This window comes from Nonomuraea sp. NPDC049028 (assembly GCF_043197735.1).
GTDB lineage: Bacteria > Actinomycetota > Actinomycetes > Streptosporangiales > Streptosporangiaceae > Nonomuraea.
Map to the genome: position 1 here is coordinate 1 of NZ_JBICTR010000018.1, position 111,950 is coordinate 111,950.

The 111,950-nt window shown below is 68.7% G+C and carries 107 protein-coding genes and 1 tRNA gene; 61 read left to right on the forward strand and 47 right to left on the reverse strand.

The window, feature by feature from the left end; all coding sequences use genetic code 11:
* Window positions 1-131: 131 nt before the first annotated feature.
* The 5 genes from istB to ACGFJ2_RS51965 all read right to left on the reverse strand — a co-directional run bounded on the left by istB (window position 132) and on the right by ACGFJ2_RS51965 (window position 5,938).
* Window positions 132-917, reverse strand: coding sequence for an IS21-like element helper ATPase IstB (istB, locus tag ACGFJ2_RS51945; protein WP_393481518.1), 786 nt, complete (start codon window positions 915-917; stop codon window positions 132-134).
* On the reverse strand, window positions 914-2,563 hold the full coding sequence (gene istA / locus ACGFJ2_RS51950) for an IS21 family transposase (RefSeq protein ID WP_393481847.1): 1,650 nt from the start codon (window positions 2,561-2,563) through the stop codon (window positions 914-916). The genes istB and istA overlap by 4 nt, the downstream gene beginning before the upstream one ends.
* A gap of 212 nt (window positions 2,564-2,775) precedes the next feature.
* Complete coding sequence (locus tag ACGFJ2_RS51955) at window positions 2,776-3,864, reverse strand: MFS transporter (protein ID WP_393481521.1); 1,089 nt, start codon at window positions 3,862-3,864, stop codon at window positions 2,776-2,778.
* Complete coding sequence (locus ACGFJ2_RS51960) at window positions 3,858-4,067, reverse strand: hypothetical protein (protein WP_393481524.1); 210 nt, start codon at window positions 4,065-4,067, stop codon at window positions 3,858-3,860. Before ACGFJ2_RS51960 ends, ACGFJ2_RS51955 begins: the two co-directional genes overlap by 7 nt.
* A gap of 1,295 nt (window positions 4,068-5,362) precedes the next feature.
* On the reverse strand, window positions 5,363-5,938 hold the full coding sequence (locus ACGFJ2_RS51965) for a winged helix-turn-helix transcriptional regulator (protein ID WP_393481527.1): 576 nt from the start codon (window positions 5,936-5,938) through the stop codon (window positions 5,363-5,365).
* 190 nt (window positions 5,939-6,128) lie between these two features.
* On the opposite strand from ACGFJ2_RS51965, the gene ACGFJ2_RS51970 reads away from it, so the two are divergent.
* From ACGFJ2_RS51970 to ACGFJ2_RS51995, 6 genes are all read left to right on the forward strand, one after another.
* Complete coding sequence (locus ACGFJ2_RS51970) at window positions 6,129-6,416, forward strand: DUF4287 domain-containing protein (RefSeq protein ID WP_393481850.1); 288 nt, start codon at window positions 6,129-6,131, stop codon at window positions 6,414-6,416.
* 710 nt (window positions 6,417-7,126) lie between these two features.
* A complete protein-coding gene (locus ACGFJ2_RS51975; protein ID WP_393481853.1) occupies window positions 7,127-8,041 on the forward strand; it encodes a YDG/SRA domain-containing protein in 915 nt (304 codons plus the stop codon).
* A 194-nt stretch (window positions 8,042-8,235) separates the two neighbouring features.
* On the forward strand, window positions 8,236-11,301 hold the full coding sequence (locus tag ACGFJ2_RS51980; protein ID WP_393481530.1) for a DUF3427 domain-containing protein: 3,066 nt from the start codon (window positions 8,236-8,238) through the stop codon (window positions 11,299-11,301).
* 393 nt (window positions 11,302-11,694) lie between these two features.
* Window positions 11,695-12,111 (forward strand): HIT family protein, encoded by a 417-nt coding sequence (locus ACGFJ2_RS51985; RefSeq protein ID WP_393481533.1) that lies wholly within the window; start codon window positions 11,695-11,697, stop codon window positions 12,109-12,111.
* A 691-nt stretch (window positions 12,112-12,802) separates the two neighbouring features.
* Entirely contained in the window at window positions 12,803-13,069 is a 267-nt protein-coding gene (locus ACGFJ2_RS51990; protein WP_393481536.1) for a winged helix-turn-helix domain-containing protein, read from the forward strand.
* 165 nt (window positions 13,070-13,234) lie between these two features.
* Complete coding sequence (locus ACGFJ2_RS51995; RefSeq protein ID WP_393481539.1) at window positions 13,235-13,501, forward strand: hypothetical protein; 267 nt, start codon at window positions 13,235-13,237, stop codon at window positions 13,499-13,501.
* A gap of 265 nt (window positions 13,502-13,766) precedes the next feature.
* Here ACGFJ2_RS51995 and ACGFJ2_RS52000 read toward each other — a convergent pair whose 3' ends face one another.
* The 7 genes from ACGFJ2_RS52000 to ACGFJ2_RS52030 form a co-directional block, all read right to left on the reverse strand.
* Entirely contained in the window at window positions 13,767-14,111 is a 345-nt protein-coding gene (locus ACGFJ2_RS52000) for a hypothetical protein (RefSeq protein WP_393481542.1), read from the reverse strand.
* A gap of 145 nt (window positions 14,112-14,256) precedes the next feature.
* Window positions 14,257-15,423, reverse strand: a complete 1,167-nt coding sequence (hutI, locus tag ACGFJ2_RS52005) for an imidazolonepropionase (protein WP_393481545.1) — start codon at window positions 15,421-15,423, stop codon at window positions 14,257-14,259.
* 41 nt (window positions 15,424-15,464) lie between these two features.
* On the reverse strand, window positions 15,465-16,799 hold the full coding sequence (locus ACGFJ2_RS52010) for a formimidoylglutamate deiminase (RefSeq protein WP_393481548.1): 1,335 nt from the start codon (window positions 16,797-16,799) through the stop codon (window positions 15,465-15,467).
* On the reverse strand, window positions 16,796-17,962 hold the full coding sequence (locus tag ACGFJ2_RS52015; RefSeq protein WP_393481551.1) for an allantoate amidohydrolase: 1,167 nt from the start codon (window positions 17,960-17,962) through the stop codon (window positions 16,796-16,798). The genes ACGFJ2_RS52010 and ACGFJ2_RS52015 overlap by 4 nt, the downstream gene beginning before the upstream one ends.
* 29 nt (window positions 17,963-17,991) lie before the next feature.
* Window positions 17,992-19,665 carry a urocanate hydratase gene (gene hutU / locus ACGFJ2_RS52020; protein WP_393481554.1) on the reverse strand — a complete coding sequence of 558 codons (1,674 nt, stop codon included), beginning with the start codon at window positions 19,663-19,665 and terminating at the stop codon, window positions 17,992-17,994.
* A gap of 69 nt (window positions 19,666-19,734) precedes the next feature.
* Complete coding sequence (locus tag ACGFJ2_RS52025; protein WP_357957699.1) at window positions 19,735-20,595, reverse strand: MurR/RpiR family transcriptional regulator; 861 nt, start codon at window positions 20,593-20,595, stop codon at window positions 19,735-19,737.
* A gap of 14 nt (window positions 20,596-20,609) precedes the next feature.
* Entirely contained in the window at window positions 20,610-22,082 is a 1,473-nt protein-coding gene (locus tag ACGFJ2_RS52030) for an aromatic amino acid ammonia-lyase (RefSeq protein WP_393481557.1), read from the reverse strand.
* A 122-nt stretch (window positions 22,083-22,204) separates the two neighbouring features.
* Between ACGFJ2_RS52030 and ACGFJ2_RS52035 the strand changes: the two genes are divergently transcribed.
* The 4 genes from ACGFJ2_RS52035 to ACGFJ2_RS52050 are packed head-to-tail and all read left to right on the forward strand — an operon-like array spanning window position 22,205 to window position 25,533.
* Window positions 22,205-23,293 (forward strand): ATP-binding cassette domain-containing protein, encoded by a 1,089-nt coding sequence (locus ACGFJ2_RS52035; RefSeq protein WP_357957703.1) that lies wholly within the window; start codon window positions 22,205-22,207, stop codon window positions 23,291-23,293.
* On the forward strand, window positions 23,290-23,937 hold the full coding sequence (locus ACGFJ2_RS52040; RefSeq protein ID WP_357957705.1) for an ABC transporter permease: 648 nt from the start codon (window positions 23,290-23,292) through the stop codon (window positions 23,935-23,937). The genes ACGFJ2_RS52035 and ACGFJ2_RS52040 overlap by 4 nt, the downstream gene beginning before the upstream one ends.
* Window positions 23,934-24,596, forward strand: a complete 663-nt coding sequence (locus ACGFJ2_RS52045) for an ABC transporter permease (RefSeq protein ID WP_358181913.1) — start codon at window positions 23,934-23,936, stop codon at window positions 24,594-24,596. The genes ACGFJ2_RS52040 and ACGFJ2_RS52045 overlap by 4 nt, the downstream gene beginning before the upstream one ends.
* A 13-nt stretch (window positions 24,597-24,609) precedes the next feature.
* On the forward strand, window positions 24,610-25,533 hold the full coding sequence (locus ACGFJ2_RS52050; RefSeq protein WP_393481562.1) for a glycine betaine ABC transporter substrate-binding protein: 924 nt from the start codon (window positions 24,610-24,612) through the stop codon (window positions 25,531-25,533).
* Here the strand turns inward: ACGFJ2_RS52050 and ACGFJ2_RS52055 are convergent.
* Window positions 25,508-26,644, reverse strand: coding sequence for a DUF418 domain-containing protein (locus ACGFJ2_RS52055; protein ID WP_393481565.1), 1,137 nt, complete (start codon window positions 26,642-26,644; stop codon window positions 25,508-25,510). The genes ACGFJ2_RS52050 and ACGFJ2_RS52055 overlap by 26 nt on opposite strands.
* 121 nt (window positions 26,645-26,765) lie before the next feature.
* A complete protein-coding gene (locus ACGFJ2_RS52060) occupies window positions 26,766-27,269 on the reverse strand; it encodes a hypothetical protein (RefSeq protein ID WP_393481568.1) in 504 nt (167 codons plus the stop codon).
* A 171-nt stretch (window positions 27,270-27,440) separates the two neighbouring features.
* On the opposite strand from ACGFJ2_RS52060, the gene ACGFJ2_RS52065 reads away from it, so the two are divergent.
* From ACGFJ2_RS52065 to ACGFJ2_RS52075, 3 genes are all read left to right on the forward strand, one after another.
* A complete protein-coding gene (locus ACGFJ2_RS52065; RefSeq protein ID WP_357957715.1) occupies window positions 27,441-27,983 on the forward strand; it encodes a sigma-70 family RNA polymerase sigma factor in 543 nt (180 codons plus the stop codon).
* Entirely contained in the window at window positions 27,980-28,633 is a 654-nt protein-coding gene (locus ACGFJ2_RS52070) for a permease-like cell division protein FtsX (RefSeq protein WP_393481571.1), read from the forward strand. The genes ACGFJ2_RS52065 and ACGFJ2_RS52070 overlap by 4 nt, the downstream gene beginning before the upstream one ends.
* A 112-nt stretch (window positions 28,634-28,745) precedes the next feature.
* Entirely contained in the window at window positions 28,746-29,750 is a 1,005-nt protein-coding gene (locus ACGFJ2_RS52075; RefSeq protein WP_393481574.1) for a hypothetical protein, read from the forward strand.
* On the opposite strand, the gene ACGFJ2_RS52080 is transcribed toward ACGFJ2_RS52075, so the two are convergent.
* Entirely contained in the window at window positions 29,724-30,188 is a 465-nt protein-coding gene (locus tag ACGFJ2_RS52080; RefSeq protein WP_393481577.1) for a MerR family transcriptional regulator, read from the reverse strand. The genes ACGFJ2_RS52075 and ACGFJ2_RS52080 overlap by 27 nt on opposite strands.
* A 72-nt stretch (window positions 30,189-30,260) precedes the next feature.
* On the opposite strand from ACGFJ2_RS52080, the gene ACGFJ2_RS52085 reads away from it, so the two are divergent.
* On the forward strand, window positions 30,261-30,866 hold the full coding sequence (locus tag ACGFJ2_RS52085) for a class I SAM-dependent methyltransferase (protein ID WP_393481580.1): 606 nt from the start codon (window positions 30,261-30,263) through the stop codon (window positions 30,864-30,866).
* 4 nt (window positions 30,867-30,870) lie between these two features.
* On the opposite strand, the gene ACGFJ2_RS52090 is transcribed toward ACGFJ2_RS52085, so the two are convergent.
* The gene (locus tag ACGFJ2_RS52090; protein WP_393481583.1) at window positions 30,871-31,548 is read right to left on the reverse strand and encodes a TioE family transcriptional regulator; all 678 of its coding nucleotides are present in this window, start codon (window positions 31,546-31,548) and stop codon (window positions 30,871-30,873) included.
* Between the two features lie 91 nt (window positions 31,549-31,639).
* Between ACGFJ2_RS52090 and ACGFJ2_RS52095 the strand changes: the two genes are divergently transcribed.
* Window positions 31,640-32,824 carry an erythromycin esterase family protein gene (locus ACGFJ2_RS52095; RefSeq protein ID WP_393481586.1) on the forward strand — a complete coding sequence of 395 codons (1,185 nt, stop codon included), beginning with the start codon at window positions 31,640-31,642 and terminating at the stop codon, window positions 32,822-32,824.
* Here the strand turns inward: ACGFJ2_RS52095 and ACGFJ2_RS52100 are convergent.
* Complete coding sequence (locus tag ACGFJ2_RS52100) at window positions 32,801-33,772, reverse strand: WYL domain-containing protein (RefSeq protein WP_357957729.1); 972 nt, start codon at window positions 33,770-33,772, stop codon at window positions 32,801-32,803. The two genes, ACGFJ2_RS52095 and ACGFJ2_RS52100, sit on opposite strands and share 24 nt — an antisense overlap.
* Window positions 33,773-33,835: 63 nt before the next feature.
* Between ACGFJ2_RS52100 and ACGFJ2_RS52105 the strand changes: the two genes are divergently transcribed.
* Together ACGFJ2_RS52105 and ACGFJ2_RS52110 are read left to right on the forward strand one after the other, a co-directional pair.
* Window positions 33,836-34,981 carry an epoxide hydrolase family protein gene (locus tag ACGFJ2_RS52105; RefSeq protein WP_393481589.1) on the forward strand — a complete coding sequence of 382 codons (1,146 nt, stop codon included), beginning with the start codon at window positions 33,836-33,838 and terminating at the stop codon, window positions 34,979-34,981.
* Window positions 34,982-35,185: 204 nt separating this feature from the next.
* A complete protein-coding gene (locus ACGFJ2_RS52110; RefSeq protein WP_393481592.1) occupies window positions 35,186-36,610 on the forward strand; it encodes an ATP-binding protein in 1,425 nt (474 codons plus the stop codon).
* Window positions 36,611-36,822: 212 nt separating this feature from the next.
* Here ACGFJ2_RS52110 and ACGFJ2_RS52115 read toward each other — a convergent pair whose 3' ends face one another.
* Complete coding sequence (locus ACGFJ2_RS52115) at window positions 36,823-37,962, reverse strand: methyltransferase domain-containing protein (RefSeq protein WP_357957735.1); 1,140 nt, start codon at window positions 37,960-37,962, stop codon at window positions 36,823-36,825.
* Window positions 37,959-38,090 carry a hypothetical protein gene (locus ACGFJ2_RS52120; protein ID WP_357957737.1) on the reverse strand — a complete coding sequence of 44 codons (132 nt, stop codon included), beginning with the start codon at window positions 38,088-38,090 and terminating at the stop codon, window positions 37,959-37,961. Before ACGFJ2_RS52120 ends, ACGFJ2_RS52115 begins: the two co-directional genes overlap by 4 nt.
* Before the next feature lie 297 nt (window positions 38,091-38,387).
* Here ACGFJ2_RS52120 and ACGFJ2_RS52125 point away from each other — a divergent pair, with 297 nt between their 5' ends.
* On the forward strand, window positions 38,388-39,122 hold the full coding sequence (locus ACGFJ2_RS52125) for a MerR family transcriptional regulator (protein WP_393481596.1): 735 nt from the start codon (window positions 38,388-38,390) through the stop codon (window positions 39,120-39,122).
* 15 nt (window positions 39,123-39,137) lie between these two features.
* Here ACGFJ2_RS52125 and ilvD read toward each other — a convergent pair whose 3' ends face one another.
* On the reverse strand, window positions 39,138-40,784 hold the full coding sequence (ilvD, locus tag ACGFJ2_RS52130; protein ID WP_393481599.1) for a dihydroxy-acid dehydratase: 1,647 nt from the start codon (window positions 40,782-40,784) through the stop codon (window positions 39,138-39,140).
* Between the two features lie 112 nt (window positions 40,785-40,896).
* On the opposite strand from ilvD, the gene ACGFJ2_RS52135 reads away from it, so the two are divergent.
* The 3 genes from ACGFJ2_RS52135 to ACGFJ2_RS52145 are packed head-to-tail and all read left to right on the forward strand — an operon-like array spanning window position 40,897 to window position 42,724.
* Complete coding sequence (locus ACGFJ2_RS52135) at window positions 40,897-41,691, forward strand: alpha/beta fold hydrolase (protein WP_393481602.1); 795 nt, start codon at window positions 40,897-40,899, stop codon at window positions 41,689-41,691.
* Complete coding sequence (locus ACGFJ2_RS52140) at window positions 41,688-42,134, forward strand: YdeI/OmpD-associated family protein (RefSeq protein ID WP_357957746.1); 447 nt, start codon at window positions 41,688-41,690, stop codon at window positions 42,132-42,134. The genes ACGFJ2_RS52135 and ACGFJ2_RS52140 overlap by 4 nt, the downstream gene beginning before the upstream one ends.
* Before the next feature lie 56 nt (window positions 42,135-42,190).
* A complete protein-coding gene (locus ACGFJ2_RS52145) occupies window positions 42,191-42,724 on the forward strand; it encodes a ferritin-like domain-containing protein (protein ID WP_358181963.1) in 534 nt (177 codons plus the stop codon).
* Between the two features lie 24 nt (window positions 42,725-42,748).
* On the opposite strand, the gene ACGFJ2_RS52150 is transcribed toward ACGFJ2_RS52145, so the two are convergent.
* Window positions 42,749-43,924, reverse strand: coding sequence for a cytochrome P450 (locus ACGFJ2_RS52150; protein ID WP_358181966.1), 1,176 nt, complete (start codon window positions 43,922-43,924; stop codon window positions 42,749-42,751).
* A gap of 47 nt (window positions 43,925-43,971) precedes the next feature.
* Here ACGFJ2_RS52150 and ACGFJ2_RS52155 point away from each other — a divergent pair, with 47 nt between their 5' ends.
* Window positions 43,972-44,529, forward strand: a complete 558-nt coding sequence (locus ACGFJ2_RS52155) for a TetR/AcrR family transcriptional regulator (protein ID WP_393481607.1) — start codon at window positions 43,972-43,974, stop codon at window positions 44,527-44,529.
* A gap of 877 nt (window positions 44,530-45,406) precedes the next feature.
* Window positions 45,407-45,667: a MerR family transcriptional regulator gene (locus ACGFJ2_RS52160; protein ID WP_357957980.1), complete on the forward strand. Its 261-nt coding sequence runs from the start codon at window positions 45,407-45,409 to the stop codon at window positions 45,665-45,667.
* A 106-nt stretch (window positions 45,668-45,773) separates the two neighbouring features.
* Here ACGFJ2_RS52160 and ACGFJ2_RS52165 read toward each other — a convergent pair whose 3' ends face one another.
* Window positions 45,774-46,523, reverse strand: a complete 750-nt coding sequence (locus tag ACGFJ2_RS52165; protein WP_393481610.1) for an SRPBCC domain-containing protein — start codon at window positions 46,521-46,523, stop codon at window positions 45,774-45,776.
* Between the two features lie 217 nt (window positions 46,524-46,740).
* Between ACGFJ2_RS52165 and ACGFJ2_RS52170 the strand changes: the two genes are divergently transcribed.
* The 4 genes from ACGFJ2_RS52170 to ACGFJ2_RS52185 all read left to right on the forward strand — a co-directional run bounded on the left by ACGFJ2_RS52170 (window position 46,741) and on the right by ACGFJ2_RS52185 (window position 49,562).
* The gene (locus ACGFJ2_RS52170) at window positions 46,741-47,325 is read left to right on the forward strand and encodes a hypothetical protein (RefSeq protein ID WP_393481612.1); all 585 of its coding nucleotides are present in this window, start codon (window positions 46,741-46,743) and stop codon (window positions 47,323-47,325) included.
* A gap of 49 nt (window positions 47,326-47,374) precedes the next feature.
* On the forward strand, window positions 47,375-48,544 hold the full coding sequence (locus ACGFJ2_RS52175) for a sensor histidine kinase (RefSeq protein ID WP_393481615.1): 1,170 nt from the start codon (window positions 47,375-47,377) through the stop codon (window positions 48,542-48,544).
* Window positions 48,541-49,212, forward strand: coding sequence for a response regulator transcription factor (locus ACGFJ2_RS52180; RefSeq protein WP_358181975.1), 672 nt, complete (start codon window positions 48,541-48,543; stop codon window positions 49,210-49,212). Before ACGFJ2_RS52175 ends, ACGFJ2_RS52180 begins: the two co-directional genes overlap by 4 nt.
* Window positions 49,213-49,349: 137 nt before the next feature.
* Window positions 49,350-49,562, forward strand: a complete 213-nt coding sequence (locus ACGFJ2_RS52185) for a hypothetical protein (RefSeq protein WP_357957761.1) — start codon at window positions 49,350-49,352, stop codon at window positions 49,560-49,562.
* A 117-nt stretch (window positions 49,563-49,679) separates the two neighbouring features.
* Here ACGFJ2_RS52185 and ACGFJ2_RS52190 read toward each other — a convergent pair whose 3' ends face one another.
* On the reverse strand, window positions 49,680-49,976 hold the full coding sequence (locus ACGFJ2_RS52190; RefSeq protein ID WP_357957763.1) for a hypothetical protein: 297 nt from the start codon (window positions 49,974-49,976) through the stop codon (window positions 49,680-49,682).
* A 79-nt stretch (window positions 49,977-50,055) separates the two neighbouring features.
* On the opposite strand from ACGFJ2_RS52190, the gene ACGFJ2_RS52195 reads away from it, so the two are divergent.
* The 3 genes from ACGFJ2_RS52195 to ACGFJ2_RS52205 are packed head-to-tail and all read left to right on the forward strand — an operon-like array spanning window position 50,056 to window position 55,446.
* Entirely contained in the window at window positions 50,056-50,442 is a 387-nt protein-coding gene (locus ACGFJ2_RS52195; protein ID WP_357957765.1) for a YbaB/EbfC family nucleoid-associated protein, read from the forward strand.
* A gap of 19 nt (window positions 50,443-50,461) precedes the next feature.
* Entirely contained in the window at window positions 50,462-54,913 is a 4,452-nt protein-coding gene (locus ACGFJ2_RS52200) for a hypothetical protein (protein ID WP_393481621.1), read from the forward strand.
* Complete coding sequence (locus ACGFJ2_RS52205) at window positions 54,910-55,446, forward strand: hypothetical protein (RefSeq protein WP_393481624.1); 537 nt, start codon at window positions 54,910-54,912, stop codon at window positions 55,444-55,446. Before ACGFJ2_RS52200 ends, ACGFJ2_RS52205 begins: the two co-directional genes overlap by 4 nt.
* Before the next feature lie 25 nt (window positions 55,447-55,471).
* On the opposite strand, the gene ACGFJ2_RS52210 is transcribed toward ACGFJ2_RS52205, so the two are convergent.
* Complete coding sequence (locus tag ACGFJ2_RS52210; protein WP_357957771.1) at window positions 55,472-56,074, reverse strand: TetR/AcrR family transcriptional regulator; 603 nt, start codon at window positions 56,072-56,074, stop codon at window positions 55,472-55,474.
* Window positions 56,075-56,136: 62 nt separating this feature from the next.
* On the opposite strand from ACGFJ2_RS52210, the gene ACGFJ2_RS52215 reads away from it, so the two are divergent.
* Window positions 56,137-57,075: a beta-ketoacyl-ACP synthase III gene (locus ACGFJ2_RS52215; protein ID WP_357957773.1), complete on the forward strand. Its 939-nt coding sequence runs from the start codon at window positions 56,137-56,139 to the stop codon at window positions 57,073-57,075.
* On the opposite strand, the gene ACGFJ2_RS52220 is transcribed toward ACGFJ2_RS52215, so the two are convergent.
* Window positions 57,072-57,665, reverse strand: coding sequence for a TetR/AcrR family transcriptional regulator (locus ACGFJ2_RS52220; RefSeq protein WP_393481629.1), 594 nt, complete (start codon window positions 57,663-57,665; stop codon window positions 57,072-57,074). The two genes, ACGFJ2_RS52215 and ACGFJ2_RS52220, sit on opposite strands and share 4 nt — an antisense overlap.
* A 65-nt stretch (window positions 57,666-57,730) precedes the next feature.
* Between ACGFJ2_RS52220 and ACGFJ2_RS52225 the strand changes: the two genes are divergently transcribed.
* The 5 genes from ACGFJ2_RS52225 (at window position 57,731) to ACGFJ2_RS52245 (ending at window position 64,085) form a co-directional block, all read left to right on the forward strand.
* Window positions 57,731-58,981 (forward strand): FAD-dependent oxidoreductase, encoded by a 1,251-nt coding sequence (locus ACGFJ2_RS52225; protein ID WP_393481632.1) that lies wholly within the window; start codon window positions 57,731-57,733, stop codon window positions 58,979-58,981.
* A 44-nt stretch (window positions 58,982-59,025) separates the two neighbouring features.
* On the forward strand, window positions 59,026-59,361 hold the full coding sequence (locus ACGFJ2_RS52230) for an antibiotic biosynthesis monooxygenase (protein WP_357651355.1): 336 nt from the start codon (window positions 59,026-59,028) through the stop codon (window positions 59,359-59,361).
* Window positions 59,362-59,396: 35 nt separating this feature from the next.
* A complete protein-coding gene (locus ACGFJ2_RS52235; RefSeq protein ID WP_393481635.1) occupies window positions 59,397-59,987 on the forward strand; it encodes a DinB family protein in 591 nt (196 codons plus the stop codon).
* Window positions 59,988-60,026: 39 nt separating this feature from the next.
* The gene (locus tag ACGFJ2_RS52240) at window positions 60,027-62,909 is read left to right on the forward strand and encodes a BTAD domain-containing putative transcriptional regulator (protein ID WP_393481638.1); all 2,883 of its coding nucleotides are present in this window, start codon (window positions 60,027-60,029) and stop codon (window positions 62,907-62,909) included.
* A gap of 162 nt (window positions 62,910-63,071) precedes the next feature.
* Window positions 63,072-64,085: a fatty acid desaturase family protein gene (locus ACGFJ2_RS52245; protein WP_393481641.1), complete on the forward strand. Its 1,014-nt coding sequence runs from the start codon at window positions 63,072-63,074 to the stop codon at window positions 64,083-64,085.
* Here ACGFJ2_RS52245 and ACGFJ2_RS52250 read toward each other — a convergent pair.
* Entirely contained in the window at window positions 64,082-64,300 is a 219-nt protein-coding gene (locus ACGFJ2_RS52250; protein WP_357957783.1) for a hypothetical protein, read from the reverse strand. The two genes, ACGFJ2_RS52245 and ACGFJ2_RS52250, sit on opposite strands and share 4 nt — an antisense overlap.
* A gap of 65 nt (window positions 64,301-64,365) precedes the next feature.
* Between ACGFJ2_RS52250 and ACGFJ2_RS52255 the strand changes: the two genes are divergently transcribed.
* The 6 genes from ACGFJ2_RS52255 to ACGFJ2_RS52280 all read left to right on the forward strand — a co-directional run bounded on the left by ACGFJ2_RS52255 (window position 64,366) and on the right by ACGFJ2_RS52280 (window position 69,056).
* Window positions 64,366-65,490, forward strand: a complete 1,125-nt coding sequence (locus tag ACGFJ2_RS52255; protein WP_393481644.1) for a sensor histidine kinase — start codon at window positions 64,366-64,368, stop codon at window positions 65,488-65,490.
* Entirely contained in the window at window positions 65,487-66,155 is a 669-nt protein-coding gene (locus ACGFJ2_RS52260) for a response regulator transcription factor (protein ID WP_357957787.1), read from the forward strand. The genes ACGFJ2_RS52255 and ACGFJ2_RS52260 overlap by 4 nt, the downstream gene beginning before the upstream one ends.
* Before the next feature lie 96 nt (window positions 66,156-66,251).
* On the forward strand, window positions 66,252-67,502 hold the full coding sequence (locus ACGFJ2_RS52265) for a cytochrome ubiquinol oxidase subunit I (protein ID WP_358181996.1): 1,251 nt from the start codon (window positions 66,252-66,254) through the stop codon (window positions 67,500-67,502).
* 9 nt (window positions 67,503-67,511) lie between these two features.
* Window positions 67,512-68,252, forward strand: coding sequence for a cytochrome d ubiquinol oxidase subunit II (locus tag ACGFJ2_RS52270; protein WP_393481648.1), 741 nt, complete (start codon window positions 67,512-67,514; stop codon window positions 68,250-68,252).
* Window positions 68,253-68,343: 91 nt separating this feature from the next.
* Window positions 68,344-68,835: a DUF2975 domain-containing protein gene (locus ACGFJ2_RS52275; RefSeq protein WP_393481651.1), complete on the forward strand. Its 492-nt coding sequence runs from the start codon at window positions 68,344-68,346 to the stop codon at window positions 68,833-68,835.
* Window positions 68,835-69,056 (forward strand): helix-turn-helix domain-containing protein, encoded by a 222-nt coding sequence (locus tag ACGFJ2_RS52280; RefSeq protein WP_393481654.1) that lies wholly within the window; start codon window positions 68,835-68,837, stop codon window positions 69,054-69,056. The genes ACGFJ2_RS52275 and ACGFJ2_RS52280 overlap by 1 nt, the downstream gene beginning before the upstream one ends.
* A 27-nt stretch (window positions 69,057-69,083) precedes the next feature.
* Here ACGFJ2_RS52280 and ACGFJ2_RS52285 read toward each other — a convergent pair whose 3' ends face one another.
* On the reverse strand, window positions 69,084-69,491 hold the full coding sequence (locus tag ACGFJ2_RS52285; protein WP_357957796.1) for a MerR family transcriptional regulator: 408 nt from the start codon (window positions 69,489-69,491) through the stop codon (window positions 69,084-69,086).
* Window positions 69,492-69,549: 58 nt separating this feature from the next.
* On the opposite strand from ACGFJ2_RS52285, the gene ACGFJ2_RS52290 reads away from it, so the two are divergent.
* Window positions 69,550-70,257 (forward strand): SDR family oxidoreductase, encoded by a 708-nt coding sequence (locus tag ACGFJ2_RS52290; RefSeq protein ID WP_357957798.1) that lies wholly within the window; start codon window positions 69,550-69,552, stop codon window positions 70,255-70,257.
* Between the two features lie 98 nt (window positions 70,258-70,355).
* Here ACGFJ2_RS52290 and ACGFJ2_RS52295 read toward each other — a convergent pair whose 3' ends face one another.
* Window positions 70,356-70,913 (reverse strand): dihydrofolate reductase family protein, encoded by a 558-nt coding sequence (locus ACGFJ2_RS52295; RefSeq protein WP_357957799.1) that lies wholly within the window; start codon window positions 70,911-70,913, stop codon window positions 70,356-70,358.
* Window positions 70,914-71,581: 668 nt separating this feature from the next.
* On the opposite strand from ACGFJ2_RS52295, the gene ACGFJ2_RS52300 reads away from it, so the two are divergent.
* Window positions 71,582-72,313: a hypothetical protein gene (locus tag ACGFJ2_RS52300; protein ID WP_393481658.1), complete on the forward strand. Its 732-nt coding sequence runs from the start codon at window positions 71,582-71,584 to the stop codon at window positions 72,311-72,313.
* Window positions 72,314-72,316: 3 nt separating this feature from the next.
* Here ACGFJ2_RS52300 and ACGFJ2_RS52305 read toward each other — a convergent pair whose 3' ends face one another.
* The 6 genes from ACGFJ2_RS52305 to ACGFJ2_RS52330 form a co-directional block, all read right to left on the reverse strand.
* Window positions 72,317-72,469, reverse strand: coding sequence for a hypothetical protein (locus tag ACGFJ2_RS52305; RefSeq protein WP_393481659.1), 153 nt, complete (start codon window positions 72,467-72,469; stop codon window positions 72,317-72,319).
* Window positions 72,466-72,906 carry a hypothetical protein gene (locus ACGFJ2_RS52310; RefSeq protein WP_393481661.1) on the reverse strand — a complete coding sequence of 147 codons (441 nt, stop codon included), beginning with the start codon at window positions 72,904-72,906 and terminating at the stop codon, window positions 72,466-72,468. The genes ACGFJ2_RS52305 and ACGFJ2_RS52310 overlap by 4 nt, the downstream gene beginning before the upstream one ends.
* A gap of 185 nt (window positions 72,907-73,091) precedes the next feature.
* Window positions 73,092-73,568 (reverse strand): hypothetical protein, encoded by a 477-nt coding sequence (locus tag ACGFJ2_RS52315; RefSeq protein ID WP_358182007.1) that lies wholly within the window; start codon window positions 73,566-73,568, stop codon window positions 73,092-73,094.
* The gene (locus tag ACGFJ2_RS52320; RefSeq protein WP_358182010.1) at window positions 73,565-76,135 is read right to left on the reverse strand and encodes a DNRLRE domain-containing protein; all 2,571 of its coding nucleotides are present in this window, start codon (window positions 76,133-76,135) and stop codon (window positions 73,565-73,567) included. Before ACGFJ2_RS52320 ends, ACGFJ2_RS52315 begins: the two co-directional genes overlap by 4 nt.
* Window positions 76,136-76,481: 346 nt before the next feature.
* Complete coding sequence (locus tag ACGFJ2_RS52325) at window positions 76,482-76,700, reverse strand: DUF397 domain-containing protein (RefSeq protein WP_357957810.1); 219 nt, start codon at window positions 76,698-76,700, stop codon at window positions 76,482-76,484.
* Window positions 76,693-77,514, reverse strand: coding sequence for a Scr1 family TA system antitoxin-like transcriptional regulator (locus ACGFJ2_RS52330; protein ID WP_393481857.1), 822 nt, complete (start codon window positions 77,512-77,514; stop codon window positions 76,693-76,695). Before ACGFJ2_RS52330 ends, ACGFJ2_RS52325 begins: the two co-directional genes overlap by 8 nt.
* A gap of 183 nt (window positions 77,515-77,697) precedes the next feature.
* Between ACGFJ2_RS52330 and ACGFJ2_RS52335 the strand changes: the two genes are divergently transcribed.
* On the forward strand, window positions 77,698-78,141 hold the full coding sequence (locus ACGFJ2_RS52335) for an ATP-binding protein (protein WP_357957812.1): 444 nt from the start codon (window positions 77,698-77,700) through the stop codon (window positions 78,139-78,141).
* Window positions 78,142-78,363: 222 nt separating this feature from the next.
* On the opposite strand, the gene ACGFJ2_RS52340 is transcribed toward ACGFJ2_RS52335, so the two are convergent.
* The 3 genes from ACGFJ2_RS52340 to ACGFJ2_RS52350 all read right to left on the reverse strand — a co-directional run bounded on the left by ACGFJ2_RS52340 (window position 78,364) and on the right by ACGFJ2_RS52350 (window position 81,053).
* On the reverse strand, window positions 78,364-79,425 hold the full coding sequence (locus tag ACGFJ2_RS52340; RefSeq protein WP_357957813.1) for an LUD domain-containing protein: 1,062 nt from the start codon (window positions 79,423-79,425) through the stop codon (window positions 78,364-78,366).
* A 117-nt stretch (window positions 79,426-79,542) separates the two neighbouring features.
* Entirely contained in the window at window positions 79,543-80,463 is a 921-nt protein-coding gene (locus tag ACGFJ2_RS52345) for an NAD-dependent epimerase/dehydratase family protein (RefSeq protein WP_393481666.1), read from the reverse strand.
* The gene (locus ACGFJ2_RS52350; protein WP_393481669.1) at window positions 80,460-81,053 is read right to left on the reverse strand and encodes a dihydrofolate reductase family protein; all 594 of its coding nucleotides are present in this window, start codon (window positions 81,051-81,053) and stop codon (window positions 80,460-80,462) included. Before ACGFJ2_RS52350 ends, ACGFJ2_RS52345 begins: the two co-directional genes overlap by 4 nt.
* 213 nt (window positions 81,054-81,266) lie before the next feature.
* On the opposite strand from ACGFJ2_RS52350, the gene sigJ reads away from it, so the two are divergent.
* Entirely contained in the window at window positions 81,267-82,175 is a 909-nt protein-coding gene (gene sigJ, locus ACGFJ2_RS52355) for an RNA polymerase sigma factor SigJ (RefSeq protein ID WP_393481672.1), read from the forward strand.
* A gap of 151 nt (window positions 82,176-82,326) precedes the next feature.
* Here the strand turns inward: sigJ and ACGFJ2_RS52360 are convergent, their stop codons facing one another.
* From ACGFJ2_RS52360 to ACGFJ2_RS52370, 3 genes are all read right to left on the reverse strand, one after another.
* Window positions 82,327-82,884 carry an SUKH-4 family immunity protein gene (locus ACGFJ2_RS52360; RefSeq protein ID WP_393481675.1) on the reverse strand — a complete coding sequence of 186 codons (558 nt, stop codon included), beginning with the start codon at window positions 82,882-82,884 and terminating at the stop codon, window positions 82,327-82,329.
* A gap of 261 nt (window positions 82,885-83,145) precedes the next feature.
* On the reverse strand, window positions 83,146-83,619 hold the full coding sequence (locus ACGFJ2_RS52365; RefSeq protein ID WP_393481678.1) for an NUDIX domain-containing protein: 474 nt from the start codon (window positions 83,617-83,619) through the stop codon (window positions 83,146-83,148).
* A gap of 19 nt (window positions 83,620-83,638) precedes the next feature.
* Entirely contained in the window at window positions 83,639-84,388 is a 750-nt protein-coding gene (locus ACGFJ2_RS52370) for a helix-turn-helix domain-containing protein (RefSeq protein ID WP_393481681.1), read from the reverse strand.
* A gap of 118 nt (window positions 84,389-84,506) precedes the next feature.
* Between ACGFJ2_RS52370 and ACGFJ2_RS52375 the strand changes: the two genes are divergently transcribed.
* Both ACGFJ2_RS52375 and ACGFJ2_RS52380 read left to right on the forward strand, forming a co-directional pair.
* Window positions 84,507-85,124, forward strand: coding sequence for a hypothetical protein (locus tag ACGFJ2_RS52375; RefSeq protein ID WP_393481684.1), 618 nt, complete (start codon window positions 84,507-84,509; stop codon window positions 85,122-85,124).
* Window positions 85,125-85,404: 280 nt separating this feature from the next.
* Entirely contained in the window at window positions 85,405-85,692 is a 288-nt protein-coding gene (locus ACGFJ2_RS52380) for a hypothetical protein (protein ID WP_393481687.1), read from the forward strand.
* 72 nt (window positions 85,693-85,764) lie between these two features.
* Here the strand turns inward: ACGFJ2_RS52380 and ACGFJ2_RS52385 are convergent, their stop codons facing one another.
* The gene (locus tag ACGFJ2_RS52385; RefSeq protein ID WP_393481690.1) at window positions 85,765-87,507 is read right to left on the reverse strand and encodes a bifunctional metallophosphatase/5'-nucleotidase; all 1,743 of its coding nucleotides are present in this window, start codon (window positions 87,505-87,507) and stop codon (window positions 85,765-85,767) included.
* Between the two features lie 205 nt (window positions 87,508-87,712).
* Between ACGFJ2_RS52385 and ACGFJ2_RS52390 the strand changes: the two genes are divergently transcribed.
* The 3 genes from ACGFJ2_RS52390 to ACGFJ2_RS52400 are packed head-to-tail and all read left to right on the forward strand — an operon-like array spanning window position 87,713 to window position 89,600.
* Entirely contained in the window at window positions 87,713-88,219 is a 507-nt protein-coding gene (locus ACGFJ2_RS52390) for a hypothetical protein (RefSeq protein WP_357957823.1), read from the forward strand.
* Window positions 88,216-89,103, forward strand: coding sequence for an AAA family ATPase (locus ACGFJ2_RS52395; RefSeq protein WP_393481693.1), 888 nt, complete (start codon window positions 88,216-88,218; stop codon window positions 89,101-89,103). Before ACGFJ2_RS52390 ends, ACGFJ2_RS52395 begins: the two co-directional genes overlap by 4 nt.
* 5 nt (window positions 89,104-89,108) lie before the next feature.
* On the forward strand, window positions 89,109-89,600 hold the full coding sequence (locus tag ACGFJ2_RS52400) for a hypothetical protein (protein WP_393481696.1): 492 nt from the start codon (window positions 89,109-89,111) through the stop codon (window positions 89,598-89,600).
* 26 nt (window positions 89,601-89,626) lie between these two features.
* Here ACGFJ2_RS52400 and ACGFJ2_RS52405 read toward each other — a convergent pair whose 3' ends face one another.
* Entirely contained in the window at window positions 89,627-91,288 is a 1,662-nt protein-coding gene (locus tag ACGFJ2_RS52405; protein WP_357957829.1) for an alpha-amylase family protein, read from the reverse strand.
* Window positions 91,289-91,419: 131 nt separating this feature from the next.
* On the opposite strand from ACGFJ2_RS52405, the gene ACGFJ2_RS52410 reads away from it, so the two are divergent.
* From ACGFJ2_RS52410 to ACGFJ2_RS52440, 7 genes are all read left to right on the forward strand, one after another.
* Window positions 91,420-91,491 (forward strand) — tRNA-OTHER (locus tag ACGFJ2_RS52410).
* Window positions 91,492-91,517: 26 nt separating this feature from the next.
* Window positions 91,518-93,002: an SDR family NAD(P)-dependent oxidoreductase gene (locus ACGFJ2_RS52415; RefSeq protein ID WP_393481699.1), complete on the forward strand. Its 1,485-nt coding sequence runs from the start codon at window positions 91,518-91,520 to the stop codon at window positions 93,000-93,002.
* Window positions 93,002-94,135: a gala protein gene (locus ACGFJ2_RS52420; RefSeq protein WP_393481702.1), complete on the forward strand. Its 1,134-nt coding sequence runs from the start codon at window positions 93,002-93,004 to the stop codon at window positions 94,133-94,135. Before ACGFJ2_RS52415 ends, ACGFJ2_RS52420 begins: the two co-directional genes overlap by 1 nt.
* Before the next feature lie 110 nt (window positions 94,136-94,245).
* A complete protein-coding gene (locus tag ACGFJ2_RS52425) occupies window positions 94,246-95,904 on the forward strand; it encodes an ankyrin repeat domain-containing protein (RefSeq protein WP_393481705.1) in 1,659 nt (552 codons plus the stop codon).
* Window positions 95,901-97,604, forward strand: a complete 1,704-nt coding sequence (locus tag ACGFJ2_RS52430) for an ankyrin repeat domain-containing protein (protein WP_358182039.1) — start codon at window positions 95,901-95,903, stop codon at window positions 97,602-97,604. Before ACGFJ2_RS52425 ends, ACGFJ2_RS52430 begins: the two co-directional genes overlap by 4 nt.
* An 11-nt stretch (window positions 97,605-97,615) precedes the next feature.
* A complete protein-coding gene (locus ACGFJ2_RS52435) occupies window positions 97,616-98,818 on the forward strand; it encodes an AAA family ATPase (RefSeq protein WP_393481708.1) in 1,203 nt (400 codons plus the stop codon).
* A gap of 3 nt (window positions 98,819-98,821) precedes the next feature.
* Window positions 98,822-99,997, forward strand: a complete 1,176-nt coding sequence (locus tag ACGFJ2_RS52440; protein ID WP_393481711.1) for a VWA-like domain-containing protein — start codon at window positions 98,822-98,824, stop codon at window positions 99,995-99,997.
* A 10-nt stretch (window positions 99,998-100,007) separates the two neighbouring features.
* Here ACGFJ2_RS52440 and ACGFJ2_RS52445 read toward each other — a convergent pair whose 3' ends face one another.
* The 3 genes from ACGFJ2_RS52445 to ACGFJ2_RS52455 form a co-directional block, all read right to left on the reverse strand.
* On the reverse strand, window positions 100,008-100,424 hold the full coding sequence (locus ACGFJ2_RS52445) for a PIN domain nuclease (RefSeq protein ID WP_393481714.1): 417 nt from the start codon (window positions 100,422-100,424) through the stop codon (window positions 100,008-100,010).
* Window positions 100,421-100,666: a type II toxin-antitoxin system VapB family antitoxin gene (locus tag ACGFJ2_RS52450; protein WP_357651335.1), complete on the reverse strand. Its 246-nt coding sequence runs from the start codon at window positions 100,664-100,666 to the stop codon at window positions 100,421-100,423. Before ACGFJ2_RS52450 ends, ACGFJ2_RS52445 begins: the two co-directional genes overlap by 4 nt.
* Before the next feature lie 170 nt (window positions 100,667-100,836).
* Window positions 100,837-101,820, reverse strand: a complete 984-nt coding sequence (locus ACGFJ2_RS52455) for an aldo/keto reductase (RefSeq protein ID WP_393481717.1) — start codon at window positions 101,818-101,820, stop codon at window positions 100,837-100,839.
* 62 nt (window positions 101,821-101,882) lie between these two features.
* Between ACGFJ2_RS52455 and ACGFJ2_RS52460 the strand changes: the two genes are divergently transcribed.
* Genes ACGFJ2_RS52460 through ACGFJ2_RS52470 form a run of 3 tightly spaced genes read left to right on the forward strand, consistent with a single transcriptional unit; the run spans window position 101,883 to window position 104,247 of the window.
* Window positions 101,883-102,761 carry a LysR family transcriptional regulator gene (locus tag ACGFJ2_RS52460; RefSeq protein WP_393481720.1) on the forward strand — a complete coding sequence of 293 codons (879 nt, stop codon included), beginning with the start codon at window positions 101,883-101,885 and terminating at the stop codon, window positions 102,759-102,761.
* A 29-nt stretch (window positions 102,762-102,790) separates the two neighbouring features.
* Window positions 102,791-102,994, forward strand: coding sequence for an EF-hand domain-containing protein (locus tag ACGFJ2_RS52465; RefSeq protein WP_357957849.1), 204 nt, complete (start codon window positions 102,791-102,793; stop codon window positions 102,992-102,994).
* A gap of 59 nt (window positions 102,995-103,053) precedes the next feature.
* Window positions 103,054-104,247 carry a helix-turn-helix domain-containing protein gene (locus ACGFJ2_RS52470; RefSeq protein ID WP_357957850.1) on the forward strand — a complete coding sequence of 398 codons (1,194 nt, stop codon included), beginning with the start codon at window positions 103,054-103,056 and terminating at the stop codon, window positions 104,245-104,247.
* Here ACGFJ2_RS52470 and ccrA read toward each other — a convergent pair.
* Both ccrA and ACGFJ2_RS52480 read right to left on the reverse strand, forming a co-directional pair.
* Window positions 104,228-105,547 (reverse strand): crotonyl-CoA carboxylase/reductase, encoded by a 1,320-nt coding sequence (gene ccrA / locus ACGFJ2_RS52475; protein ID WP_393481724.1) that lies wholly within the window; start codon window positions 105,545-105,547, stop codon window positions 104,228-104,230. The two genes, ACGFJ2_RS52470 and ccrA, sit on opposite strands and share 20 nt — an antisense overlap.
* Window positions 105,544-111,921, reverse strand: coding sequence for an SDR family NAD(P)-dependent oxidoreductase (locus tag ACGFJ2_RS52480; protein ID WP_393481727.1), 6,378 nt, complete (start codon window positions 111,919-111,921; stop codon window positions 105,544-105,546). The genes ccrA and ACGFJ2_RS52480 overlap by 4 nt, the downstream gene beginning before the upstream one ends.
* Window positions 111,922-111,950 lie beyond the last annotated feature (29 nt).

Here is a 111,950-nt window from a genome sequence, read left to right on the forward strand (position 1 = left end):
GAACATTGATCATGGTTCCAGCCCTCAAGTGCGGTCAGAACTCACGAACAAATGCGGTCACTTCTCACGAACGAAACCAAACGCACGGCCGTCGATGGCATCGGGTGGCGTGGATGGTCGGAGGCTGGGACTCAGGCTCCGCTTGCCTGGCGTGCGCGTGTCTGTGCGAGTCGGTAGGAGCTGGTGCCGGTCTCGATGATGGAGCCGTTGAAGGTGAGCCGGTCGACGATCGCGGCGCAGAGGCGGGGTTCGGTGAAGGTTTTGGTCCAGCCGCCGAAGCTGTCGTTGGAGGCGATGGCGACGCTGGCGGTCTCTTCGCGTTCGGTCAGGACCTGGAAGAGCAGCTGGGCGCCGCGTTTGTCGAGTTCCATGTAGCCGAGTTCGTCAATGCAGAGCAGTTCGTAGCGGCTGTAGCGGGCGATGGTCTTGTTGAGGATCATCTCGTCGGCAGCTTCGACCAGTTCGTTGACGAGTTTGGCGGCCAGGACGTACTTGACGCGGTATCCGGCCATGGCGGCCTCGGTGCCCAGGGCGATGAGTAGGTGTGACTTGCCGGTGCCGGAGTCGCCGATCACACACAGCGGGTGCCCGTTCTTGACCCATTCGCATTTGGCCAGGGTGTGAATGGTCGCTGCGGGGATGTCGGGGTTGGCCTCGAAGTCGAAGTCGGACAGCCATTTTTGGCGGGGGAATCCGGCGGCTTTGATGCGCCGCTCGGAGCGGCGGCGCTCTCGGTCCTCGCACTCGCCCATCAGCAGCTCGGCGAGGAAGCCGCGGTAGGTGAGTTGTTCGCGCTCGGCGGCGTCGGCGATGGCCACGAACTGGCTGCGCATGGTGGGCAGGCGCAGCATCTTGCAGGCCTGGTCGATCGCGGTCTCGGCGGCCGGCTCGGTGAGACCACGCTGGTGAATCGTCATGGGGTATCTCCCTGGCCGGTAGCGGGTGGACGAAAGCGCAGGAGCTGGTCGTAGGCGGCCACCGACGGCAGCGGTCGGCTGTCGGGTGGGAGCGCGGCCAGGCGCCGCTCGGTCAGCGAGGGCAGCGGCGACAACTCGGCCGGTTGGCCCACCGGGCCGGTCGGCGAGGAGGTAGTGGCGGAGGCCATTCCGGTCTCGGCGTGGGCAGCCTTGCGGGCCTCGATCGCGACGACGTCACTGGTCAATGCGCCGACCGACAGCGCGGTGGCGATGCCGTCGACGACGTGCCGGTGGGCCATGCCGCGATGGAGGAGTAGCACCTCGATCAGCGCGCGGGTGCCCTCGGCCTCGCCGTGGGCCTTGCGGACCGCAGCCCACCAGGCGTCATGGACGGTGGTGAAGGTTCCCAGCTGGCGGGCCTGCTCCAGCGCCGTTGACCCGGCCAGCGCGCCTGGTTTGCGCAGCAGAATCTCCAGATAGTGATCCAGCCTCAGCCGGGGCTTACCCCGGGCGATCAGCCGCTCGTGGCGGGCGACTTCGGTCTTGCCGTCGAAAATGACCAGTTCCGAGGCGTGTAGCAGTACCCGGACTTTGCGGCCCACCAGCCGTACTGGCACCGAGTAGTAGTTCATCCGGACGCAGACCAGCGAATGACGGTTCACATGGGGATGGAAGACGCGGCCCGTCTCGAATCGATCGTCGGGCAGCGGCCGCAGCAGGGGGCGCTCGATGGCGAAACTCTCGCTCACAGTGTGCGCACGCGAGCCGATCCGCCGCTGGTCATCGACGGTGTCCCACTCATCGATGGTGGCATTCAGCTCCGCGAGCGTGGCCACCACCGGGACCGGGACCAGGTGGTTGCGGCGGAATCGGCCCACCTCGCCCTCGACCCCGCCCTTCTCATGGGCTCCGCTCAGGCCGGGGCGGCAGTAGAAAACTTCCAGGCCGTAGTGCGAGCGGAAGGCGGTCCAGCGCTCGTTTTCCACCCGGCCGCGGGTGAAGCCAAGCACCTGGGCCACCGCGGAGGTCAGGTTGTCGTAGCGGACTTGGCCCGTCGGCAGGCCCCCGAGCACGTTGAAGGCGTGTTCGTGTCCTTCCAGGAACGCTTCTTGGCCGCAGGAAGCGGTCACGCGGTGCACCGCCTTGCCCGAGTACGACATCCGGAACACGAACATGTAGCACACGGTCATCGTCCCGGCCAGATTCACCCACACCTCGCCGAAGTCGACCTCGGCCTCGACTCCGGGCCGTTTCGACTGGGAGATGAACACCTCAGGAGCCGCCCGGCCCGCCTCAATGCGGATCTTCGGGCGCCGGTCGTGGACGTATTCGCACAGCGTGGAATAGGACACGCCTTCCATCTCGTGTTCGGCGACCAGTCGGTCGAAGATGCGCTGAGAGGTATGCCGCTGCTTACGGGGCGCGTCCAGGTCAGCCCGCAGGATCTCATCGATCACCTGCTTGTAGGGGTCCAGCCGTGATCGGCGCGGGAGCATCTTCTTCCTCGGTGACGGCCATGCCGAGCCCAGCGCGTCCCGCACGGTGCGGCGGTGCACCTCGTACTTGTCTGCGAGTTTGCGGATCGACAGGCCCTCAGCCCGGGCATCTCGGCGGATCGCCGCATACAACTCGACCTTGGTCTTCAGACCCACCACGTGCCCCCTCGCCATCGGGCACATCGAGAGTCTCACCACAAGCCTGCGGGTGGGGCCAAAACTCACCAGAACGCAATCAACCGATCACGCAGTGGGGCCAACACTCACCCGTAGATGGGGCCAGCTCTCACCCTTGAAACCACTCCGGCTTCTGACGGCTGCCCAGATCAAAGCCGTGGCGCGAACCAATGCCGAGACCACCTTCAAGTGACCCAGCCGGCCAGGTGAGTTCGAGGCCCGGGGCCGCGGCGACGAAACGACCTGCGAACGCGACCTCCGCCGGGGATGGGACCGGTGCGACAGAGGCGTCTGTTCAAGCCCCGGGCGCCGACACCACCTCGGCTGACAGGCGGGCCGAAAGTCGAGCACCCCGAGCGCGGCCAAGCCCACCAGAACGGCCAGCACCAGCCACAACAGGCCTGGAGCGGCGCCGAGCACGGCCGAGAACCCCGCGGGCGCGACGATGGCTGACACCGCCCAGGTCTGCTGGTAGATCGCCAGATAGCGGCGCCCGCCGCGATCGTCCACGAGGGCGTGGTGTGCATGAGCTCGCCCAGAGTGAGCAGGAGCGTGGCCGCGACCAGGCCGGCGACGCGAGCCGGTCCGGCCGGGAGCAGAACCACCGCCCCGAACCCGGCGCACGCGGCCATCATGACGACACCGCTGAGCGCCATGGCGTGCGTACGGCGGGCATGGCGCTGCCACCGCCGCACCGCGAGCTGCCCGGCCGCCACGAGAATCGTGTTGATCGTGTACAGGATGCCCAGCCAGGCCAGGGACACGCCGAGCACGGTGACCGCGTAAACCGGCATGGCTACCGGCAGGATCAGATGGATCAGGGTGAACGCCTGCTCCGCCACCACCAGCCCGATGAACAGCCGGTCCGCGAACACCTGCCGGTACCCACCCGGCTGCCAGATGCCCGGCGCGGCCGCCGTCTGCTGCCTCGGCAGGGCCAGGCAGCCGGCCGCCACGGCGAAGCTGGCCGCGTTCGTGAACGCGATGACGGCGAATCCGGTCTCACCGGCCAGCGACACGGCGCCCGCCGACAGCAGCCCGCCCAGGCCGAAGGCGGCATTCCTGGTGGTCGCCATGAGCGTGTATAGCTGGTCCCGGGCCGCGCCCTCCGCCAGCACGAAGATGTAGCTGCCTGAGGCCGGATAGTAGGCACGGTCGCCGATGGCGATCAGCGGGCCGAACCAACCCACCAGGGGATAGAACGCGAACGCCAGCATCCGCAGCACGTAGGTGCCGATGAGCACGCGGCGCGCGTCGAACCGGTCGATCAACACACCCCCGCCACCGGATTGGCGGCCAGCCCGACAATCGCCGCCATCGTCACCCCCAACCCGACCGTGGTCATGGGCAGGCCCGTGACCTCGTGGATGAACAGCAGGGTCAACGGCACGTACAACCCGTTGCCGAGAGCGTCGACGAACATCCCGACCAGGAACGGGCACGCGCCGACCACGCGAAAGGCGGTGGCGGCAGTCATGGGGAGAACTGTGGCCAACCACGGCCAGAACGGCATCGGCCGCAGGCCCGTGCCTCCTCGGCCTTTGGACCTAGGCCGTTGTTCTTCGACTCTACTAATTCATTGACCTATCGCCCTACGAGGCAAAACAGAGATAGGGCCGGTCATAATACTGAGCAGCCATCAACGAATCGCCTCTGCTGCGGCCTCATTGTCAGATTGCGAGGATGACCAGGGCGCGACTGCGGCGTTTCGCGTCCGGGATGTCCGGCGAATGTCCGGTCAATTGCCTGTTCCGCAGCTTCCCTGAACGCTAAATTTATGAACATGGAGATATTTGCATCGAGAAAAAGTGGGGCTGTAGCAGTCGCGTCCGGCGCACTCGTCTTCCTCGCGACAGCACTCTCCACAATCCCGGCGACGGCCGCAGATACCTGCGACAGGGGGTATGTTTGCATGTGGCCTCTCCCGAACTTTCAGCCGCCCGATGACTCAAGATGGACGTACAAAGAGCCGAACGGGACGTGCGAGCCGCTGGGGAGACCGGCGAATTCCTATGTCGCCAACTACGGTGAGGGTTATTGGTACGCAACCACCAACTGCACGGGGAGTCTGGTGAAGACCTTCCGTCAGGGCACCCAAGGCAATATCGGATTCCCCGCGAGAAGCCTGAAGTGGGCATGCGTGTCGTGCCGCACGGCGAACTAGAGAAATAAGGAGGGCACGGGTAGTCGGTCGGAACCTGCATCAGGACGATCCACAGCTCGATCAGCTCTACCGCAAAAGGGGACCGTATCCGGGCATTGGGCGCTGTCCCGTACTTGCGCAGCAGCCGACGGCTGCTTCCAATCCGTCGTTCACAGTCACATGCGGAGGTGGTTGGCCGCCCAGCAACAGCTACCAATACCATTCCAGCTATGACAGCCCCAATGCGTGCCTGAAATGCACGGCTGCGGGTGCCATTTACGAGGCCACCGGGAAGTGGCTCGCCTACTGCTGGAAAGTTTACTCGGGTGGCCAAATCGCTTGGGTTGACCTCTATCTCTTCTGCGTGGCTTGCAGGAGCGCCGACGCGGCGGAGGAACAGGCCAGCTGACTGTTCAGCTCTGCAACATGTGACGCCCGCCGGCGATGACCTCCAGCAGGCGTACGAGGACTGCCTCCGTCGCCGACCCCCTCTGCGATTTTGCTGGTGAGAAGCAGCAGCGTTTGCCGGTCAGTTTGGGCAGCGCCGGGCGCTTGTCGGGCCCGGAATGTCGATGCGAAGTAGCAGCACCAAGAGACGATCGAGGGTCATTTGGTGCCTTGTCTGTTGATCAGAAACGAAACATCTCAGCGAACCGGCTGAGAAGCGCGGGATCACCTTCCATGCGCATGCTGCCGTCGTGGAGTACTTCGTCTGGGGTCTTGCTGCCACTCATGAGTTCGCGGATCGGGTGGCCGGTCAGCCGTTCGATGACGAGGTCGGGCGCGGGGTGCGGGCCGAGGCCGACCATCAGCACCCCATCGGTGATCTGCAGGCCGAGCGTGAAGTCGCCCATGCGGACCTCGTAACCGACGGTGACCTTCTGGGCTGCTTCCGGCCGGTAGGTGGTGCGGAAGGACATGGCGATTGATTCGGCGGTGACGACTTCGCCGGGGCGGGGTTCGGTCATCGTCCGTGCGCCCCACCGGCCCAGCGCGATGAGCGCCGGTTCCAGATCGCGTCCGTAGCTGGTGAGCTCGTAGACGACTGCGCGGTCGGGATGCGGCAGCGCGCGGCGGGTGGCCAGGCCTGCCCCTTCGAGCTGCTTGAGGCGGGCCGACAGGATGTTGGTCGGGATGGCGGGCAAGCCTTTTCGCAGGTCTGTGAAGCGCTGGGGTCCGGCGAACAGGTTGCGGATGATCAGCATGCTCCACCGTTCGCCGATCATCTCCATCGCGCGGGCCAGGCCACAGAACTGTCCGTACTCTCGGGACGCCATGGTGCAGATCTTAGCTCAAACTTCAGTTGACAAACCATACTTGCAAAAGACAAGCTTGCTGCTCGCCGGCCGCAGAGTCGGCGGCCACCCGGCCGATCCCCGCAGAACGGAGAAACGCATGTCGTTCCAGGCGTACCTCGACAACATCGAGGACAAGACCGGACTGACACCGCGCGAGTTCATCGCCTTGGCGAAAGAGCGCGGCTTTGACGACCCGTCCACGAAAGCCGGAGCGATCATCGACTGGCTGAAGCGGGACTTCGACCTCGGACGTGGACACGCGATGGCGTTGGTGCACGTGATCAAGAAGGGCTCGAAGATCGACGCCAAACACGTCGGCAGTGCGGGTTCCCACCGCGATGAGAACGACACATTGTGGCTGGACGGCAAGAGCAACCGGCCGTGATGAGCCCTTGCGGACGCGATAATCGCATTCGGCCATCAGCAGCCCAGCCAGGAAGCCGAGACAGCGTGGTCCCGCGGCGCGGCGGCGCTTGCCGACGTTGTCGCGGACCATCCGGTACGACACCTCGGCTGCGCCGTTCCACCGTCGTGCCATCCATGAGCCGCTCGTTGCCCTCGTCCCCGACCGGCACTCAAGGGCAACGACCGGGCGGCCGCGGTCGCGGCTGCGTATGAGACCGGCCTGCTCAAGCCGACCCAGTCCTGAACGACCCTCCGCCGCGCCAGTCTCATCGCACTTCGCCGCGCAGGATCCTTTCGTAGAGACCTCTCGCGGCCACGGTCAACATCCACGCGGTTTCGTGAGTGGTGCCCTCAGCGCGATCTGTACGGCGTACGAACCCTTGACCACCGGCGGCGCACAGCTCGTACAACGTCCTGTTGCACTCACAAGAGTGCGAGACTACGCGGATCCACCGCGCCCGACTGGTCGGCTCGGGCAGGAGAGTTCGACTTCTTCGATTAGCAGTCATCCAACTCGAACTTCTAAGACTGCTCCGGCGAACAGACCACCTTCCCCCGACCGTGTCACATCACAGAGGCAAGCAGCCACCGACGACGTCAGCTACGTGGGCTTTTATGCCAATCCTGATGGCCAACACAAGATGATCCGCCACTTTGGAACCATTTGACGCTGATATTAGTTATGTCGGCATGGCGAGGATCTTCGGGCACATTCAGGCCCAACGAGTAGGGTCGACGTACGTGAATCGACGGGCACTACACGATGCGGGCGTCCATGCTCCGCTCCAGGCAGGCATCTCGGGAACTGGAAAAGACGGCGCTGACTCCATCGTGGTCTCCGGCGGGTACGTGGACGACGAGGACTACGGCGACACCATCGTCTACACAGGTCATGGCGGTCGCGACGCAGACACAGGCCGGCAGGTCCGCGATCAGGAGTTATCCGATCCCGGTAACGCCGGGCTGGTCCGCAGCGAGCTCGAAGGGCTGCCCGTTCGTGTGGTCCGAGGCCGTAACGCGGCCTCGCCCTATGCTCCTGCCTCGGGACTCAGGTACGACGGACTGTTTCGTGTGGAGTCCCACGCCGCGAGGGTAGGCATCGACGGATTCCGGATCTGGCAATTCACCCTGGTCAAGATCCCAGACGAGGCGCCTACGACAGCTACGCCGCCTCCTCTTCAGGGCGCGATCGATATGGGCACAAACGCCCCGGGCCCTGCCTCGGTGATCGAGACCGTAATTCAGCGAATCGTCCGCAGTAGCAAGGTCGTTCAGCAGGTTAAAGCCTGGTACAACCACGAGTGCCAAGTCTGTGGACTCGCCATAGAAGTGGCCGGCGGCCGCTACAGCGAGGGAGCCCATATTCAGGCCCTCGGCAGACCCCACCGCGGCCCCGACGTTGTCGAGAACGTCCTCTGCCTCTGCCCAAACGATCACGTCCGGTTCGACAGCGGAGCTATTTACCTGTCTGATGATCTCAAGGTGATCGATGCGCGAACCGGTCAGACCACGGGGGCCCTCACCGTGAACCGTCCGCATCGGATCGATCCGCAGTATGTGGCGCACCACCGTGCACGTTGGACAACAGGTACGGCTCGCGAGTAGGTCTGCCTACTTGATGCCGATCATCCGAAAATCGGAGCTAGTCTGCGAATGGCGTTCGGTTGCGTGCCATGTAACTCCAAAGTTGGATTAGCCTCGGTCTTTGGTGATCTCTCTATGGTCGCCCGAGGTGTTCGGCTACCGAGCTGATCCGCTTATACCCTCACATCACCTTGCCGCGCCCTATAGTCGCGGACGTGAGCGATCTCCAGCCGGGCGTCTACGAGCACCTAATAACCCGTCAAGTAGGCGCCCTGCTACGCGCAGTACCCGACCGCGAGCTCATCGACCGACGATCCTTGGACATCGCCGACTCCCACGAGACGCTGGCGCGGCATCTGGCCGCACTGACGCGCCGGGCGCTGCGCGCCGTCCGAGGGGAAACAGACGCGGCACGGCTGGCCCGGCAAGTCGAGATCGTCAACCGTATCGCCGATCTAATCGGCGACCTGGTGCCCGAGGCCGCCGCGCCTGAAGAACTCGTGGAGGCCGCCGAGGAGCTACTCGGCTTCGCCAGAAGCCGGGACGTAGCCGGGCAGGTGCGGTTTCCCCCGCGTCCAGTAATTCCTCTTACAGGCAGCGCGTTGCTGGTAAACGGCAGAGGCCAACCAGAGATCGGCCACGAGCTCAAGCACGAGCTGGCCTCTGCAGATCGCGTGGACCTGCTGTGCGCCTTCGTGAAATGGAACGGCGTACGAGTGCTGGCAGATGCGATCGAGGAATTCTTGGCGCGCGGCGGGCAACTGCGGCTGGTGACCACAACCTACATCGGCGCCACCGACCGCCTCGCAGTGGACCGGCTGGCTGCCATGGGCGCCGACATCCGCGTCTCCTACGACACCCGAATGACCCGCCTACACGCAAAGGCATGGCTGTTCCACCGGAAGTCAGGCTTGTCCACGGCCTATGTGGGCTCCTCGAACCTGTCCAAGACGGCTCTCAGTCATGGCCTGGAATGGAACGTACGGCTCGCCCAGGCAGAGCAGCCGCATCTTATCGACACCTTCGCGGCCACCTTCGACGACTATTGGGGCGACCCTTCGTTCGAGCCGTACGACCCGGCGCAGGATGCCGAGCGGCTCGATCGTGCATTGTCGGCCGAACGCTCCGGCAGCGGACAGGTCGTCATCGACTTCGCCCACGTCGACGTTCGCCCATACCCGTACCAACGCGAGATCCTTGACGAGCTCGCCGCCGAACGCCAGATCCACGACCGGTGGCAGAACCTGGTGGTCATGGCCACGGGTACCGGCAAGACCGTGGTCGCTGCCCTGGACTATCGCCGGCTACGTGACGCCGGGCAGGCTGACTCGCTGCTGTTCGTCGCTCATCGTGAGGAGATCTTGCGGCAGAGCCTGCTCACCTTCCGCCAGGTGCTGCGCGACGAGACATTTGGCGAACTGTACGTCGGCGGCGCGCGCCCCGAGCAATGGCGGCACGTGTTCGCCTCGATCCAATCTCTACACGCCAACCCACTGCCAGGGACGGATGCGTTCGACGTATTAATCGTGGACGAATTCCACCATTCCGAGGCTTCGACCTACAGGCACTTGCTGTCCACAGTCCACCCGAAGGTGCTGCTTGGCCTCACCGCGACGCCAGAGCGCACCGACGGGCGAGACATCAAGCACTGGTTCGGCGGTCGGATCGCGGCCGAACTGCGGTTGTGGGAAGCGCTCGAGCGTAGCCTACTCGCCCCGTTCCAGTACTTCGGCATCCACGACGGCACCGACCTGCGTCAGATCGGCTGGCGTCGGGGACAGGGTTACGACACAGGCCAGTTGTCCGGCGTCTACACGGGCAACGACCGCCGGGTGGCTGTTGTGTTGGAGTCGCTCAATCGCAAGATCGGCGATGTCGGGCGGATGCGGGCCCTCGGGTTCTGCGTAAGCATCGACCACGCCCGCTTTATGGCCGACCGCTTCACCCGAGCAGGGCTCCCCTCGGTTGCGGTCACGGCGCAGAGCTCGCCGGACGATCGTGCCCAAGCGTTGCGCGACCTGAGAGCACGCCGGATCAACGCAGTGTTCACGGTTGACCTCTTCAATGAGGGCGTCGATGTTCCAGAAATCGACACCGTACTCTTCTTGCGCCCCACCGACAGTGCCACCGTCTTCCTGCAGCAGCTTGGCCGTGGTCTGCGGCTGTCCGACGACAAGCCGTGCCTAACCGTGCTCGACTTCGTTGGCAACCAGCACAAGCAGTTTCGCTTCGACCGGCGTTACCGGGCTCTCACCGGTGCCAGTCGTACCGGAATCGCCCGCGAGATCGAGCAGGGCTTTTCCACCCTGCCCGCCGGTTGCGTTATTGACCTGGACCGCGACGTGCGACACCTGGTACTTCAAAATGTACGGCAGGCACTCAGTCTGAACTGGAAGGACCTGTCTCGCGAGCTGCGCGATCTCGGCGATGTCACGCTGCCGCGGTTTCTCGAAGAGACCGGACTGGATGTGGAGGACCTCTACCGGCGGCGACAAGGATGGGCCTCGCTGCGCTACGCGGCGGGTCTCGAAGCGGATACCCCCAATGAGCAGTTGGGCCGCGCCTTCGGCCGGATGCTGCATATCGACGACGTCGAGCGTCTGGCCTTCCTGACTGAGGTGCTGAACGGCCGAACGCCGCGCTCGCCCCGCGAGCTGCGTCTCCTGGCCATGCTGGATGTCATGTTGTGGGGCGGTACCCAGAGTGCCTCCGGCATGGAGGCCAGACTCGCGCAGCTCGCCGGCGCTCGGGCTACGGAGCTTCGAGAACTGGCGGGCGTACTGCACTCAGGGATCCGTCATGTCGCGCCGCCGTTGGACCCGATCGTGCCTTTGCACGTCCATGCCCGCTACAGCAAGAACGAAGTCTTGGCTGCCTTCGGCGTCGACAAGCCCGCCCACATGCGCGAGGGCGTCAAATATGTCGAGGAGCACGGGGCGGATCTGTTCTTCGTCACCATCGACAAATCTGAAGACCACTACTCCCCCACCACGCTGTACCACGACCGGGCGATCAGCGAAGAGCTGTTCCAGTGGGAATCGCAGAGCACCCTGCGATCCTCCGCCGCAACCACTCGCCGCTACGTATCCGGCGAGTCCACCGTTCATCTGCTGATCCGGCAGTCCAAGCGGGACGAAGGACTGGGCGCGCCGCCGTACACCTATGCCGGTCCCATGCGTTACGTCAGCCACGAAGGGGAGCAGCCAATCCGTTTCGTCTGGCGTCTGGACCGCTCGCTCCCGCCCGACGTGTTCCACTATGCGAAGGCCACTGCCGGGTAAGTCTGACGGCGTACGCATGGCGAGTTGGCTGGTCATGACTGGTGTCCTCGCGGCGCTCCAGTCAAGAGCGCCGTAGTGCCGGCGGCGCACACCAGGGCCTACCTCTGCGGCCCGACTGCCTCGCGCTATCAGTGATCAACTGTTCAGCCAATGAAGGAGCTTCCGTTCAGATACACCAGTCCAATGACCCGATGCTCGCTGAACTCAACAGCTCTACGGGTTAGCCGAGGGTGTGTCCAGTTACGGCTCTGACACGAATTCGGTGGTGACGGAACACACAGGCTGGCAGGTTGACTTTGCCTGCTTCGAAGATCTTGAAAATGAGATGGATGTGCTTCCCCGGCGGTGAAGCCACAGACAAGATGCGGGAAGATCGGGAACATGCCGATATCCATGCCATCCGCGGACCGGTGTCCCTTCTGCGACTATCTCGCCGGACTGAGCCCCGCCACCATCCTGGACCGGAGGGAGAAGGTCGCCATCCTGGTCACCCGTTGGCAGCGTGGGCAGGGGCACGTGCTGGTGATCCCGATCGCTCACCGCCCGACGGTTATGGATGTGGCCCCGGCGGAGGAGCAGCAATTGATGAACGCCGTGCGGCGGGCGGCCCGGGCCATCACAGCCGCCTACGACCCTGGGGGCATCGCCGTTTGGCAGAACAACGGGGTGCCCGCGCACCAGACCGTCCCCCATGTTCACTTCCATGTCGCCGGCACTCTGCCCGACGGCGGCACGCGTTCGGGCGAGGTCCCTCGTCTCGACCTCGATGAGACCGACGGGATCGGCAAGCGCCTCAGCCCTCATCTCTGAGCGGGCCCGCGTGTTGACCGCTGATTTGCATCGCGGCGCGCAATGGAGCAAGAGCCCTCATCGCTAGCGGCTGTGTCAGCGAGAGGGCGGCGCCGGTGAGTTACCGCGCCTGACCACACAAGATACGCAGCCACAGACCCTCGGCCTCGCGCGCGGACATCCAGGCACTCTCGACGATGGCCTGTGGGGCCTCCTCGGAGATGCGCCGGACGAACCACAGCCCGCCTGCAGTGCACAACTCAAAGTACGGCTGCTGACAGATGCAGGTGTGCTGACGCACCCGCACTCGGGCGGCACGCGGCAGAGCTGGTTCCCATCCCACGGACTCGACCTGCGCGTTCGCAGCAGCCGCATGCAGCCCGTGGTAGTCGAGGTGTGACGTCCAGGTGACCATGGACATCACACCCGGACTTGCTGGTCATGAAGCAGCCGAATGTGGCTACGTCGTCGGCGCTCACCGTCTGCTGGAGCCCCGCATCGACTTGGGTATCGCAGAGTCGGACACCGCGCCTGGTCGCGTAGAACACGCCCGCGTCGCTGCGAGAGAACGACCAGGCAGGGAACGTGACGCGAAGTGCGTCGAGGTCGTAGCCGTGTGAGGTCATGAACTCAGCGTAGAAGCGAATGTCTACCCTTGTCTACCCACGTAGGCAAACGTCGACCTTCCGGCAGCGTTTCCTACCGTTGACCTATGTTTGAGTTCGAGCCGGACAGGCCGAGGTGGCAGCAGGTAGCGGACGTAATTCGAGAGCGCATCGAATCCGGTACGTATCAGCCCAAGTACCTGGTCTCTGAGCTCTCTCTGGTGCAGGAGTTCGGCATCGCCCGCGACACCGCGCGTAAGGCCGTACGCGCCCTGCGTGAAGAAGGGCTGATCTATACAGTCCCGCACATGGGAAGCTTCGTCAGTGTGCCCAGCGAGGGCAAGGCTCCCGAGGACCCGGCATCTACTGGCTAAACTCTGATCGTGCCTGCCGTTGCAGTCCGTGCCTCTGGGTTCTGACATGCAGTCCCTCTCTCCCCTCTGTTGAGGGTGTGCCGTACCGCTGACCGGAGGGCCCGACCCACTGGGGCTCTCGCCTGCGTGGTGCTGCACGCCGAAGGACCGAAGGAGCCACAGGAGATGAAGACCTTCACGGTGACCATCGCCGGCACGGAGCGGTTCGACGGAGAGGCGCCCTACACCTGGGTTGTGGAGGCGACTGATGTGACGAGCGCCATGAACAAGGCCTTGGCCAACCACGCCCTCTTGCAAGAGCAGCGATTGTGTGACCTGGAAATTGATCCTCTGCACACGTTCGAGGGCCTTCCCCCTGAGAACTGCGGATATCACTGGAACGACCTGCGACCTGCTGCCCTGCGAGCGGACGGCGCCGATGGACGAGATTGAGTGCGCGATCAGGTCATTGACTCAAGGGTGAGGATGCCCATGGAGCCCGGCGTGACCGGTAGCAGCGGCCTTTCCGGTCTGAGGTTCACGGTCCAGGTGAACGCGCGAACGCCCAGCTGAAGAGCTGGAAAATCCTCCGGAAGCCATGTTGCGGCCCGAGCAAGGCCAGCCACCTCTGCGAGGCCATCGCCGTCCTTCAGAACCACCGTGTTGCACAGGCCGCCTAAGCATGAGAAGGGTTGCCTGATGTAGAGGCTCGGCCTGTTCAAGTTAGCGTGCAGGGCGTGTTGCACACTGGGCAGTAAGCCCGTTTAGCGTTCGAGCTGACCTCGACATCACACCGTGCGCAGCGCCCGTCTTCCCACAGCCCTTGCTCGGGTCCGAGACCACCGTCGTAGTAGTCCCGATCGGGCCAAGCCACCAGCGTCACGTCGATGCCGACAGGCTCCTGCTCGTAGGTGGTGGCCGTGGCCAAGACCAGCATCGTGCGCAAACCGTTGCGGTCCTCGGCATGCTGGGGCAGGACGCGGCCCAGCACGTCGACCAATTCGTGCACGGGTAACTGCGCGAGTTGCTGGGCCAGGCGAACACGGTCCTCGTCGGTACTCACCCGAGCGACCGTAGCTCAACCTGTCGGGCCACCGCCCTGAGTAACCGGATCCGCTTCGGCTTCCACTACTTCAACAAAGATCCGAACGTCTACTTCAACGAAGAGCCGAACATCATCGCGACCGTAAGAGTCCTGTGTAGATCGGTCAGGACACCACTTGGCGGCCGTGCTGCCAGACAGCGGAGATGAGCGGAACGCCCGGTCGATAGGCTAGATGGACGTGCGAGGGAGCATCCAGCAGCATCAGGTCGGCGCGTGCGCCCACGACTATCCGGCCCACGTCGTCGCGCCGCAGCGCCCGCGCACCGCCCAGTGTCGCCGCCCCCACCGCCTCATCCGGAGTCATGCCCATCTCCCGAACCGCCAGAGCGATACAGAACGGCATGCTGGTGGTGAAGCTGGAACCAGGGTTGCAGTCGGTCGACAGTGCCACCGTCACGCCCGCGTCCAGGAGGCGGCGGGCGTCCGGGTACGGGGCTCTGGTGGAGAACTCGGCTCCCGGCAGCAAGGTCGCGACCGTGGTCCCCGAGGCCAGGGCGTCCACGTCCGCGTCGGTGAGGTGGGTGCAGTGGTCGGCGGAGGCGGCGTCCAGCTCGACGGCGAGTTGGACGCCTGGTCCATGAGTGAGCTGGTTGGCGTGGATCCTGGGCACGAGGCCGCGCTTGATGCCGCTCTCCAGTACGGCCCGCGCCTGGTCGCCGTCGAACGCCCCCCGCTCGCAGAAGACGTCCACCCAGCGGGCATGGGGAGCGCAGGCGTCCAGCATTGCGCCGGTCACCAGCTCCACGTACGCATCGGAGTCCTGCTCGGCCGGTACGACGTGTGCGCCGAGGTAGGTCACCTCGTCTGTGTGCTCCGCGGCGATGCGCAGCAGGCGTGCCTCGTCCTCAACGGTGAGGCCGTAGCCTGATTTGCACTCGATGACCGTGGTGCCCTGCCGTAGCGCCTCGTCCACCAGGCGGGCCACCCCGGCCGACAGCTCCTCGTCGCTCGCCGCGCGGGTGGCCGCCACGGTCGTGCGGATCCCGCCTGCGGTGTAGGGCAGGCCGCCCATCCGTGCGTCGAACTCCGCCGTCCGGTCGCCCGCGAAGACCAGGTGGGCATGGGAGTCGACGAAACCGGGGAGCAGTGCCCGGCCGCCTGCGTCGTACATCCGATCCGCCGCCGGAGCCCGCGAAGCCGGCCCCACCCAGGCGATCTCTTCGCCGGAGATGACGACGGCGGCGTCCGTGATGAGCCCGAGCGGACCCTCACCCAGCAGGGGGTCGTTGGTGACCAGCGTGGAGATCCCGGTGATCAGGAGGCTTCCCATCGGGCCGCCAATCGCGTGCGAGTCTTCCGCAGCCGCGCGAGTCATGCCGCCACCCGTGAGAGAGCCTGCCGCAGCGCGCCCCCGACGTCGGGAACAAGCTGGTGGACGCCACGCCGTACGATCACTCGGCCGCCCGCGACGACGTCGCTGACGTCGGCGGAGGTCGCCGCGAAGACAGCAGTCTCCGCACCGTGGAGCGGACCCGCGGTCCGGACCGAGTCGAGGGAGATCGTGACGAGGTCGGCGAGCGCGCCCACCTCCAGCCTGCCTGCCTCCGGCCAGCCCAGGGACGTGTGGCCGTCGGCGGTGGCGGCTCGCAGGAGCGCGTCCGCCGTCCAGTGGCCGCGGCGACGGGTGCGCAAGCGCTCGTTAAGCTCCATTGCCCGAGCCTCCTCGAACAGATCGATGACGGCCTGGCTGTCGCTGCCGAGCGACAGCGGCGATCCCGCGGCCTGCACCTCGCGAGCGGGTCCGATACCGTCGGCGAGATCGCGCTCGGTCGTGGGGCACATGCACACTGTGGTCGTGGAGCCACCGAGCAGCGCGATGTCCTGCGAGGTCAGGTGTGTGGCGTGCACGGCGGTGGTACGCGGCCCGAGCAGCCCGTGGTCGGCGAGCAGGCGCGTTGGCGTGACGCCGTACGCCGCCAGGCAGCCTTCGTTCTCGGCGGGTTGCTCGGACACGTGCGCGTGGATCGGGGCGTGCCGCTGCGCCGCCCAGGCGCCGACCACTTCGAGCTGGTCGGCGGGAACGGCTCGGACCGAGTGGACGGCCGCGCCGACGCGGGCGTGATCGCGCTCCTTCAACCCGCTGACCCGCTCGGCCCACGCCTCCCCTGAACCGTCGCTGAATCTGAGCTGGGTCTCGTCCGGTGGCGCGCCGAACCCCGACGAGAGGTAGCAGGTGTCGAGCAGCGTGATCCGGATGCCAGCTTGGGCGGCCGCCTCTATGAGCGCCTCTCCCATCGCGTTCGGGTCGTCGTAGGCGACGCCTCCGGGAGCGTGGTGAAGGTAGTGGAACTCGCCGAGGCAGGTGATCCCCGCGAGGGCCATCTCGCCGTAGACGGCCCGTGCCAGCTCCAGGTACTCGTCGGGGGTGAGGCGCGCCGCGACCCGGTACATGGTCTCGCGCCAGGTCCAGAAGGTGCCGCCGCCGAGCTGCGTGGCCCCGCGCAACGCCCGATGGAAGGCGTGCGAATGGGCGTTGGCCAGCCCGGGGATGACCAGGCCGTCCAGGACGACGGCGTCGCCGGGCGCGCTGCCCGCTTGAAGGGAGACGATACGGCCCGCCGAAACGTCGATCAGGACCCCAGACTCCAGCGCGCCAGACCCCAACGCACCGGTCCACGCGTACCTCGCCCAGAATCGCCCGTTCACAGCAGGTCCTCCAGAACGGTGGCCAAGGCGGCCACGCCCGCGAGGCAGTCAGCCTCCTCGGCGTGTTCCGACGGGGAGTGCGAGACGCCAGTCGGGTTCCGTACGAAGAGCATGGCCGTGGGGATGGCCGAAGCGAGAATGCCCGCATCATGCCCCGCACCGGTCGGCAGGACGGGAACCCCACCGAGCCGAGCGGCTAGCCGGTCCCTGAGCGGCCCGTCGAATTCGACCACCGGGGTGAACGACTCTCGAGTGACCTCCGCCCCCGACTGGTGAATGATCTCTTTCACCAGCATGTCGAGGGTGGCGGAGTCGGCGGCACGCGAGTCCAGCCAGGCGGTCACCCGGGAGGCGATGGCGTTGGTGCCGTTGGGCTCGACGGAGATCTTCCCGAAGGTGGCGAGCGCCCCGGCGAGCCTGGCTTGCTCGCGGGCGTTCAGGACCGTGGCGGCGTAGGCCAGCATCGGGTCGCGGCGGTCCTCCAGGCGGGTGGTGCCCGCGTGGTTGGCCTCTCCATGGAAGTCGAAGCGCCAGCGGCCGTGCGGCCAGATCGCCGACGCGACGCCGACCGGCGCGTCGCCCAGGTTCCTGCCCTGCTCGACGTGGAGTTCGACGTACGCGGCGATGCGCGCGAGCCGCTCGTCATCGCGGCCGATCATGGCGGGGTCGTGCCCCGCGCGCTCCATCGCGTCGCCGAGCAGGACGCCGTCCTGGTCTCTGAGAGCCCGAGCGTGATCCGGGTCTAGAACCCCCGCCATCAACCGGGACCCGACGCAGGCCACGCCGAACCTGGCACCCTCCTCGTCGCCGAAGTTGACGATCGCGAACGGGCGCCCACCAGCGGTGCCCCGGTCCCGGAACGCGCCCCGAGCCCGAAGCGCGTCCAGGGCCGCAAAAGCCGACACCACGCCAAGCGGCCCGTCGTACGCTCCCCCATCAGGCACCGAGTCCAGATGGGAGCCAGTAACGATGGCGTCCCCCGCCGAGGGGTCCCCGTACCAGGCCCACTGGTTGCCGTTCCTGTCGACCTCGTACGTCAAACCCCTCTTGAGAGCCTGCTCCCTGAACCAGGCCCGGCACTCGCCGTCGGCCGCAGTCCAGGCATGGCGGCGATATCCGCCGGTCGCGTCATATCGCCCGACGGGCAGGAGCTCACGCCACATCCCCCGAAAATTTTCCTCGACCTGATCGATCACGCCGAGTCGCCCTCACGCATCGGGATCCGCACGCCGCGCTCCTGGGCGACCTCGGTGGCCCGGTCGTAGCCGGCGTCGACGTGCCGGATGACGCCCATGCCCGGGTCGTTGGTGAGCACCCGCCGGATCTTCTCCCCAGCCAGAGCGGTGCCGTCGGCAACCGTGACCTGCCCGGCGTGGATGGACCGGCCGATGCCGACACCTCCGCCGTGGTGGATGGACACCCACGACGCGCCGGAGGCCACGTTGACCATGGCGTTCAGCAGCGGCCAGTCGGCGATGGCGTCGGAGCCGTCGAGCATGGCCTCGGTCTCCCGGTACGGCGAGGCGACGCTGCCGCAGTCGAGGTGGTCACGGCCGATGGCCAGCGGGGCGGAGATCTCGCCACGGGCCACCATGTCGTTGAACCGCTCGCCGGCCTTGTCCCGCTCGCCATACCCAAGCCAGCAGATGCGCGCGGGCAGGCCCTGGAAGTGGACCCGCTCCCCCGCCAGCCGGATCCACCGGGCCAGCGACTCGTTCTCCGGGAACAGGTCCAGGATCGCCTGGTCCGTCTTGGCGATGTCCTGGGGGTCGCCCGACAGCGCCGCCCAGCGGAACGGCCCCTTGCCCTCGCTGAACAGCGGCCTGATGTAGGCGGGGACGAAGCCGGGGAAGTCGAAAGCACGAGCGTACCCGGCCAGCTGGGCCTCGCCCCGAATCGAGTTGCCGTAGTCGAACACCTCGGCCCCGGCGTCCTGGAAGCCGACCATCGCCTCCACGTGCCGGGCCATCGAGTGCCGGGCACGCTCAGTGAACCCGACCGGGTCCTTGTCCGCCTCGGCGGCCATGTCCTCGAACGCCACCCCGATCGGGAGGTACATCAGCGGGTCATGAGCCGACGTCTGGTCCGTGACGATGTCGATCTCCGCACCGCGCGCGAGCAGCTCCGGTACGGCCTCCGCCGCGTTGGCCACCACGCCGATGGACAGCGGCCGGCGCGCGTCCCGCGCTTCATAGGCCAGCCGCAGCGCCTCGTCCAGCGACGAAGCCTTGACGTCGAGGTAGCGGTGCTCGATGCGCCGGTCCACGGAGCGCGGGTCGCAGTCGACGCAGATAGCCACCCCGCCATTCATGGTGACGGCCAGCGGCTGGGCGCCGCCCATGCCGCCCAGCCCGGCGGTCAGGGTGATGGTCCCGGCCAGCGTGCCACCGAACTTCTTGGTGGCCACGGCCGAGAAGGTCTCGTAGGTGCCCTGGAGGATGCCCTGGGTGCCGATGTAGATCCAGGAGCCGGCCGTCATCTGCCCGTACATGGTCAGCCCGAGCTGCTCCAGCCGCCGGAACTCCGGCCACGTGGCCCAGTCGCCGACCAGGTTGGAGTTGGCGATGAGGACCCGCGGCGCCCATTCGTGCGTGGCCATCACGCCCACCGGGCGGCCCGACTGCACCAGCAGCGTCTCGTCGGCCTTCAATGTGCCGAGCGTGCGGACGATCGCGTCGTAGGAGCGCCAGTCACGGGCCGCCTTGCCGGTGCCGCCGTACACGACGAGCTTGTCGGGATGCTCGGCGACCTCGGGGTCGAGGTTATTCATGAGCATCCGCAGGGCAGCCTCCTGCTGCCACCCTTGGGTGTTGAGCGTCGTGCCACGCGGAGCCCGAACCGGGCGCGGACCGCTGATCTGGTCCATGTTCCTGACCTCCCCCTCTGAGCATCTATTCATTCATATCTATCTAGAATGAATAGATTCAGTCAATAGCTAATCCGTGAACAAGCCGCGCGATGCCGCCGATTGCTCGAACGCCTCCAGGCGGGCCTGCGCGCCCGGGATCTCGTCGACCATGGTCTCCAGCAGGACCCGGCCGAGCATCATGGGCGCGCATGCCGTATCGAAGACCAGTTCCGTGCCGACCGGCACGGGCAGTAGCACGTCGGCGAGGTCGGCCGAGGGCGCGAAGGCGTTGTCGGCGATGGTCACCACGCTCAGCCCCACCTTCTTGGCCGCCGACAGGGCCTCCGTCAGCTCGGCGGGGTGGCGGGGCAGGGCGAAGCAGAGCAGGGCGCTCGCCCCGGCGTCGGCCGCCTGTTCGATGCGGTCGGCGAGCATGGAACCGCCCTCGTTGAGCAGGCGTACGTCGGGGTGGACCTTGGCGGCGAAGTAGGCCCAGCCCGCGGCCTGCGCCGCGGCCGCGCGCAGGCCGAGCACGAGCAGCGGCCGGGAGGGTGCCAGCAGCCGGGCGGCCTTGACGATGGCCGTCATGTCCGACAGCGAGTCGGCCAGATGCTGAAGGTTGGCGATCTCGGTGCGTACCGCCCGCTGGGTCTCGCTCAGGGGCGTGCCTTCGCCCGTCTCGCCCCGGCCCGCCGAGTCGGGCAGGCCGAGCTCGCGGATCTGCTTGCGCAGCGCGGGGTAGCCGTCGTACCCGAGGGTCATCGCGAACCGGGTCACCGACGGCTGGCTCACCCCCGCCAGCTCGGCGATCTCCACGCTGGACAGGAAGGCCGCCTGCCCGGCGTGCTGCACCAGGCAGTGCGCGATCCGCCGCTGGGCCGGGGTCAGCCGATGCCCCTCGAACAGCCGCAGCAAGCGGGCCTCCGGCGCGACATCGTCCGTGTTCATGACTCTCCAGGGGTCTACAGATCGGCCAGTGCGTCGAGGAGACCGGCAGCCGCCGAGACGTCCGCCGTGAGCGGCCGGTCCTCCATCGATAGCTCAAGATTGTCGTCCACCAGCGCGTACGCGCGACCTACCGGCAAGGACCGGTCCCGCTTCACGGCGAGCTGACGCAGAGCGCGGACGGCGGCGACGAGCTCGCAGCCGAGCACCAGCCGGTACGTCTCGACGGCCCGCAGGACCTGGCGGGCGGCCTGCGAGGCGAAGCTCGTGGCCTCCTCCACGCTCCGCGACAGTACGGCATGACCGGACGAGGCCGGCGCCGCCGCGTTCCGCAGCTCGGCGAGGGCGGCGTTCGCGCTGTATTCGAGGATGAGCACCCCGGAGCCGGCCGACGCCCCACCGGCGAGGAACGGCCGCAGCCCCGTGATGCCCGGCTCGTTCAGGGCCGCCAGCCGCGCCGCGGACAGCCGCGCCGTCGGCAGGAGCGCGAGAGACAGCTGGTCCAGCGCGAGCGCCACGTGAGCCGAGAAGAAACCCCCGTGATGGTACGAGGCCGGCCCGCCGTCCGGGCCTTCCGCGCTGATCAGGGGGTTCTCCGCGCCCGCGTTGAGCTCGATGGCCAGCACCCGTTCCAGCGCGTCGGAGGCTTCCAAGGCCGGCCCGTGGATCTGAGGGAAGCAGCGGAAGGCGTACGGATCCTGGATGCGGCCGGTCGGTGGCGCGGGCCGATCCGGCGCGCCGACGAGCCGGCGGACCTCGGCCGCGACCCGGATGTTGCCCGGATGCGGGCGCGCGGCGTGCACCGGCTCGGCGAAAGCCTCCAGCGAGCCGTCGACGGCCAGCAAGGAGAGCGCGGCCACCACATGGGCGGCTCTGAGCAGGCGGTCCAGGCTGTGGCGGGCCAGCGACGCCTGTCCCAGAGTGAGGGCGTTGCTGCTGATCAGGGCCAGTGCGTCGCCGGTTTCGAGGCTGATCGGAGGTGGCGGGGTGGGCCCCCCGTGCCAGGGGTGCTCTCCGGCGAGGGCCAATCCGAGCTGGGACAGCGCGGCCAGATCACCGGTGCCGACCGCGCCGTACTCGTTCACCGGCGGGTGCACTCCGGCCTTGAGCGCCACGGCGAGCCCGCGGACCACCTCGGGACGGAGACCGGCGTTTCCCACCAGGAGCTGGTTGAGCCGGACGACCATCATCGCCCGGACCTGCCGCGCTGGCAGCAGTGCCCCTATCCCGCCCGCGTGGCTGCGCAGCAGGCGCAGGCCGTGCAGGTCGAAGTCGGCGGGATCGACATCCAGGGTGCGGTTGGCGCCGACGCCGGTACTGCGCCCATAGACGCGCCCGGTGGCGACGAGGTCGCCCGCCCTGCGCCACGACCGTTCGACCTTGTCGTAGGCGGCCAGAGGCACCTCCACGCAGGCCACGCCGTCGGCGAGCAGCGCGACCGTCTCACTGTCGAGACCATGTCCGTCGAGCTCGATCTGTGGGACGGCCACGCCTACGATTCGAGACGCCACGGCGTTCAACTCCCTTTCACCTGCACAAAACCGACTATTGACACATCTTCATTCGTGCATGAGTCTGCATGAATACATGCAGACCGGCAAGGGTGGTGCCCATGATCCGATTCGAGTCAGTCACAAAGAGGTTCGCCAACGGCACGACAGCCGTGGACGACCTCTCCGTGGAGTTCCTCGAAGGGGGCATCACGGTGCTTGTCGGCTCCTCCGGCTGCGGCAAGACCACCACGCTCCGGATGATCAACCGGCTGGTCGATCCCACCTCTGGCACGGTCAGCCTGGGCGGGCGCGACGTACGGGAGCTGCCCGCGGCTCAGTTGCGGCGCGGCATCGGGTACGTCATCCAGCAGGCGGGCCTGTTCCCGCACCGTACGGTCCTGGACAACATCGCCACCGTGCCGACGCTGCTCGGCTGGGGCCGGCGCAAGGCCCGCGCCAGGGCCGCCGAGCTGCTTGAGGTCGTCGGCCTGGCCGCCGAGTCCGGCAAACGCTATCCCCATCAGCTCTCCGGCGGTCAGCAACAGCGCGTGGGCGTCGCCCGCGCGCTGGCCGCCGACCCGCCCGTCCTGCTCATGGACGAGCCGTTCGGGGCGGTCGACCCGGTGGTCCGGACCCTGCTCCAGGACGAACTGATCCGGCTGCAGGCCGAGCTACGTAAGACCATCGTCTTCGTCACCCACGACATCGACGAAGCCGTCCGGCTCGGCGACCGCATCGCGATCTTCCGCACCGGCGGGCACATGGTCCAGTTCGCCCCACCTGCCGAACTGCTCGCCCGACCGGCCGACGACTTCGTCGCCGGGTTCCTCGGCGCGGAACGCGGGCTGAAGCTGCTCTCTCTCATCTCGCTGCAGGATGTGCCGTACGAGCCGATCGCCGCGGTACGTACCACCGACACGGCCGCGCAGGCGCGCGCGGAGGCGACGGGGCGCTGGCTGCTCGCGGTCTCCCCCGACGGCAAGCCCGCGGGCTGGCTGGACGTCCACGCGCTCGACGGGTCCGATTCGATCGGGCAGGCGACCCTCACCCCGGTACGCGGCCTGACCGATTCCGACTCGCTGCTCTCGGCGCTCAACGAGACCGTCTCCTCTCCCACCGGGATGGCGGTACGGGTGGACGCGGCAGGCGTGCTGGTCGGGGCTTCCCGAGACGACGTCGTGCACGCCCATCAGCGGAGCCTCGCATGACCATCGAATGGGGCTGGCTCACCACACACACCGACGACCTGCTGTCGCTCACGCTGGACCACCTGGCGACGGCGGTCCCGGCCGTGCTGCTCGGCCTGCTGATCGCGCTGCCGCTCGCCGTGGTCGCCCACCGGGTCCGTCCGCTCCGCGGGCTGCTGCTCGGCATCTCCAACATCATGTTCACGGTCCCGTCGCTGGCCCTGTTCGTCCTGCTGCTGCCTATTACGGGACTGACCAGGACGACCGCGATCGCCGGGCTGACCGTGTACACCCTGGTCGTCCTGCTCCGTAACACCGTCGAAGGGCTCGACAGCGTGCCCGCCAAGGTCCGGGAGGCCTCCCTCGCCATGGGCAGGGGCAGTCTGGGCACGCTGGTGAAAGTCGAGTTCCCGCTCGCCCTACCGGTGATCATGGCCGGGGTCAGGGTGGCCAGCGTCATGACCATCTCCCTGGTCAGCGTGGCCAGCTACATCGGGTACGGCGGCATCGGCCAGCTGTTCACCGATGGCTTCCAGCGCAGTTTCCCCACCCCCGTACTCGCCGGAGTGGTCCTCACGCTGCTGCTCGCGCTGGCCGCCGACGCGGTGCTCGTCGTTGTGCAATGGCTCTGCACCCCCTGGATCCGCAAGGGAGCGCGCGCATGATGGATCTCCTCGCCCAGCTGACCGCCTGGCTGACCTCCGCCGGCCAGTGGGCCGGCCCGGAGGGCATCGCCCAGCGGCTGTTCGAGCACGTGGAGTACTCCCTGCTCTCCACTCTCGTCGCCGCGCTGATCGCCCTGCCCATCGGGTTGTTCATCGGCCACACCGGGCGGGGCGCGTTCCTCGCCATCAACCTGTCGGGCTTCGGTCGTGCCCTCCCGACCGTGGGCATCGTCACCCTGGTCTTCCTGGTCAGCGGCCTGAGCATGACCCCCGTGTACATCTCCCTGGTCGCACTGGCCATCCCGGCGATCGTGACCAACACTTACGCGGGCATGGCCGCGGTCGAGGCGGACACCAAAGACGCCGCCCGCGGCATGGGGATGACCGGGCTTCAGTCCTTGTGGCGGGTGGAGATCCCCCTCGCCGCTCCGCTGATCATGACAGGGCTGCGGCTGGCGACCGTACAGGTCATCGCGACCGCGACCATCGCGGCCTATGTCAGCTTCGGCGGTCTCGGCCGGTACATCTTCGACGGACTCGCCCAGCGCGACCTCACCCAGGTCCTGGGCGGCGCCGTCCTCGTCGCGGTCCTCGCCGTGGCCGTGGACCTCATCCTCGCCGGAATCCACCGCGTCCTCTTCCGCCACCGCCTTACTTGATGGAGCCTTCTTCATGAATCGCCGGAACTTCGTCGCGGGCGCGCTCGCGCTCGCCGTACTCCCCGTGCTCGCCGCCTGCGGCGGAGGCACGACCAGCCTGAACACGCCGCCGCCCGCCGCGGCGTCTGGGGACTCCACGGTCGTGATCGGTACGGCCAACTTCTCCGAGAACCAGATCCTCGGCTACCTGTACGCCGACGTCCTCGAAGCCGCGGGCGTGAAGACGACGGTCAAGCCCAACCTCGGCTCGCGGGAGATCGTCGTGCCCGCGCTGCAGAACGGCGACATCGACCTGCTGCCCGAGTACCAGGGCAACCTCCTGCTGCACTTCGACCCCAAAGCCACCGCGAGCGACTCCGACGCCCTGCAGCAGGCGCTCACCGCCAAGCTGCCGAAAGGACTGACGGTCCTGCCGCCCGCGGCCGCCGAGGACGCGGACGTCTTCACCGTCACCAAGGAGACCGCGACCAAGTACGGCCTCAGCACCCTCGCCGACCTGGCCAAGCACAACGGCAAGCTGGTCTTCGGCGGACCCCCGGAGGACAAGACCCGCCAGGTCGGCGTGGTCGGGCTCAAGGAGGTCTACGGTGTCGAGTTCAAGGAGTTCAAGTCCCTCGACGCCAGCGGACCGCTGGTCAAGGGAGCCTTGAAGAGCGGCGACGTCCAACTGGGGAACCTCTTCAGCACCGACGTGGACATCGCGAAGAACGGCTGGGTCGTACTGGCCGACCCGAAGCACCTCATCCCGGCCCAGCGCATCGTCCCGCTGATCCGCACCGACAAGGCCACCGACACGGTCAAAGCCGCCCTGGCCAAGCTGAACACCGCACTGACCACCGAGGAGCTGAGCAAGCTCGACTCGCTCGTGGACAACGACCACAAGGACCCGGACGAGGTCGCCACCGAGTGGGTCAAGTCCCACGGCTTGTCGAGCTGATCCCCGCCCAAGGCGCCTGGTAAGCCCACTGCCAGGCCAGCTCAAGCGGCCCGCGCTGGAACCGGCGCAGCCACAGCGCGGCCAGCATGACGAACAGCAGGCAGATCCCAGCCCACGCCACGGGCACCCACCAGGGGCGCAGCCAATCAAGCTCGGCGGCCAGGCCCAGGCCCCAGCCGTAGCAGAGCGCGCTGGCGGCCAGGTTCTGGAAGACGTAGCAGGACAGCGCCGTACGTCCGACGTTCGAGACGGCCCTGCGGACCAAGCCGGGCGAGCCGCTCATGCCGAGGAGGATCGAGCTGATCAGCCCCAGCAGGCCCAGGGCGACCAGCGGCGCCAGGATGTAGCGGTCGACGGCGAACCAGGCGGGCCCCGCGAAGGAGGTGAGCAGGTTCAGCGGCGCGGCGACCCCGAGTCCGATGACGGTCAGGTTCCTGCGCAGGCCCGCGCCGCGTTCATCGAAGACGCCGGCGCGCAGCAGCCGTGAGCCGAGCAGGAACAGCACCACGCCCAGGGGGATGATGAAGACCAGTTCCGAACGGTAGAAGGCGAACTGCTGGAGGCGAGAGGCGACCTGGTCGCTCCAGCCGCCCTGGCTGTAGAGGGTGGTGGCGGTGCTGGTGAAGGCATCGTCGCCCGAGGCCAGCAAGCCCATCGTCAGAAGGCCCACCAGAGAGACGAGCACAGTGCCCGCGGTGATCATCCAGATCCGCACCGTGCGATCGCTCCTGCCGATCAGGTACGCGACGATCATGGAGGTGATCGCGTAGCCCATCAGCACGTCGAACTCGAAGATCAGGATGTAGTGCAGCGCGCCCTCGGCGAACAGCAGGGCCGCGCGCCAGAGGTACCTGCCCGGCCAGGTCAGCCCCTTGCGCACCGCACTGCGGTACTGCAGTTCGAGGCCGATGCCGAACAGCAGGGTCAGCAGGCCGAGGAACTTCCCGTTGGACAGGAACCGCAGGAACGTCTCCGCCACGCCGATGTCGCCGCCGAGTCCCATCAGCTCCGCCGGGCCGCCGGGATTGGTGAAGATCCAGATGTTCGTCCCGAGCGTGCCCATGATCGCCACACCGCGTAACACGTCCAGTGCGTCTATCCGTCTCGTCATGCTTCAAGGCTGGCCGCGCGAAACCCTGCCGATCTCGTCCCACCAGGCGAAAACGGTCGTACATCCATCGATGTACGACCTACAGTCTTTGGTCACGTTCCCCGGCGAGCCTGTCCTGGCGTCAGTGGCCCGCCACTACGGTCTTGAGCGCGACGATGGCCAGGCCGAGGGCGAGGTTGGCGATTCCGGAGATGACGACGACCCTTCTGGAAGAGCCGATCTTGACCGCGGCCGTCACAGCCCAGGTGACCTGGCTCGCCACCGCGACACACAGCGCCGCCCAAGCCGCGACCGTGTTGGACATGCCCAGCCCAGAGGCCATGGCCGCGGCGATCGACGGCGGGAACGAGGCTTGCGCCAGCGGCCATTCACGCCTGGCGACCGTGCGCAGGTTCGCCCAGGTGAGGGGCCTGGCGGGATAGCCGGAGCTCACGACCTGGACGTAGACGTGGGTGATCCAGAACACCACCCCCGTACACACCAGGAGCGTCACGAGCTCCGGCGGGGACGGCGGTCCGCCCTCCGCGGCGGAGCCGGCGACCACGGAAGCCGCCAGCAGCGAGCCGTACACGGCACCCCCGAACTCCGCCCGCTCCGCCGCCGCACTCGCCTCACGCCCGTCCATGCCAGCAGTGTCCTTGGACGCCCAGCCGATCAGCCGATCGACGGGCCCGGGATGTACAGACTTGGCGCGGGCCTGCCCAGGATCATCGGAAACGGAGACGGCCATCGCGTCGTCCGGATTATTTCCGACGCCGAGAAGCAGCGGATCCGTAGAGGTGCGCGTTCATAGACCATGGACAGCGAAATCTTGCGGCTGGGGGAGCCGGCATCGAAGGTGTCCGCTCCGCCGGCCGCATCCCCTGACGCTGAGCTGGTCGCCTTCTATCGCCAGCATCGGCTCGGTCTTGTACGGCTCGCGGTGCTGCTTCTCGGCGACCAGGAGACGGCCGAAGACGTGGTGCAGGACGTGTTCGCTCGGCTTCATGGCAGGTGGCGGCCGGGAGTCACAACGATCGCTTATGTCAGGACGTGCGTGCTCAATGGCTCCCGATCGGTCCTTCGCCGCCGGGCGCTCGCGCTGCGACGGGTCGAGCCGGTCGCGGGCCTGGCCGACTCGGCGGAGACCGCCGCGCTGATCGGGGAGTCGCGGCGGGAGGTGCTGCTCGCGCTGGCCCGCCTGCCGCGCCGCCAGCGAGAGGCCCTGGTGCTGCGCTTCTACCTCGACCTGTCCGACGCCGAGATCGCCGAGGCCATGCGCGTCAGGCAGAGCACCGTCAGGTCCATGACCGCCCGAGCCCGGGCCAGACTCCTTCACGAGTTGGGAGACAACGCATGAACAGCATTGAAGAGCGACTCCGCGACGCCATGACGGCTCGCGCGGAGATCGTCCGCGACGACCAACGTCCATTCCCCGCCCCGCGGTCCAGCCGCGGCTCCAGGAAGGGCATGATCAGAGTCGCCGCCGTCACTCTGACCGTCGCAGTGACAGCCTTCGGAGTGGTAGAGCTCACCGCCCCCTCGCTGGAACCGCAGGAAAGCATCGTCGCTATGTCACAGAGCAGCACGGTGTCATCTGGAGGGCCCGAGGTCGCGGTCTTCCTCTGCAACGACAGCTCGAGTTGCGCGGGCGGCAAGATCACCACGACAGAACGGAAGAATCTCCAGCTGGCGCTGGAGGCCCTGCCGGACGTGGAAACCGTCGGCTTTGAGGACCAACAGCAGGCCTGGGACAGCTTCCGTCAGGCGTACAAGGACAGACCCCTGCTCCTGAAGTCGACAGCCCTCACCGACATGCCCGAGTCCTTCCGTGCCCGGATCAGGGCGGGTGCCGACCTTTCGGCCGTGGCCAAGGCCGCGAGTGAGCTGCCCGGTGTGTCCATGAGCGTCGACCAGGCTTGCGTCCTCGACAACGCCAATTTCTGGGGGTACGTCAAGAAGATCCTGGGAAGAGCTGAGCAGTGCTCCTTCCCCGGCAAGGGGCGGTGACCCGCATCAGCTGAAAATTCAGCGCGATCTATAACGAGAATGTCTGGCAATTGTCTGAACCCGGGTCGATATGCGCCACGTACATCGTGGCAATCGACATCCGGAGACAGCGATGAACATTCGCCATTCAGCTCCCGTTCTTGCAATTTTAGTCCTTTCTGGTGTCGCCGCCTGCGGGAGCGGATCCGCTCAGCAACCCCCATGGGCAGTCGGCGGACGCCAGGCACGCGCGACTCCAGCCCAGCAAGGCGTGGTCACCCCGGCTGAGGCCAAGGGCATTCTCGGCCGGTACGAGAAGCTGGCCGACCAGGCCGTACTTCAGGGGAAAGGGTGGGAGGCCGCGGAGGCGGGGCTCTCCCTACAGCAGACCAAGGCGGACGAGCGCCTGAACGGCATGATCGGCAACCACAGCACTAATCCGATGGAGATACGCAAGACGCGTTTCACCATTCCCAGGAGCGGCGGCGCTAATGCGCCGTGGTTCCTGGCCGAATTCACGCGGAAAGGGAACAAGTCCTGGACGCAGGCCATCTTCCAGAAGACGGCCCAGGGGTGGCGCGTGGTCGCGTCCTCCTTCACGGACTCGACGATGAAGGTGCCGGCCATAGCCAAGGACCGCGACGGACTCGCCACCGCGCTACCAGCGGACGAGCGCGGAACTCTGGCGCTCTCGCCCCGGCAGGCGGCACAGTCGCATGTACGCCTGATCGCCACCGCGGGCGCCGACCCGCGTGCCCGGCAGACGATCGCCCCGGGCAGGTTCACCACTGAAACCGCCAATGCCGTGCTGGATGAGCGGAAAGGGCTGGGCGGCCAGTGGAATGTGCGCTACCAGCCGAAACTCGTGCCGGAGATCTTCGCGCTCAAGACCTCTGCGGGTGGGGCCCTCATCTGGTACGGGGCCCTGCAGGGAGACAGCTTCGTCGCCCGGTCCGGGAGCACGTTCACAGCAAGCTTCCCTGGTCGCGAAACCGCTGCTCTGAGCCACGGCAAGACCTTCAAGAAGCGGGTCAAGCGCAATAGCGTGACCAGCTATCTCGCCGTCATACCACCGTCTCGTGGAAAGGCTCGCGTCATCAATCAGCGGTTCTCACTGCTCAGCATTACGGGCGCCTGACGTACCAGGGTGAATCTGCGAATGCGCCTCTTCGACAGAATGTCCCGCCAGGAGCGCCGTGACCCCGCTGGTGAAGTTGGCGCACTCGAAGATGTTCTCGTGCGGGCAGGCCAACCCATGGGCGATGGCCGTGCGGGCCACCTGAGCCTGGGCGATCCGTTGATCCAGCTCGGTGAGCTTGCGTTCGTACAGCTGCCGCCAACCGTCGCCGTCCGGCGAGCGAGCCGCGACGAACGCCTTGACCTCCCGCAACGTGAAACCGACACCTCGCAGCAGCAACACCACACCGACCAGGTCGACCGCCGACGGTGGATAACGCCGTTGGCCAGAGACTCGGGCCGGTGCCGGTAGCAGGCCGAGGTCCTCCCAGTAGCGCAGCGCGGAGGTGGCCACACCGGTGCGGTGAGCCAGCTCGCCGATCGTCAGCTGCTCGTCCATGTTGACTTCAAGCGTACTTGAAGCCGTTGACTGGCGATCATGCGGACAACAGGGACATCTCTCAAGCAACGCGTGATCAAATACTTGGTGGGTCAGGCCCAGCGCCCCCGGGGCATCGTCGGGTGGGCGAACGGCTGGATGTTCGCGCATCGCCCCTCCAACCGGCAGCGCAATATCTGGGCGGTGCGGTTGCTGGACGTCCAGCCAACCGACCGGGTGCTCGAGATCGGTTTCGGTCCCGGCGTCGCCATCGCCGAGTTCGCCGGCCGCGCCACCCAGGGCCATGTCTTCGGCGTCGACCACTCGCAGGCCATGGTCCGGCGGGCCACCCGCCACAACGCCGCCGCCGTCCGCGCCCGCCGCGTGCACCTCACGTGCGCCTCCGTGGAACGGTTGCCGAGCTTCGGCGATCCGCTCGATGCCATCCTCGCCGTCAATTCCCTGGGGTTCTGGCCCGACCCGGTGGCGCGGCTTCGCGAGCTGCGCGGCCTGCTCCGGCCCGGAGGGCGCATCGCGCTCGTCAGCCAGCCTCGCTGCCCCGGTGCCACCCGGGACACCACGGTCCGGGCCGCTCAAGAGCTCCAGGGCCTGCTCACCCAGGCCGGCTTCACCCAGCTCCGGGTCGAGACCCTTGAGCTCGATCCGCCCGTCGCCTGTGTGCTCGCCAACAACTCATAAGGCCTCAAGGCTCGCGGAGGTACGCGTCCAACTCGGCGGCGCCTCTAAGCATGGCGCGACCCCGAGCGGACAGGCGGGCCTGCCAGTCGCGCAGGGTCGACTCCAGCGGGGCGACGCCGCCGGCGGAGCGGACCTGAGCGATCAGCGGGGCGATCTGCTCCAGCAGGTAGCCGCCCCGCCTGAGCTGGTGGGCCAGCCGGACATCCCGTACGTCGGCCGCGCTGTAGATCCGGTAACCCGTCTGCGGATCGCGGCGCGGCTGGATCAGCCCGGCGTTCTCCCATTTGCGCAGAGTGGCGGGGCGGATGCCGAGCCTGCCCGCCAGGGGGCCGATGAACGTGTCGCCGCGCTCCTGCGGCACCGGCGCCAGGTCGCGGAGCGCGGCTTCGACGGCCTGGAGGGTGCGGCGGTCGTCGAGGAGCTGGCCGTGGCTCTCGTCGATGAGCCGCAGCGCGTCCTCGGTGGCACCCCGGTTGACCGCCTGCATGATCGACGTGGCCGTGTGGTGGCCGTGGCCCGGCACGAGGGCGAGGAACGCGCGCAGGGCTTGCGCGTGCAGCGGCGTATAGGTGCGATAGCCGTGGGCGGTGCGTTCGGCGGCGGGCAGGATGCCGGCGTCCTCGTAGTTTCTGATCGCCTGGGTGGACAGGCCGTGCTCTCGCGCCAGATCCACTGGCCTCATGGATGCATCACCGATTGAAGGTCCATCGCAGTGGAAGGAGGTATTTGCGGGGCAAAGTTTACACCGAAAGTTCAACGATACCGTTTAAGGAATGGATATCAAGGACACCGCCCGTCCGCTCGACGGCGCGAGCATCTCGGCGTTCCTCCGGACGCTGCCCGCCAAGCCCCTGCTGCTCGGTCTGGGTGAGGCCCGGCACTTCGTGCAGGAGTTGGGCGAGGCGCGCAACGAGATCTTCCGGCATCTGGTCGAGCACGAGGGCTACCGGTCGTTCGCCATCGAGAGCGACTGCCTCATGGGCCTCGTGGTGAACGACTACATCACGACGGGCACGGGCACGCTCGACGACGTCATGGAGCGCGGCTTCAGCCACAAGTTCGGCACGTCCCCGGCCAACCGCGAGCTCGTACGCTGGATGCGTACATACAACAAGGAGCACGACGAAAAGCTCCGGTTCTTCGGCTTCGACGGCCCGCTGGAGTATTGGGCGGCGAGCCCGCGCCAGGCGCTCACCGGCCTCTACGACCTCCTCGACGGCCCGCTCCCCGGCGCCGTAGTGACCAGGGAAACCCTCGACACGCTGCTCGGCCCGGACGACCGGTGGTCGAACGAGGCCACGGCCATGGATCCGTCCCAGTCGATCGGCCAGTCCGCCGACGCGCAACGGCTGCGGCTGATCGCCGACGACCTGGTGGCGCTGCTCGACACGCAGATGCCGGGGCTGAGCGTGGAGGACAGGGAGTTGGCGGAGCTGTACGGGCGCACCGCCGTCGGCCTGCTCCGCTTCCACTACTGGATGGCCGACGCGTCCCCGGCCCGGTGGACCCGGCTGTCGGCCCTGCGGGACGCGATGATGGCCGCCAACCTGCGGGCCATCGCCGAGCACGGCCCGGCTCTGGTCTTCTCCGCCAACCTCCACCTGCAGCGGCACAAGAGCTTCATGTCGTTCGGCGACCAGACGCTGGAGTGGTGGAGCGCTGGGGCGATCGCCGGAACGCAGCTGGGCGACCGGTACGCCTTCCTGGCCTCGGCCTTCGGCACGGTCGGCGAGGACACCCCGTCCCCGGACACCGTCGAGGGCATCTTGTCCGGGCTCCCCTGGGACCACTCGCTCATCGACGCCCGCCAGCTGGCCGAGGCCGTCACGAAGCCCATCCAGCGCGTGTCCCAAGATTTCGCCTATTTCCCGCTGGACCCGGCCCAGCTCGACCTGATCGACGGCGTCGTCTTCCTCAAGCAGGCCGTCAGGCTGTCAGGCTGGCCCGAGAGGGGATGAGCCGGCGGCGGTGGCGAGGCGGGTGGAGAGGGCGCGGACGCGGTCGACGAGTTCGGGCGGCGCGTGCACCTCGAAGTCGATGTCCATGAGCGCGACCCAGACGGCGAGTTCGTCGAGGTGGTTCGCCCCGCTGGACAGCATGCAAGAGCGCTCGTCGATCGGCTCGATCGTCCCCGTCGTGGCCGGCATGTGCGCGGCGACGACCTCGGCCGGCGCGTACATCTTGAATCGGCCCTGGTACCGATAGGGCGCGCTGGAGATCGACCGGGACATGTAGGCCGCCACGTCGGAGTCGGGCGGGTCGCGGGGGACGTACCGCGGCCCGTTCGGCGTCCGCAGGCTCAGGCGGTCGATCCGGTAGGTACGCCAGTCGGCCCGGTCGGTGTCCCACCCCAGCAGGTACCAGTGCCGCCCCGAATGGACGAGCCGACAGGGCTCGGCGGCGCGAACGCTCTCCTGCCCGTCGTGCGCCCGGTAGTCGAACCGCAGCGTCTCATGGTCACGGCAGGCGGCGGCTATCGCGGTAAGGGCCGCCGGGTCCACCACCGAACCCGCCCGCCCCATCGGCACGGTCATCGACTGCAGCGCGTGTACGTGATGCCGGAGCCGGGACGGCAGCACCCGCTCCAGCTTGGCCAGCGCCCGCACGGAGGTCTCCTCGATCCCCGACACCGAGCCCCCGGCCGCCGTCCGCAGCCCCACCGCGACCGCCACCGCCTCCTCGTCGTCCAACAGCAGCGGCGGCAGGTCCGTACCCGCGCCGAGCCGGTAACCAGGCGCGCCGGGGGTGGTGTGCACGGGATAGCCGAGCTCGCGCAGCCGCCCGACGTCACGGCGGACGGTACGCACGGTCACGCCGAGCCGCTCGGCCAACTCCACGCCCGACCGCTCCCGGTGGGTCTGGAGAAGTGAGAGCAGTCTGAGCAACCGGGCCGATGTCTCCAACATGTTCTCCAGATTGCCGCACTCCTAGGACTGCTCCTGTCCTAGCTCGTTCCTAGCGTGTACTGCATGACGTTCACCACGGAGATCAGTCCGTTCCGCATCGATATCCCGCAGTCCGCGCTCGACGACCTGCACGACCGGCTGGCGCGCACCCTCTGGCCCGACGAGCTGCCCGGCGTCGGCTGGTCGTACGGCATCCCGGTCTCGTACGTGCGCCGGCTGGCCGAGTACTGGCGCACCGGATACGACTGGCGCGAGCACGAGGCGGCGCTCAACGAGTACCCGCAGTTCACCACCGAGATCGACGGCCAGAACGTCCATTTCCTGCATGTGCGCTCCCCCGAGCCGGACGCGCTGCCGCTGGTCCTCACCCACGGCTGGCCCGGCTCGATCGTCGAGTTCATGAAGATCATCGGCCCGCTCACCGACCCGCGCGGCCACGGCGGCGACCCCGCCGACGCCTTCCACGTCGTCGCCCCGTCCATCCCCGGCTTCGCCTTCTCCGGCCCCACCCGCGAGACCGGCTGGGACCTGAGCCGGGTCGCCCGCGCGTGGGCCGAGCTGATGAGCCGCCTCGGTTACGAGCGCTACGGCGCCCAGGGCGGCGACAGCGGCTCGGTCATCTCCCCCGAACTCGGCCGCTTCGCCCCCGACCGGGTGGCCGGCGTACACGTCAACGGCGCGCTCGGCTTCCCGACCTTCGACCCGGCCGAGATGGAGGGCCTCACGGAGACCGAGCTGGCCCGCATGCAGCAGTACGCCGACAACGACCGCTCCGGCTACGCGATGATCCAGGCCACCCGGCCGCAGACCGTCGCCTTCGGCCTGCACGACTCCCCCGCCGCCCAACTGGCCTGGATCGTGGAGAAGTTCAAGGAGTGGACCGACCCCGCGCACGACCTGCCCGAGGACGCGGTCGACCTGGACCAGATGCTCACCGACGTGACGATCTACTGGCTGACCCGCACCGCCGCCTCGTCGGCCCGGCTCTACAAGGAGGGCTCGGCACAGTGGGGAACGCCGGTCGAACGCTCGGAGGTCCCGCACGGGGTCGCGGTCTTCCCCGGCGACGGCGGGATCCGGCGGATCGCCGAGCGCGAGCACAATGTGATCCACTGGTCGGAGTACGACCGGGGCGGCCACTTCGCCGCCATGGAGGCCCCTGACCTGCTGGTCGACGACGTACGGGCATTCTTCCGAAAGGTCCGCTAGCTCCGGGCCCTGTGGGAGCCGCGGTCTGTCGGGGCAGGAAGGCCGCGGAACATCCGCGCACCGCGGCTCTCAATCTCTGTTGAACGGATCGCGCCGCAGCACGACCTTGGTAGTGCGGGCACGGTAGGCCTGGGATGCCTGATCCCACTTGGCGGTCAGCTGCGGCGTCGTTGACGGAGCGGGTCGTTCGCGAAGGATCGATCGGTGACCGTCGATCGGCGATCCTGTGTACGCGCGGCCCGCGAAACAGGGAAAATGGAGTCCGCGAAACAGGGAAAACTCGGCCCGCGAAACAGGGAAAACCGGGCTCTGCGCTGTCTATTTGCAGGTGAGGGCGGTATGGATCTTCTTCCTCGGCTCGCGGCCGACTCTCTCAAGGAGCTTCTCGCAGAGCTCAGGATCGTCATCATCAACGGACCGCGCCAGTCCGGCAAGACAACGCTGCTCCAGTCCTGCCGACGGTTCGGCGAAGCCACGTTCACCACCCTCGACGATCCTTCAGAGCTCGCCATCGCCAAGGACGATCCGCGCACTTTCGTACGCAGACGGCTCCAACCGGTGATCATCGACGAGATTCAACGAGCCGGTGATCCCCTGATTCTGGCCATCAAGCAGGTAGTCGACGAGGACTGGTCTCCAGGCCAGTTCGTGCTGTCAGGGTCGACCCGCTTTCTCAGCATCCCCACGTTGTCGGAGTCGCTCGCGGGTCGGGTGGCCTTCGTGAACCTGTGGCCCTTCGCGGTCAGCGAGCGAGTGGGCGACGCGGGCAGATTCTGCGATCAGGCGTTCATCGACCCGGGGGCCTTCACCAGTCGCCAGTCGGCATGGACACGCGAGGACTACATCCACCTCATTAGCCAGGGCAGCTATCCGGAAGTCCTGCGTCTGAACTCACCAGTGGCGATTCGGGCGTGGTTCCGTGGCTACCTGGACACCGTGATCTCGCGCGACATCCGCGAGTTCGCCCATGTCAACAAGGCCCAGGCGATCCCCGATCTGATCGCCCTGGTCGCGGCTCGAGCAGGCGGCCAGGTCGTCCTCGCTCATATAGCCGAAGGTCTAGGGCTGGACGTCGCAACCGTGCGTACATATCTGGCCTACCTGGAAACCGTGTTCCTGGTCGCTCCGGCGCCCGCATGGTCCAACAACCTCAGCTCTCGGGTGACCCACGCACCCAAGACCTATGTGACTGACAGCGGACTGGCCGCCCACCTAATGGACGTGGACGCGGAGTCGCTCCTTGCCCCTGGTCATCCAGCCCTCGGCGGACTGCTCGAGACCTTCGTCTTCGCAGAGCTGCTCAAGTTGTCGACCTTCGCCCGCCGACATGTCGCCGTACGGCACTATCGGGACAGGGAGAAGCGGGAAGTCGACTTCATCCTCGAACGCCGCGACGGCACTGTGGTCGGCATCGAGGTCAAGGCGTCGGCCACGCCCAAGAGCGAGGACGCCAAGCACCTGCGCTGGCTGAGAGACAAGCTCGGCGACAGGTTCCGTGCCGGGTATGTCCTGCACCTCGGTGCGACGAACCTCCCGTCAGGGGATCGAATCTTCTTCTCGCCACTGTCGATCCTGTGGAATCACATGGGACCGGATACGGTGACTCCGAGCCTGCCGTCCCGCCGCTAGCCTCACCGGCTCACGCCCAATGAACCGACCCCGCGCATGACCTGCCCGAGGACGCGGTCGACCTCGCCCAGATGCTCACCGACGTGACGATCTAACGGCTGACCCGCTGGCCGGAGTACGACCGGGGCCACTTCCCCGCCATGGAGGCCCCTGACCTGCTGGTCGACGACGTGCGGGCATTCTTCCGAAAGGTCCGCTGACTCCAGCCTGCGTCAAAGCCGTCGACGCGGGCCGATGGGGGCCTCGGGTGTGTCGAGCCAAAGCTGTTGCCCTTCGGGGGTTACGGTCATGCCGAATCGCTCAAGGCCCGGCTCGCCCCAGCTCACCCACCGAAAGTACGCGTCTGTCACCTCCTCCCAGAGATGGCGGTCGCCGAGCTCGTACACCCAATGCTCGCCGTCGGGCTCATAGATGGCGGCGCCCCACTGGCCGGCATTGCCGGGATCGACGAGGAACAAACGTTTCTCGTCGTCGAGGCGCATACGGAGACCGGTGAGGGCCGACATCACCAGGTTGGCGCCGGCCGGCGCGTACGTGATCGTGCGGGGGTCCACCGCGGTGGTGAACCGCCGGCCGCTACAGTCGTCCGGATCACCCTTGGTAGCGCCCTGCGAGCGCATCATCATGTACGAGGCGTAGCCCGGGAACCGCCCAATCGCGCTGCCGTCCGGGAGAACAACGAGCCGTAGCGAGTGGTCGGTGTCGAACCCGGTCGAGAACGGCGTGACAACGACCGCGCCCGGGCGGCACTGCGCGATCCAGGCGTACGGAACCGTGTGCACCGCGCACGTCACGTGCACGCGGTCGTACGGCGCTGCCTCGGCCCAGCCTTCCGCCCCGTCACCAACGATCAGGTGCGGGTGCACGCCGGCCGCGGCCAGGTTCTTTGCTGCCTGCTCGGCGACGGCCTGGTCGACCTCGATGGACGTCACCCGCGACGCGTCGCCGACCAGGTGAGACAACAGCGCGGCCGTCCACCCGGTGCCGGTGCCCACCTCGAGTACACGGTGCCCAGGGTCGGGGTCGAGCTGCGTGAGCAGGTCGACCACCGTGCCCGGGGCCGAGTTCGACGAGGTATAAAGCCCTTCGACCTCGCGGATGTCCGTCGCGCCCTTGTCGAGCTGCGTCACGATGGGGGCCCTGCCGTACACGGCCGCCCACCATGCCTCGGGATCGCTGCCCCGGTCGATCAGCTCGGGGCCGGCGTCCGTCGTGGCCACTCCCACCGGGGGCACGTACAGGTGCCGCGGCACCGCGTGTAGCGCGTCGATGATCGTGCCCCTGATCGGGGCACGAGTTCTGCTGATCGCCGCGATCATGCCCTCGACGCTGGCATCGAGCTCGGGCGTCACTTGCCCTTGCCCTTCCCGTCTCCCTCATGCTTGCCGCCGCTACCGTCTCCGTCGCTGGTGCTCTTCTCCTTCTCAGGGACCTCGAACGGCCTCAATGACGGCTTTTCGCCCTCGTGCTTACCTGCCATGTGGGGGCCTTCCTCGCCTCGTAACGAACGGCCTCCGCGACCATATGACTACTTTCCGTTACTGACAAGAGGCCATTCAATTACGTGAGGGAGACCCCCGTGCCCGCTCGTCATGGATCTGCCTCGCCGAGCGCGAGCACAACGTGATCCACTGGTCGAAGTACGACCGGAGCGGCCACGTCGCCGCCATGGAGGCCCCTGACCTGCTGGTCGACGACGTGCGGGCATTCTTCAGAAAGGCCCGCCAAGCCCGGGGGTGTTGCGCCTGACGCGACGTCAGCGCCTACCGTCGTCGATGTGAACGCACGACGCTGGAACATCGGCGACCTCGCGGCTGCCACGGGCGTGACCGTACGCACCCTGCGCTACTTTCACCAGATTGGCCTGTTATGCCCGGCCGAGCGGTCGGCCGCGGGGCATCGCGTCTACACCGGCGACGACGTTCGCAGGCTCTACCAGATCCTGGCGCTCAGGGAGCTGCGGCTGCCGCTCGCCGAGATCGCCGACTCGCTGGACGGCGCCGATCTGCAAGCGACGATCCAGCATCAGCTCGAGCTGGTCGAACGTCGGCTCGCCGCCCAGCACACCCTGCGTCGCCAGTTGCTCGGCGTCACACAGGCGCTGCGGGAGGCCAAGGAGCCATCGATCGACCAGCTCATCGAGGCAATGGAGGCAATGATGCAGGCCCGCCACTTCACGCCCGAACAGCTCGCCCGATTCGAGGCCCGGCACCGAGAGCTCGGAGAGGAGGGGTTCGCGCATCGGCTGCGCGGGCTCACGGACCTGGCCGCAGAGGCCGGTGGCTTCGCCGAACGCGGCACCGACCCAGCCGATCCCGCCGTCCAGGAGCTGGCGCGACGCTGGACCGAGGCGATGGCCGGGCTGGTGAACGGCGACAGGAGCGCTCTGTCGGCCCTCTACGCCAAGATCGACACCAAGGGAGCGGAGGCGGCCACGAAGGGCATCCTCAGCTCCCCCGCGTGGGACTACCTGAAGCGGGCCTTCGCCGCCGGCTACCCGGGCTCCGTCTGAACAAGGCGTCCCAGGCTAGACGGTCACCGCACCGTCCGAGGCGGAGCCGACGGTCGCCGCGTACTTGGCCAGCACGCCCCGCTCGACCGGCCGCTCCGGCCGTACCCAAGCGTCCCGCCGCACCTCCAGCTCCTCCTCCGGCACGTTCAGGTCCAGCGTTCCCGCCGCGCTGTCGATGACGACCACGTCGCCGTCGCGCACCAGCGCGAGCGGGCCGCCCACGTACGCCTCGGGTGCGACGTGCCCGATGACCATGCCATGCGAGACCCCGCTGAACCGCCCGTCGGTGACCAGCGCCACCGAATCCCCCAGTCCCGTACCCACCAGCGCACCCGTGATCGACAGCATCTCCCGCATGCCGGGCCCGCCGGCCGGGCCCTCGTAGCGGACGACGATCACGTCGCCCGGCAGGATGCGCCCCTCCTGGATCGCCGCGAAACAGGCCTCCTCGCCGTCGAACACCCTGGCCGGGCCCTCGCGCCGGAAATCCGCCTTGCCGCTGAGCTTGAGCACGCATCCGTCAGGGGCGAGCGAGCCGCGCAGGACGGCCAGCGCTCCGCGTGCCTTGGCCGGGTTCTCGACGGTCGTGACCACCTGCTGCCCCGGCGTCTCCGTCGCCGCCGCGGCGACGTCGGCGTACGTACGGCCGTCGACCAGGGCGGCGTCCGCGCGCAGCAGGCCCGCGTCCAGCAGCCGCCGGGCCACCAGCGAGGTGCCGCCCGCGCGCCACAGGTCGGCGGCGGTGTGCGGGCCGCTGGGCATGAGCCTGGTGATGATGGGGACCTGGCGGCAGATGGCGCCGATCTCGTCGACGCGCAGCGGCAGCCCGGCCTCGCGGGCGATGGCGAGCAGGTGCAGGACGGCGTTCGTCGAGCCGCCCATGGCGGCCACCGAGACGATGGCGTTGTGCAGGGCGTCCTCGGTGAGGATGCGCGAGGGCCTGGCGTCGCGGGCCAGCGCGTCCATGACGAGCTCGCCGACCCGCTCAGCCGCGGCGTTCTTCGTCTCGGCCACGGCCGGGATGTCGCCGATGCCGAACGGGGCCAGGCCGAGGAAGTCGGCGACGGAGGCCATGGTGTTGGCGGTGTACTGGGCGGCGCAGGTGCCGGGGCCCGGACACGCGTACTTGGCCAGGTCGTCCACGTCGGCCTGGTCGACCCGGCCGACCGCGCGCTCGCCGAGCGCCTCCCACATGTCCTGGATGGTGACGTCCCGGTCGCGCCAGCGGCCGGGCATCATGCTGCCGCTGTAGAGGACGACGGCGGGTACGTCCAGGCGGGCCAGCGCCATGATGCCCGCCGGTACGGTCTTGTCGCACCCCACGATGCACACCAGCGCGTCGAACCCGTGCGCCCGGCCCATCAGCTCGATCGAGTCGGCGATGATCTCGCGGCTGACCAGCGAGGCGCGCATGCCGGGGGTGCCCATGGTCAGGTTGTCGGAGACGGCGATCGTGTTGAACTCCATCGGCGTGCCACCCGCCCTGCGCACCCCCGTGGCGACGTGGGCGGCCAGTTCGCGCTGGGTGAGGTTACAGGGCATCGTGCCGGTCCAGGTGGAGGCGATGCCGATCATGGGGCGGCGCATCTCCTCCTCCGACAGTCCCATGGCGTACAGGTGAGAGCGGGCGGGTGCGCGGTCCGGATCATCGGCGATGCTCATGCTGCCACCTTACGAACGAGCCGGCCGTACCGATCACTGAGGGCCCCCTGGTCGTTCCTTGACAAAAATAATTGTCGGTGGGAGGCTGCAACCATCTGACAAGGAGACGGATATGGACAAGGTCACTTCCAAAGACGGCACCCGGATCGCGTACGACCGCATAGGCCAGGGTCCGGCGGTCATCCTCGTCGACGGCGCGATGTGCCACCGCGCGGCCGGCCCGAACCCGGCCCTGGCCAAGGAGCTGGCTCGCAGCTTCACCGTCTACACCTACGACCGCCGAGGGCGCGGCGACAGTGGCGACACCGCGCCGTTCTCCCCCGAGCGCGAGATCGAGGATCTGACCGCGCTGGTGGAGGAGGCGGGCGGCACTGCCTTCCTGTACGGCATCTCGTCGGGCGCGGCGCTGGCCATGGCGGCCGTCGAGAGTGGCCTGCCGGTGTCGAAGGTGGCCGTCTACGAGGCGCCGTTCGTGGTCGACGACACCCGGCCGCCGATCCCGGACGACTACGTGCGGCAGCTCGAAGAGATGGTGGCCACCGGGCGCCGGGGCCAGGCGGTCGCCTACTTCATGCGCAAGGGCGTCAACCTGCCCGGCGCGGTCGTCGCCATGATGCGCTTCATGCCCGCCTGGCCCGGTATGAAGGCCATCGTCCACACGCTGCTCTATGACGTCGCGTTCGTGGCCGACTACGAACGTGGCAAGCCGCTGCCCGCCGCTCCCTGGGCCTCGGTCAAGATCCCGACCCTGGTGATCTGCGGCAGCAAGAGCCCGTTGTGGATGCGCAACGGCATGCGGGCCTGGGCCGACGTGCTGCCCAACGCCGAGCACCACACGCTCGACGGCCAGACGCACATCGTCAAGGCCGCGGCCCTGGCACCGGTCCTGGAGGGGTTCTTCCGATGAGATTCCGCGCCGTCGTCGAACTGGGCGGCAAGACCGCCACGGGCATCGAGGTCCCCGCCGAGGTCGTCGAGGGCCTCGGCGGAAGCAGGCGGCCCGCCGTCAGCGTCACGATCAATGGCTACGGCTACCGCAGCACGGTCGCCTCCATGGGCGGCCGGTACATGCTGCCGATCAGCGCCGAGAACCGGCAGGGCGCGGGGGTGGCCGCGGGTGACGAAGTGGAGGTCACGCTGGAGCTCGACACCGCGCCCCGAGAGGTGGCGGTGCCGGCCGACCTGGCCGCAGCGCTGGAGGACGCCCCCGAGGCCAAGCGCTTCTTCGAAGGGCTGTCGTACTCCCGCAAACTCCGCTACGTCCTGCAGGTCGAGAGCGCCAAGAAGGCCGAGACCAGGCAGCGGCGCGTCGCCGACACCGTCACCCGGCTCGCCAACGGTGAGGGCTGACCGCACTTTTGCTGACGAAAGCGCGTCTTTGCCAATCGAGTGGGCATATGGGCGCCATGGCTGAGTTCCTGACCGATATCAAGACCATTCGCGAGCGCGCCCGCGCCGAGATCGACAAGGGCCCGATCACCGACGCCTACGGCGCCGACCTGGAGCGCGTCATCCAGGTCTGCAACGAGGCCCTGGCCACCGAGCTGGTGTGCGTGCTTCGCTACAAGCGGCACCACTACACCGCGTCCGGGCTGCAGTCGGAGTCGGTGGCGGCGGAGTTCCTGGAGCACGCGGGCGAGGAGCAGGAGCACGCCGACAAACTCGCGGCCAGGATCGTACAGCTCGGCGGCGCGCCCGACTTCAACCCCGACACGCTCAGTTCCCGCGCCCACTCCCAGTACGACGAGAGCCGCGGACTGATCGACATGATCAAGGAAGACCTGGTCGCGGAGCGGATCGCGGTGGCCAGCTATACCGAGATCATCCAGTGGCTGGGCGACAAGGACATCACCACCCGGCGAGTGTTCGAGGAGCTCCTGGCCAAGGAGGAGGAGCACGCCGACGACATGCAGAGCCTGCTCGAACGCATTCCCTCCTAAGGACGAGCTAAGGACGAGCCGACGTCACCATTTCACCGGCAGTGACACCAGGCCCGCCGTCAGCGAGTCGGCGCGCACGCGCAGCTCCTCGACCGGCACCGCCAGCCGCATCCCCGGAAAACGCGGGATGAGCCGGGCGAACACCGCCTGCAGCTCGATCCGGGCCAGCGGCGCCCCGATGCAGTAGCGCGCGCCGTAGCCGAACGAGACGTGTGCCATCGCCTCCCGGGTGATGTCGAACCGCTCCGGGTCCGCGAACATCGTCTCGTCGTGGTTGGCCATGCCGATGTGCAGCAGAACCAGCTCGCCCGCCCGGACCGTGACCTCGCCGATCTCCAGATCGACGCGGGCGTATCGGGGGATGCCACCGGTGCCGTTCACCATGGGCACCCGGAGGATCTCCTCGATCGCCCCGGTGAGCAGCTCGGGCCCGGCCAGCAGGGCGTCCCACTGCTCCGCGTTCGCCAGCAGGAACAGCGCGCCCATGCCGATCTGTACGACCGTGGTCTCGTGTCCGGCGAACAGCAGGTTCATGGCCCGTCGCGCGATCTCGTCGTCGTTCGTGTCGGGCACCTCGATCATGCGAGAGATCACGTCGTCGCCCGGCGCGTGCCGCTTGCGCTCGACGAGGCTCTTGCCGTACTCGTACAGGTCGATCAGACCCTGCATCGAGCGGGCGTTGTCGGCGGTGTTGCCCGCCGCCTCCGTCCAGGCGCGGAACTGGTCGCGATCCTCGTACGGTACGCCGAGCAGCTCGCAGATGACCAGGATCGGCAGCGGCAGCGCCAGCGCCTGGTGGAGATCGGCCGGTGAACCTTGCCGCTCCAGCTCGTCGAGCAGCTGGTCGGTGAGCTCTTCCACGCGCGGACGGAACGCCCGCATGCGCTTCGGCGAGAAGTGCGGCTGGAAGACCGCCCGCATCCTGGTGTGGTCCTCGTGCTCGGTGTCGAAGTCGCCCATCGGGCCACCGAACAGCGCGGACTCGCCGATGCGCGCGGCGGTCTCGGGTTGGGGGTGCGAGCGGCCGAGCCGGTCGTCGTCGAGCAGGCGGCGCACGTCCTCGTAGCCGGTCACCAGCCAGGCGTCGTCGCCCGTGCTCGTCTTTACGCGATGCACCGGCCCCTCGGCCTGCAGCGCGCGCAGCAGGGGCGCCGGCCGGAGGAGCTCAGGCTGCTCGAAGGGAAGCTTGTTTACTGGCATGTGTACAACGGTATTTGTAGACTCGAAAGTAAACAAGAGGAGCGCGCATGGAAACCGTCCGGCGGATGCCCCGGGCCGAGCGTCGGGAGCAGATCCTCGACGCCGCGACGCGCGCCTTCGCGGTCGGCGGCTACACGGCCACCGGACTCGATGATGTGGCCGCCGAGGCCGGCGTCAGCCGGGTGATCCTCTACCGGCACTTCGAGTCGAAGACCGACCTCTATCGGGCGGTGCTCGACCGGGCGGGCTCGCGGCTCAGCGAGCGGGTGGGGGAATCGGGCTACAGCGACCAGACGATCCCAGCGCTCATGCGGGCGGCCGACGCTGACCCGGACGGGTTCCGGCTGCTGTTCCGGTATGCGGCCCGCGAGCCGGAGTTCCGCGACCTCATCGACGACTTCACCCGCGAGTCCGTCCGGATCGCCCGGCATCATCTGGCCGCCAGGATCGCCGACCCCAAGTGGGCGGACTGGGCGGCGCGGCTGGTGTTCGCGGTGGCCATCGAAGGGGTCATCGCGTGGCTGGACGCCGGACGGCCCGATCCCGACACGGCGGCCGAGCGCGTCTCCCGGGCCGTCCACGGCGTCATCGAAGCGGCCTCCTGACCGCGAACTCCTGGCCAGAGGCCATCCGGAGATGCTGCTGTGCCAGGGATCGAAAATCTATAGTCGCCACGGTAGACATTCGTGGTTGTTGTGGCTAGTGTTTCTCCCATCGCAAGGAACGGATCCACGAGGGCGGCGCACGAGATACCCAGCGTCACGACGAGCCGCCCGGACGAGCGTGGATAGCAGGAGTGATCGGCAGAAGGTCGGACGTGCAGGGCCAAGAAGTCGCAAAGGGCCCCACACGTGGACGCGCTGCCAGAACGGCCACACGGGCCGCGGCAACACCGCAGTTGGAAATGAGAAGTAACCGGCAGAAGGTCGGACGTGCAGGGCCAAGAAGTCGCAAGGGGCCCCACACGTGGACGCGCTGCCAGAGCGGCCGTCGAAGGCCGTCTCATGACATGGGTTGTAGAAGGTTCACAGATAGCGAAGGGAGTGTTGAACGCCATCAGGATCGCCCGTCGCCGGTGTGTTTTCGCCGCACGGGTACCGCAGCTCCACAGACGGGAAGGTGGTCTACGGTCACGCTTACGCGATCCCCGCACCCCGCCCTCAGCGGGCGGCTGTTGCGGAAAGGGCAATTCGGCCTCTTGGCCGATAGATGGTGTTGAACAACCTAGTTGCGGGCCCCGGCGCATCATGGCGCCGGGGCCCTCGTCCGCGTTCAGGAGGTTACATGGATCGAACATCCACAGAGTTGGCCACAGGGCCCGATAGCAAGCCCAAGCCCCGCACCACGGCCGCTACTTCCACGCTCGCGTCAAGCGCCGCTTACGGCGACAAAGCCGAGTCCCGCACCCAGCCACCCTCCGATGCGGCGGTGGATGCCAGCGCTGAAGCCAAACTCGACGATGACGACTACCCCGCCTACAGCATGGGCCGGGCCGCGGAGATCCTGGGCGTCAGCGCGGCTTTCCTGCGCAGCCTGGGCGCCGCCAAACTGATCGAGCCGCAACGCTCCAACGGCGGCCACCGCCGCTACTCCCGCTACCAGCTGCGCTTGGCGGCCAGGGCCCGCGAGCTGGTCGACCAGGGCACCGCCCTGGAAGCCGCTTGCCGGATCATCATCTTGGAAGACCAGCTCGCCGAGGCGCTACGCATCAACAACTCCCGCGACCGCCCGGCCGACCATTAGCGCCGGCGACCTCATCGACCCCGCGGCCTGGTCCCGCAAAGCGCCGGCCAGGCCCAGCGATGCCCCGGATGCCGGGACACCGATGTCTGCCTGACAGCCAAGCCTTCTACGCGAATGCCTTCTGGAGCCAGCCCTGCCAGGACTGCTCCAGCGCCTGCCCGTCGATCTCGGCGTACGCGTGGTGCTCGACCACGACCGTGCCCTGGCCGTGGATGAGCATGTAGAGCCCGTCGTCCGTACGCACGCCCACGAACGTGCCCGGATCGGTCACCCACTCGACGACGCCCTCCTGCGGCGCCACCCCGTCGGGCGCGATCGTGACCCGGTCGCCCGCGGCGATGCCGCCGGTCAGGCCGAGCACGCTCTGGAAGGCGGCCCACGCCTGGTCGTGCGACGCCTGCGGGCCCCAGAGCATCAGGTTGTGCGTCGAGATCCGGCCGCGGAAGTGCTTGAGGTAGGCGGCCAGCTTGCGCAGGTATTGGAGGTCGCCGATCTTCAACGCGTCGTACTCGGACTCCCAGTCGTCGCCGAGGAAGCCGCTGTGCACGAAGCGGAGCACGGTGCTGCCGCTCTCGCGGCCTTCGATGAGGTATTCGAACGCCATGAACGTGCCGTCTTCGGAGTTCTCGTCGCCGCGGTAGGCCAGCCGTTTGCCGGGCTCCCACGCGGTGACCGTCGAGCCCATGCTGAAGTCGCCGCCGAAGGTCTGCGTGCCCCTGCCGCCCTCGCGGGGCTCCAGCTCGCTGTGGCCCATGAACCAGGAGTCGATGCCCGGTCCTTCGGCGATCGCCTGCCAGACCTCCTCGGGTGAGGCTTCCAGCTCGATGTCGTGACGTACCTCGAACTCGTGCGGCATGACCGTCTCCTCGGTGGATGTCCCTTGCGCGTGGGACCGACACTTCCACCGACAATTAGAATTGTCAAGCACTCTGTGATTGTCGGCGGATCGCCCTCCTGGGCGATGGGACTCGCTCTTGAGAGGGAGACCGAGGATCGCCCGTCGCGGCGATCCCTTTTGAGCGGCGAACTCCGAGGATGGGCTGCATATCCCGCAGCTTGAAGGAGAACCAGTCGTGCAGAATCGCACCGCGCTCATCGCCGCTCCCGTGCTCGTCCTGACCTACGGTCTGCTCAGAATCGTCGACGGTTTCGACGGCGTCCGAGGCCCCGGCTTGGCCTGGACAGCCGGACACCTCGCCTTCCTCGGGGCTTTGACGCTGTTTATCCCGATATTTTGGGAAATGCGGAGGATGCTGGGGCGGTCCGCCCTCGCCACCACGGCCCTGGTCGCGGGCGTCGTCGGGATCGGCTGCGCGGCCGCCCAGTTCGCGATCGACATCATCGTCGGCTTCCTGGCGGCCGACCATGACGCGATGAGCCCGATGTTCGAGCAGGTGAAGGCGGTGCCGGGCGTGAACCTGGCCGTCTACAGCGCGGGCCCGATCCTGTTCTACGTGGCCCAGCTCGCCTTCGCCGCCCTGCTCGCCGGGCACCGGCTGGTCAAGGTCTGGGTGCCGGTCGCGGTGCTGGGCGAGGTCGTGCTGTCGGCGGTCGACAAGGACCTCATCCCGGTGGGCGCGATCCTGCTGTTCGTCTCGTTCCTGCCGCTGATGGGCCGCCGTACGACGACGGCGAGGCACGCTCCCGTACATGCGTGAGAGCCAGCGTACGGGGAGCATGAGTCGGCATACGGAAAGATGGGGCACTGTGTCCGACTTGTCGCTTATCGACATCGTCCGTCGAAGGATCGCGGGGCTCCCTCACCTCTGGGTGGACGCCGCGCTCACCGCGGTGATCCTGATCGCCCAGCTCTGGCCCCTGCTGTTCAGCGACGAGCGGACCGGCGAGCCCTGGGACTGGTGGGGGTACGCGGTGGTGGTCGCCGCGTCGTTGCCCCTGGTCTGGCGGCGGCGGGCGCCGATCACCGTACTGGTCGCCTGCCTGTGCACGGGTGCCCTCTACGACCTCGCCGACCACGTCGCGCGCCAGCCCGTCTGGTACGGCGGCATGGTCGCGCTCTACACGGTCGCCGCCTACTCCGGCACCTGGCAGCGGATTCTCGTGCTCGCCATGACCGTCACCGGTGGCCTGCTCGTGGTCGGCTCGTCGGAGACCGCGCTGCGCGGGACGGTGCTGTTCGTGGCCGCGTACGCCATCGGCCGGGCCACCGCCACCTCCCGCGCCCACGCCGCCGCGCTGGAGGAACGGGCAGAACGGCTGGAAAGGGAGCGACAGATGGAAGCGGAACGCGCGGCCGAGCGCGAGCGCGCCAGGATCGCCCGCGACATGCACGACATCCTCGCCCACGCGGTCAGCCTCATGGTCGTCCAGGCCGAGGCGGGGCCCGTGGTGGTCAGGAGCAACCCGGCGCGGGCGGAGGCCGCCTTCGACGCGATCGCCGCGGCGGGACGGGACGCGATGATGCAGCTGCGCCGGATGCTGGGTGTGCTCAAGGACGAGGAGGCGCCGCGCGCGCCACAACCCACCATCGACGACCTGCCCGCCCTGGCGGACCAGGTCTCCCACACGGGGTTGCGGGTGGCGTTCGCCTCGACCGGCACGCCACGGCCCGTCTCGCCCGACTGCGCCGTCGCCGCGTACCGGGTCACGCAGGAAGCACTCACCAACATCGTCAAGCACGCCGGCGCGAACCATGCGGACATCCGGCTCACCTGGGAGGACAACACCCTGATGCTCGATATCACCGACGACGGGCACGGGTTGCCGTCAAGCGGGCGCGGGCTGCCTTCTGGCGGGCACGGGCTGATCGGCATCCGCGAGCGCGCCGCCGCCTGCGGTGGCAGCGCCGCGGCCCATCCCCGCACCGACGGGCCGGGCTTCCATGTGTCGGTACGGCTCCCGCTGGCCCGGGCATGACCGGCCAGGACGCGGCCCCGAGCATCCGGGTCGTGGTCGCCGACGATCAGGAGCTGGTCCGCGGCGGGTTCGCGATGATCCTGGACGCGCAGCCGGACATCGACGTGGTGGCCGAGGCGGGCGACGGGCTCCAGGCCGTCGCCGCGGTCCGCGAACACGACGCGGACGTGCTCCTGCTCGACATCCGCATGCCCAGGATGGACGGCATCGAGGCGGCCAAGATCGTGTGTGCGGAGACCGGGTGCCGGGTGCTCATGCTCACCACGTTCGACCACGACGACTATGTCTATGACGCGCTGCGGGCGGGGGCCAGCGGGTTCCTGCTGAAGGATGTGCGACGGGACGATCTGGTCAACGCCGTACGGGTGGTCGCGGAGGGTGAGTCGCTGCTGGCGCCGACGGTGACCAGGAGGCTGATCTCCGAGTTCACCTCCCGGCCCGCCGCCAGGCCCGCCGACGCGCTGGACGTACTGACTGCGAGAGAGCGCGAGACGCTGCAGCTGATCGCGCGCGGATTGTCGAACGCGGAGATCGCCAAGGCCATGGTGGTCAGCGAGCACACCGTGAAGACGCACGTCAGCAACCTGCTCGCCAAGCTCGGACTGCGCGACAGGGTGCAGGCGGTGATCACCGCCTACGAATCGGGCCTCGCGGTACCGGGTGCGTAACGTGTGGTCAGACGGGGTAAGCGGGGACGTATGCACGACCTCTCGACCGACGAAACGGGAACGGCTCCAAGAAAAGTGGATGAATCACCCTGTCAGGTGATGCAATGGGCCGACCCGCAATCACCCGAGGAGGCCCGTTGAGAGACAACCTCGACCTCGCCGCGAGCGCCCAGCAGCTGGCCGACGCCGCGCCGGCGGGCTCGCTGGACCGCGCGGCGGCCGCGTCCGTGGCCATCACGCTGGCCACCACACGCGACGTCATCCAGGCCAGGGAGACGCTCGACGGCCTCGCGCCACAGGACGTACGCCAGGCGGCGCTCACGCTCTTCGAGGAGCTCTCGGCGAGCTGACCGGACCGACCTCATACCGACGCCGCACCCAGCGGGGACGCGCGGCGTCTTAAGCGTGCCGTCCCGGCATCGGTCCGGCCCGCCTCCGCTCCGGGAACGTCTGGGATCTGGGGACGCTCAGCCGTTGGCGTCGTCGGTGGCGCGGTAGGTGGCGGAGGCGCTGCCGAGGCGCCCCTGCTCACGCTGGGCGGCCTGGGTGAGGAGCTTGAGTGCGGTACCGATCGCTTCCAGCCGCTGCCCGTTCGCCTGCCAGTACGCGCGCGCGTAGTCGTCGTCGCCGAGCGCCTTGCGGGCCGCCTCCTTGTGCGTCTCGTACCGGTCTTCCACACCCCGCAGACTGTCCGCGAGGTCGCCCATCGCTCCCGCCAGCCCTTTGATCCGGCTGGCGCTGTAACTGACGCCGTCGGGTTCCATCCGGCCGCACCCTCCCTGACTCACCGACTTGATCGATAGTATGCGAGCGTCCTGATGGCTTCGTGGGGTTGATACGACGATGAGTGATTCATGGGATTTACTCCAACAACTCGTCCAGGACATCGATCGGCAGACCGAACAGGTCAAGGAGATGCACCGCAAGGTGCGCGACCTGACGGGCTCCGCGCAGTCCGACGACGGGATGGTCACCGTCACCGTCGGGCCCCGGGGTGAGCTGCGGGCCGTCGACTTCGATCCCCGCGTGTACCGCGAGCTGACGCCCACCGAGCTGGCGGCATGCGTCATCGAGCAGGCCGCCATCGCCACTCAAAAGGTCTCCGCGGAGCTCAGGACCCTGGCCGGGCCGATGGTCGCCGAGGACGTCCCGTTCGAGGATCTGTTCGGCGAGGGCACGGGCTTCGAGTCGTTCCTGCCGGGCGCCGACCGGCGCGGGCCGGGCGCGTGACGGTCCGGGAAACCGGCTGATGGGGCTGGATCTGGGGTTGGTCCCCGAGCTGGTCAGGCATCTGGCGTTGCCGCTGACGGCCGGCGCGTTCCCGGAGGCCGTTCCGGACGCGCTGGTGCGGGAGGCCGAGGCGCTGGAGGCGCTGGCCGACGAGCTGGCCGCCATCCGCGTCGAGGACGCCGAGCCGGTGCTGCGCTACCTGAAGGGCTCGGAATGGGACGGCGCCGCCAAGGACGCCTTCCAGCGGGTCCTGAACTTGCTCGCCGGTGACGGGCGGACGGCGCCTCAACTGGCGAACCTGGAGGGTGACGCGCTGCTGAAGCGGGTGGAGAAGGCCATCCGCCAGGAGGCCCGGCGGCTGCGCGACCACGCGGAGGACATGGAGCACACCCAGTGGATGCAGTACGCGGCGCTGGCGCTGCTCGCGCTGGCCATCGCCCGGCTGCTGGTGTGGGTGTACCTGTACGGGCCGTCGGTGCTGAAGCTGATCCAGGTGCGCACGCTGATGACCCGGATGTCGATCCAGGCGCTCAAGTGGCGGCTGCTGATGAACATGCTGGGCTTCGCCGCGGTGATGGGCGGCCTGGACCTGGCCGTGCAGGCGGCGCAGCTCCTCTTCGGCAACCGGGACAAGCTCGACCTCGAGTCGTTGCTGCTGTCCCTGGGCAACGGGGCGCTGACCGGCCTGGTGTTCACCGGGGTCGACTTCGGGCTGTCGCGCCTGGCCACCCGGGAGCTGGTGTTCATCGTGTCGCGGGCCGAGCTGGGGGTGCGCGACCAGATCGCGGCCATCGGGCAGAGCGTCTACGGGCGGGCGCTGGCCGGCGGCGTGTCGGGCACCGTGGGATCGATACCCGGGCTGGCCCTCAGCGACCAGCTCGACCCGGCGCACCTGTTCTACTCCTTCGTGGCGGGCACGGCCGGAGGCATCGGCATCCCGCAGAGCGCCCGGACCCACTACATGCCGAGGGCCGGCGACGCGCCGGAACTGATGCACGGCGCCGAGCCGGTCGCGGGCGGGCGGTCCACCGGCGCGGACCTGTCCTCCGGCACGGAGCTGTCCTCCGCCCGGCACCCCACCGGTCCGGAGCACAGTCTGACGCACGGTCAGGGGCGCGGCCTGGGCGGAGAGGCCGCAGGGGTCAGAACCTCGGACGGGTCCGAGCCGCGGCGGGTCATCGAGCCGACCCAGGTGGTGCTGAGCGGTGAGAGGCCCCAGGCTCCGGGCGGGCCGGAGCAGCGGATCCGCCCGACGGACGCGCGTCCGGCCGGTGACGCCCAGCTGACCGGCCAGGTCGCTCGCCCGGCGCTCGGCGGCCGTGCGGCGCCCGCGGCGGTGGCGCACGGCCAGGCGGGCGTGCTGGGCCACATATCCGGCGCGTCGAACGCCACGCCAGGGCACCCGCAGCCCCTCCACGACCTCCCGCTCCGCACGCCGTACGTGCCGCCCACCCCGCCACTGCCGGGCCCAGACGCGCAGGACGGCCTCCCCCGCCAGGCGGACTCACAGCAGGGCGCCGACCGCGCCGCCGGCTCACAGCAGGTCACCGACCGCACCGCCGGCTCGCAGCAGGGCGACGGCGGGGCCGTCGTGCCCGGCTCGGACCGCCCGGCCGCCCTCGACCAGGCCCGGGATCCGGTGAACACGGTTCCGGACCCGGCGACGCACACCCAGGACGGGGTCCCCGCACCGCGCGAGGGCGCGCCCGCCGGAGCTCACCTCGTGGACGGCGACGGCACCGGCAGGGGCCGCATCGACCAGCTCATCAACCGGGACGGCACTCCCCCGCCGCCCCTGGATCCCGACGTGACCTCCTTGGGCCGCCGCATCGCGCGCAGGCTGGAGACCGCGGTGCCGGACGAGGCGTGGGCGCATACCTTCGGGACGATGGCCCGCACCGTGACCTCCACCATGCAAAACCCCACCGCGAAAGACATGATCACCCAGCTCCACAAGCTGTCGCGTACCGTGGGCATGCCTGTCGCCTTCGACGGGCTGGTACGCGTCTTCGACGAGGCGCAGCGGCAAGGATTCGATCCCGCCGGGGCGACGAACAGGTTGGATCTGGTCGATCGGCTGGAGCTGTACCGGAAGACGGACCCACTGCTTTTTCCCGGCCTGTGGCTCGCCGAAGGGGAGCCCGTGCGCCCCTCCTTCGGGCTCGCGCGGACGCTCGGCCGGATTGATCTGGCGATCGGCTCCGCCAACGGCACCACGCGCGAGATCAGGGTCAATCAGCTTCGCCGCCTCACGTTCGACCTGGACCTCGGGCTCTACTCGCTTGATCACTTAGGGCGCCTGTTCCTGGACGCCGAGGCGAGAGGCATGGACGTCCAGGGCGTGGCAGGGCGGCACGACCTGGTGCGCGAGTTGGAGCGGGCCCGGGAGAGCGACTCCGAGCTGTGGGACGGGCTACGGATCGCGGACGAGCACGCCATCGCCGGGCTCGGCGACCCGGCCGCGCGGGCGATCAGCCGTACCGACCGGGCGCTCCGCTCGGTCGCGCCCGATGGTCGGCTGCGTAACCTGGCGGCCGAGGCGGGATTCTCGCACGCGCTCCGGACGTTCTCCGAGATGCTCGTGGAGGTGGACACGCACGGTGCCCTCCCGGAACGGCCGGCGACCCACGCGGAGCTCGTGGAGAGCCTCACGCGGTACCGCGAACGCGACATGGACGGCTGGGACGTGCGTGTCATGGACGAGCGATTCCCCGCCGCGGGCCTGGACCCGGCGAAGGCCGCGCTCCTGGGCCGGATGGACCGCGTCATCGTCGGCGACGGCGCGCCGCGTCCCCCGCTGGACCCGCTGCCCGGACTGTCGCGCGAACTGGGCCTCGGCGACCGGATAGGCCGCCTCGCCCACGTGGCCGAGCGCGCGCAGCGGCTCGGCTTCGACCCGGTAGGCGCTCCTGACCGGGCGGCGCTGGTGGCGGCGCTGCGGGGATACATGGACACCACCCCGGACACTTGGGCAAGGCTGCGGGTGTCCGACCGGTACGCGACCGGGCTCGGCGAGCCCGCAACGCGTGCACTTGCGCGCATGGACCGGATCGTGGGCTCGCCGGGCGACGCCCCGGCGTGGGTCCTCGATCCCCTGCGGAAGCTGGCGGGCGATCTCGGCCTGGGGCACTCGGTCCACCAGCTGGCCCACGTGTTCAGGGGGGCCGAGGAGCGCGGGCTGGATCCGGCCGGCGCCGCCGACCGGGCCGACCTCGTCCACCGGCTGAACTCCTATTACCGGGCGCCGGCGGAGGTGCCGTACCGCTTCAGGCCGACCTTGACGCGCCTGGCTGAGGAGGCGCTCACAGACCAGCTCCGCCAGGCGGCCGCCCGTGACGCCGCCGCCAACACGTCGACGGTGCGGGCCCGCGACCGCGTCTCCGACCTGGACGCGGAGCACGCTCGTGCGCTGGAGGCCCGCGCCCGCGCCTGGGACAGCCGGCCCCGCGAGCCGGAGGTCTCCTATCGGTGGAACCCCGAGGCGTTCGAACGCGACCTCGCGGAGGCGTTCAAGCGGGCGGAGCGCGGCGAGCCGGTCGTGCCCTACCTGACCGAGGACGCCACCGGCGGACTGGCCGCGCCCGGGACCGGGTTCAAGTTCGGCCGGGAGATAGAGTACGACCTGCCCGAATCGCTCAAGCCGCACCAGGACGCGATCAACCAGGCCATCGCCCGCGACCTGTACGACGCGGGGCTTACTCGGGATCCGTGGACGCACCCCTACCACACCGGCCACGACGGCGGCTACTACGAGGGCGACAACGGCTGGCGGCTGGAACAGGACGTAACGGTCGCCGGAGAGCTCGTCTCACCACCGCTGTACGACACGCCGCGCACGTGGGCAAGCATCCAGCTCGTGTGCGAGATCATCAAGTCGCACGGCGGCGTGGCGACGCCGAGCACGGGAGGCCACATCCACGTGGACACTTCCGCGTTCGACCACATCCCCGCCTTCTACCAGCGGCTGCTGAGGCTGGTGAACAGAAACTACTTCGACACGTTCCTGCGGCTGATGACGAACCCGGAGCAGGACCGCCACCGGGGGCTCGTCTACTGTAGGCCCAACATGTGGGACTCCGCTGGGTACGTCACACTGGACGAGCTGGTGAGCTCGCAACTCGAGCGCGGCTCCGCGGTCAACGTGCAATCGGTCGAGGGCGGCCGGACAGACCACACGGAGATCCGCCTCCCCGACGGCTCGTTGGACCCCGGCGTCATCCAGACGCAGATCAAAGTGGCGCTGGGAACGGTGGACCTGGCGCTGCGGCTCGGCGACGACCAGTTCCCGCTCAACCACGACGTCAAGGACGTCGCCGGCAACCATACTGAGCACCGCAGGCGCCTGGACTACTCGTCCTATCTGGAGCTGGCCGACCACCTCTACCACCGGGCGGCCGACAAGGCGCAGCTCACGGCCCTGTTCGCGATCACCCGATGGAACGAGAAGAGGGAAGAGCCCTGGTGGCGATGAGTGAAGCGAACCGCGCGGCGGTCGTCATCCGCAACACCTCGGCGGCGGACCGGCCGCCCGCCATGCCGGTCAAGGTCGACGGCTCGTTGTACCGGTACGAGATGATCTTCTCTGGCGGCGGCTCGCGGGCGTACGCGGACGAGCCGGACGAGCTGGTCGGCGCGCTCAGGCCCGGCTACGACGCGCTCGGCACTCCGGAGGAGCGACGCGAGGCGCGCGAGCGGATCGCGCTGGACGCCCAGGTCAGGGCGCAGGCGGAGCTGGCCGCGGCCGGGCCGCTGGAGGAGTGCACGCCTGAGGAGCGGGCCGTGCTGCTCGGCGGCAGGCACGTGCCGCCGGCTCCGGAGGGGTGGGCCGCGCCTGTGCCGCTGGTGCTGGTCACGTCGTTCTACGAGCCGGCCGGGTCACTGCCCCGGCCGCGCGGTCCCGAGGAGCTTCAGGTATGGCTGGACCCGGCGGACGACTGGACGCTCCTGACCAGCCTGCACGCCGCCGGGACGATCCGGGTCGCGATGCTCCGGGATTCCCCCTAAGCGCGCCGGTTCTAAGCGCGCCGCCTTACGGCATGCCCAGGCGAGCCCGTACGGCCCGGCGCGCCCATACGACGGCCTGCCGGTCGCCGTGCAGCTGCAGGGTGTGATTCAGGGCCATGACCAGGCCGTGCAGCTCGAACACCAGCTGATCGACCTCGGTGCCGCCCGGCAGGTCCCCGGCGGCCACGGCCCGCCGCGTCTCCTTGAGCAGCCGCCCCCGCCAGGCGTCGAACCGGGCCGCCACCGCGTCGCGCACCGCCCCCACGCGCCCGTCGAACTCGTGGGCCGCGGCGACGAAGAAGCAGCCTCCGGGGAAGACGCCGCGCTCCAGGTAGGAGATCCACTCCTCGCAGAGCGCCCGCAGCCGGCGCAGTCCCGGCTCGACCCGGATGACCGGCTCCCAGACCTCCGCGCGGAAGACCTCGCCGGCCCGTTCCAGCACGGCCAGCTGCAGCGCCTCTTTCGAGCCGAAATGACCAAGAACGCCGGACTTGCTCATGCCGAGCTCGGTCGCGAGGCGGCCGATGGTCAGCCCTTCCAGCCCTTCGAGGGAGGCGATGGCGACCGAGCGGTCGAGGATGGCGGAGCGCGTGCCGAGGGCCTCCGCCACGGATCTCCGTGGACTCATCCAGGCAGTTTAGCGTTCGGCGCCGTTTAGCGTCCGAACGGTCGGTTGCTATAGTCCCGCCCATGACTGGATCAAGACTCGTCGCCACCGGCCACTATCAGCCCGCCAAAGTGCTGACCAACGACGACCTCGCCGCCATGGTCGACACCTCCGACGAGTGGATCACCAAGCGGGTCGGGATCCGTACCAGACACATGGCCGGGCCGGAGGAAGGCGTGACCGAGCTGGCCGGGCACGCGGCGGCCAAGGCGCTGGCCGGCAGTGGGCTGGACGCCGCCGACATCGACCTCGTCCTCGTGGCCACCTGCACCCAGACCGAGCGGGCGCCGAACATCGCCTCCCGCGTCGCGGCCAAACTCGGCGTTCCGGACGCGGCCGTCATGGACCTGGGCGTCTCGTGCTCCGGCTTCACCCACGCGCTGGCCATGGCCGACCACACGATCAAGGCGGGGGCCGCCACGCATGCCCTGGTCGTGGGGGTGGACAAGATGACGGCCGTGACGGACTGGACCGACCGTACGACGTGCGTACTGACCGGCGACGGCGCCGGGGCGGCGGTGCTCAGCGCGGCGGCGGAGCCGGAGATCGGGCCCGTCGTCTGGGGCTCGGCCCCCGAGCTGGGCAACGCGGTGCGCATCGGCGGCACGCCGACCCGCTTCGCCCAGGACGGCCAGACCGTCTACCGCTGGGCCACCACGCGGCTGCCGGAGATCGCCCGGCGCGCGTGTGAACGTGGCGGCGTCAAGCCGGAGGAGCTCGCGGCCGTGGTGCTGCACCAGGCGAACCTGCGGATCATCGAGCCGATCGCGCAGAAGCTCGGGGCGGTCAACGCGATCGTGGCCCGTGACGTGGTCGAATCGGGCAACACCTCGGCCGCGAGCGTCCCGCTGGCGCTGTCGAAGCTGCTGGAGCGGGGTGAGGTGCGGCAGGGGGCGCCGATGCTGCTGTTCGGGTTCGGCGGGAATCTCTCGTACGCGGGGATGATCGTCCGCTGCCCCTAACCGTCGCGCAGGTGGTCGGCGAGCCGCTCCAGCTGCTCGGCGTAGTAGTCGCCGAACTCGGGTGAGCCCGGGTCGAGCCCGCAGGCGGCCCGGACGAGGTGCGGGAAGACGATGCCCGCCGCGGCCATCCCGAACAGCGCCACCAGCACCGCGGCCGGGTCCAGGTCGGCGGGGAACTCCCCCGCCTCCTGGCGGGCGCGCAGGTGCTCCAGGTCGCGGCGCACCTCGTCGGCGAAGGCGGGATCTGGCGGGGCGTCGTCGGTGAGCCCCTGCCAGACCAGCAACTTGCCGAAGTCGCGGCGGCTGGAATTGGCGCGCGCGTAGCCCGCGATGAGCCGGCCCAGCGACGACCCGCGATCGGCGAACACGCTCTCCTCGCTCTGCCAGCGGGTGTTCAGCGCGCGGAAGAGCCCCTCCTTGCCGCCGAAGTAGTAAGAGATCAGCTGCTTGTTGACCCCGGCCCTGGCCGCGATCTCGCCGACCCGCGCCCCGGCGAACCCCTTGGCCGCGAACTCCTCCAGCGCCGCCTGAAGGATGCGGGCCTTGGTGCGCTCCGGGTCGCGCTGCTTCTCCTCCGACGCTCGTCTCATGCCCGGAACACTATCATCCATCCGGATGGTTGACATAATCATCCATGCGGTTGATAGTCATGGACATGACAGAGCACATCGCGATCATCGGCGGCGGGGTCGGCGGCCTCTGCCTCGCTCAGGGACTCCTCAAGGCCGGAAAGCACGTCACCGTCTACGAGCGGGACCGCACCCCGGCCGACCGGCTGCAGGGCTACCGGGTGCACATCGACCCCAACGGCGCCCGCGCCCTCCACCACTGCCTGCCGGCGGCGCTCTGGCAGGCGTTCCTCGCCACGACCGGGCAGGGCGGCCAGGACTTCGGCTTCCTCACCGAGCGGCTCGGCACGCTCGCGCTGATCGAGACCCCGCCCGCGGCCGACCCGGCCGACGACCACCACTCCGTGAGCCGCATCACCCTCAGGCAGGTGCTGCTGACCGGGCTGGAGGAGGTGGTGCGGTTCGGCAAGACGTACGAGCGCTACGAACGGCTGCCCGACGGGCGGGTCGAGCTGTTCTTCGCCGACGGCTCCAGCGACATGGCCGACGTCGTGGTCGCCGCCGACGGCGGCAACTCGAGGGTGCGCAAGCAGTATCTGCCGCACGCCGAGCGCGTCGAGACCGGCATCACCACGGTGGCGGGCAAGTTCCCGCTCACCGACGAGACCAGGGCGCTCATCTCGATGCGGCTCGTCGAGGGCCCGAACACCATCATCCCGCCCAAGGGCCTCGGCATGTTCTGCGCGCCGCACGACCTGAGCGACACCGCGCCGGTCGGCGCCATCGGGGCGACCGAGCAGCAGGGCGCGCTGATGGACAACGCCGGCAGCTACATCCTCTGGGCCGTGGGCGCCGCCAAGGACCGCTTCCCCGCCGACGTCGCCGACCTGCCGGGCGCGCGGCTCAAGCGGACGGTGGCGGAGATGGTCGAGTCCTGGCATCCCGATCTGCACAAGCTGATCGACCTGGCCGACCCCGACACGGTCTCGTTGCTGCCGATCCGTACCTCGCTCCCGATCGAGCCGTGGCCGGCCACCACCATCACGCTGCTCGGCGACGCCATCCACAGCATGACGCCGATGCGCGGCATCGGCGCCAACACCGCCCTGCGCGACGCCCGCCTGCTCTGCCTGGCGCTGACCGGCGGGCGCGACACGGTCGAGGCCATCGCGGACTACGAGGAGCGGATGCGCGAGTACGGCTTCGCGGCCGTGCGGGACTCGCTCCGCGCGGCCGAGCAGTTCATCGGCGAGAGCCGGGCCGCCAGGATGGGCTTCAAGGCGTTCCTGCGTACGGTCCAGCGCTTCCCGTCGCTCAAGGCGAAGGTGTTCGCGTAGTCCAACGCCGTACCTTAGCGTTGGAGGAGAGGAGAGGGGTTCCGTTGTCAGTCGTGAAGATCAACGTCCTGACCGTGCCTGCGGAGATGCGGGAGGAGCTGGAGCGACGCTTCTCCAACCGGGCGGGCATGGTGGAGTCGGCCGACGGGTTCGAGTGGTTCGAGCTGCTCAGGCCGGTCGAAGGCACCGACCAGTACCTGGTCTACACCCGCTGGCGCAGCGAGGACGACTTCCAGACGTGGCAGCAGGGTCAGGCCTTCCAGCGCGGGCACGCGCAAGCCGGGGCCGCCCAGGGGCATGGCCACGGCCAGGGGCCCGCCGCGTCCGGATCGCAGCTCTGGTCGTTCGAGGTCGTCCAGAGCGCTAGCCCCAAGAGCTGAGTGGGTCATCAGCGCCGGATGGCAGGATGTCCGGCATGATTGGATCAGAACCGAAGTCGGAACTTCACCGGTACCTGCAGGCGGGCCGCGAAGCCCTCCTGTGGAAGCTCGACGGGCTCTCGGAGTACGACATCCGCCGCCCGCTGACACCTACCGGGACGAACCTGCTGGGACTAATCAAGCACTTGGCCAGCGTCGAGGCAGGGTACTTCGGCGAGACCTTCGGACGGCCCTTCCCCGAGCCGCTACCCTGGATCGAGGACGGCGCCGAGCCCAACGCGGACATGTGGGCGACCGCGGACGAGCCGCGCGAAGACATCGTCGCGCTGTACCACCGGGTATGGGCACACGCAGACGCCACGATCGGAGACCTGGCGCTGGACGCGATGGGCCAGGTGCCGTGGTGGCCGGACGACCGCAGGCAGGTGACGCTGCATCGCATCCTGGTACACATGCTCGCCGAGATTAATCGACACGCCGGGCACGCCGACATCGTCCGGGAGCTCATCGACGGGGCAGCCGGGCTGCGGAAGGGCACCGACAACGTGGTGCCGCCCGGCCAGGCGTCGTGGGAGGGCCATCGCGACCGGCTGGAGCGTGTGGCGCGGGAAGCCGGCGAGAGCTGACCCGGCCCAGGACGGCCAGTGGCCGCTGTTGGAGGGTGGATGCGGATCGGGATCCTGGGGCCGCTCCAGATCGCGGGGGCCGCGGTCGGCGGCGCGCGGGTGCGGGCGCTGCTGATCCGCCTGGCGCTCGATCCCGGCCGGGTGGTGACCAACGACCGGCTGATCGACGACCTGTGGCCGGGTGAGCCGCCCGAGCATCCCATGGCCGCGCTGCAGTCGCTGGTGTCCAGGGCGCGCAGGGAGGCTCCCGGGCTGATCTCCTCCCATCCGAGCGGCTACCTGCTCGACGTACCGGCCGATGAGGTGGACGCGCAGGCGTTCGAGCGGCTGGCCCGCGCGGGCGACGCGCACGCGGCGCTGGCGCTCTGGCGCGGCCCGGCGCTGGGCGGCATCGACCTGCCCTTCGCGCTGGCCCCGGCCGCCCGGCTTGAGGAGCTGCGGCTGGCGGCGCTGGCGAGCCGGATCGCGGCGGACCTGGCCGCGGGCGGCGATGTCGTGGCGGAGCTGGAGGAGCTGGTCGCCGAGCATCGGCTGCGCGAGCCGTTCCACGCGCTGCTGATGCGGGCCATGGTGGCGGACGGACGGCGGGGCCAGGCGCTGGAGGTCTTCGAGCGGATCAGGGCGCGGCTGGCGGACGAGCTGGGCGTCGATCCGGGGGCCGAACTGCGAGAGGCGCACCTCGCGGCACTGCGTGACGAGGAACCGGAGCCCAAGAACAACCTGCCCGCCCGGCTGACCAGCTTCGTCGGCCGCGGCGACGACGTCGCCCGTATCCGGGCACTCCTCGTCGGCCGCAGCGATGACGTCGCCCGCATCCGGGCGCTGACGGGCGCCCGGCTGATCACCCTCGTGGGGCCCGGCGGGGCGGGCAAGACCCGGCTGGCCGTCGAGGCGGCCGCGACGCTGCGCGTGCCCGACGGGGTGTGGCTGGTCGAGCTGGCCCCGGCGGCCGGGGTGCGGGCCGCGCTGGAGGCCGTGTTCAAGACGTCCGACCTGGTCAGGGCGCTGCGCGGCACGTCACCGGTGATCGTGCTGGACAACTGCGAGCACCTGATCGACGAGGCCGCGCGCGTGGCGCAGTGGCTGCTGGGCGAGGTGGCCGGGCTGCGGGTCATCGCCACCAGCCGTGAGCCGCTGAACATCCCCGGCGAGACCCTGCATCCCGTACTCCCGCTGGCGGAGGAGCCCGCCGTGGAGCTGCTCCGCGACCGCGCCGCCGCCGCCCGGCCCGACCTGAGCCCGGACCCGGCCGAGGCCGCGCGGATCTGCCGCGAGCTCGACGGCATCCCGCTGGCCATCGAGCTGGCCGCCGCCCGGCTGCGGACGATGCCGGTGTCCATGCTGGTCGAGCAGCTCGGCGACCGGCTGGGCTTTCGCGGCAGCCGTACCTCCGAACCCAGGCACCGCACGCTGCGCGCGGTCATCGACTGGAGCTGGGACCTGCTGTCGCGGGAGGAGCGGGAGCTGCTGCGGGGGCTGTCGGTGTTCTCCGGCGGGGCGACGGCCGAGGCGATCAGGCAGGTCTGCGGCGGCGATCTCGATCTGCTGTCCGCGCTGGTCGACAAGTCGCTGATCGCGCTCTCCGGTGACCGCTACACGATGCTGGAGACGATCAGGCAGTACGTCGCGGAGACCACCACTGCTGATCTCTTGGAGCTCAGGCAGGCGCATGCCCGCTACTACGCCGAGCTGGCCGAGGCCGCCGAGCCGCATCTGCGGACGGGTGAGCAGGTCAAGTGGCTGGCCGTGCTCGACGCCGAGCAGGGCAACCTGGACGCGGCGTTCCGGCACTCCGACGACCCGCTCCGGGTCATCCTGCCCAGGCTGTGGCCGTGGATCATGCGCGGGCGGCGGCACGAGGTCATCGCGAACGCGACCGCCGCGCTGCGCAGGGTCGGTGACGTCCCGCCCGAGGGGCGGGAGCTGGCCCATGGGCTGTGCATGATGGCCGCCATGGGCGCCGAGCCGAGCCGGGCGGTCCGGGAGTCCGAGCATCCGGCGGCGCTGCACTCCTGGGCGATGGGCGTCGCCATGGGTCCGCCGCCCGATGTGGTGGCCGTCACGGAGGCGAGCGCCCAGCGGCTTCTTGATCATCCCGACACGTGGACCAGGTCGACGGCGCTGCTGGTGGCGGGCATCGTCCGGTTCGAGTACGGGGCGGTCGACGGCGCCGAGTCCCTGCTGGAGCCGGCGCTCGACGGACTGCGCAGGACCGGCGACCGCTGGGGGCAGTGGACCGCCTACTTCTGGCTGTCGCTGGCCGCCGAGAACCGAGGCGACTTCGCCCGCGCGCTGACTCTGGCCAAGGAGCCGGAGCCGATCGCGGCGGAGCTGGCCGGGCTGGGGGCGCCGCTCGGGCCGATGATGTTCCTGCTGCGGCTCAGTCAGCTCATGATGCGCACCGGCGACCACGCGGGCGCCGCCACCGCGCTGGAGCGGGCCTGGCAGGCGGCGCTGCGCTCCGAGGACGCGCTGACCATCGCCCGGGTGACGCACGCCAGAGCCGAGCTGGCCCGGCGCTCCGGCGATCCGGGCGCGGCCGCCCGGCTGCTGCGCGGCGCCCTGGCCATGGACGTCGACGCTCCTCCCCAGTTCAGGGCGTTCATGAACGTCGAGCTGGCCCGCGTGGCCGAGCCGGCCGAGCCGTCGCGCAGGGCGCTGGAGCTCATGGCCACCTGCGAGGACAGGACGGCCCGCGCGACCGTGCTCGAAGGCGTGGCCGAGCACCGCGACCCGCTGATGGCCGCCGAGCTGCTGGGGGCGGCCCGGGTGCTGCGCGGGATCACCGAGTCGGCCGATCCGTACGTGGTCGCGCTGGCCGGGCGGTGCCGGGCGGCGCTGGGCGCCGAGCGCTATGCGGAGGCCCTGGTCAGGGGTGCGGCGATCCCGAATCCGGAGAGGTACGCGCTCTCGTCCCCGTGACAGTCTCCGTCAGCCGCTTTCCTGGCGCCGAGCATGGCTCGGCATGGACCATACTGGGCAGCCTAGTGAGCAGACGCGATGGCGGAGCACTAGCCGTGATCTCTCCTTATCGCGGAGAATGCGCCGGGTGGGGGTAACTTCCACCTCTAAGTAAGGAGACCTGTGGCCGATACAGGCACGCTCGAAACCCGTGGTAGTGACTTCGCCAAACTGGCCCGACAAATCCAGGACGCCGGCCTGCTGGACCGGCGTCCGGCCTACTACGCCGTGCGACTGACCCTGGTATTGGCCGCTTATGTCGGTCTATGGGCGCTGTTCGTGTGGGTCGGCGACTCGTGGTGGCAGCTGCTGGTGGCTGTCGCGCTCGCCGTGGCCTCCGCGCAGATCGGGTTCGTCGCCCACGACCTGGGTCACCGGCAGGTCTTCAGGACCCGCCGGGCGAGCGACATCCTCGGCTTGATCATCGGTGACTTCGGCATCGGCCTGGGCTGGGGCTGGTGGAACACCAAGCACAACCGCCACCACGCCAACCCCAACCACGAGGACGAGGACCCCGACGTCTCGCCCGCCGTGATCGTCTGGTCGACCGACCAGGTGGAGCGGAGCCGGGGGTTGCCGAGGTTCATCGCCAAGTGGCAGGCGTACTGGTTCTTCCCGCTGCTCACGCTGGAGGCGTGGCATCTGCACATCGCCAGTGTCAAGGCGGTGTTCCAGCCGACGACGAAGCACCGCAGGATGGAGGGAGCGCTGCTGCTGGCGCACTTCGCCTGCTACTTCGGCCTGATCTTCGCCGTGCTGCCGTTCGGCATGGCGCTGCTCTTCCTGGTGGTGCACCAGGGGCTGTTCGGGGTCTATCTGGGCAGCACGTTCGCGCCGAACCACAAGGGCATGCCGATCCTCACCAAGGAGGACAAGCTCGACTACCTCCGCAAGCAGGTGCTGACCTCGCGCAACGTCAAGGGCGGCGTGTTCGTGGACGTGGCGCTCGGGCAGCTCAACTACCAGATCGAGCACCACCTGTTCCCCAACATGCCGTCGCCGAACCTGCGCAAGGCCCAGCCGATCGTCCGGCAGTACTGCGCCGACCTGGGGGTCAGCTACCTGGAGACGGGACTGATCACCTCGTACGGGCAGGCCCTGCGGCATCTGCACGAAGTGGGCGCGCCCCTGCGCTAGCCACTGGCGCCCTTGAGACGTCGGAGGAGGTCGTCTCGGCGGCCTTCCAGCTCCGCGATCAGCTCTTCCTGCTCGTCCGCCATGCTGATCATCGCGCTGATCTCCACCTGGTCGGTGGCGCCCATGTCGCGGATCTGGTCACGCAGGTCCTTGGTCTCGGCACGCAGCCTGGCCAGGTCCTCTTCGACGTGCCGCAAGTCGTCTTGTTCGCTCATGCTCCGGCTCTACCCATTGCGGGGCGGTTGGCCACCCGAGCGGTCCTCCGTACAGAATGGGCCCCATGCGAAGGTTGTCGGCCAGCACCATCGTGTCGGTCGCGGTGGTCATCGTCGTACTGGCAGGTACGGTCGCCACCTCCTTCTTTCAGCCCGCCCTGGCACCGAACGCGCTCGACATCGTGCTGCCGCTCTTGGCCAGTGCCGGGGTGCTGGCGCGGCGCCGCTACCCGGTGGTGGCGCTGATCGTCGTGCTGGCGGCCGTCGCGCTCTACTATCCCCTGGCCCGGCTCGACGGGCCGATCCTGATCATGGCGTTCGTCGTCCTCTACACCGCCGCCGACCTGGGCCACCTGATCGCCGCCATCGCCGCGGGCGCGACCACGATGCTGGCCATGGGCCTGGGCGAGACCGGCGGGACCAGGCATGTGGACGACAGTATGTTCATCCTGATCACCGGATGGGTAGTGGCCGCGGTCGCCGGTGGGGGCGTCACCCGCAACCGGCGCGCCTATCTCCGGGAGGCCGAGCAGCGCGTGCTCGACGCCCTGCACGGCAAGGAGGAGGAGGCCAGGCGGCGGGCGAGCGAGGAGCGGCTGCGCATCGCCAGGGAGCTGCACGACCTCCTGGGGCACAACATCTCGATGATCAACGTGCAGGCCGCGGCGGCGCTGCACGGGCTGAAGAAGCGGCCGGAGGACGCGGAGGCCGCGCTCCGGGCGATCAAGGAGGCCAGCAAGGAGACGCTGCGCGAGCTGCGTACCACGCTCGGCGTGTTGCGGCAGGTGGACGAGGGCGCGCCGACCGCGCCCGCCGACAGCCTGGCCCGGATGGAGGCGCTGGTCGCGGCGTCGGGGCTGGACGTGCGGACCGAGCTGTCGGGGCCGCTGGACGAGGTGCCGGCCGAGGTGGACCTGGCCGCGGCGCGCATCATCAGGGAGGCCCTGACGAACGTCTCCCGGCACTCGGGAGCCGATACGGCTCGGCTGACCGTCACCCACGACTCCGGACATATCGTTATCCGCGTGGAGGATGATGGTCCGGGCGCGACGTTCACCGGCGGGACCGGGTTCGGGCTGCAAGGCATGCGGGAGCGCGCCACCGCGCTGGGCGGCACACTGGAGGCGGGCCCCCGGCCTGATGGCGGCTTCCAGGTCGTCGCCCACTTACCGCTGAACGGAGTTCGATGATCCGCACCGTACTCGCCGATGACCAGAATCTCGTACGGGCTGGGTTCCGGTCCATCCTGAGCGACGAGGACGGCATCGAGGTGGTCGGCGAGGCGGCCAACGGCGCCGAGGCCGTGGCCAAGGCCCGCGAGCTGCGGCCCGACGTGGTGCTGATGGACATCCGGATGCCCGAGCTGGACGGCCTGGAGGCGACCCGCGCGATCGTCACCGATCCGCGGCTCGACGGCGTCAAGGTGATCATCCTGACCACGTTCGACCTCGACGACTACGTCTACGGGGCGCTCCGGGCGGGGGCCAGCGGGTTCCTGGTCAAGGACACGGAGCCGGCCGAGCTGATCCACGCGGTGCGCGTGGTGGCCAGAGGTGACGCGCTGATCGCGCCCTCGGTGACCCGGCGGCTGATCGCCGAGTTCGCGGGCCGGGTCAAGCGCCCGGAGCCGGGCCCCCGGCTCAACGCGCTCACCGAGCGGGAGCGCGAGGTCATGGCGCTGGTCGCGGCCGGGCTGTCCAACGACGAGATCGCGGCCCGGCTGGTGCTCAGCCCGGCCACGGCCAAGACGCACGTCAGCCGCATCATGACCAAGCTCGGCACGCGCGACCGGGCGCAGCTCGTGGTGCTCGCCTACGAGGCCGGCATGATCACCCCAGGCTGGCTTACTCCCTGAGTTGTACGGCGGGCGGCCGGTTGACACCACAGGTGTACGGCAGGTGCCCGCCCCAGCATGACGCGGCGGAGATGACCTTGGCCAGAACCTCTGACCATGGAGACCGTAGACCTCGCCCGCCTGCAGTTCGCCCTCACCGCGGGGGCGCACTTCCTGTTCGTCGCGCTGACCCTCGGCCTGGCGACGCTGGTGGCCGTCATCCAGACCTGGGCCACCTTGACCCGCAGCCCGGTGCACATGCGGATGACGCGGTTCTGGGGGCAGCTCTACATCATCAACTACGCGATGGGCATCGTCACCGGGCTCGTCATGGAGTTCCAGCTCGGGCTGTCGTGGAGCGGGCTCACCGAGTTCGCCGGGAACGTGTTCGGCTCGTCCCTGGCGATCGAGACGATCGTGGCGTTCTTCATCGAGTCCACCTTCCTGGGCCTGTGGATCTTCGGCTGGAACAAGCTCAACCGCTGGGCGCACCTGGCACTGATCTGGGTCGTCACGCTGACGGCCTACGCCTCGGCGTTCTGGATCCTGATCTCCAACGGCTTCCTGCAGAACCCGGTGGGCTACCAGCTCAAGGACGGCGTCCTGCACCTCACCGACTTCGGCGCGCTGGTGGCCAATCCGGCGGCGCTGGTCGCCTTCTTCCACATCGGCGGCGGCGCGCTGATCGTCGGTGGCTTCCTCATGGCCGGGGTGAGCGCGTACCACCTGGCCAAGCGCACGACCGAGCAGGACTTCTTCCGCAAGTCGCTGCGCATCGGGATCTGCGTGGCGCTGCCCGCGACGCTGTTCACCGCGACGTTCGGCGGACTCGGCTTCGACACGATGCAGCTGACCAAGCTGGCCGCCTGGTCGGGCAGCGCGCGGCGGATGGCCGAGGTGCAGGCGGACATGGTGGCCATGTACGGTCCGGGCGACTACCTGCCGTCGCTGGGGTGGGTGCGCGCCTCTGGGATCACCATGATGTCGCTCTTCGCGGTGCTCTTCTTCGTCTCCGGGGCGAGCTTTCTGCTGATGCTGTTCCGGCCGGTCGTACGGGGCTTCCGGCCGTGGCACTGGCTGCTGACGGCGCTGATCCCCGTCCCGTTCGTGACCATGATCGCCGGCTGGATGTTCCGTGAGATGGGGCGTCAGCCCTGGGCCGTGTACGGCCTGCTGAAGACCGCCGACGCCATGTCACCGGTGTCCTACGGGCAGATCAGGTTCTCGCTGACCGCGTTCGTCACCGTGTTCGCCGTACTCATCCTGGTCAACTACTGGCTGCTGGCCAGGACTGCCCGTAAGGGGCCGGATGCCGTCGCGCTGGGCGACCGCCCGCTCGAGACCGTCGCCCCCGTACTGACCTTCTGAGGAGCCGTCATGGAGATCCTTATTCTGGCCTTCTTCGCGATCGGCTACCTCGTGCTGGCCGGAGCGGACATCGGCGTCGGCATGGTGCTGCCGTATCTGGGCCGCACTCCGGGCGAGCGACGTGAGGCGATCGCCGCGATCGCGCCGTTCTTCCTCGGCAACGAGGTGTGGCTGGTGGCCACAGCCGGAGTGCTCGCCGGGCTCTTCCCTGCTCTGGAGGGCTCGCTGCTGAGCGGCAACTACTCGCTCGTCGTGGCGCTGCTGCTCTCCTGGGTCATCCGGGACATGGGCCTGTGGCTGCGTGGGCGGCTGGCGGGCGTCCGGTGGCAGCGGTTCTGGGACGGCGCCGTCGTGGCGGGCAGTTGGGGGCTGGCGCTCAGCTGGGGTTCGCTGCTCAGTGACGTATTGCTCGGCATCCATGGGCCTCTCGCGCTGCTGCCCGCCCTGCTGGTGGCCGCGCTGTTCGCCACGCACGGGCTGTCGTTCGCGGCGCTGCGGCTGCGGGGCGTGCTGCGCGAGCGCGCGGCGGTGCTGTCCGGCGGCACCGGGGAGGGCCGCACGTACGCCCTGACGGCGACGGCCCTGGTGGCGATCGGCGTCCTGGCGGGCTTCCGGCTGCCTCTGGCCCCGGGCACCTCGGGCGCGCTCCTGGTGCCGGTCATCCTCACGCTGATCCCGTTCCTGGTGGCCTCACAGGCGTGGGTCTGGTGGACCTTCCGTCACCGGGTTACCGGGCCGTCGTACCTGTAACCGGGGGGACGCCGCCCTTGGGCCGGCCAGCTCTTGCCTCTCCTATCGAAATTCGATAGATTTCCATCGCAACTCGATGGAAGGATGCGTCATGGGAAAACTGACAGTGCTCGCGCTGCGCGCCGTGCTCGGGGTGGTGCTCACCGGCACCGTGTTCATACAGGTATTGATGGTGTGGACGTTGGTCAGCGGGAACGACCCGGAGGACGGGTCGCTCCCGCTGACCCCGCTGCGCGTGATCACGATCCTGGGCATGGTGTCGGTCCAGGTCGCCGTGGTCTGCGTATGGCGGCTGGTGACGATGGTGCGACGCGGAACCGTGTTCTCCCACGCCGCCTTCCGGTACGTGGACATCGTGATCGGCGCGATCGTGGCGGCCGCCTTCGTGTGGTTCGCGGTCACGGCCATCAACGCGCCGGGCCAGCGGGACGACCCGGGCGTCACCGTCATCATGGCCGGCATTGGCGTGGCCATCCTGGGGGTCGCGCTCATCGTGCGCGTGCTGCGGGTGCTGCTCGCCCAAGCCGTCGCGCGCGACGGCGAAGCGGCGCAGATGCAGGCCGAGCTGGACGAGATGATCTGATGCCGATCGTCGTCGACATCGACGTGATGCTGGCCAAGCGGAAGATGTCCGTGGGCGAGCTCGCGGACCGCATAGGGATCACGCCCGCCAACCTGGCGGTGCTCAAGAACGGCCGTGCCAAGGCGGTGCGCTTCACGACGCTCGCCGCCCTCTGCGAGGTGCTGGAGTGCCAGCCGGGCGACTTACTGCGCTGGGAGGCCGAGGACGCCGCGGACGGATGACGCGCCCACACCGCCATGCCGCGGCGATCACGGCGTCGCGGAGAGACTTGCCTCTGCGGCGACGTCGTGGTCCGCGATCCACGCGCAGCCGCTGTCCGGGCTTTCGGTGTTCCGGATGATCACGTCCAGGCGGTCACGGGTACGGGTCAGCGCGGCGATCTGGGCATCGATGCGATTGCGCTCGGCGGCGAGCTGGGCGCGCGACTCCGGAGTACTGGCCTTGGCCTCGACGCAGGGCAGCAGTTCGGCGATGGTCCGGCTGGACAGACCGGCGGCGTAAAGCATCTGGATCAGGTGGACACGGTCGGCCGCCGACTCGGGGTAGTGGCGCTGCCCGGAGCCGCTCCGGTACGCGTCCAGCAGTCCCTGCTCTTCGTAGTAGCGCAGGGCCCGTACGCTCACGCCCGACTTCGCCGCCAACTCGCCGATACGCACCGTGACCTCCATCACAAGAGTTGCCTCTGACGTCAACGTCAGGTTTTAGCCTATCCGCATGCAGATCAACGGAGCACATGTGCTGGTGACCGGGGCCAACCGCGGCCTCGGACGGCAATTCGTCCTTTCTCTCCTCGACCGCGGCGCAGGCAAGGTGTACGCCACTGCCCGCCGCCCGGAGCTCATCGACGTACCGGGGGTCATCCCGCTGCGCCTCGACATCACGGATCCGGCATCGGTCGCCGCCGCGGCGGCAGCGGCACCTGACGTCAAGATCGTCATCAACAACGCGGGAATCTCGACCGGGGCGAATCTGGTCACCGGGGACCTGGACACGATTCGCCGCGAGATGGACACCCACTTCTATGGCACCCTCAACGTGATCCGTGCCTTCGCGCCCCAGCTGGCCGACGGCGCGATCCTCAACGTTCTGTCCGCGATCTCGTGGCTCGCCTTCGACGGCGCGGGCGGATACCACGCGGCGAAGGCCGCCGAATGGGCGCTCACCAACGCCGTACGTTTGGAGCTGGCCCACCAGCGCACCCTGGTGACGGGCCTGCACCTGGGCGCCGCGGACACCGACATGATGGCCTGGTACGACGGCGACAAGAGCGCCCCCGAGGTGATCGTCGCGGCGGCCCTCGACGGCATCGAGGCGCACCGGCCCGAGGTGCTCGCCGACGACTGGAGCCGCCAGGTAAAGGCATGGCTGTCGGAGGACCCGAATGTCATCTACCGGGAAGCGGCGGCCGCCCTCACGGCCTGACCTGCTGGGTTCGACCGCGGTTTCTCAGGCGCGGCCGGTACTGGGGACGGGCAGGCGCCTGCCCCCGGTGCCACCGTGACTGTGTCGCTTGCTGGGTATTATTTGTCGGCCGGCACGTACACCAGTTCGAGGACGCCGGACGGGAAGGACGTGCTTTTCACCAAGCGCAGGTTCACAGCCTGATCCAGCTCGGGGAACAGCGGCGCGCCCTTGCCGGTGACGGCGGGCAGCACCCACAGCCGGTACTCGTCGACCACGCCGAGCTTGATCAGGGAGTGCATGAACTCGGTGCCACCGGCGGCGACGAGGTCCTTACCGGGCTCGGCCTTGAGCTTGGCGATCTCCTCTGCGGTGTCACCGCCGGCGATGCGGGTCTCGGGCCAGTCGTCGGCCGATTTCAGGGTGCGGGAGAACACGACCTTGGGGATCTCGTTCATGGCCCTGGCAGACGGATGGTCGGAGCCGGGCCAGTATCCGGCCATGGCCTCGTAGGTGTTGCGGCCCATGAGGAAGGCCCCGGCCTCCCACAGCCGGCTGACAAAATACTCCTCCTGCTCGCGGTCGTCGATGCTCATCATGACGTCCCGGATTCCGTTGTCCCCGTCAGCGCTCTTGCCATCGAGCGAGACGTAAAAACCCAGAATCAGCTTCCGCATCCGGTGCCTCCATTTGTTTCGTCCCGCGCCGGGACGGTCCCAACGCCCCAAGGGGGCGCTTGCCTGAGCTCCGATCAGCGCCCACCGCTCGATCACCTCGTGCTCAGCGGTTGGTCACTCACACACTCAGACCACCGGCTCCCGCAAAACTCATCGCGCTCCGCGCCGTCGATGTCTCTCACCCGCAGCAGCAGGAAGCCGCTCCCTGCGACGGCACGGTCGCGGCGCGACCGGAGCAGGCTGGGCCGCAGGTCCTGCGCGGTGGCCACCACATAGCCGCAGAGCGTAGCCGGTCACCGGGACGGTCCGGCAGCAACCAAAGTCGCGTTGAAGAGGTGACCTAAGTGGCCACGGCCCGGCCGCCCGGCAGTAGCGGCTGCGCCGGCCGGGGTCAACGAGGTCGGTCCCGACAACCCTCGCCCGTGGTTCGAATCGCTTGAGCGACGCGCTCACCCACACGAGCTCGCCCCGCGACCAATTCGCCCCCGGCTGGTCCAGTCGACGCGCAGCCACCCGAAACAACACCCAAGCGGTACGATGCAAACACCGAACCGGGCAGCTGGCCGTACCAGCAGCACCAGCGGGCAGGACTTCTCCGTCAGGGGGCGTGGCCGTACCACGCCCACCAGCGGTTTTCCACGTACCTCACGTTGATGGAGAACCCGATCGTGACTTCTGCCGTCCCTCGCGCCTTCCACTGCGAGCACACCCGCGCCAAGAGCAGGGTGTACGCCCTCGTCGAGCGCTCCGGCCAGCCCGCGACCCTGCATGCCGTACTGACCTGCACCGATCCCGCCGTCGCTCAGCACGCCGCCTACCTTCTCTCCTCGGTGCTGGAGAACGGCCTGGGCCCCGCCGCCCGCGCTGAGTCGGAGCGGATCGCGGCGGCTCTGCCCGACGCGCCCGCCGCCTCCTTCCGTCGTACGCTGGCCGATGTCGTGAACGGGACCTGGGCCGACGCCCCCGAGCTGGCCGCCACGTGGGAGTCCCTGCGGCGGGGCCGCGGCGACTCGGCCGGCCTCGGTGACGACCTTGAGAGCCGCACACCGGGTGATGCCCGCCTCGAGGCCTTCCCCGGGCCGGTCGTACGCACGATCAGCCTGCTGGAGGTGCACGTCCACGACCCGGCTCGCCTTCTCGCGGCGGCCACCGCGACGGGCTGGAGGCCGTTCGACGCCGAGGACCTCGACGAGGACGACCGCCAGGACGTCGTCGGGGCCGTCATGCACTTCGTCAACGGCCCGGAGTTCCTGCCCGGCGCCGACCGGTTGACGGATGTCATGCAGGCGCGGCTGCTGCGCGTCGACAGGGGCGATGAGGTGAGCGACTGGAGCGCGGCGCCCGTGACGGCGAGGTTCGACACGGGAACGAGGTCCGACCCCGACGACTTGGCCGTCTGATCGCTACTTCACAAGCACGTCGGCGCGGCCGAGCACGAGATCAACTCGGCCCAGGTGGAGCTTGGGCAGGGTGACGTGGACGCGGTCGTCGAGCAGTATGCTGCCGGCCTTGCCGATTCGCACGGTGATGGTGAGCGTGGGACAGTGGATGGTCAAACCTCGTGGCGGATGGCGAGCACGCTGAGCCACGTGCGGTGGGTGGTGTTCTCGGCGTGCTCGCGTACCTCGAAGCCGATCTCGGCGAGGATCGCGAGCAGCGTGCGCGGCTCGCGGTGTACGAACCAGCGCTGGAGCCCTTTGTTGTGCGGGACCGGCTCCCAGACCTCGCCGTCGCCGGCCGAGGTGCTCAGCCCGAGCACGCCCCCAGGGCGCAGGGCCGCGTGCCAGGCGCGCAGCGTGGGGACGGTCTCGGCGGCCGGTACGTGCAGGAGGGCCGCGACCGACCACAACCCGGCCAGCGAGCCGGGAGCCAGCGGCGGGTGCCGCAGGTCGCCCAGGGCCACGGGAACGCCGCGGTCGGCGGCCAGTGCGGCGGCGAAGCGCGCTCGAAAAGCGCGGAACGCGGCGCCACTCACCAACACGCAGATGGCCAAATCGCTTCTCCTCGCCACCCAAGTCGGATGGGAAGCTCAGAGAATTACACCGGAGCGGCGTGCGAGAGCCCGTAGACCGGAGAGCTTGCTGCGGCGGTCTCGATGGAGCAGGTCGGTGATCACCTGTCGGAGGCCGGTTGGGCTGACCTCCGAGGGAGCTTGGCTGCAGCGTTCGGCACCCGCACCTACGTCAGGCACTGTTGCATGGTCTTCCGTCGCGAGCCCGTGATCGGGCAGACCCGGAGCTCGCGGCCTGTCTCGTCGACGACCTTCCTGCGTCCCAAGGGCCGCTCGAGTAGGACGGGCACTTCGACGCCACGGAGGATGTCGAGCACGGCAGGCGGCCACAACTTGTCCCGCCACATCTCCAGCAGCGTGCGCTCGGGGGGCGGGCAGGCATCGCGAAGCACTATCCGAAGCCGAACACTCGCCTCGGACTCGACGGCTTCGACTTTGTCGGTCTGGAGACATGCCGGGTCGCTCGCCCCGCCGAAGACCTGCAGGATGAGGACCCGTCCTTCCACCATGACCGTGTCGATCCGCCCGGGAAAGGGCGGTTCGACCGGCCGGGACTCCCGCATGCCAGCCACCATGGAGACGGCGACGGCCAGCACCAGGAGGCAGAACATGCGCCACAGGAAGGACGGGCCCAGGGGGTTCATTTCTTGTAGACGTCCTTGCCGACTGCCTTCATCACGTCATGGATGTCGGTGAAGTAGTTCACGCAGGTGGACACGCTAGGCTTGTTATCGACGTTGTTGCTGCCGTGGTGGATGCCCTTGGCCACCACGTATCCATCGCCCTTGCGGAAGGTGTAGACCGGAGCGCCCGAGTCGCCCCTGATCGTGCACCGGCCGGATTTCTTACCAACCTGAAGCCAGCGTGTCGTGCTCTTCGGCTTCGAGCCCTCGACCTTCCAGCCGATGTCGGTGACCTTGAAGCCGCAGATCTGTCCGTTGGACAGGGTCTTTGTATCCGGGCTGGCACCGCCGACGCAGTACTGGTCTGTTTCTCGCGCGGGGACCGAGAATCGCCCGCCCACCCATTGCTTTTCTGCTGAGTCCCTGCCACCGATGAAGATGGTGGGGCTGGTGACCCGGCCGAGTACCGTCTGTATCAGGGACACGTCGCCATAATAGGTGGGCTGATTCGGCAGTTTGATCGTTCCTTGACCGGCCACCCAGTTCGTCCATTCGACGACACCAGCGCTCGTGATTCCGTCAGACACAACGCAGTGCCCGGCGCTCACCATGAGGTGGTCGGCCGCAGTCCCCATGGCGAATCCAGTCGTGCACCCCCCTTCGGTGCCGTCGGGATTGGAGGAAGAGAACGCTGAGCCGCCGTTGAGCTTTCCCGTGTCCTTCTGCCGGGTGTCCGCGGCGGAGGTGGAGGCGGAGGATGTCGTGCCGACGTCCAGGCGCGGACGGTCACTCTCCGACCGCAGCCAGATGGCGACGTTGTACGTGCCGTACCGGTCCGCCAATGCCTTACGTAGCCCCGCGGATGCGTCGGTGGACTGCACCACGGCCAGATTGCGCTGGGGCCAGATTTGCGTGGCGAACAGCGCGGTTCCCGCCGGGATCGTCTCGTCCAGGTCGAGCACCTGGTCGGTGATGGTGTTCAGCGCCTGGTAGCTGTTGGCGACCTCGGCGTATCGGGGAGTGATCGAGTACGGGGTTTCCGCGGCGGCCACTGCGGCAGTCCTGGCCGCCGGTGAATCCTCGTTCTCGAAACCGATCGCGAGGGTCTCGTCGGCGTCGCCGTTGTCCACCGCGATCCCGCTCAGCACCTTGCTCGCGGTGTCCTTGCCCGCCGGCGTCGCGGGAGCGACCACCCGCCCGCTGGCCGGGTCGAAGTAGGGCGGGGCCAAGGTGGTGGCGTTGGCCTGTGCACGGTTGTCAGCGCCGTTCAACGCGTGCACGTTCTCTGAGGAGACCGGTAGCCCGTCCAGCTTCCAGTCCGCGGGCGCGGTGAACACTTCCACCCCGTCGGGTCCCGCCGGGTACAGCACCTGGGGTGCCGGGACCGGTTGGGTGACGACCGTCAGCTTCGGCACCTCGGTGCCGGGGTCGCCGTACTCGGTGGAGGCGAGCTCGCGGAAGTTGTCGGAGGTGTTGGCCTCGTTCGGCTCCTGCAGTGTGAGCCCATAGTTAGGGCTGCCGCTCGCCCATGCTGCGGCGATCTCCTTGACAGGCCAGTCGAGTGTCCCTCTGCCGCAGTCGCTGGCGTGGGACTGGGTGACGATCGTGGCGCCCTCGGTGGTCGTGGCCGGCTTGTTGGCCCAGGTGAGGTTGTACGGATCCCAGCGGCTGGTGGTCCGCCGGACCTGGATGCCGTCTCCACTCTCTCCGCAGCCCGGGCCATCGGTGTTCACCACCGACAATTTCGCGTCGATGATGCGCTGACCCGTGAGAGCCATGGTGTCGAAGCGCAGCAGGCCGCGGTTGCGTATGCCGAAGATGCCGCCGGTCATCAGCAACGGCGAAGACGGGTCGCCTGTGCCGCCCTCGTCGGAGACGTCCACGTCCGCACTCGTCGGCATCGCGACCGAGCCGCTGATCGTCACGGGGAAGGCCGCGGTGTCCAGCTTGGCGCCGTCCAGCGCCACCCGCAGGTTGTCGCCGGACTGCTCGCTCTTGAACGCGCTGGGGGCTGATTTCGTGGCCGTCCGCCGTCCTGGCTTGATGTGCAGGCGGGGCGTCAACGCTCGCAGAACGGTTCGCCCCTGAGCGTCCACGAGCTCCTCCCGCCGCTCGCCGGACGAGGCGCCCTTCACCTGCACGGGAAGTGTGAGGTCCAGGGGTATCGTCGGACGACGCTGGAGGACGATCTCGTAGCGGAATCCCGCTGCCATGGCGCTGACCACAAGCTGGGCGCCGTCGCCCAGGTCGTACGTCGCTCGGTTCGCCGAGATCTGAGGGCGCGGGAGCGGCGTCGGCCATGACAGGGCCAGCGATTGACCTCCGGCGGTCGACAACTGGGCGAACGGTTCGGACTGTCCGCCTGCCGTGAAAGCGAGCGAAGCCTTCACGAGTTTCGGCCGAAAAGCGCCGTCCTTCTCGACGAGCCCCGTATCGATCCAGGCCCACGCTCCGTTGTTCTGCTTGAGTCGCACGGGTCGGGACCAGGTTTCGATGATCACCTGCCCGTCCTGCCGACGGACCACTCGCCGAGATTCTGTGGCGGCGCCCAGGATCTCACCTGGTAGCTGCTTGGTCGCGGCCTCCATGGAAACAGGCGACGGGCCAGCTTGTTGTGCTTGGACGGGCGGGGGGGTTGAGGATCGAGGCGGCGAGGGCCGCACTCGCTGTGACGGCGAGAGCTGAGCTTCGTAACGACCGTGTAAACCGCAAAGGCGCCATCTCCATGAAGATCCTGACAATCCGGAAAACTCGGAGTGAGCGTAGATCGCGAACGGCTGTGCGGCAAGATCAACGCTGAGTCATGGCGCGATGACCAGAGCGTGGGTTTCCGCAGCATGGCGTGTACGGATGCCTCCCATACTTCCGGCGTAGGAAATCTCAGGCAGGCAAAAGGGGCCCGGCTCAAGCCGAACCCCTTCTACGGAAAGTGAGCTAGGAGAGGTCGAACTCTCCCTTACCGGCCCCGTCCAGGAAGGCTGACCACTCTGCGTGAGTGAACGCCAGAACGGGCCCCGATCCGTGATCCTTGGTGTCCCTCACCAGAACCGAGTCGTCGGCGCGCCGCATCACCTCGACACAGCTACCGCCGTTGCCACCCGACGCTTTCGCCTTGGTCCAGACCCCTACCGGCAGACCTGGTGTGTTACTCATAGCGGCTCATCACCTCGCGTATGATCTCCCTGCTGGCGTCAACGGGATGCGCCATGTTGGACAGGGCATCCCATCGCACAATAAGCGCTTGCACGGTCTGAGTGCGATTGGTTACTCGACCTTCCTCAGCGCTCTCTATATAGGCGTGGTCAGGTCCGCCGTCCCTCATAGTAGCCACCTCGAACGCGCCCAGCAGGCCCGTGGTCAGCCCTGCCGCAAGGGGTAGCACCCTGAGTGTGACGTAAGGAGGATTGAGGATCTCTAGGATTTTCGCAAGCTGTTCGCGCATCACCTCTTTCCCGCCCACCGGTCGGTGCAGAACGTTTTCATCGACCAGGGTCGAATACATCGGAGGTGGCTTTCGGAGAAAAACAGACTGTCGTCGAATTCGAAGCTGTACCGCCTTCTCAGCTTGGTCTTCGGTCGCGCCTGGTTCGCCGAGGAATACTTGCCTAGCGTAGCTTTCCGTCTGGAGCAGACCGGGGATGATCATCGGCTCCGAGGTACGTATGGTGTGCGCGGCGGCCTCCACACGTGGCCACTCCTGGAACCACTTCGGCCCGAGAGAGTTGTGTATCTGCGGGAGGAGCTCCAGGAGCTGCCCGTGGAGGCCAAGAGCTTTCTCGATCTCTCGTGTCAGCGCTTCGCTCGGCTTGCGCATCATGCGCTCAACGTGCCCCACGGCGCTCTCGCTGTAGGGAAGTCGCTCCGCTAGACGCTCTTGGCTCAACCCTTGTTCCGTCCGGTACGAACGTAGGCGGGAGGCGAATTCCTTCCATGTCTTCCTACCAGGATCCTGCCCATTTTCGGCCATAACAACCCTTTCGAACCTCTCCCCGTACTCCCCCACTTACGGCCACCCAGTGAATCCGGAAGGAACTGTACGCCTACTTTTGCGGACTGGACAGGGAGGTAACGCCATTCTGAGAGGGCCTACCGAAATCTTGGGGCCGTAAGTCTCGATGCCCCAGATATGTCCTCACCCCAGGGTGGATCCATGTATGCACATAGCTCCCAAACACACCGGACGTTGCTTCGCGCCAGCCCCGACACTCCACGCCAAGCCCGCCAAATCGTGCGCATATGGTCAGCCCTCGGCTTGGGGCTGAAAAGTGAACTGCTGGAGGATGTCGAGTTGGTGGTCTCCGAATTGGTGACCAACTCCGTGACGCATGCGCATTTCCGTCCGGGTCGGCAATGGGTTCAGCTCAGCATCGATATGGATCCCACGTCGGTGCGCGTGACAGTGACGGATCCTGGACATCCCACCGAATATCCGCAACGGCGCTGCGCAGACTCGCGGGACTTGGACGGTCTCGTAGTGGGAGGCAGGGGACTACAGATCGTTGATCATATCTGCCACGGCGCCTGGGATACGAGCCTGACCGAGAGTCATGAACGCATGGTTCACGCCCGAATTCCCATAGATCCCCACACCTGACAGGTGCACCCACCTGGACCGACGCTGGGCGGGGCAGGCGTTCACACGCCGGGCCATCCAACGCGACCGCAGGCACGAAGTACATGAGAGCTCTATCCGGCCGATCAATGAGGCTCGGGCGATCTGGACGGGATTGTTGTCCGGAAGAGTCCGCTAGAACGGGCGTGGCGGCGAAATCTGGAGGGACGGCGCCGTCACGCCTGCTAAACCGCTCCTGGTGGTTCAGAAACCGATGGCTTCGCGGAGCAGCAGGACGGTGCCGCGGCCTGGGTTGGGTTCCGCGTTGAGGATGAGAAGGCGGTTCAGAGCGCTGGGCTGCCCGTATGCCTTCATGGCGCGCTCGTTCTCCAGCGGAAGGCAGTGGTCTTCGACGCGTCGCAGTGCGGTGCTCAGGTCGGGGACCACCTTCTGTGCCCCGACGATCCAGATCGCGCGGGGCGCGGCGCCCGAGTAACCGGCCAGTTGGCTGCCGCTGGCCGAGGCGGCCACAAGGGATCCGGTCTCGGTGACCGCGGCGACGCTGCCCACGATGACGTCGGGGCAGGCGATCATCCGCCAGATCTCGGCCAGTTGGGTCGCACGGTCCATGGTCGTGCTGCTTGCCTTGACGGACTTGTATCGGCCGCTGGTGTTGATGTCCTCATCGATGCCGGACAGGCGGAGGGTTTCGCTGGCCCCGGTGAACACGCTGGCGCCCTCCGGGATCAGGTCGTTGACGCGGGTACGCGCGGCGGCGGCGTCGTCGAGGATTTCCACGGTGAAACCGTGTGCGGTCAGCGCGGCGGCCGCCCGCTCCAGGCGCTGATCGGACGCCCGGTCGGCAAACGGCGCGGCAACGGGCGCCTCGGCCGTGCGGGGCGCCGAGCCTGCCAGCGGGGTGGTGTCGAGGTATCTGACCTCGTAGGCCCGCTCCGTGAACTTCCAACCCTCGCCGGTGCGCTGGTAGCGGTCGTGGTAGACGGCGTAGTTCACGCCCTCGCGGCCGTCCTGGGTACGTGCGATCTCTTGGATGTAGGCGCGGCCGGTCGCCGTGTCGCCGTCCAGCTGGATCGTGCCCGGGTGCGTGTTCTGCACGAAGAAGTCCCACTGGCTCTGCAGTCGCTCGCCCTCGGAGCGGATCTGCTCCCGGCCGACCATCTCGGGGATAGTGGGTATCCGCAGCGCGCCATCGTGGGTGAACAGGGACGCGAGGCGGGGGCGGTCGCGCATCATCGCCGCGTCGGTGAACTCGGCGCGCAGCGCCTCGATCTCGACGCGGTCGGCGATGGCCTGAAAGTCGCTCATCGGTTTCCTCCTGGTCGCCTCGAAGCCGGTGTACGACGGCTTCGTGGGTGGCGTGTTCGTCTCATCGGTTCGACAACGCAACCCCGCTGAATGTGAGGATCCGCTGAGAGTGCCCCTTCAGCGGGGGTTGTCGGCGCGCCAGGCGACGTAGTCGGCGACCGCCGTGGCGACGTCGAAGGCCGGGGTGAAGCCGGTGTCGTGGGTGAGCCGGGTGGTGTCGAGGTAGGGGTCGTCTCCGGGGCCGTTCCGTCGTCCGGGCAGGAGGCCGGGCCGCGGGCCGGGGGTGATCGTCCGTACGGCGTCCACGAGCTCGCGGTTGGTGAACGGCCGGCCGCTGGAGACGTTGTAGGTGGTGTGCCGCAGGGTTTCCGTGGTCATCAGCAGGGCGATCGCGCGCCCGGCGTCGGGTGCGTAGCAGCTGTCGCCGCCGTCGTCGGCGTACAGCGGCTGCGGCTGTTCACCGCGGAGTGCGGCGTTGATGTACGGCGGGATGGGGTTGAACGGTGATTCCGGGTCCATCAGCGGTCCCCAGATGCTCCCGATCCGGAGCACGACCGGCTGGACGCCGCTGCCCTGGAGGCTGTGCGTGGTGAGCGGCTCGACGGCCTTCTTGAAGGCGATGATCAGGTGCGGCAGGTCCGCGGTGGGCAGCGCGAGCTCCTCGTGCCAGCGGGTCTCGGCCGCGCCGATGTACACGCCGAGGCTGCTGGCGACGGCGAATCTGCGCACGCCCCAGGCGCGGGCGGCGTCCAGCGCGTTGAGCAGGCCGATCGTGTCCGTACGGAAGAAGGCGACCGGGTCCTTGTCAGGGATGCTGCCGGCGAGATGGACGATGTCGCTGATGTCGTGGCGATCGGCCAGGGCCAGGAAGGCGTTCCGGTCGGTGACGTCCAGGGATTCCACGGCGACCCGGCCAGCGAGGAATGACGGGACCTCGGTACGGCGGTGTGCGGTGACGACGACCTGGTGTCCGAGGTCGACGAGGGCGCGGGCGGTGTGGGCGCCGATCATGCCGAGTCCTCCGGTGATGAGGATCATCGGGCCACCTCATAGTGGAGGTGGGTCACGCCGGGTGCCGGGGTGGCCGCCAGCAGACGGAGATGTACGTGTTTCGGGAGCTCCTGGAAGAAGGGGCGGCCGGCGCCCAGCAGGACGGGCACCTGGTGGAGGATCACCTCGTCGACGAGGCCCGCTTCCAGCGCGGCGGCCAGCACGCCGCCGCCCATGAGGCCGACATCCTTGCCATCGGCAAACTGGCGGGCGACCGCGATCGCGTCCTGGATGCCGGTGGTGATCAGGGTCTGCCGCTCGGTGATTTCTGGGGCCGGTCGGTGGCTGAGGAGGATCAGCGGGGCTGCCGGGTGCGGGCTGCCGCCGCCGAAGTGGTCGGAGTCCTCGTAGGTGTTGCGGCCGGCCACGATCGCGCCCACGCGTCCGGCGAGAATGTCGAAGAGGCGGGCGCTGGGCTCGCTGAGGTTGAATCCGTCGAACGTCTGGCTGGGTGTGTCGCCGTTGAAGTACCAGTCGAACAGCATGTTCGCGTCGCCGAGGCCGCGGCCGGCGCCGGGGCCGCGGCCGGTGATGTAGCCGTCGACCGAGACGGCGTGGGCGCTGATGACCTTGCTCATGTCTTTCCTTCCGGATCAGCCGGCATGGGGAAGCCGGCGATTCGGTATCGAGCCTGCCGTTCAGGCGGGGCGGGAGGCATCCGTGCCGGCCACGTGCCGGGTACGCGGGCACCACGTGGTGGCCACGTACGCCGACACCACGACCTCACATTCCGGTGGGCTGTCTTGTCGAAACTGGTGAGGGCAGATGCGACCAAAGGAGCCGGCTACACCATGACCACCCCACCCGATCCGGGACTGAGCGCGATCATGAGCGAGCGGCGTCAGCTGATCAATGTCGCGTACCGGCTCCTGGGCTCCCTGGCCGAGGCCGAGGATGCCGTCCAAGAGACCTACGCCCGCTGGTGCGCCATGTCCCCGCAGCAGCAGGACGCCATCGAATCCCCCGGCGCCTGGCTGACGACGGTCACCAGCCGCATCTGCCTCAATCTGCTCGGCTCGGCCCGGTCACGGCGTGAGACCTACGTGGGCGAATGGCTCCCTGAGCCGCTGCCCGAACGTACGGAGTGGGTCACGAGCGACACCATGGTCGACCCGGCCGACCGGGTCACCCTGGATGAGTCGGTCAACCTGGCCTTCCTGGTCGTGCTGGAGTCGATGACCCCGGCCGAGCGCGTCGCGTTCATCCTGCACGACGTCTTCTGCCACTCCTTCGCCGAAGTGGCCGAGATCGTCGGCCGTAGTCCAGCGGCGTGCCGCCAGCTGGCCTCCTCGGCCCGCCGCCGCATCCGGGCCGCGCGGCCTTCCGCGACTCCGGCGGCCCAGCGCGCCGGCGTCGTCAGGGACTTCAAGCAGGCATGGCAGGCCAAGGACATCGACGCCCTCATCGGCCTGCTCGACCCCGACGCCACGGCGATCGCCGACGGCGGCGGCTCTGCCATCACCTTCCTGCACCCCATCGAAGGCGGCGAGCGGATCGCGCACGCCTGGATCGAGCTCGCCGACCGGGTGATGAGCAACATGACGTTCCTGGAACGTACGGTCAACGGTCAGCCCGGTCTGGTGGCTCAGGAAGACGGCACCACCGTGACGGTGTTCGCGTTCGAGGTGGTGGACGACCGGATCAAGCGCATCTGGGTGGTACGCAACCCCGACAAACTCCGTCGCTGGACGACGGCTTGAGGCGCGTCTGCCCATCGGTCCGCTCGCTTGGGAGGGAGACCGAGCCGGGATTGTTCGCTCAACCACGCCCCTAACCCAGCCAGCAACACTCTGACCAGCCCGCCTTCCCCGATCCAGAAGACGAAAAGGGCATCAACTCGCGCAACGCCGCTCAGAAACCCATGGATCGGAACGACCCCGTCACTACACTTCGCCAGAATGCTCGGGCCGGTTTCATGACCTCGCCGTCGATTTCACGAAACCGGCGCATGAGGTCGTTTGCCGCCTGCCGGGTCTCCGCTCCACCGGTCGGCCAGGACTCCTCCTCCGCGATGTTCAGCTGCTCCTGAATGAGGACCATTAACTCGACGAACTTATCGAGTGCTGAACTTATCGTGCAGAGCGTGCCGTCGTCCTTCCTGCTCGACACGCCCCCGCTCTCCCCGTTCAAGACAAGCATTCCGGCGCCGAAGCCCAACAGGATGAAGTCTCCGGCTTCCCGTTGCAGGCTTGAATCTGGGTTCCGCACCATGTCGGTGACGAACGTCGGACCGTCACTGAAATCGTCAAAGGTGAGGTAGCCACCGACTCGCTCAGGGATCCCGATCGCGGTGATCACCCGCTTGGCCGTCTCATCCGTCACGCGCCCAGCGAGCGTACGGAGCGGCGATGTGGTCACCTCCAGCCCCAGCACATCGAACGTGGACACGAGCCTTTCGCGGTCGAGCATTGGGAACGCAACTCCTCAGGATTGGACCGCGACCAGGTTAGTACCTGCGCTGATCTTTACCTCGGGAGAATGGAAAGCGTTCCTCCAGGGCGAATTCAACATCTGACGGCGTTGACGAAGTGGGTGACCGTGAACAAACTGATCGTTACGCCGTCTGGCGTGATCGTGATCGCGCCAGACAAGTTGTACGTCAGTCGCATGGTGCCACCGCTACTTAGCAGCGGCTCACACACTCAAGCAGGGTGCCGCCCGTCACCCCAATCAGCCCACGTACGGTACGGAGCGTGCCTCGTCGAGGGCGTGGGTGAGCCGCAGTCGCTGTGTGGGGTGCATGTCGAGGGTGTCAAACTCGTCGCGGGGGATCCACCGGACCTCGCTGGCCTCGTTCGTGGCGTGGGTTTCGCCGCCGATCGAGCGGGCGCGGAAGCAGATGTTGAACTGTTGGCGGACTTCGCCGTCGCTGTAGGCGATCACGTGCCGGGGGTCGCTGTAGATGCCGACCAGCCCGGTAATCTCGACGGCGACACCGGTCTCCTCGGCCACCTCGCGGACCACCGCTTCGGCGATGGTCTCGCCAACATCCATGACGCCGCCGGGAAGCGCCCAAAGACCGCTGTCGCGCCGACGATGGAGCAGGACACGGCCCGCGTCGTCGATGACCACCGCCGATCCGCCGGGGACGATCGTGTTCGGGGTTGGCGCGCTCGGGTCCTCGTAGTAGTCCGTTCGCGCCATGCGGTCTGCCCTACCCAGCCTAGGCGGGCTCCAGTCGCTTGGCGGTGTCCCAGATCTGCTCGAACTGGTCGGCGTAGCGGGTGAAGATGCCGTACGGGCTGAGCCGACGCAGGTGCAGGGCGGGGTGCTGGTAGCCGCGGGCCCGATATAGGTAAGGCGTGACGATCATCTGCTCGTCGAAGCGGTAGATGGCGGAATACAGGTGGACCTGGTGGAGGCCGACCTGGACACCGGGCACGTGGCGTAGCTCTTTCAGGTGGTTGAGCGCGTTGTGGATCCGGCCGGGCAAGGTACCGCCAAGCTGCTCCAGGTCGTCGCGCTCGCGCACGTGCGCGCACTCAGGATCGGCCAGCGCGACACGTACGCGGGCTCCGTCTGCGCACTTGGCGGCGATGACCTTGGGCAGGTCGATGTGCTGCTCCCAGATGAACAGAAAGCTGTAGCCGACGATGTCGATATGACGGTGGGTGCCGAGTAGGAGGGCTCCCCACAGCTCTGCGGGGATGTCGACGCGGTGGCCGTAGGCGCCGATGACCTCGCTCGTCGCCGCACCGCCTGGAGCCTGGTCGGGCCGGGCGGCGGGCCATAGGGCGCCTTCAGTCTCATCGAGGCGCCGGGCGATGGCGAGCCTGTTGCTCGGGTGGGGCAGACGGCCTTTCATCCAGCGGGTCACCGTCTTGACATCTACGCCAGCCGCCTCGGCGAGTTGCGCGGGGGTGACGCCTGCGCGGAGCATCGCCGTGCGTAGGCGATCGTTCGTGGGGGGCACGGGACCTTTATACGCGAGAAAGACGTCCCGAAAACGTCCCTTGGGGATGTTCAGTCGTCCTTCCTGGTCCCGGAGCCTATGAAGCGTGCACCAGGACAGTCATGGGCCAATAGCCTCCATGCGAACGCTCGGTCAGCGGTCGGCTGTGACCGCCCCGTACATCACCCCCCACGACGCCGAGAAAATCGACTTCAGGGTCGTCCTGGCGCGCTACGACGGCGCAACTGACAGGCGCAGGCTCTCCTACCCGGAACCCGTCGAAAGTGACTGGCAGATGGGTGTCCTGTGGGCCCGCCAGGAGGACCATCGGCACGGCGCCCCTCTGTGGGACCAGGTGCACACCCTGCGGCAGCGCGACTGCATGCTGAATGAGCTATGCCAGGTGTGCGGGGAAAGCGCGCGAGAGCCGTACAGCGGGCGCCTGTGGTGGGTCTTCCCCCGAGGGGTGCCCGTCGCGTCCATGTACGTCACCAAGCCTGCGACGTGCGTGCGGTGCATCCCGAAGGCCATCGCGTCCTGCCCGCGCCTTCGCGTCGAAGCGCACGTCTACACCTCAGGCGGTGCGTACGAGCCGTACGGCGTCCTAGGAGACGTCGTCACGCTGTCTGGCGACGGAGCACGTGCCCTATGTCGCAACAAGGACGTTCCGCTGGATGCATTCCACCGGCTCGAATACACACTTGCACGGGCCCTCACCGTGCACGTGCGGGATCTGCGCCGAGAACCGATCCCCTAGAGACAGCCCGGCTCCCGCTTGTCTCGTCCAACGATGCGGGTGCCGGGCAGCAGGGCCTGGCGTGTTGTCAGCACGCCGGGCGGATGGCCTCGCCTCATGACTGGAGGGTCTCCGGGCGGGGCCATCCACGCTACGGCGGAAAGCCAAGACAAGGCCCTGGCCGTCATTCAGCGGCTTCTCAAGGAGCGGAGAATCCGTGCCTGATGCCATCACACGATCAGTCCCGGGCTCTTCGCCGACCGCACGGATGAGTGGTCGGCCTGATCGCAGAGAGCATGTGGTGACTGTGCTGGATGAGTGTCTGAGTCCGCACGTGGCCAGGGCTCAGCAGGATCATGTGCGGCTGGAGTGGCGCACGCCGTACCCGGTGCTGGCGCGGGCGCGCGTGGTGGCCTGGACCTGTTTCTGCCGGGCGACGGTCTACGAGTTGTGCGAGAGCGCGGGGCAGGCGTTCATCCGCCGGACCATCCAACGCGACCGCAGGCACGAAGTACATGAGACCTCTGTCCGGCCGATCAATGAGACTCGGGCGATCTGGACGAGATTGTTGTCCGGAAGAGCCCGCTAGAACGGGCGTGGCGGCGAAATCTGGAGGGACAGCGCCGCCACGCCTGCCAAAGGACGCACTGCTTGCCGTACGTCAGAAGACCGGCGCGCCGTCACGCGTCAGGCGCCAGTTGGCGGCGGCGAAGTCGGCCGGGTTGATCGTGCCCTTGGCCGTCGCGTAGTCGATCAGCGCCTGGCGGATCTCCACCTGGGCGTTGTACAGGACCGGCGCGCCCGCGACGTGCGGGAACCCGCCGCCGCCCGACTGCCGGTAGTTGTTGATCGCGACCACGAACTCCTTGTCCGCCGGCACCGGCGCGCCCTCGTAAGTGAGGTTCGCGATCCGCTGACCCACCGGCTTGGCGATGTCGATGTCGTACGACACGCCCGACAGCTGGTCGTAGTTGTAGTCCGGCGTGTTGCCGGCGTTCGTGAGCTTGGCGACGTCCACGGGGTCGCCGGGAGCCAGCTGGTTGAAGTACTTGGCGGAGTACTCCAGGTAGTCCTTGATCTGGGCGCCCGTCAGCTTCACGGCCAGCAGCGTGTTGTCGTACACGTACAACCCGGCCACATCACGCACCCGGATGTCGCCGGCGGGGAAGACGGCGGTCCGGCTGAACGGCGCGGCGATCGACAGGACCGGGAGCTGGTTGTCCGGCAGGGCCTGCTTGACGGTCTCGACCTGGACCTGCTGGATGTAGTCGAGGATCGGGGTGTCCTTGTAGGGCGACTCGGCGGCCGAGAGCTGCTCCGACGACTTGGCCACGACCTTGTTGACGTAGCCGACCGTGGCGTCGTGCTGCGGCTTGAGCAGGGCGGTGATCTTGGGGTCCTCGGCGACCGTGTTCGTGTTGAGCGTGGCCGAGGACTTGCCGGTGACCGTCCATCTGCCGCGCTGTTTGGCGAGCTGGAAGTCGATCACGCTGAGGCGCTGGCCCCACTTGCTCGGCTCAGTGAGCAGGACCTGCTTGCCGGTGGCCTGGTTCGTGACGAACCGCTGGGCCACGTCGTTGTGCGCGTGCCCGAACAGCACCGCGTCGATGCCCGGCACCTGCTCCGCGACCAGGGCGGAGGCGTTCTCCACGGGCAGGTCGCCGCCGTACGACGACATGCCGTTGTCGCCCGCGTGCGCGGTCACCACGACCACGTCGGCGCCCAGCCCACGGATGATCGGCACCCACTTCTTGGCCGACGCCACCAGGTCGGTGAAGCGGAGTTTGCCCTCGACGTTCGCCTTGTCCCAGATCGCGACACCCGGGTTGGTCAGGCCGAGCACACCCACCTTGACCGGCTTGTCGCCCTTGACGTTCATGGTCTTGATCACGAACGGCAGGTAGGCGGGCCGGCCGGTCTTCGCGCTGACGGCGTTCGCCCCGAGCACCGGGGCCCTCATCTGGTGGATCCAGGTGGCCAGCAGGGGCAGGCCGTAGTTGAACTCGTGGTTCCCCAGGGTGACGGCGTCGTAACCGATGGCGTTCATGGCCTTGGCCATCGGGTGGACCGGGCCGTTCCTGGTGATCGGCTCGACCTTGGCGTAGTAGTACGCCAGCGGGGTGCCCTGGATGGTGTCACCCGAGTCGAACAGCAGCGTCCGACCGGCGCCACGCTCCGCTCGCACCTTGTTGACCAGCGTCGACACCTTGGCCAGGCCGACGTTGTTGCCGGCGCTGTCGGCGTAGGCCGCGTCCTTGTAGTAGTCCCAGTTGAGGACGTTGCCGTGGATGTCGGAGGTGCCCATCACGGTGACGGTGATGGTCTTGTCACCGGTCGCGTTCGCGGGTACGCCCATCAGGGCCAGCGCGGTCAGCGCGACGGCCCCAAGCTTCATGGTGTGCATGGCGTTGACAGTAATTGCGGCGCATAACCCATGGATCACGGACCCTAGGCTTCGTCCCATAAAATCGTACTTACTGGATAAATGCCACATTCTCCCCTATGAAGGCAGTGGCAAAGTGGCGCTCCATGCCCATTGACCACGGATGCCCAGTTCGTAGACACTCGGTTTCTAGAAGCGACTCCATCCTTCACCCTGCGGGGAAATCATGATCGTTGAGTTCGTGATCGCAGTAGCTCAAGGCGTCGTTCAATCTCTCCTGGTCGACCTCATCCGAGGCAAGCGGGATGCCGCAAGAAAGCAGGAGATCGAAGCCGCCGCCGCCTCTATCGCCCGAGAACGTGCAGCGCTGAGCACCGAGCAACTTGATGAGGTCGTCCGAAAGGTGATGACCGAAATAGCAGAGATCATCAAACGCGACCCCGATCTCACCGTCGGCCCGCTTGGCGGCGTCAAACTCGCCCGGCAGGTGGCCAAGAAGAACACCCCCGAACTCCAAGAGCAGATCCTCACCGATCGCCTCGCCCGGTTGAACGATATCGTCAATCAACGAAGAGCGGCTCTCGGCCTGCCGTTGAACCCGGCTACTGCCGTCCAGTATGAACAGGTCGCCAAAGATGATCTGCATTCAGATCTATGGCGCACCGAGCTGGAGGCGATGAAGCAACGCGTACATAGGCGCCGCAGCGGGCAGTCCGAGACGGATAATGCATGACCGACGCAAGAATACCGTCCAGATTTCACCGCGAAGTGACTCTGCACCTGTACAAGAATCTGATGCCCGAGCCCGAGCCTTCGGCGCCCCTGATTCTCGGCATCCACGGCCCCTCCGGGGAAGGCAAGACATATCAGTGCGAAAAACTCATGGAACGTCTGGGAATCGAAACCAGCCTCGTCTCGGGTGGCGAACTGGAGAGCGTGGAGGCCGGCGAGCCGGCCAGGCTGGTGCGCGAAAAATATTTGGCGTGCGCAAGAATGCGGGCGAGCAGCAGCCGGGGCCTCCGGCCGGTGGCGTTGATTTTCAATGACATCGACGCCGCCATCGGCAACTGGGGCGACATGGTGCAGTATACGGTCAACAGACAGAACATATTTGGCGAGCTCATGCACTTGGCAGATTTTCCGCAGCACGTGGACGGTCAAAGAGTCAAGCGCGTGCCGATCATCATCACCGGCAATGACTTCACCAAGCTGTACGGCCCGCTGATCCGGCCGGGACGTATGCGCCCGTTTCCATGGGCGCCGACCCGGATCGAGAAATCCGAAGTAGTCGCGAGTATGTTCCCCGAGCTTCGGGGCGACTGCGCGCAGTTGCTCGACGAGTTTCCCGACATGCCCATAGCCTTCTTTTCCGCCATACGTAACGATCTAGCCGATGACCTGCTCTGGGAGCACATCGCCGCCATTGGTCCACGCGAGGCCCTGGAGCGGCTTGCTCATGGGCTCCAGCCGAAGATACCCGGGAACGTCACGCTACCCAGAGTAATCGCCACCGGACGTGTCATCCGTGCCGCCAGTAGCTATGTCAACCATCTATGGAGCAGCTCGTGGCCTACACCTACACAAGATCAAGAACGGAAACCACCACCTTCACCCTGACACGGATGGATGCCGTGATCTCGCAGGTCCGAACTGCGCTTCGCCGTACGTACACCCCCTCTTCGACCATCGAGAAAGTATGCAGAGGCATCCAGAATCAATGGATAGAAAAAGTAACAATATGCGGGGAAGACGACTACGGGTCCATCTGGTGCCAGCTCGCGCTGCACATTGATTGGACGCGCTACCAGCTGCACATGACAGCGGGGCGGACGACGATCACGTACGATCAGCGGTGGGCCGAGGGCACGTCCATAGAATTGGACGAAGCACTCCTTCTTTACGACCGATACGTCAAGAGCAAGGGCGGCTCCTTGCGTTCCCATGTATATGTCTACTACATCTCAGGGACCTCGCATTCTTGGCGATCCCAAGTTCAGCAGGCGCTCGGCTTCGTCACCGCCCAGCCAAAAACATGGGCCGGCCAGCAATCCGGGACGAAGATGATGATTCCCGAGCTGGATGAGATAACCGTGGACTTCAGCATGGTCGCCTGAAACCGGCTGCTGCGGCCACAGCGTCTTCAGTGAGACTTGACCGAGGCGTCCTCGGCGGGGATCTCCTTCGGTGAGGCGCGCAGCCAGCGGCAGCCGTGCGGGTCCATCGTCAGCCGGGCCACGCCCTCCTCCGAGACCTCCAGGGTCCCGTCCACCAGGAGGTCCGTGAGCGTGTGCGTCTCCAGGCCGACCAGCTTCAGCTCCACGTCCTGGGCGGTTTCGCCGAGGTTGTGGATCGCCACCACCGTGGCGCCGTCGGCGTCGGAGCGGTGCGCCAGGATCGCCGGATCGGCCGTCTCCAGCACCGTGCAGTCGCCCCAGGCCAGCTCGGGGCACTCCCGGTAGCGCTCGATGAGCAGCTGGAACCAGCGCAGCAACGAGTCGTTGTCCCGCTTCTGGTCGGCCACGTTGATGCGGGCGGGCGCGAAGGCGGCCTCCGGCATCTCGCGTTCGGGGGTGCCGCGGGTGAAGCCGCCGTCCGGTGACCACTGCATCGGCGTCCGTACGGCCATGCGGCCCTCCGCCTTGAGGTTCTCCCCCATGCCGATCTCTTCGCCGTAGAACATGACGGGGGTGCCGGGGAGGGAGAAGAGCAGGCTGTAGGCCATCTTGATGCGGCGCATGTCCCCGCCCATCATGGTCGGCAGGCGTCGGCGCAGGCCACGGCCGTAGATCTGCATGTCCTCCTCGGGGCCGAACGCCTGGAAGATCTCCTGGCGTTCCTTGTCCGTGAGCTTGTCCAGCGTCAGCTCGTCGTGGTTGCGGAGGAACATCGCCCACTGGCAGTCCTTGGGCGGTTTGGGGCGAGAGCTGAGCGCGTCGGCGAGCGGCTCGGCCTCGCCGCGCGCCAGTGCCAGCCACGCGCGCTGCATGCCGATGAAGTCGAAGCACATGGTGAGCTGGTCGCCGAGTCCGTCGCCGAAGTACGGGAGCAGGCCCTTGTAGGGCAGGTTGACCTCGCCGAGCAGCACCGAGGCGCCCTCGCGGCGGGTCATGAAGGCGCGCAGGTCCGCCAGGAACTCGTGCGGGTCGGCAAGCTGGGGCTGGACGTTCTCGATGAGGAACGGCACCGCGTCTACCCTGAACCCCGACAGCCCGAGCTCCATCCAGAAACCCAGGATCCGGGCGATCTCATCGCGGACCTCGGGGTTGCTGACGTTCAGGTCGGGCTGGTGGCGGTAGAAGCTGTGCAGGTAGTACTGGCCGGTGGAGGTGTCGAGCTGCCAGATGCTGTCCTCCTTGTCGGGGAAGACCACCTGCTTGGGATCGTCGGGTTCCGGCTTGTCCGACCAGACGTACCAGTCGCGCTTCGGCGACTTCTTGCTGGAGCGCGACTCGATGAACCAGGGATGCTGGTCGGAGGTGTGGTTCACGACCAGGTCCGCGATCACCCGCAGGCCGCGGTCCTTGGCGGTCCGCATGAACTCCACGAAGTCGCCCAGCGTCCCGAGCCTCGGGTCGATGGCGTAGAAGTCGGTGATGTCGTAGCCGTCGTCCCTGTTGGGGGTGGGGAAGAACGGCATCAGCCACAGACAGGTGACCCCGAGCCCCGCCAGGTAGTCGATCTCCTGCGTGAGCCCCCGGAAGTCGCCGACCCCGTCGTCGTTGCCGTCCTTGAACGTCTCGACGTCGAGACAATAGACAACGGCATTCTTCCACCACAGATCAGACGTGTAGGTCAGTCGCATGACGCGACCGCTACCCAGCGGCGGCGCACACATTCAGAGCAGCGTGCCGGAACGCGGTTCTTGTCCACATAAGCCGGACAGGCCACATACAGCCGTAGTGGCCATTGAATGTCGCTAAGATCTCCAGCGGCAAGGCTGTAGCGCAGAGGTCGTCGCGCCTTACAGCAGGTTGGAGGACGTCGGTTCGAATCCGACCAGCCTTGCCCCAAATCGCGGAGTGGGGGTGTGGGTGTCGGTCGTCGATCCTGACTGGACCGGGACACCGCCGCCCGAATCAGGAACCCTCCCCAACCCCGCTGAGGTCGAGACCTGCCTGCGGGTGATGGCCCAGGCACGCGCGGCGGATCCGGCCGATCCTCAATGGGCGGCCGTGCACGAGGCCGCGGCGCACCTGTACCGGGCGGGGAAGAAGACCCGAAAGGCGTCGCGGCACGCCGAGCGCAGGCGACGCGACCACGAGGCCACGGCGGCCACGACGCGCTATCGAGAGCAGGATCCATCCCCCGCGCTCGTCCCGCCGGCAGCCCCGACGGGCCCCCAGGATCCGCCGGGTGACGCGCCGACACGGCGCCCGCTGGTGGGCACGCGACGCTGTTACGTCTGCAAGTCCGCCTACCAGCAGGTGCATCCGGAATACCACCTGCTGTGCCCGGACTGCGCCGAGGAGAATCTGGCCCGTCGGCACGCCCACTGCGACCTGCGTGGCCGCCGGGCGATCGTGACCGGCGGCCGGGTGAAGATCGGTTTCCAGCTGACGCTGAAGCTGCTGCGCGACGGCGCGGACGTCCTGGTCACCACCCGCTTTCCGCGGGATGCCGCCCGTCGGTTCGCGGCCGTGCCCGACGCCGAAGCCTGGCTGGACCGGGTACACGTCCACGGTGTCGACCTGCTCGACCTGGCGGCCGTCGCGGGTCTGCTGGAGTCCGTTCAGCGGCGGTTCAGTCATCTCGACATCCTCGTCAACAACGCGGCCCAGACGATCCGCCGACCCGGCGCGTACCACCGCGAGGTGCGCGCGGCGGAGCGCGCGCCGCTGAGCGGCCTGGCCGCGCGGATCGACGTGGCGGACATATCGGGAACGGTCGCGCCCGCCGTCGCCGCGCGGCCGGAACTCGCGCCGGCGGGCGCGACTCCATCGGGTTCCGGGCAAGCTGTCACGCGGCGGGACGCCCTGGAGGCGCTGTTCCCCGCGGGGCGGACGGACGAGACCGGTCAGCCGCTGGACCTGCGCGATCGCAACAGCTGGAGTCTCCGGCTGCACGAGGTGGACCCGGCCGAGTGGCTGGAGGTCCAGTTGGTGAACTCCTTCGCGCCGTTCTTGCTGACGTCCCGGCTGCGCGGTCTGCTCGAGGCCTCGCCGTGGCCGGACCGGTACGTCGTGCAGGTCTCGGCGATGGAGGGCAGCTTTTCCCGGGAGCAGAAGACCGTCCGCCATCCGCACACCAACATGGCCAAGGCCGCCCTGAACATGCTGACCCGCACCGCCGCCGCGGACTATGCGGCCTCGGGCATCTACATGAACAGCGTCGACACTGGCTGGGTCACCGACGAACGCCCTCATCCGGACAAGACCGCGCAGCGGGAGGCAGGGTTCCGCCCGCCGCTGGACGTCATCGACGGCGCCGCCCGGGTCTACGACCCGATCGTGCGCGGTGTGGGCGGGAAGCGGATGTCCGGCCTGTTCTTGAAGGACTACCGACCGGTGGATTGGTGATGATGGAGCCGACGCCCGTACGCTGCCCCGCGATCGAGCACGTTGACGTGCCGCCGGCCGATCTGACGGACCTGGGTCCGCTGGTCGCCCGGCTGGCCGCACCGACCCGGGTGGCGGCCGACGAGACCTTCCCGCTCGGCACCGTACGGCCCGATGGCCGGGTCGATCTGTGCAAGCAGGGCCTCGGCCCGGCTGGTGCGGCGCGGCTGCTCCCGGCCGCGGTGGCCTCGCCGCACGCCGTCCATCTGCTGCTGGGCACCAACGCCATCGGCAACGATGGAGCCCGGACCATCGCCGACGCGCTCGTTCCCGGCCACGGCCTGGAGACTCTCTACCTCGGCTGCAACCGCATCGACGCGGCGGGCGCCGAGGCGCTCGCCGGTCGGCTGACCACGGACACCACCGTGCGCGCCCTGTGGCTCAAGCGGAACCCGGTGGGCGACGACGGAGTCCTCGCCCTCGCCGCGATGCTGCGCCAGAACACCACGATCCGCACTCTCGACCTGGTCAACACCGGGCTCACGCGGGAGGGCCTGCGGGCGCTGCTGGCCGTGCTCACCGAGCGGCCGAATCCGGTCGAACGGCTGTTTCTGGGCGGCAACGGGCTGGGCTCGGAGTCCGGTGACCTGCTGGCCGCGCTGATCCGGGACGCCGGGGTACGCGAGCTCTACCTTCCGGCGAACCATCTCGGCGACGCCGGTGCGGCCACGCTCGCCGCGGCGGCCGACCCCGCCCGGCCGGTGCGCCTGGGCCTCGGTGGCAACGGCATCGGGCCGGACGGCGCACGCGCGCTGGCCGACGCGCTCAGCGGCATCGAGGCACTCGATCTGGGACGTCCGCCATCGGAGCGGAGCCTCGGCGCACCCGCGAACGTCACCGGCGACACGGGCGCGGCCGCGCTGGCCGCGGCTCTGCCCGGCAGCCCACTGCGCCGGCTGGAGCTGCGCCGGACCGGGATCACCGGCCGGGGCGCCAAGGCCCTGCTGGCCGCCGTTCCCGACGACACCCGTCTGGAATACGTCGGGTTCGGCCCCGGCGTGCCCCGCCAGGTGAAGCGTGCGCTGGCGCCACGGCTCCGTCCCGCCGCCCGGACCCATCCGGACCTGCACGCGATCGGGAGCCTCTACCGGTGAGCGCGGCGCCCCCACCGGCCGGTCTGCCACCTCGTACGCCGTCCCGTTCGTATCCGCCGCACGAGGCGTCCCGGTTGCGGCGGATAAGGCGGTACGCGGTCCCCCCGTGGATGATCGATCAGGCGACCGAACGACGGCTCGCCGGCGACTGGCGTGGCGCCTGCGCCGTCGCCAACATCGATGTCACCTTCGACCTGGCCGACATCGCGAATGAGCACGGTGACGCCGTCGCCACGGCGCTCGAGGACGACCTGCGCAACTTCGCCCCGGACCTGCTGCGCTGGCACCTGCCCCGCCTGGACCGCGGGCGTACGACGATCGTGCCCGACCAGGTGATGGTCCTGGGAAGGCCGGGTGGGGCCTCAGACGCCCCGTACCTGTACCTCCAGACGCCCCGCTGGATGGTCCACGGTCCGCAGCGGCTACGCCTGCATGTCGGGCCGGTTCACCAGCAGGACACCTATCTGGAGACCGACTGGGCGTACTGCGCGTTCTGGCGCGACATCGTCCAGGACTGGAGCTCGTCGCGTCACCTGTGGGACGTGCGCCATACCGACGACCTGCGTGAACGCTGCGGCGGCGACAAGGCGCGGGCTCCGTTCTTCCACGGCGACGGCACACCGCGCGGGGCGGAAGAGCTTCCCACGGCCGACCCCGGCCGCGCCGACCCGGCGTCGCTCACCGAGTGGGTCACGCTGCTGCACGAACGCGGCGAGGTCGAAGCGGCGTTCACCGCCGCCGGCATCGATCTGGATGCCGCGCCGCTCGAGCTCGATCCCTATTACGGGGTGAGTCACGTTGATCCGCTCGACGTTCTCGCGCGGATGCCCCTCGCCTTGACCCGGGTGGAGGCGGAGATCCGTCGCCTCGCGGCCTCGGTGGGAACCGGCCGTTTCTGGCTTCCCTACCGACAGTACGCGGCGATCCTGTTCGAGATCGACGGATCGGATGCGGGTCTGCGCGTCCAAGCCGTCAAATTCGAGACGGGCACGGAGCCCGCGGACATAGTGCTCCCCGAAACGTGCTGGCGCCGCCTGCCCGACCTTGACCTGCTGCGGGACGGCTATCCGCCGGAGCGGCTCCATCCGCTCGTACGCGAGGCCCTGTTCCCGAGCCGCGCGGTGCACGGCGTTCCTGCGGCCGACCCGGAGCTCCCGAAGCCGACCCGGATCCGCTGCCGCGGCGAGTGGCACGAGGCGTCCTTCCGTGACGGCGTCCTGCACATCCCACACAGCGCGGAGGAGCAGCAGCGGGAGGACGCCATGCGGGCGTTCGGGGGCGCGATCGCCGGATGCTTCGCAGCACGGCACGCGTGGACGTCCGGAACCGGACGGCTGCCCAAGGCCCTGCGCGACCAGCGAAGGGACATTTTCGCGCGGGCCCAGCACGGCGACCTCCCGGGAGTCCTACGACTGCTGGACGCCGGCGTGGATCCACGCGTCCGTGATGGCCGACAGCGCACCCTGCTCCACATGCTGCAGCACCTCGACCATGATGGTCTGCTCGGGCGGCTCCTGGCGGCGGGCCTGGACATCGACGCCAGAGATGAGGACCAGCGCACGCCGCTGTTCTCCGCGATCTGCGGGGACGGTTCGGTGGCGCTCGTCCACGCGCTGCTCGCCGCGGGGGCGCGGATAGACCTGACCGGCGAGATCCAAGACGAGCCCGTCTCGCTCTACAGCCTGATCGTCATGCTCGATCGCTATGACCTGGGCTTCATCAAGGATCGGATCGAACGCGAGTATCCGGAAATCGCTGAGGAAGCGTGAACGCCGTCAGCACGCCAGTCCCCGACCCCACGGCTGCGTCCCGCCGCACGCCGTCGTACCCACCGGACGAGGCGTCGAGCCGACGGCGGATCCTGCGGTACGCCGTTCCCCGGTGGATGATCGAGCGGGCCACCGAGCGACGTCTCGACGGAGACTGGCGCGGCGCCTGTGCCGCCGCGAACGTCGACGTCGCGTTCGACCTGGCCGGCATCGCCCGGGAGCATGGCGGCGCCGTCGCGGCCGCCGTCGAGGACGATCTCCGCCATTTCGCGCCGGACCTGCTGCGCTGGCATCTGCCGCGCGTCCTGGAGGGAGGACGTACGACGATCCGCACCGGCCAGACGGTGACATTGGGCGGTTACCCGGGTGCGGCCAAGGCCGCGCAGTATCTGCACGTCACCACGCCCGAGTTGGTGAACGGGCCGCAGCGGCTACTCCTGCGCTTCGGCCGGATCGACTCGGGCGATCATCGGCGCGCCCTCCATAACTGGACCATGCTGCGGCACCTATGGGATGTACGGCACACCGGCGCGCTGCTGGAACGCCATGGTGGCGGAGACCGGCCGCCGTTCTTCAACGCGGACGGGACCCGGCGCGCCGCCGGGGAACTGCCCACAGCCGACCCCGGTCCGGCCGACCCGCCGGCCCGCGCCGAATGGACGACCCTGCTGCATGAGCGAGGGGAGGTCGAGGCGGCGCTCGCGGCGGCGGGGGTCGCGCTGGATCCGTCACCGCTCAAGCTCCGCTGGGGCTCCCTGATCGATCCGGTGCCTGTCCTGGAGAGACTCCCGCTGGCGCTGACCAGGCTCGAGCCGGAGGTCCGACTGCTCATCCGGGAGGGCTTCGGGCGTCGCTTCCAGATTCCGCATTCCTACTACTCCCTGCTGCTCGAAAGCAGCAGGTGGGTCGGCGAACTGCGGATCCGGATCACCGACCCCGAGGAGATCTCCGGCACCCCGGTGCTGCCCGAGGCGTGCTGGCGGCGGCTGCCGGACCTCGACGTACTCCGTCACAGCCACGCGGATCCGGACCGGCTGCATCCGCTGGTCCGGAACGCGCTCTTCCCGATGCGTGCGGACCCCACCGATCCGGTCGGACCGCCGGATCCGCGGCCCCCGTCCCCGGTTCGGGTGCGCTGCCGCGGTGAGTGGCACGAGGTGTGCTTTCAGGACGGCGCGCTGCGGGTGCCGCACAGCGCGGACGAGCAGCGGCGTGAACAGGCGATGCGGGCGTTCGGCGGCGCGGTCGCCGGCTGCTTCGCCGTGGCGCAGATAGTGTCCTCCGGCGAGGGCCGGCTGCCGAAGGCCCTGCGGGAGCAGCAGCAGGAGCTGTACAGCCGCACCCAGCACGGCGACACGCCGGGAGTCCTCAGACTGCTCGACGCCGGGGTCGACCCGCGCTTCCGTGACGGTCAGCGCCGCACGCTCCTGCACGCGCTGATCAACCTGGACCACGAGGTCCTGCTGCCGCGCCTGCTGGCGGCCGGGGTCGACCTCGAGGCCGTGGACCACAACCGGCGCACGGCGCTGCACGTGGCGGTCGGGAACAACGGCTCCGCCGCGCTGGTACGCGCGCTGCTGGCTGCCGGAGCGAACCCCGACGTCGCCGACGACTCGGGCCAGTCGCTCTCCCACCTCATCCGCGTCTACAAGCGCACCGACCTGGACTTCCTCCTGGCCCTGCTGGACCGGGACCGTTAGAACGAGGAACATTGACCGTCACCGATGAGAACCTCACACCGGATCCGCTGGCCGCGGCCGACGAACTGGTCCGCCGGCTCGGCTCCCAGCGGACGGAGCCGGCCGCGAACCCGCAGCTGGAGGCGCTGGCGCTCGCGGTGTCGGCGAACCTCCCCGTGCTGTTGTGGGGCGAGCCGGGGATCGGCAAGTCCGCCGGCCTCCAGCAGTTGGCCGCCGGGCTCGGCGTCCCGCTGGAGACGGTGATCGCGAGCGTGCACGAGCCCTCCGACTTCGCCGGCCTGCCCATCATCGGTGATGATCCGGCCACCACCGGGGTGCCGATGGCCCCACCGGACTGGGCGGTGCGGCTGGCCGCGGCCGGGCGCGGCATCGTGTTCTTCGACGAGCTGTCGTCCGCTCCCCCTGCCGTCCAGGCGGCGCTGCTGCGGGTCGTCCTCGAACGCCGGGTCGGCAGCCTGTCGCTCCCGGAGCCGGTCCGTGTGGTCGCCGCCGCCAACCCGCCGTCCAGCGCCGCGGACGGCTGGCACCTCAGCCCGCCACTGGCGAACCGGTTCGTCCACCTGCAGTGGACGCACGATCCGCGAACGGTCGCACGAGGCATGGCCGGAACCTGGCCGGCCGTGCCCCTGCCGCTCATTGACCCGGCCCGGGTGCCCAGCGCGGTCGCCCGCGCCCGTGGGGTGATCTCGGGGTTCCTGACCGCACGGCCCGGCCTGGCCCACCATCTGCCCGGCGACGCGGAGAGCCGGGGCCGCGCCTGGCCGTCGCCTCGTACCTGGGAGATGGTGCTGCGCCTGCTGGCGGTCGGGTACGCCGCCGGCGCCGACCAGAAGGCGGTCGCGGCCGCGGTGATCGGCGCGGTGGGCGACGGCACGGGTCTGGAGCTGCTGGCCTACCTCGAACAGCTCGACCTGCCCGACCCGGACCGCGTTCTGGCCAATCCGGCCGCCTTCGCACTACCGGAGAGGGGCGACCGGCAGCTCGCCTTCCTGACGGCCATCGTCTCAGCGGTGCAGAGCGACCTCACGCGGCGACGCTGGGAGGCCGGCTGGGCGGTGCTGGCCAAGGCCGTCGACGCCGGCGTACCGGACGTCGCGGCCCGGGCCGCCGGGGATCTCGCGGCGATGCGCGACACCGACTGGCCGGTGCCGAGCGGCATTGACGCGTTCCTCGATCTGCTCCAGCTGTCCGGCGCGCTGCCGAGCGCCTCCTGACCCGTGGCCGAATTCGACCGGGTCAAGTTGCTCGCCGCGCGCTATCGTGCCGCGAGCGACCGGCCGTACCTCGCCTCCGCGCTCTACTCGCTGACGGTCGTGCCGACCAGCGGTGTGCCGACGATGGCCGTCGATCGGCACTGGCGGTGCTACGTGTCACCGGCGTTCGTCGCGGCGACGTCCGTTCCCGAGCTCGCGGGCGTATGGATCCATGAGGTTTCTCACGTGCTGCGCGACCACCACGGCCGTGCGGACCGGCTGCCGGCCACCGACCAGCGCGACCGGTTGCGCGTGAACGTCGCCCAGGACTGCGAGATCAACGATGACCTGCTCGCCGATGGGCTGACACTGCAGGAAGGCCGGGTGGAACCCGGCACCTTCGGGCTGACGGCCGGACGGCTGTTCGAGGAGTATCTCCCGCAGTTGCCGCCGTCCGCTGTCTGCTCCGACTGCGGCTCCGGCGCCCACGGCTCACCGGGCGATTGGGAGCTCACCGGTGACGGCGGGCCGGGCGGCGTCAACACGGTCGAGTCCGAGGCTCTGCGGCGGCATACCGCCGAAGCGATGCGCGCCCACCAGCGCAACCGCGGCAGCCTTCCGGCCGGCTGGCAACGCTGGGCGGAGCAGATCCTGGAACCGACGGTCGACTGGCGCCGGGTGCTCGCGGGCGCCGTACGGGAGGCGGTCGCCTGGGCCGCCGGGGCGGTCGACTACACCTACCATCGCCCGTCCCGCCGCACCGCCGCACTGCGCGGCGTCGTGCTGCCGAGCCTGCGCCGCCCGCTGCCGGTCGTCGCGATCGTCATCGACACCTCGGGGTCCATGGGCGAGGACGACCTCGCGGCGGCCCTCGCCGAGGTCACCGGTGTACTGCGGGAGGTCGGCGTCGGCGGTAATCGGGTCACGGTGCTCGCCTGCGACGCCGACGTACAGACCGCTGCTCGAGTGACGTCCGCGCAGCAGGTGAATCTCGCCGGTGGGGGCGGCACCGACATGCGGGTCGGCATCAGCGCGGCCCTCGCCCTGCCCGAACGGGTCGGCGTCGTGATCGTGCTGACCGACGGCTTCACTCCCTGGCCCGACGCGCCGTCGTCGGCCCGCCTCATCGCCGCGCTCATCGGCACGGACCCGCCGCCCCCGCCCACCTGGGTCGAAGCAATCCACATTCCTGCGGGATAAACCGGCCAGATTAGCGGTCCGCTGTCCCTGTGGGCACGACCCACTGGGTGGGCTGTCCGGTGATCGATGCGACCATATCGAAGTCACCGTCGTAGTGGAGCACGGTCGCCCGGTGACGTTCGGCAGTGGCGGCAATAAGGAGATCCGCCATGGACAGGGCACGGTGAAAACCACGCTCCAACGCGACGCCCTGAACCTCGAGCACGCGCTCGAACACCTCGTCGCCGTAGTAGAGAAAGTTGAAGCCGCGCAGCAGGAAGCGGATACGGGCCATGTCCGGCTTGTTGCGAGCGCTGTAGACCATCTCCCATTCCACCGCCGCGCAGGTGGCCAGGACGCCCCGGTCACTGAAATCGTCCAGAACCCGGCCGACGGAGGGATGGCCCCAGCGCGCGAGCGCCGATTTGTCAACGAGGTAATCGGTCACGCAGCACCTTGTTGCGTGGAGCGCTGAAGGGTGCCGTCGGCATTGCGGGGACCGGTGTTCTCCACGATCTCGCTGAGGTCGAGCTCCCCGCTCTTGATCGCGTTCGCGAGCTCCTGACGGAGATGGCGCTTGACGGCATCCTCCATGGCCATGCGCACAGCCTTCGCTTTGGTCTTTGAGCCGTAGATGCGCATGGCCTCGGCCACCATCTCGTCATCGAGGTCGATGACAGTTCGGGACATGACAGGACCCTTCCGTTAGCCAGGCTCCCCAAAACGATACCGCACACGCAGGAAGATAGATATCATTTCCTGCACGAGGTGCACGAGACCTCTATCCGGCCGATCAACGAGACGCGAGCGATCTGGCGGAGATTGTTGTCCGGAAGAGCTGGGGACGACGCCGCCACGCCTCAGAGCAGTGTGCCGCCCGTCACCTCGAAACCGGCGAGCGCCTCGTCGACGCGGGCCAGCGTGTCGGGGTGCAGGACGAGGTCGGCGGCGGCCAGGTTCTCCTCGATGTGCGCGGGCGTGCGGCTGCCCGGGATGGCCACCACGTGCTCGTACTGGTGCAGCAGCCAGGCCAGCGCCAGCTGGGCCGGGGTGATGCCCAGGCGCGTGGCCAGGTCCCTGATCGGGGCGTAGCGGTCGTTGTTGCTCGCCAGGTTGTCGGCGGAGAAGCGGGGCGCGTTGTGCCGGAAGTCGCCCTCGCCGAGCCGCTGGACGGTGCCGGTGAGGAAGCCGTTGCCCAGCGGGCTCCAGGCCACGATCCCCACGCCCAGCTCGCGGGCCGTCTTGAGGAGGTCGGGATCGACCGGGCGCCACATCGACCATTCGTTCTGTACGGCCGCCACCGGGTGCACGGCGTGCGCCCTGCGCAGCTCGTCGGCGGTCACGTTCGACAGGCCGAGGTGCCTGACCAGCCCGGCCTCGACCAGCTCGGCCATCGCCCCGGCCGTCTCCTCGATCGGTACGCCCGGGTCCACGTAGTGCGCGTAATAGAGGTCGATCACGTCGGTGTCCAGGTTGCGCAGGCTCCGCTCGGCGTAGCGGCGGACCAGCCTCGGCTCGGCGTTCACCCGCAGCTCGCCGAACGCGTAGCCCACCGGGTGGGACCTGCTCGCCTCACCCTCCGGGATGGCCAGGCCGAACTTGGTGGCGACCGCCACCTCAGCACGCCGCCCCTTGATCGCCCGGCCGACCAGGCGTTCATTGTGGCCGTTCACGCCGTAGGCGTCACTGGTGTCGATGTGTACCGCTCCGGCGTCGAGTGCCGCCTTGAGCGCCGTTTCCGCGCGGGTGTCGTCGATGTCGCCGTACACGCCGGGTGACAGCACCATGGCGCCGAAACCGATCGCGGGGACCGTCAGGTTGTTGCCAAGTTCACGGGTCTTCATGTGGTTCATCCTGCTTGTGGTACGGGCGGCGCGTCCAAGACCTTCTGCTATAACCATCGGTTATGGACGTGCACCTGCGTGACTTGCGGTATTTCGTGGCGGTCGCCGAGGAGCTGAACATGACCAGGGCCGCCGAGCGGCTGTTCGTCTCGCAGCCCGCGCTGTCCAAGCAGCTGAGGGCGCTGGAACGGCAGCTCGGCTTCGACGTGTTCGAGCGCGTACCCACCGGAGTGGCGCTCACCAGGCAGGGTGAGGCGCTGTTGCCGGTGGCGCGCGAACTGCTCGACCGATGGACCGCCGGACTGGAGACCGCCAGGGCCGCCGCGCCCACGGGCACGCTGGTCATCGGCATGCAGACGGCCGTCGGGCGGGGACTGCAGCACGAGGCGCTGCGCCTGTTCCGCGCGGCGATGCCCGGCTGGGAGGTGTCGCTGCGGCTGGTCGGCTGGGACGACCCAAGCGGCGGCCTGGCCGACGGCGGCTCCGACGTGGCCTTCATCTGGCTGCCCGTGCCGGAGGGGCTGAGCACGCATGTTCTGGCCACTGAGGGCAGAGGCGTGGCCATGCCGGACGATCACCCCCTCGCCGGGCTGGCGGAGATCCCGTTCGAGGCGCTGCGCGACGAGCCGTTCATCGCGCTGCCCGCCTCGGCCGGTCCGCTGCGCGACTACTGGCTCGCCCGCGACCTCCGCGCCGACGAACCGGTCATCGGGTTCACGGCCAACACGCCTGAAGAGGTGTTCGAGGCCGTGACCAGCGGACTGGGCGTCGTACTGGTGGCCGAGGGCAACGCCGCGCTCTACACGCGGCCGGGCCTGGTCTACCGCCCGGTGGCCGGCCTCCCGCCGGGTGAGCTGGCCATCGCCTGGCGCTCCGGCGATAAAAGACGAGAAGTCAGGGCATTCATCGACGCGCTTCGAGAGAGCGCCACTAAGGTCTGACCGATACGGATCCCGCGAAAGGGCAACCCATGAGCGACGACTACACGATCACCTTCGATCTGATCGACGTTGACAATGACGGCCGGATCTCCGCCGAAGAGCTGGTCGGGCTGATGGAGGTGCTCGGTCAGCCGATCACGCTGGAGGCCGCGCAGGCCGGGGTGGAGAAGCTCGACAAGGACGGCGACGGCCTGATCGACGTCGAGGAGTTCGGCACCTTCCTACAGAGGTAAAACAAGCACTTGCTACACAAACCTCTGCCGCACGGGTAACAATGGCGACAGGAGGGACGATGGCCATCAAGAGTGACACCAGCGAGACCCGGATCTCCGCGGATATCGTGAAGACGCTCAGGGCCGGAATCGGCCGGATCTCCGCCGAGGTGATCGCGGAGATCCAGGCTCGCATCCCCGAGTACGCCAGACCGTCCGACGAGGTCTACATCAAGGTCGTCAGGATGGCCGTCGAGCAGGCCATCGACGGCTTCCTCGACCACATCCAGGACCCCGCCGCCCCCTGGGACCCCGAGCCGTTCCGCATGATCGGCAAGGGCGAGGCGGCCGAGGGGCGCAACCTCGAGCCGCTGCAGGCCGCGATGCGGCTGGGCGCCAGGGTCGGCTGGCGGCGGCTCACCGAGATCGCCGACACTCTCGGGCTTTCCCCGCAGTCCCTGTACGACCTGGGCGAGGCCATCTTCGTCTACCTCGACCAGCTCGCCGACGCCGCGGCCGAGGGCTTCGACGAGGCCAGGGCGCACGCGGCGGGCGAGATCGAGCGCCGCCGCAACCGCCTGCTCGACCTGCTGCTGAGCCGGCCACCCGCCGGCGCGGAGGCCATCTCCGACCTGGCCAAGGCCGCCGGGTGGCGGCTGCCCAAGACCGTGGCCTGTGTCGCCCTCGACGACCAGCACGGCACCTGCCGCTCACCCGCGATGCCGCCCGACGTGCTGATGGGCCTGGACCGAGCCACGCCCTGCCTGCTCATACCCGACCCGAACGGCCCCGGCCAGGCGCGCATGCTGGAGACCGCGCTCCGCGGCTACCTGGGCGCCATCGGGCCGCCCGTGCCCCTGACCGCCGCCGCGGCGTCGCTGCGCTGGGCGGCCGAGGCGCTGGAGCTGTCCGGGCGCGGCGTGCTGCCGCGCGGCCTGCTGCACTGCGCGGACCACATGGCGACGCTGGTGGTGTTCAAGGACGAGGAACTGGTCAACGCGCTGGCGGAGGTACGCCTGGCGCCACTGGCCCACCTGCGGCCCACACAGCAGGACCGGCTGGCGGAGACGCTGCTGGCCTGGCTGCGGTACGGCCGGGGGGCGGGTGAGGTGGCGGCTCGGCTGCACGTACATCCGCAGACGGTCCGTTACCGGTTGCGGCAGCTGGAGGAGCTCTACGGCGATCAGCTCGCCGATCCGGACATCCGCTTCGAGCTGGAGATCGTGCTCCGTGCTCGCCGGGCCGCCCTGAACGTCATACACGGAAAAGTCTGAGGCGCTCCTCGCCTATGCGCTCGCGGAGGCGGCCGTCTTCGATGCCGAGGTCCTGCTCGGGGGCCAGTGCGAGCACGCCGACCTTGCCGACGTGCTGGTTCAGTTGTACGGCGCGCGCCGCGTCCCCCGCCTTTTCCAGCGGGTACACCCGGGAGAGCGTGGGATGGATCATGCCGAGCGAGATGAGCCGGTTGGTCTCGTGGCACTCCTGGTAGTTCGCGCCGTGTGAGCCGATGATCTGCTTGAGCCGCATCCACAGGTGGCGGTTGTCGTAGGTGTGGTCGTACCCGCTGGACGAGCCACACGTGACCACCTTTCCACCCTTTTTCGCGACATATACCGAAGCGCCGAAAGTGTCCTTTCCGGTGTGCTCGAACACGATGGCCGGGTCCTCCCCCACCAACCGCCTGACCTCCGCCCCCAGCCCGCGCCAGCCCTTCTCATCGGTCAGGTCGTCGAAGCGCGATCGGTCGACGACGTGCTCGCAGCCCATCTCGCGCAGCAGCGCGGCCTTCTCCGGCGAGCTCACCACGCCGACGGGGATGCCGCCGCCGTTCCTGACGAGCTGCACACCGTACGCGCCGAGGCCGCCCGTCGCCCCCCACAACAGCACCACGTCGCCCTGCTTCATCCGGGCGCCGCGCTCGCCGACCAGCATCCGGTACGCCGTCGACGCGCACAGCATGTTGCACGCCGCCTCCTCCCAGCTCAGATGCCTCGGCTTGGGCAGCAACTGGGTCGCCTTGACCACCGCGAACTCCGCCAGCCCCCCGAAGTTCGTCTCGAACCCCCAGGCCCGCAGGTCCGCGGCCAGCATCCCGTCGTGCTGCACCATCGGGTCCTGGCTGTCGAGGTACGCGGGGCTGGTGACGACGCGATCCCCGGGACGCCAGTGCCGTACCGCCTGACCCGCTCTGACGACCACCCCGGCCGCGTCGGAGCCGAGCACGTGGGTGGGCAGGTCGTGCCGGGGATCCGTACGGCCGAACCGCTCCAGGAAGGCGAACGTCGGGATCGGCTCGAACATCGCCGACCAGACCGTGTTGAAGTTGATCGCGCTGGCCATGACCGCGACAAGCACCTCGTCGGGGGCCAACTCCGGCATCGGCACCTCGCCTACGTGAAGCGACCTCCGCACGTCCTTGTCCGGGCCGTCGTTGTCTTGGCCGTCGTTGTCTTGGCCGTCGAACATGCCGACCTCATCCTTGCGGAGGTGTACGGCGCGGTAGCGCGTCGGCACCTCCAGGCTCGCCAGCTCGGCAGGCGCCGCGCCCGCCACCACGGCCTCTGCCAGCGTCATGCGAGCCTCCTCTTCAGGTCGGCGGCGATGCCTTCGACGTGGGGTGGATCGAGCAGGTTGAGGTGATGCGCGCCGGGGACCTCGATGATCTCCAGGCACGGACAGTACGGGCGAAAGCCACGCGTCGGATCGTCCGCGTGGGCGTACCGCACGTCCTCGACGGCCCAGGGGGTCGGCTCAGTGGACCGGTAGAGGAGCACGTCGCCCAGGTACGGCCCGGCCTCGTAGCGGTCGATGGCCCTGGTGTCCTCGTGCGAGGTGATCTGGTGACGCAGGATGGCCGGGCTGAGCAGCTCCAGCACGCCGGACTCCGCGATCCGCTCCTCGGCCAGCGCGACCTGCCCGCGCTCGTCGAGCGACAGGAGCTCTCGCGGGTCGAGGCGGACCCGAACGCCATAGGTGTCACGCAGATAGGCCGCGAAGTCCACGTACCGCCGGGCCTGGATCTCCCGCCGCCGCTCCTCGGGCACCCGCTCGGGCAGCCCCGAGTCGATCATCACGACCAGCTCGACGTCGTCGCCCAGCCGTCTGGCGATCTCGAACGCCAGGATCCCCCCGAATGACCAGCCACCCAGCCGGTACGGTCCCGGATAGGTCCGTCTGACGGCCTCGGCGTAACGGGCGGCCCGTTCTGGGATGCCCAGCTCAGCCGCGTCGTCCAGCCGTTCCAGGCCGATGACCGGGAGGTCTAGGCGGGCAGCCAGCAGGGCGTACACACCTGTGGTGCCACCGGCGGGGTGGGCCAGAAACAGCGGCCTGCCGCCGGTCCGTTCGGTGCGGTTGGCCTGTTCGGTGCGGTGAGTCCGTTCGGTGCGGTCGGGCCGTTTAATCCCGGTTCGTTCGGTTCTTTCGGTGAGGGGTCTGACGGTGGCGAGCCCGGCTTCGGCCATCTCGCCCTGGCGTACGGCATCGGCGACCTCGGCCACCCGCGCTCTCTCCCGTCCGCCGACCATCGCGACCGATCTGCCGAGTTCGAGGCGGAGAAGGTCGAGGGCCTTCGCCAGCGTGTCCGGCGCGATGGTCTCAGTGACCGAGGGTTCGCGTCCCAGCAGACCGGTCAGCACCCGAACCACCTGCCGCTCCGCCGCATCCCTCGGCCCGACCACCACACGCCCGTTGACAGCACCCGACGGTCCGGCTGTGCCGCGCGGCGGCCCTGTCACCGCGTCCTGATCCGCTGGCCCTGTCGGCACGTCTACCTGACCTGCGGTAGCGCGCGCTGGACCTGTCGGCGTGTCCGCCTGACTCGCTGAGGCGGGTGGCGGTTTGGACTGCGGGAGGGCCAGGTCGGCGGTGACGGCCTGGGCCAGTTCGCCCAACGTCCCGCCGTTGAGCAGCGGTGTCGTCGGGATCGTGACGCCGAAGTCGTACTCGATCAGGCCACGCAGCCGGGTGGCGGCCAGCGAGTCGAGCCCCCGGTCGGTGAGCACGGCACCCTCGTCGAGCCACACCGGCTCCACCCCGAGCACGGCCGCGACCCGCTCTCTGACGGCGGCCAGCACCCGCTCGGGCCCGAGGTCGCGTCGCACCTCTGGGGCGAGGTCGGCGACGTCCGAGAAGTACGGAAGGCGACCGATCCCAGGAAACACCGACAAAGCCGCAGCTGGGGCGATCCTGACCACCCCCGCACACCGGTCCCGCTGGATCAACGCCCCAAACGCCTCAACACCCTCCTCGACAGTCAGCGGCTCGACGCCCGGCATCGTGGCGGCCCCGGCCCACGTACCCCAGCCGATGGCGATGGCGGGCAGCCCCCGGGCGCGGCGCAGTCGGCAGAGGGCCTCCAGCCAGGCGTTGGCCGTGGCGTAAGCGGCCTGCCCGGGGGAGCCGAGCAGCGCGGCGGCGGAGGAGAAGGCCACCCACCAGTCGAGGTCCAGGTGTTCGGTGGCTCGGTGGAGGTTGAGCGCGCCGTCCACCTTGGCGGCCCAGACCCGTTCGAGGCTGCTGGGGTCGAGGTCGGCGACCAGACGATCGTCCAGGACTCCGGCCGCATGTACGACTCCGCGCAGCCGTACCCCTCTCGCGGTCGCAGCCGCCACAAGCTGCTCGGCCGTACCCTGCGCGGCCAGATCACCCGCCACCACCTGGGCGACGCCCACGAGGTCGCTGGGCACGGGGGTGGCGGCCCGGCCATTCAGCACGATACGGGTGGCGCCAAGGCGGGCCAGCCGACGCGCGACAACCAGCCCGAGCCTCCCGTACCCACCGGTGATCACATAACCGCCGGGCCCCGCGACCGCCATGGCAGAGCGCAAGGTCGCCGAACGCGGGGTCGCGGGGGCGGGGGCTGCCAGGCGGGAGGTCGCCGGGCCGGGGGTCAGGGTGGCGCGGCGCAGTCGGGCCGCGTAGCGGACGCCATCGCGCCATGCCACCTCGTCGTCTCCGGTCGGGGTGGCGAGTTCCCGTGGCAGCACGCCGGGGTCGTCGACGTCCACCAGCCTGACGCGGGCCTCGGGACGCTCCAGCGCCAGCACTCTGACCAGCCCGCTCAACGAAGCGGGGCCGGGATCTGCGGCCTCTCCGTCCCGTACGGATTGAGCGCGTTCGGTGACGATCGTGAGCTGTGTCCCCTGGTCGGCGAGGCGGGCCAGGTCCAGGATCAGCCGCCGAGCCGCCGACGGCTCCAGCAGTCGCGGAACCCGCACAACAGCGCCCGATCCCTGAGCCGTCTCTTGGACGTCGCCCGCCGGAGTCGTCGGCAAGGGGGCGGGGACCCAGACGCGTTCGACGAGCTTGGCGTCGAGGGGCACCGGGATGCTCGATGCCGCGAGCTCCCGGCTCTCGACGCCGTGGAGCGTGCCGTCCGCCGCCACCCGCCGTACCCTCTCCAGGGCCTCGGGCGGCGCGGCTGGCTGCGTGTCCAGGGCTTCGGGCGGCGCGGCCGGCTGCGTGAGGCTGGCCGAGCCGTAGACGGTCCAGGAGCCCGCGGCGTTCTTGGCGGTCACCTCCACCCGCGTTCCCGCCAAGGTGACCGTCACCTGCGAGGGCAGGGGAAGCAGCGCGTGCAGGGCCACCTCGTAAAGCTCCACACCGTGCGACTGCACCGAGCCGTGCGACTCCGCCGGGCCATGCAGCTCCACCGAGCCATGCAGCTCCGCTGAGCCGTACACCTCCACGGCCGCCGCGTGCGCCAGTCTGGCCACGGCGGTGAGCGGGAGCACGGGGTGGCCGTGGCGGTGCCAGTCGGACGGGTCCAGGCGCCAGGGCGCGTCGGTGAGGTCGCCGAGCGCGGTGGTCCACGCGTGTCCGGCCGGGGTCTCGACGTGCGCGCCGAGCAGGCGGTGTCCTGGCGGGCGGCGGTACGGGGTGACCCAGTGGCGGGTGTGCCGCCACGGCGCCCCCGGTACGTCCACCACCCGGCCACGCGTCCTGGGCGTGATGGCGGTGGCCACGGTGGCGAGTTGGGAGTGGAAGGCGTCGTCGTGGTGGCGTTCGAGGGAGTGGGTGATCATCGTCGCGGCCGGGAGTGTGTCCTGGAGCGCCTGGCTCAGCACGGGGTGCGGGCTGAGCTCGGTGAAGACAGTGAAGCCGTCCTCCGCGGCGGCCTGTACTGCCTGGAGGAGACGCACCGGTCGGCGCACGCCAGCGGCCCAGTACGCGGCCTCGAACGTGGGGGGCTCGCGAGGGTCGTCCAAGACCGTGGAGTAGAACGGCAGGCGCGGCTTGGCGGGGGTGATGGCGGCCAGCTCGTTCCTGATCTTCGGCAGCAGAGGGGCGACCTGGGGTGAGTGTCCGGCGCCTTCGGTGGTGAGTGTTCTGGCGAACAGCCCTCGTGCCTCGACCTCCGCCACGAACCGGGCGACCCGCTCGGGAGCGCCGGTGACGACGGTCTGGTGCGGGGCGGAATGAACCGCCACATACAGGTCACCGGGCACCTCATCGGCAGCCACCCCGACCACGGCCATCGCCCCACCACCATCGCCATCGCGACCGCCATCCCCATCCCGACCGCCACCGTGACTGCCATCCCCATCCCGACCGCCACCGCCACCGCCACCGTGACTGCCATCCCCATCCCGACCGCCACCGCCACCGTGACTGCGACCATCACCGCCGCCGAGGCCGCCGAGGCCGCCGAGGCTGGCGAGGAGGCGGGCGCGGCGGCAGATCACGCGTACCGCGTCGTGCTGGTCGAGGCCGCCCGCCACCACGGCAGCCGCCACCTCGCCCATCGAGTGGCCGATCACGGCGGCGGGTTCGATGCCGTACGCCTGCCACAGGCGGGCCAAGGCGAGCTGGACGGCGAAGATCATGGGCTGGACGGTGGCCACGCCCTGGGCGTCCGGGGCGTGGAGGTCGATGCCGGCCTCAGCTCGGAGCAGGGGCGCGAGCTCGTCGATGGCCTGCTTGTAGGGCGGCTCCGTTTCGTACAGGTGGTGGCCCATGGCCGGCCACTGCGAGCCGTACCCGCTGAAGACCCACACCGGGCCGACCGGCGCCAGGGGGACGGGCCGGGGCGTGACGGCGGCGAGGCGTTCACGCAGCTCGGCTGTGTCGGCGGCGGTCACAACGGCGGCCGCGCGAGCGCCACCGGCTCGCCTGGCCAGGGTGTGGGCCACGTCACCGAGGTCGGCTGAGGGCTCCCAAGCGGCCAGGGTCTCGGCGTACTGCCGCACGCGATCGGGCGTGGCACCGGTGAGAACGAAGACGTGCTGGGCAGGCACGGGCTGCGGAGGCCGCGTGTGGACGGAGTGGGCACGGGCGGGCTGCGTGGGCTGGCCGGGGACCGACTGCGGGTGCCGCGTGACGACGGGCTGTGCGGGCACGGGCGGGCCGTAGGCAGGGCGGGCGGGGACGGCCTGGGTGAGGGCGGGCTGGGCGGTCGTTGAGGCGGTCGGGCGGGCGGAAGCCGCCTCCCCCACCGCCCGATAAGCGGCCAGAGCGATGTGCGCGTTGGTGCCGCCGAAGCCGAACGACGACACCCCCGCGCGTGCGTCCGCCCGTGGCCACGGCGTCGGCGAGGTGACGACTCGCAGCCTCTCCCACGGGATGTGCGGGTTCGGCTGCCGGAAGTGGAGGCTGGGTGGGATCACGCCGTGCCACAGCGCCAGGACCGTCTTGATGAGCCCCGCGACCCCGGCCGCCGCCTCCAGGTGGCCGAGGTTCGTCTTGGCCGAGCCGAGCAGCACCTGCCCGGGAAACGCCCCGGCGATGGCCCGCGCCTCGATGGGGTCGCCGAGGAACGTGCCCGTTCCGTGTGCCTCCACGTAGTCGGGTCCCCGGTCCAGCCCCGCGTACACCTGGCGCAGCAGGGCCTCCTGCGCTTCGGGGTTGGGGGCGACGAGGCCGTTGGAGCGGCCGTCCTGGTTGACGCCGGTCTCCCTGATCACCGCCAGCACGCGGTCGCCGTCCCGTTCGGCGTCCGTCAGGCGTTTGAGTACGACGACGCCGCAGCCCTCGGCCCGCACCATGCCGTCGGCCGACGCGTCGAACGCCTTGCACCGCCCGTCCGCCGCCGTACCGCCGCCCTGGTCGAAGGCCACCGTGACCAGGGGCGACAGCAGCAGGTTCACCCCGGCGGCCAGGGCCAGGTCGCACTCTCCCGATCTCAGGGCGCCTACCGCGAGGTGGGTGGCGACGAGGGAGGACGAGCAGGCCGTGTCCACCGCCATCGAGGGGCCGCGCAGGTCGAGCAGGTAGGACAGGCGGTTCGCGGCGATGCTGAGCGCCGCGCCGGTGGCCGTCCACGCGCCGACGCCGCTCAGGTCCGCGCTGGTCAAGTAGGCGTACTCGGCGCCGGAGATGCCGACGTACGTCCCGGTACCGCTGCCGCCCAGCGACCTCGGCGCGATGCCGCCGTGTTCCAGCGCATCCCAGGCCGTCTCCAGGAGCAGCCGCTGCTGCGGATCCATGAGCGCCGCCTCGCCCGGCGCGATCCCGAAGAACTCCGCGTCGAACCCGGCCACGTCCTCCAGGAAGCCGCCGTGCCTGGTCGTCCCGGCCAGTACCTCCTCCGTACGCGCCGATCCGTCGTCGAACGCCTCCCACCGCCCCGCGGGCACCTCGCCGACCGCGTCCCGCCCGTCGAGCAGCAGCTCCCAGTACGCCTCGGGGCCGTGCGCGCCCGGCAACCGACACCCCACCCCGACCACCGCCACCGGCTCACCCGGGTCGCCGGGGATCTCTGCCCGGTCCTCCTGGGGCGGTCCCGCGAGTGCGCGGGCCAGACGGTTGATCGTCGGGTGCTCCCAGGCCAGGGTCGGGCTCAGCTGCCTGCCGAGCAGCTCGGCCAACTCGCCCGCGATCGCCACCGCGTCACGTGACGACAGGCCGTACTCCTCCAGCGGCCGTTCCGGATCGACCCGCTCGACGCCGCGTGACGCGATCCGCTCGGTGAGGAAGCGGCGGATGTCGGCTTCGCCCAGTACGTTCACGAGGGCTCCCATGCTGCCGGGTGATCGGC

Bases quoted from the DNA above. Each gene is read 5' to 3' on its own strand.
- ACGFJ2_RS52405 (WP_357957829.1), bottom strand. From the start codon at position 91,288: ATGCGACTGACCTACACGTCTGATCTGTGGTGGAAGAATGCCGTTGTC.
- ACGFJ2_RS52320 (WP_358182010.1), bottom strand. From the start codon at position 76,135: ATGGAGGCCGCGACCAAGCAGCTACCAGGTGAGATCCTGGGCGCCGCC.
- ACGFJ2_RS52240 (WP_393481638.1), top strand. From the start codon at position 60,027: ATGCGGATCGGGATCCTGGGGCCGCTCCAGATCGCGGGGGCCGCGGTC.
- ACGFJ2_RS52080 (WP_393481577.1), bottom strand. From the start codon at position 30,188: ATGGACGAGCAGCTGACGATCGGCGAGCTGGCTCACCGCACCGGTGTG.
- ACGFJ2_RS52375 (WP_393481684.1), top strand. From the start codon at position 84,507: ATGCGAACGCTCGGTCAGCGGTCGGCTGTGACCGCCCCGTACATCACC.
- ACGFJ2_RS52015 (WP_393481551.1), bottom strand. From the start codon at position 17,962: ATGTGGCGTGAGCTCCTGCCCGTCGGGCGATATGACGCGACCGGCGGA.
- ilvD (WP_393481599.1), bottom strand. From the start codon at position 40,784: ATGAGCATCGCCGATGATCCGGACCGCGCACCCGCCCGCTCTCACCTG.
- ACGFJ2_RS52215 (WP_357957773.1), top strand. From the start codon at position 56,137: ATGACTGGATCAAGACTCGTCGCCACCGGCCACTATCAGCCCGCCAAA.
- ACGFJ2_RS52025 (WP_357957699.1), bottom strand. From the start codon at position 20,595: ATGAACACGGACGATGTCGCGCCGGAGGCCCGCTTGCTGCGGCTGTTC.
- ACGFJ2_RS52255 (WP_393481644.1), top strand. From the start codon at position 64,366: ATGCGAAGGTTGTCGGCCAGCACCATCGTGTCGGTCGCGGTGGTCATC.
- ACGFJ2_RS52360 (WP_393481675.1), bottom strand. From the start codon at position 82,884: ATGCTCGACCGCGAAAGGCTCGTGTCCACGTTCGATGTGCTGGGGCTG.
- ACGFJ2_RS52290 (WP_357957798.1), top strand. From the start codon at position 69,550: ATGCAGATCAACGGAGCACATGTGCTGGTGACCGGGGCCAACCGCGGC.
- ACGFJ2_RS52325 (WP_357957810.1), bottom strand. From the start codon at position 76,700: ATGAGTAACACACCAGGTCTGCCGGTAGGGGTCTGGACCAAGGCGAAA.
- ACGFJ2_RS52470 (WP_357957850.1), top strand. From the start codon at position 103,054: ATGGCCATCAAGAGTGACACCAGCGAGACCCGGATCTCCGCGGATATC.
- ACGFJ2_RS52040 (WP_357957705.1), top strand. From the start codon at position 23,290: ATGACCATCGAATGGGGCTGGCTCACCACACACACCGACGACCTGCTG.
- ACGFJ2_RS52210 (WP_357957771.1), bottom strand. From the start codon at position 56,074: ATGAGTCCACGGAGATCCGTGGCGGAGGCCCTCGGCACGCGCTCCGCC.
- ACGFJ2_RS52180 (WP_358181975.1), top strand. From the start codon at position 48,541: ATGACCGGCCAGGACGCGGCCCCGAGCATCCGGGTCGTGGTCGCCGAC.
- ACGFJ2_RS51995 (WP_393481539.1), top strand. From the start codon at position 13,235: ATGAAGACCTTCACGGTGACCATCGCCGGCACGGAGCGGTTCGACGGA.
- ACGFJ2_RS51970 (WP_393481850.1), top strand. From the start codon at position 6,129: ATGTCGTTCCAGGCGTACCTCGACAACATCGAGGACAAGACCGGACTG.
- ACGFJ2_RS52225 (WP_393481632.1), top strand. From the start codon at position 57,731: ATGACAGAGCACATCGCGATCATCGGCGGCGGGGTCGGCGGCCTCTGC.
- ACGFJ2_RS52065 (WP_357957715.1), top strand. From the start codon at position 27,441: ATGGACAGCGAAATCTTGCGGCTGGGGGAGCCGGCATCGAAGGTGTCC.
- ACGFJ2_RS52455 (WP_393481717.1), bottom strand. From the start codon at position 101,820: ATGAAGACCCGTGAACTTGGCAACAACCTGACGGTCCCCGCGATCGGT.
- ACGFJ2_RS52345 (WP_393481666.1), bottom strand. From the start codon at position 80,463: ATGATCCTCATCACCGGAGGACTCGGCATGATCGGCGCCCACACCGCC.
- ACGFJ2_RS52050 (WP_393481562.1), top strand. From the start codon at position 24,610: ATGAATCGCCGGAACTTCGTCGCGGGCGCGCTCGCGCTCGCCGTACTC.
- ACGFJ2_RS52425 (WP_393481705.1), top strand. From the start codon at position 94,246: ATGATCGATCAGGCGACCGAACGACGGCTCGCCGGCGACTGGCGTGGC.
- ACGFJ2_RS52280 (WP_393481654.1), top strand. From the start codon at position 68,835: ATGCCGATCGTCGTCGACATCGACGTGATGCTGGCCAAGCGGAAGATG.
- ACGFJ2_RS52160 (WP_357957980.1), top strand. From the start codon at position 45,407: ATGGGCCGGGCCGCGGAGATCCTGGGCGTCAGCGCGGCTTTCCTGCGC.
- ACGFJ2_RS51975 (WP_393481853.1), top strand. From the start codon at position 7,127: ATGGCGAGGATCTTCGGGCACATTCAGGCCCAACGAGTAGGGTCGACG.
- hutU (WP_393481554.1), bottom strand. From the start codon at position 19,665: ATGGACCAGATCAGCGGTCCGCGCCCGGTTCGGGCTCCGCGTGGCACG.
- ACGFJ2_RS52465 (WP_357957849.1), top strand. From the start codon at position 102,791: ATGAGCGACGACTACACGATCACCTTCGATCTGATCGACGTTGACAAT.
- ACGFJ2_RS52095 (WP_393481586.1), top strand. From the start codon at position 31,640: ATGGATATCAAGGACACCGCCCGTCCGCTCGACGGCGCGAGCATCTCG.
- ACGFJ2_RS52135 (WP_393481602.1), top strand. From the start codon at position 40,897: ATGGACAAGGTCACTTCCAAAGACGGCACCCGGATCGCGTACGACCGC.
- ACGFJ2_RS52265 (WP_358181996.1), top strand. From the start codon at position 66,252: ATGGAGACCGTAGACCTCGCCCGCCTGCAGTTCGCCCTCACCGCGGGG.
- ACGFJ2_RS52220 (WP_393481629.1), bottom strand. From the start codon at position 57,665: ATGAGACGAGCGTCGGAGGAGAAGCAGCGCGACCCGGAGCGCACCAAG.
- ACGFJ2_RS52235 (WP_393481635.1), top strand. From the start codon at position 59,397: ATGATTGGATCAGAACCGAAGTCGGAACTTCACCGGTACCTGCAGGCG.
- ACGFJ2_RS52105 (WP_393481589.1), top strand. From the start codon at position 33,836: ATGACGTTCACCACGGAGATCAGTCCGTTCCGCATCGATATCCCGCAG.
- ACGFJ2_RS52055 (WP_393481565.1), bottom strand. From the start codon at position 26,644: ATGACGAGACGGATAGACGCACTGGACGTGTTACGCGGTGTGGCGATC.
- ACGFJ2_RS52250 (WP_357957783.1), bottom strand. From the start codon at position 64,300: ATGAGCGAACAAGACGACTTGCGGCACGTCGAAGAGGACCTGGCCAGG.
- istB (WP_393481518.1), bottom strand. From the start codon at position 917: ATGACGATTCACCAGCGTGGTCTCACCGAGCCGGCCGCCGAGACCGCG.
- ACGFJ2_RS52150 (WP_358181966.1), bottom strand. From the start codon at position 43,924: ATGCCAGTAAACAAGCTTCCCTTCGAGCAGCCTGAGCTCCTCCGGCCG.
- ACGFJ2_RS52060 (WP_393481568.1), bottom strand. From the start codon at position 27,269: ATGGACGGGCGTGAGGCGAGTGCGGCGGCGGAGCGGGCGGAGTTCGGG.
- ACGFJ2_RS52460 (WP_393481720.1), top strand. From the start codon at position 101,883: ATGGACGTGCACCTGCGTGACTTGCGGTATTTCGTGGCGGTCGCCGAG.
- ACGFJ2_RS52270 (WP_393481648.1), top strand. From the start codon at position 67,512: ATGGAGATCCTTATTCTGGCCTTCTTCGCGATCGGCTACCTCGTGCTG.
- ACGFJ2_RS52100 (WP_357957729.1), bottom strand. From the start codon at position 33,772: ATGTTGGAGACATCGGCCCGGTTGCTCAGACTGCTCTCACTTCTCCAG.
- ACGFJ2_RS52420 (WP_393481702.1), top strand. From the start codon at position 93,002: ATGATGGAGCCGACGCCCGTACGCTGCCCCGCGATCGAGCACGTTGAC.
- ACGFJ2_RS52315 (WP_358182007.1), bottom strand. From the start codon at position 73,568: ATGAACCCCCTGGGCCCGTCCTTCCTGTGGCGCATGTTCTGCCTCCTG.
- ACGFJ2_RS52390 (WP_357957823.1), top strand. From the start codon at position 87,713: ATGATCGTTGAGTTCGTGATCGCAGTAGCTCAAGGCGTCGTTCAATCT.
- ACGFJ2_RS51960 (WP_393481524.1), bottom strand. From the start codon at position 4,067: ATGACTGCCGCCACCGCCTTTCGCGTGGTCGGCGCGTGCCCGTTCCTG.
- ACGFJ2_RS52450 (WP_357651335.1), bottom strand. From the start codon at position 100,666: ATGTCCCGAACTGTCATCGACCTCGATGACGAGATGGTGGCCGAGGCC.
- ccrA (WP_393481724.1), bottom strand. From the start codon at position 105,547: ATGACGCTGGCAGAGGCCGTGGTGGCGGGCGCGGCGCCTGCCGAGCTG.
- ACGFJ2_RS52295 (WP_357957799.1), bottom strand. From the start codon at position 70,913: ATGCGGAAGCTGATTCTGGGTTTTTACGTCTCGCTCGATGGCAAGAGC.
- ACGFJ2_RS52200 (WP_393481621.1), top strand. From the start codon at position 50,462: ATGGGGCTGGATCTGGGGTTGGTCCCCGAGCTGGTCAGGCATCTGGCG.
- ACGFJ2_RS51990 (WP_393481536.1), top strand. From the start codon at position 12,803: ATGTTTGAGTTCGAGCCGGACAGGCCGAGGTGGCAGCAGGTAGCGGAC.
- ACGFJ2_RS52260 (WP_357957787.1), top strand. From the start codon at position 65,487: ATGATCCGCACCGTACTCGCCGATGACCAGAATCTCGTACGGGCTGGG.
- ACGFJ2_RS51985 (WP_393481533.1), top strand. From the start codon at position 11,695: ATGCCATCCGCGGACCGGTGTCCCTTCTGCGACTATCTCGCCGGACTG.
- ACGFJ2_RS52165 (WP_393481610.1), bottom strand. From the start codon at position 46,523: ATGCCGCACGAGTTCGAGGTACGTCACGACATCGAGCTGGAAGCCTCA.
- ACGFJ2_RS52145 (WP_358181963.1), top strand. From the start codon at position 42,191: ATGGCTGAGTTCCTGACCGATATCAAGACCATTCGCGAGCGCGCCCGC.
- ACGFJ2_RS52340 (WP_357957813.1), bottom strand. From the start codon at position 79,425: ATGAGCGACTTTCAGGCCATCGCCGACCGCGTCGAGATCGAGGCGCTG.
- ACGFJ2_RS52350 (WP_393481669.1), bottom strand. From the start codon at position 81,053: ATGAGCAAGGTCATCAGCGCCCACGCCGTCTCGGTCGACGGCTACATC.
- ACGFJ2_RS52275 (WP_393481651.1), top strand. From the start codon at position 68,344: ATGGGAAAACTGACAGTGCTCGCGCTGCGCGCCGTGCTCGGGGTGGTG.
- ACGFJ2_RS51965 (WP_393481527.1), bottom strand. From the start codon at position 5,938: ATGCTGATCATCCGCAACCTGTTCGCCGGACCCCAGCGCTTCACAGAC.
- ACGFJ2_RS52120 (WP_357957737.1), bottom strand. From the start codon at position 38,090: ATGGCAGGTAAGCACGAGGGCGAAAAGCCGTCATTGAGGCCGTTCGAG.
- ACGFJ2_RS52385 (WP_393481690.1), bottom strand. From the start codon at position 87,507: ATGCACACCATGAAGCTTGGGGCCGTCGCGCTGACCGCGCTGGCCCTG.
- ACGFJ2_RS52205 (WP_393481624.1), top strand. From the start codon at position 54,910: ATGAGTGAAGCGAACCGCGCGGCGGTCGTCATCCGCAACACCTCGGCG.
- ACGFJ2_RS52075 (WP_393481574.1), top strand. From the start codon at position 28,746: ATGAACATTCGCCATTCAGCTCCCGTTCTTGCAATTTTAGTCCTTTCT.
- ACGFJ2_RS52035 (WP_357957703.1), top strand. From the start codon at position 22,205: ATGATCCGATTCGAGTCAGTCACAAAGAGGTTCGCCAACGGCACGACA.
- ACGFJ2_RS52045 (WP_358181913.1), top strand. From the start codon at position 23,934: ATGATGGATCTCCTCGCCCAGCTGACCGCCTGGCTGACCTCCGCCGGC.
- ACGFJ2_RS52400 (WP_393481696.1), top strand. From the start codon at position 89,109: ATGGATGCCGTGATCTCGCAGGTCCGAACTGCGCTTCGCCGTACGTAC.
- ACGFJ2_RS52395 (WP_393481693.1), top strand. From the start codon at position 88,216: ATGACCGACGCAAGAATACCGTCCAGATTTCACCGCGAAGTGACTCTG.
- ACGFJ2_RS52365 (WP_393481678.1), bottom strand. From the start codon at position 83,619: ATGGCGCGAACGGACTACTACGAGGACCCGAGCGCGCCAACCCCGAAC.
- ACGFJ2_RS52090 (WP_393481583.1), bottom strand. From the start codon at position 31,548: ATGAGGCCAGTGGATCTGGCGCGAGAGCACGGCCTGTCCACCCAGGCG.
- ACGFJ2_RS52335 (WP_357957812.1), top strand. From the start codon at position 77,698: ATGTATGCACATAGCTCCCAAACACACCGGACGTTGCTTCGCGCCAGC.
- ACGFJ2_RS52155 (WP_393481607.1), top strand. From the start codon at position 43,972: ATGGAAACCGTCCGGCGGATGCCCCGGGCCGAGCGTCGGGAGCAGATC.
- hutI (WP_393481545.1), bottom strand. From the start codon at position 15,423: ATGGGAAGCCTCCTGATCACCGGGATCTCCACGCTGGTCACCAACGAC.
- sigJ (WP_393481672.1), top strand. From the start codon at position 81,267: ATGACCACCCCACCCGATCCGGGACTGAGCGCGATCATGAGCGAGCGG.
- ACGFJ2_RS52140 (WP_357957746.1), top strand. From the start codon at position 41,688: ATGAGATTCCGCGCCGTCGTCGAACTGGGCGGCAAGACCGCCACGGGC.
- ACGFJ2_RS52330 (WP_393481857.1), bottom strand. From the start codon at position 77,514: ATGGCCGAAAATGGGCAGGATCCTGGTAGGAAGACATGGAAGGAATTC.
- ACGFJ2_RS52195 (WP_357957765.1), top strand. From the start codon at position 50,056: ATGAGTGATTCATGGGATTTACTCCAACAACTCGTCCAGGACATCGAT.
- ACGFJ2_RS52070 (WP_393481571.1), top strand. From the start codon at position 27,980: ATGAACAGCATTGAAGAGCGACTCCGCGACGCCATGACGGCTCGCGCG.
- ACGFJ2_RS52190 (WP_357957763.1), bottom strand. From the start codon at position 49,976: ATGGAACCCGACGGCGTCAGTTACAGCGCCAGCCGGATCAAAGGGCTG.